Genomic DNA, 112,106 nt, shown 5'->3' with positions numbered 1-112,106 from the left:
CGGACGAGCCCTTCGTGATGTAGCCGCGGGCACCGGCGCGGATGACCCGCACGACATCCTCCGCGGCGTCCGACACGCTGAGCGCGAGGAAGCGGGATGCGGTCGGTGCGGAGCCCCGGATGACCGCTTCGCCGCCCGAGGCCTCCGCTACGCCCGAGGCCCCCGGAAGGTGGACATCGAGCAGCACGACATCGGGGACGGTGGCCGCGATCACCGCGATCGCCGTGGCGACATCGGCGGCCTCGCCCACGACGTCGACCGACGGGTCGAGGTCGGCCCGCAGACCCGACCGGAAGATGGAGTGATCGTCGACGATCACGACGCGCAGCGACTCACCCATGACGCCCCTGCCCGCTGGAGGCTCGTCCAGGACCGGGCGCGTACCGGAGGTGCACCTCGGTACCCGTGCCGCCGCCGCCCGGTCGGATGGTGGCCGAGCCGCCGATGCGCCGCATCCGTCCGATGATCGACTCGCGCACTCCCAGCCGATCGGCCGGGACGGCGTCGGGATCGAACCCGGGACCGCGGTCGCGCACGTACACGTCGACGGATGCCGCGGTGCCCTCCAGGTACACGGAGATCTCGCCGCCGGCGTGCCGCGCCGCGTTCAGGATCGCCTCCCGCGCCGCCGCCGCGACCTCGCCGCTCGCGCGCTCGTCGGAGGCCCCCGCGGAGACGACATCGATGCGCACCGGGAAGTCGAGTTCCAGCGCGCCCGCGTAGTCGCGCAGGTCGGTGGGCAGGTCGCTGTCGGCGGGAGCGTCGCCGTCGTACAGCCACGCACGCAGTTCGCGTTCCTGCGCGCGGGCCAGCCGGGCCGCCTCACTGGATGCGCCGGCACGGTTCTGGATGAGCGCGAGGGTCTGCAGCACCGAATCGTGCAGATGCGCGGCCATCTCGGCACGCTGCTCCTCACGGATGCGCTTGACGCGCTCACCGCTGAGATCGCGCCAGCGCTCGATGAGCGTCGTCGACGACACGGCCACGAGCGCCACCAGGGGGATCGCCGTCCGCACCAGCTGCGTCACTCCGCCGCCAGACGCGAGCCGCGACAGCTCCAGAGCGAGGAGCACCGCGAGGAGCACGATCACCGCAGCCCGGACGACGAGGGCATGGCGGATGCCGCGCGCCGGGTCGGCGCGATCCACGAGTGCCGCCCACATCCCCGCGGTCATCGCGAAAGCGACGGCCGTGACCAGGAGGAGCATCGCCGCGACGGCATCCGGTCCGCCGTACCCTCCCCAGACGCTCCATGCCCACGGGTCGAGGGAGAGGGGCACGAAGGTGAGCGCGAGCGCCGTCGACGCCGAGGTCAGCAGCCAGGCGACGGGTGCGCGCCGCGTCGGCGAAGCCTCGCCCGCCGCCCACGGCATGAACGCCCAGCACCAGAGGTACAGCAGCACCCCCGCACCGAGCATGCCGGCGGTCACGACGAAGAAGGCGCGCACCGCCCACACCGGGGCGCCGAGGTGAACGGCCACTCCCTCCGCGACCCCGGCCACCAGGCATTCGCGGGGCCGCACGAGAGGCGGCCGCGGCGGCGCGGCGGCCACCGGACGCGCGGGACGCGGCGGGCGTGCAGGGCGCGGCGGGCGGGCCGCGCCGATCGACGGCGACCCCGTGCCGGGCCGAGCCCCGATGGGGGCGGAGGAGGACATGCCGTCATCCAATCACCCGCACCCGCGCCCGCGGTACGCCCGGCGCGCACAATCAGGGGGCGCTCAGGGGTTCACCCCATGGCCGGCCACCACCGCGCCGGGGAGGATCGAGACATGACCACCGCGCCCCCGATCGATCCCGGCCCGCCGCCGGCCGCACCGACGACGACATACCGATCGGACGGGTTCTTCTCCTGGACCGCTGGGCTCGGCCTCGTGCGCGGTGAGGGCTGGATCGGCGGCGTGGCCGCGGGTGTCGCGGCGCGCCTGCGCATCGATCCGCTGATCGTGCGCGGCATCCTCCTCGTCATCGGCCTGTTCGGCTTCCCCGTCCTCTTGCTCTACGGCGTCGCCTGGGCGCTCCTGCCCGACCTCGACGGGCGCATTCCGCTGCAGGAGGCCGTCCGCGGCAGATTCGCCGCGTCGCAGATCGGAGCGGGTCTGTTCGTGCTCGCCGGTTTCGTCCCGTTCCCGGTTCTCATGTGGGGCGGCTCGTTCGGCCTCGTCTCCGTCGCCTGGGTCTCCGCGCTCGGCTTCGTCCTCTTCGTCGGCGTCCTCCTCGCCGGCGGCCTCCTCCTCCTGATCGTGCGTGCCGCGCGCCGCACCCCGGGCGAACCCGATCTGCGAACGGCTTCCGCAGCATCCGACACGCCCGGTCCGTCTGCCGACGAGTCCGGCCGGGAACCGGACGACGTCGCGGACTCGCGGGGGGTGGATGCCCTCGCCACCGGCGACACGGCATCCCTCCCCGCACCTCTCGACGACGGTGGCGGTGCTCCCGAGGGGCCGCCTGCCGCAGACCTCGCCGCCTGGAAGGAACAGCACGCCGCCTGGAAGGAGCAGGACCAGCAGTGGCGTCAGCAGCAGCAGGATGCCGTCCGCGCCGCACGCGAGGAGGCGCGCCGCGAGCGTCAGGCCCGAGCGACCGCCTTCGCGGCCGAGGCCGCCGAGCGGCGCCGCGTGCGCCGGGCGACCCACCCGCGCACCCCGGCCGCAGCCGTCGTGGTCGCGCTGGGACTGGCGGTCGTCGTGGGCACGGCTGCGGCGCTGACCGAGGGCGGCCCGCTCGCGCCCGCACACGGACTGTTCGTCGCGGCCCTGGTGCTCGCCGCGGGGATGGTCGTCGCGGGGGCGCTGCGACGACGCAGCGGATTCCTCGCGTTCGTCACGCTGCTGGCCCTCGTCGGCGGGGCAGCCGCGACGGCCGTGCCGGCCGCACAGGCGCTGCACCTCGGGAACTACGGCATCTCCAACACGAGCGATCAGCGCTATCCCGCCTCCGCCCCGTTCACGCAGCCGTGGGGCGACCTCAGCGTCTTCCTCGGCGCCACGGGAGACGACAGCACGACCTATATCGACAAGCGTTCGGGTGCGACGTTCGTCACGATCGAGCCGGGTGTCGAGGTGACGCTGGAGGCGACGACGAGCAACGCCGCCCTCTACTACGGCGGGTCGGACGACACGTCCGAAGACCTCACTCGCGCAGCCGGCACGACGACGGAGACCCTCCCCGACGGCCGCCTTCGCTACCGAGCGGTCGTGGCGGCGGGGACCGAGCCGATCACCACGCGCGAGACCATCGTCATCGACCAGGACTCGGGCTACATCGAGCTGTACCTGATCGACACCCCCATCGGAGAAGACCAATGAGCGACGACACCCTTCCCCTCGCGTCGGAACCGCCGGTCGAGACCGGCGACCCGCAGCCGCCGCGTCCTCGCACCCGCTGGGCGGGCATCGTGTGGGGGCTCGCGTTGGGAGCGATCGCCGCGGGGGGAATCTGGCTGAGCTCGGGACTCGACCGGCTCGACGGGCTCTCCGCCTGGCTTCTCGACCTCGATCCCGGCGCCGCGGTGGGCTACGGGCTGCTGACTGTCGGGGGCCTGCTGCTGATCGGCGGACTCGTCGGGCTCCTGCGGCGCGCGCAGGTCGCGGCATCCCGGCGATAATCGAGCCGTGCGCACACTGCTGAACATCATCTGGATCGTCTTCGCCGGCTTCTGGCTGTTCCTCGGCTACGTGCTGGCGGGCGTGCTGCTGTGCATCCCGATCGTCACCATCCCGTGGGCGGTCGCGTCGTTCCGGACGGCCCGCTACGTCATCTGGCCGTTCGGCCGCACGATCGTGAGCAAGCCCACGGCCGGAGTCGGATCGTTCCTCGGCAACGTCATCTGGGTGATCCTCGCCGGCTGGTGGCTCGCCCTGGGCCACCTCGTCAGCGGCATAGCGCTGTGCCTCACGATCATCGGGATCCCGATGGCGATCGCCGACTTCAAGATGATCCCGATCTCCCTCATGCCGCTCGGCAAGGACATCGTCTCCACCCGGGACGGCGCCTTCGCGTGACAGTGCGGCGCGTCGCCGAGGCGTCGTCCGCCCCGCCGTCGGCGTCACACGAGGACTCATGACGGAATCACAGGTCACACATCTGGCGGCTGTCGCAGCCGCGGGTTAGCGTGGGGACGGTTCCTCGGACGGGCGCTCGCTCACAGGGCAGGCGCTCCGAACGAGGTCATCGCGGCGATCCCGGCGGGCCCGGGCACCGGTTCATACCCGGTCGCGTTGCGGGTTCGACTCCCGCCGTCGCGTCCACCGCCCGCTCGCCGGGCTCGGCCTCCACGCGATTGCGGACGCCCCAGAGCGCCAGCTGCGTGCGATCGCTCAGCCCCGTCTTGCGCAGCGCCGACTGCAGCTGGGACTTCACGGTGTGCACCGACACGTGCAGGGCGTCGGCGAGCGCGTCGTTGCTGGTGACGCCCGAGGCGAGGGTCGCCACGATCCTCCGCTCCGCAGCAGTCAGCCCGCTGAGGTCGGACCGCTCCGGAGCGGCCGCGCCCCGTCGTACGAACTCCCGCAGCACGGTGCCGGCGACACGGGAGGACACCACCGCCTCGCCGCGGGCGGCCGCCTGGATCGCCGCCACCAGCTGGTCGGAGTCGTGGCTCTTCAGGAGGTAGCCCACCGCACCGGCGTCCAGGGCGGCGGTGACATAGCCGTCGACGGCGAAGCTCGTCATCACGATGACCGCCACTGGCCGCCCCTCGGTCGCTGCGGTGAGCTCGCGCGTGGCCTCGGCGCCGGTCATGCCGGGCATCTGCATGTCCATCAGCACGACGTCCGCGCTCTCGTGGCGGGCGACCGTCACGGCGTCGGCGCCGTTGGACACCTCGCCGATGACCCGGATACCCGAGGCGGCGTCCAGCTGCAGGCGGAGGCCGCGGCGGACCGACCGGTTGTCGTCGGCGATGAGCACGCGGATCCGAGGGGGCGTCACGGTTCGTCCCTCATCCCGCCGCGGACAGCGGGATGTCGAAGCGGAGATGCCATCCGCCGGAGTCGAGGGCCCGGGTCGACAGGGTCCCCTGGAGCAGTTCGATCCGCTCGGTGATCGCCGGCAGCCCCCACCCCAGGCCGATGCCGGGGATGGGGTCGCCGGCCGCGGTCGGGCCGTTGACCACCGTGGCCCGGAGGGCGTGGCCGGCGACGGCGACCTCGACGTCCACCGGCGCCCCCGGCGCGTGCCGGGCCGCGTTGGTCAGCGCCTCCTGCACGCAGCGGTACGCCGTCGTCGATACCACCGCGGGGAGGTCGTGGAGGGCGCCCTGCTGGCGGAGCTCCACCGGCATGCCCCGGTCGCGCCAGTACGCGACCAGCCCGTCGAGGGCCCGCAGGTCGGGGACGGACGCGGCGGAGTCGTGCGACGTGGCGCGGAGGTCGGCGAGGGCGCCCGCCAGGCTCGCGGCGGCGAAGCGCCCCTCGTCGCGCACCTCTTCGACCAGCTGGAGCGCCTGCTCGGGACGCCCCGGGGCGATCGCCAGCGCCGCGTCGGCGAGCGTGATGAGGCCGGCGAGGTGCTGGCCCGCCACATCGTGCAGCTCCTGTGCGATCCGTGCGCGCTCCTGCCGCTGCGCCTCGGCGACCCGTGCCTCGTGCTCGTCCCGGGCCCGGTCGGCCTCTTCGCGCGCCGCGCGCATCCGCCGCACCCGTCCCGCCCACCAGATGCCCAGCGTCGTCGCCGCCGCCGACGGGGCGACCAGGCTCGCCGCCTCGGCCGACAGCCAGAGGACCGCGACGCCGGGGCTCGTGCCGAGCGAGATCACGAGCGCCAGCAGGCCCCCGAGGATCGTGAGCGAGGTGATCGCGAGCCAGGTCACGGCCAGCCCCGCGGACCGCCGCGTGGCCAGCAGGAACAGGGACAGCGCGATGACGAGGTACATGCCGGTGAGCCAGGTGGGCGCGGCGAGGCCCAGCGCCAGCGAGAGGTGGATCGCGGCCACGACGGCGACGGCCGTCTGCGGGAAGCGGTCGGCGACGCCGAGCACCGCCGCCTGCGCCGCGCACCCGAGCACCAGGAGCGCGATCACCGCGGGCCTCGACAGCGCGAACGGCCACTCCTCGATCCCCTCGGCGAAGGCGGCGAGCGGGGTCGACAGCACCTGGACGGCCGTCGCCACGAACACCGTCAGCGCGAACAGCACGGACGCCCGGGTGTTCCCGAGGATCCGCGTGACGGCGGGATCACGCACCACCGACAGACCCGGCGGGCCCGCGGGCGAGCTCGGAGACGGGTCGGGCGTGGGCATCGCGTCACCTTCCTCGGCGGGCACGATCCTCGCCTGTTGCGTGCGGGGATCGGGCAAGTCCCTCCCCAGGGCGCTTGCCCGATCCCATTGTGCCGGTCGCCCGGCAGAGACCGTCCGGCTCAGTCGCGTCCGGCGGACACCTGTTCCGCCTGCAGGGTGCGGGCCCGGTCCGTCGATCCCCAGACGCCGACGACCTCCCCCTCGTCGCCCACGCTGGCGGCGCCCACTCCCGCGACACCCCAGTTCACGACCTGGTGGGTGACCCCCGGAGCCCCCGCCTCCGAGCTCACCACCCCGCCGATCCCGGGGATCTCCAGGACCAGGCCGTCGGTGAACCGCACCGACGATCCCGCCGGATCGCACGTGCGCGCGGGCCAGCGGTCGACGCCGGAGACCTCCACCGTCGTGCGCGCGCACGAGGGCAGGCCCTCCGACCCCGGCGGCACGGCGACCTGGGGGCCGGCGGCGCAGCCGGTGCTCCCGAGGATCGCGGCGGCGACCGCGGCCGCGGGCACCCACCGTCCGGTCGATCTCATGCCCTCATGCCTACCGGCCGCGCGGACGGCGCCCTGTCACGGGCGACATGCGACCGGGCGCCGGATGGGGCGGCGCGCGGCCGGTCCGGCCCCCGGGCGCCCCGTGCGGACGCGGGTGGGAACATCTACGGCGCCGCGTCGGCCATCGTGCGCAGCGGCGAGGACCCGACCGCCGATTTCACTCGATCGGGTGATGCCCTCTCACCAGCCGTGCTCGTTCAGCCACTCGCGTCGCCGCGCGATCTCGTCGTCCGGCTCGCCGGCATCGGAGGCGTCGTGGGGCTCGAGTCGTCCCGCCTCGTCGAGCACGACGAAGCGCTGGCACCGCTCGCACAGCGCCCGGCCGTGCGGGTAGCCGTCGGCACGCGGGGCAGCCGGCACCGCCGGGCTTCCCGAGCCGTCGCACCGGGCGGGATCGGAGCCGAGGTCGCTCCACATGATCGTGCGATGACGGTGCAGCCCCGCATGGCCGAGCGGGCGTGTGCAACGCCGCCCGCCGGCGCGGTGGCGGCAGAAACGCACCACGGTATCCACGTGACGACGCTAGCCGCGACCGGGCCGCCGCCGGTCGGATCCGGCATAACTGAACATGTTCAGAAATGTAGTACGCTCGCGGCATGCAGAACGCGTCCCGTCCGATCGCCGTCCTCGCCGGGGCGAGCGGCTTCATCGGGCGCGCGGTCGAGGCGGCCTTCGCGGCCGACGGCTACGAGATCCGCCGTGTGGGCCGGAGCGCGGCCGTCCGGTGGAGCGACGCCCCGGCGCTGACGGCCGCGGTCGACGGCGCAGACGTCGTCGTGAACCTCGCCGGGAAGTCGGTCGACTGCCGGTACACCGACGCGAACAGGGAGGAGATCCTCCGCTCCCGCGTCGAGACGACCCGCGCCCTGCGCGAGGCCGTCGCGCGCGCGGAGCATCCGCCGCGCGTGTGGCTAAACGCATCGACCGCGACGATCTACCGGCACGCGATGGACCGGCCGCACACCGAGGCCGGCGAGCTCGGCACCGGCTTCTCGCCCGATGTCGCGCGGGCGTGGGAGCGCGAGCTGTTCGCGGGCGACCTCCCCCGCACCCGCCGCGTGGCACTGCGGATGGCGATCGTGATCGGCGACGGCCCGGCGACGCGGATGCTGTTCCGCATCGCCCGCCTCGGCCTGGGCGGGGCGCAGCACGACGGGTGGAGCCTTCCCCACCGCCGCTACCGCGGCATCGGCGACCGTCCCACCGGTCCCGACACGGCGCCCTGGTACCGCACGCACGGGCGGCAGCGGTTCAGCTGGGTGCACATCGACGACGTGGTCGGCGCGATCCGCCTGCTCCGCGACGACGACGCCATCGCAGGTCCCGTCAACATCTCGTCGCCGCATCCCTCCGACAACCGCACGCTGATGCGCACGCTCCGACGGGTCGTGGGGATGCCGGTCGGCCTCCCCTCCGCGCGGTGGATGCTCGAGCCGGCCATGTGGGCGCTGCGCACGGAGCCCGAGCTCATCCTGAAGAGCCGGTGGGTGCTGCCCGGACGCCTGACCGGCGCGGGCTACGCGTTCCGGCACCCCGACCTCGAGGAGGCGCTGCGCGATGCCCGATGACGAGGGCGGCACCAAGGGCGCGCGCACGCGGGAGCGCATCCGCACGGCCGCGCTCGCGTCCTTCCGCGAGAACGGCTACGAGGCGACGACCATCCGCGGCATCGCCGACACGCTCGGGATGTCGGTGGGCGCGACGAACTACCACTTCGCCTCGAAGAATCAGCTCGTCCAGGAGCTGTACCGCGACGTGCAGGAGTCCCATCGCGACGCCGCGGCACCCGCGCTGGCCACCGAGACCCGCCTGATCGAGCGCCTGCGGATCGTCTTCTCGAGCGGCCTCGATCAGCTCGGCCCGTACCATGCGCACGCCGGCGAGTTCCTCGCCGCCGCCGCCTCGCCCCGCTCGCCGATCAACCCGCTGTCGAAGGAGTCGGCCGCCTCGCTCGCCATCGTCGAGGACCTCTTCCGCAGCGCCGTGGCGGGGGCGACGGGCGTACGCCTCCCCGACGAGATCCGCCGGCTCCTCCCTCGCGCGCTCGTGCTCGGCCACCTGCTGCTGGCGCTCTCGTGGGTCTACGACGCCACGCCCGGCCAGCGCCGCACCCGGTTCCTGCTCGACCGCGGCCTGAACCTCCTCGGCACGGTGCTTCCGCTGGCACGGCTTCCGCTCCTGCGGGGGCCGGTCACCGAGGCGCTCTCGCTCCTCGGCGACCTGCGCGGCTGAGTCGACACGCAGGAAACCGCGCGGATGTCAACCCCGCGCGCAGAGGAATCACCGGCTTCTAGAGTCGTGCCACGCCCTTCGCGCGGGCACCCGCGACGCGCGATCACGGTGACCCGTACGGATTCCCCGGCGGATGAGCCCCGCGTCGACGACGGAGGTCCCGGTGACACCACCCACGGAAGAGGAGCCCACGGCCGCGCTCCTCGGCGGCAGGTACGTGCTCCGCGACAGCATCGGTCGCGGAGCGATGGGCGAGGTGTTCCGCGCCGACGACGTCGTGCTCGGCCGTGCCGTGGCGGTGAAGCTGCTGGGCACCGCTCCCGACGGCGCGCTGCTCGCGCCGCGCGCCCGCACCGAGATGTCGCTGCTGGCCTCCCTGAACCACCACTCGCTGGTCACTCTGTACGACGCGATGGTGGAGCCCGGGCAGACCCCCTACCTGGTGATGGAGCTCGTCGAGGGTCCGACCCTCGCCGCAGAGCTGCGGAACGGGCCGATGCTCCCCGCGCACGTCGCGCAGCTCGCCGTCGAGCTCGCCTCCGCGCTGCACGTCGTGCATGCGGCCGGAATCGTCCACCGCGACGTGAAGCCCTCCAACATCCTCCTGGCCACGGACCCGGTGCCCGGCCGTCGCCCCCGTGCGAAGCTGGCCGACTTCGGCGTCGCCTACCTCGCCGACGGCGAGCGCTTCACGTCGCCGGGGATGGTGGTCGGCACCGCCGCCTACCTCGCGCCCGAGCAGGTGCGCGGTGCGCCGCCCGCGCCTGCCGCCGACATCTACGCGCTCGGACTCGTGCTGCGCGAGTGCCTGACGGGTGAGCGGGCCTTCCCGGACGCCTCGGGCATCGGTGCGATCACGGCCCGGCTCATCGAGAGCCCGTCCCTGCCCGACGACCTCGGCGATGAGTGGATCGCGCTGCTCAGCCGCATGATCGCGTTCGACCCCGAGGAGCGTCCCGACGCCCTCGAGGTCGCGGAGCTGGCCGCGGCGCTCCCGGCGGTCACGCTGCCGCGCCGCACCGCACCCGCCCCGCCGGCGGGCGACGAGCCGACGGCGACCGCGCTCATGCCGTCTCCGGCCGCCGTCTCGGACCACGTCTCGCGGCGCGACCGGTCTGGACGTCGCCGCCGACGGCGCGCCCGCACGATCATCCTGGTCGGGTCGGCGCTGGCCGTCGCCGCCTTCATCGGCGTGAACGCGGCGACATGGGTCGGCAGCGTGGGCGGCGGATGGACGACCGTCCAGGACGAGCCCGCGCCGTCCGAGACGATTCCGGCGGACGCCGAGTCCGTCGTCGACGCGCCGGCCGACACGGACGGCGACATCGTTCCCGTGTCCAGCGTGACCACCGACACCACAGACGACGGCGCGGACGGCGGCGGCGGGACCGCCGTCGACACCTCCGACGGAGCGGACGACGGACGGGTCGACGACAAGGCCCTGCGGAAGGCGGAGCACGACGCCTCCAAGGCCGCGGACGCCGCGAAGCGCGAGGCCCGCAAGCAGGCGGAGGAGCAGCAGCGCGAGGCGGACAAGCAGGCGCGCGAGGCGGAGAAGCAGGCGCGAGAGGCAGCCAAGGACCCCCGGAAGAAGGGCAAGCCCGGCCGCGACTAGGCCGGTGCCCGACGGGCGGCCCCGGTCATCCGTCCTCGGCGCATCGCACCCCGGGGCGACGGTGTCAAGGGCGCTCCCCCGCTGGGTGACGCGCCGTACGCTCGCCAGATGGATCCGACACCCAGCGAGCCCCGCACCGCCGACATCGTCGTGGCGGGGGGCGGCAACGGCGGCCTCTCCGTCGCGGGACGCCTGCGTCGCGCGGGCGTGCGCGACGTCGTGGTCGTGGAGCCGCGTGAGGACCACTACTACCAGCCGCTGTTCTCCCATGTGGCCGGCGGCACGGCGCGGGCTCGGCAGGCGGTGCGTCCGCAGGCCGAGGTCATGCCCCGCGGCGTCCGCTGGATCCAGGACGCCGTCGCCGCCGTGGAGCCCGCGGACGACCGTGTCGTGCTCGGCCACGGCGGGACGCTCTCGTACCGGCAACTGATCCTCGCTCCCGGGATCCGGCAGGACTGGGATGCGGTGCCGGGCCTCACGGCGGCGATGCTGTCACCGCATGGAGCGTCGAACTACGTGTTCGACCTGGCCGCGAAGGCCTCGCCGCTGCTGCGCGACCTCCGCCGCGGCACCGTCGTGTTCGTCCAGCCCACCGGGCCCGCCTCGTGCGCGGGCGCGGCGCAGAAGCCGATGTATCAGGCGTGCGACTACTGGCGGCGCATCGGCGTGCTGCCCGATCTCCGGGTGGTCCTCCTCGTGGCGGACGACACGATCTTCGGCATTCCGGAGATCGACGCCGAGCTCGACCGGAAGATCGCCGAGTACGGCATCGAGGTCCACCTGGGCGCAGCGGTGCGCGAGGTCGACGCGGATCGCCGGACGATCGTCTTCACCACCGGCTCGGGCTCCCGCGCGCACAGCATCACCTACGACGCGCTCCTCGCCGAGCCGCCCCAGTCGGCGCCGCCCTTCATCGCCGACAGCGGCCTGTCGGCACCGGAGGCGGCGGGCTTCGCCGACGTCGATCCTCGCACCCTGCGGCACCGCCGGTTCCCGAACGTCTGGGCGCTCGGCGACGCCGCCGCGACGACGAACTCGAAGTCGGGCGGAGCCCTGCGCGCGCAGACGAAAGTGCTCGCCCAGAACCTGGTCGCGGTGCGAGCGGGGGCGGAGCCGCCGGCGTCCTACGACGGCTACGGTGTCTGCCCGTTCACCGTGTCGCGCTCGACGGCGGTGTTCGCCGAGTTCGACGACCGCCGCCGGCTGACGCCGACCCTGCCCGCGTGGACGCGCTCGTACCGCGAGAGCCGGCTCAGCTGGATCATCGACCGCTACGTGTTCCCGCAGATCTACTGGCACCTGATCCTGCAGGGGCGCGCCTGACGGTGCTGTCAACCCCGGGCGCGACGCGGACCGCACGTCTACAGTGGGGGCGGAGGACTGCGAGATGACACCCCCCACCGAGGACGAGACCAGCGAGCTGCTCGCCGGCCGGTACGCCCGCAAGGAGCTGCTCGGCCGTGGAGCGATGGCGGACGTCTACCGCGCGGAGGACGTGCTGCTCGGCCGCGACGTGGCGCTGAAAGTCATGCGGGTCTCGGCGGACGGATCGCACCCCGCACCGCGCGCCCGCACCGAGATGGCCCTGCTCGCCTCGCTCAACCACCCCGCCCTCGTCACGCTCTACGACGGGTCGGTCGAGCCGGGCGGCGTCTCCTTCCTCGTGATGGAGCTCGTCGACGGCCCGACCCTGGCCGCGGAGCTCGCCCGCGGACCGCTGCCGGCGGCGGCCGTGGCCACCCTCGCCGCGGAGCTGGCGGACGGCCTGGACACCGTCCACGCGGCAGGCGTCGTGCACCGCGACATCAAGCCCTCGAACATCCTCCTCGCCGGGACCCCCGGCCGCCGGCGCGCGAAGCTCGCCGACTTCGGCATCGCCCACATGATGGAGGGCGAGCGCCTCACCTCTCCCGGCCTCGTCGTCGGCACGGCCGCATACCTGGCTCCCGAGCAGCTGCGCGGCGCCGCCCCCGCTCCACCGGCCGACATCTACGCGCTCGGCCTGGTGCTGCGCGAGGCACTGCTCGGCGAGCGCGCCTACCCCGACGCCGAGGGGATCGGGGCCGCCATGGCGCGCCTCGTGGACTCGCCCGACGTGCCGGCCTGGGTCGGACCGCAGTGGCAGGGACTTCTGACCCGCATGACCGCCGCCGATCCCGCAGACCGCCCGACCGCCCACGAGGTCTACGAGGCGGCAGGCGGTCTGCCCTCGTCCATCTCCGCTCCGTCCGCCGCCTCGGAGACGGCCGTGATGCCCGCCACGGGGCCGACGGCCGTGCTGGCCGCGCCCGCGGCGGTGCCGCCGCCTCCCCTCCCGGCGGCGACATCCCTCACCCCGTCGGCGGCCGTCCCGCCGCCTCCTCCGCTTCCGTCCTCGGCGGCGGCCCCCTCCGGCCGGCGCCGCCGTCGGGGCATGCTGCTCGCGGCCGCCGCGATCGTCCTCGTGGCCGTGATCGGCGTGGGGGCCGCATGGTGGCCGGGGCAGGGATCGCCGAGCACGTCACGATCCCCCTCTCCGAGCGCACCGATCACCCCCGAGGTGGCGCCGTCGCCGTCGACCGACACCGACACCGCGTCGACGACCTCCGACGACACGGGCGACACCTCCGGGCAGACGCGGGAGGATCGCAAGGCCGCGGAGGCGGCCGAGCGCGAGGCGAAGAAGGCCGCGGAGGACGCGGCGCGCAAGGACGAGAAGAAGCCCGGCGGCAAGGGCAAGCCCGGCAAGGACTGATCGCGGTCTCACGAGGAGCCCGGCGACGCCGGCGCCCACGGCTCAGGCGGGCCGTCGCCTCCGTCGCAGCCGCCAGGTGTTGCCCTGGCCCGGTTCGTGCACGAGCTCGTCGAGCGCGGCGAGCGCCAGGGCGAGACCGCGACCGGACTCGGCCTCCGCTCCCGGCATCGACACCTGATCGAGCCGGATCAGTGCCGGATCGGCGTCGTCGGTCAGGACCGCGGTCAGCGCGCCCGGATCCACCTCGAGGCGGATCGACACCGCAGGATGATCGGGACCCTCCGCGTGCTCGACGACGTTCGTCGCGACCTCGCTCACGGCGAGCGCGAAGAGCATGCGGTCCTCGTCGGAGACGTCCGGGACCGCGCTCCACAGCGATTCCAGCGCCGCGTGCACCGCGTCGACGAGGTTCAGGTCGGCCGGGCCCTCGACCAGGGCGTGGGCGAGCACGTCACTGGACATCGAACGCGGCTTCCGCGCTCGGGTACTCCCGGAGGACACGGTCGAGGTTGGTCAGCTTGAGCACGCGTCGCACGGTCTCGGGCACCGCGGCGATCCGCAGGTCGCCCTCGGCGAGGCGCGCCGACTTGAGCCCGCCGATCAGGGCGCCGATGCCCGAGGAGTCGATGAACTCGACCGCCGCCATGTCGACGACCACCCTCGGGCGGCCCGCCGCCACCGCGTCGTCGACGGACTGGCGCAGGCGCGGCGCCCCGGTGGCGGTCAGTCGTCCTTCGACGGCGACGACGGCGTAGTCGTCGTGGGTGGTGAGGGTGATGTTCATGCGTCCTGTCTCTCGTCGAGTGCTGCGGTTTCGGGGCGGAAGCCGCGGTATCGCGCGGCCTGGATGATGACGCTGAGGACGGCGAGGTCGTACACGACCCAGACCGTGTTGACGAGGGTGCCCGTCCCGTCGGCGGTGCCGAGGGCCACTCGGACGAGGCCGACGACGGCGGCGACGGCGAGCAGGGCCATCGCGGTGAGCTGGGGCCAGATCTGGCGCCACGGCGGCCCGCCGGATGCCCGGCCGTCCTTCTTGGTCACGACGAAGTTGAGCGACTTCCCCAGCACGACGTCGCGGAACGCGGAGACGCACGCAGCGATCCAGACCGGGAACAGTGCCAGGGAGTACTGCTGACCGCGCCAGGTGCGAAGTCCCTTCGCGACGACGACGAAGAGGATCTGGTTCACGAGGAAGTACGGCAGGAAGCGCGCGAAGAAGTCGACGGTCCACGCCGTCACCGGCAGGACGCCGAACAGCAGGTAGATGACCGGGGCGGCGATGTAGACGACCGCGGTGAACCCCGAGAGGTAGCTCCACATGGTCGCGAAGTACATCAGGCGCTGCCCGGCATCCAGTCCCTTCTTCGTGAGCGGGTTGTCCCGCAGCAGCACCTGCAGCGTGCCCTGGGCCCACCGCAGCCGCTGGGTGAGCATGGTGCGCAGGTCCTCGGGGGCGAGGCCCTCGGCGAGCGTCTCGTGGTGGTAGACGCTCCGCCATCCCAGAGCGTGGAGCTGCATGGCGGTGGCCATGTCCTCGGTGACCGAGATGGTGGCCAGAGGCTGGAGGGGCTGAGCCTCGTCCGGGCGGTCGACCCGCAGCGCGGCGAGCAGTCCGTCGACCGCCGCGACCGCCCCCAGCGGGGAGAGCTCCCGCACGGCCAGCGCGTCGAGACCGCCCTCGTCGACGACGACCGCGTCGAGCTGGGCATCCCGCTGGACGGGCAGCTCTCCGATCGCCGCGAGATCGGCGTTCATCCCGGCGAGGTCCCGGTCGACGAGACGACGCGACGCCTCGTGGATCGCCGCCTGCACCCGGTAGGTGACGTCGCCGATCGGCGCACCGGCGGCGACCTCGCCCCGCGCGGCCGTCACCACGCCCTGCAGCTCCGACAGCTCTCGCTGGAGCTCGGGCGGCGCAGATCGATCCGCGGCCGCCCGCTGCAGCATGCGGCTCGCCGCGCGCAGGGCGGACGTCAGCGAGTCCTCGAGGCTGCGCACGTACCCGACGATCCCCAGCTGCATGAGGGCGTCGCGGCGCAGGACGGCGTTCGACCCGCAGAAGAAGGCGGCGTTCCAGCCGTCCTTGCCCTGCTGGATCGGGCCGTAGAACAGCGGCGCCTGACTTCCGAGCGGATCGGCGTCGTCCACGTTGACGAACCACTGCGGCGTCTGCACGAGCGCCACCTCCGGGTCGTCGGCGAAGTACCCGAGGGTCTTGTCCAGGATGTCCGGGTGGGGCACCTGGTCGGCGTCGAGGATCAGCAGGAACTCGCCGTCCGTCTGCAGGAGCGCGTTGTTGAGGTTGCCGGCCTTGGCGTGGCGGGGCTTTCCCACCCAGTCCTCGGTGCGGGTGATGTAGCCGACGCCCGCCGCCTGAGCCGCCCGGGCCATGTCGGCCCGCGCGCCGTCGTCGAGGATCCAGGTGCGGTGCGGGTAGCGGATCCGCACCGCCGCCCGGGCGGTCGCCATCACCATCTCGACGGGCTCGTTGTAGGTGGTGATGAAGACGTCGGCGGTGCCCTGCGGGGCCGAACGCGGCGCCGGACGCTCGCGCGCGCGCCACATCGTGAGGGCGAAGAAGAAGGTGTCGATGAGGCTGTAGGTCTCGGCGATCACCAGAGGCACCGCGATCCACCACGCCTCCCAGTTGACCGAGGCGAGCCAGCGCCAGACGACGTAGTTGGCCCCGAGGAGCACCGACAGCAGCGCCAGGACGCGGATGACGAGGTGCCGCGCGGTCATGCGTCCCTCCGCACCACGAGGACCGTCAGATCGTCCGGCGCCGACGATGACCGTGCCAGGCGCTCCGCCTCTGCGACCGCGGCGGCGGGGCCGCCGGCGCGCAGTTCGCGCTGGACGTGCCCGAACGGGTCCTCCTCGTCGAGGATGTCGAGCAGGCCGTCCGAGCAGCACATCAGGATGTCACCGGGGGCGAGGGTGGCCGTCCCCTCGGAGCGCGGCTCGTACATCCCCATCCCCAACGGCAGACCGGTCGAGCGCAGCGGCTCCCAGGTGTCGTCCGCGCGCAGGATGTAGGCCAGTCCGTGGCCGGCGTCGACGAAGGTGACCACGCCGTCGGCGGGGTCCAGCTCGGCGTGGAGGCCGGTGACGAACATGTGCACGTCCTCCAGGTCGTCGGCCAGGCGCTGGTCCACCTCGGAGACCGCCGCCACGAGGGAGCGGTCGGGCGCGGTGCGGAGCGCGGCGCGCACGCCCGCCGCCACGAGACCGGCGCCGATCCCCTTGCCCATGACGTCGGCGAGCGAGAGCCTCAGCCGGCCGTCGTGCAGATACCAGTCGTAGAAGTCGCCCATCACCTGGCCGGCCGGCACGGCGACCGCCGCGAGCGTGTACCCCTCGATGGCCGGGGTGTCGTGCGGCAGGAGCGCGCGCTGGACGATCGTGGCCTGGGTGAACTCGTGCTCGCGGGTCAGCTCGGCCTGCACCCACGCCGCCAGCTCGGTGAGGACGGTGCGGTCCGCCTCGGTCAGCCGCCGCGGGCGGGTGTCCAGGATGCACAGGGTGCCGATGTGCTCGCCACCGGGCGCTTCGAGCGGCTGTCCGGCGTAGAAGCGCAGTCGCGGGTCGCCGACGACGAACGGGTTGTCGGCGAACTCGTCGTCCTTCTCGGCGTCCTCGACGACGAGCATGCGACCGCGGGCGACGGTGGCGTCGCAGAAGGAGTCCTCGCGGGGCGCCTCGTTGCCGCCCAGCCCGAGCTCCGACTTCCGCCACTGGCGATCCCGGTCGAGCAGGGTGACGCTCACCATCGGGACGTCGAAGAAGTCCCGCGCCAGCCGCGTCACGCGGTCGATCCGCTCATCGGGCGGCGTGTCGAGGATGCCGAGCGCCTCGACGGCGCGCTGGCGCCGAGTCTCGATGTCGACCGACTGATCCGCGAACGTCATGCGTCACACCTCGCGCTCCGCGATCGCCGTCCGCAACGTCGCGCGGGGGGACGGTGGGGGGCGACCGACCCGACGCCTGCGTTCGCAGGCCCGTCTCCACCCTAGCGACGGCGACCCCGGGCGCCAGGGGGCTTGCGGTCGCTCCCGGCACCTGGCACGTCGTGCGATTGGCGCGCCTCACCGTACGCTGATAGACCGGACGACGTACGCGTCTGCGCGAGAGGGATCCATGACTGACACAGAGCGCCACATCTTCGAGCCCGACGGCCGGGCCATCCCGTTCGTCGACGAGGGAGCCGGTCCGGCGCTGGTCCTCGTTCCCGGCAAGGGACTGGACCCCGTGCACCTCGGAACCCTCGCTCACGTGATCCTCGAGGAGGACTTCCGGATCGTGCGGATCGGGTCGCGCCACTCCGGGGCCGACGAGGGAACGACCCTGCTCGAGGCCGCACAGGACGTCGTCGACGTCATGGACCATCTCGGGATCGCCGACGCCTGGGTGGGCGGGCACGCGTTCGGCGGCACCGTCGCACGGGCGGTCGCACGCGCCCACCACGACCGCGTCAACGGCGTGCTGCTCCTGTCGGTGGAGGCCGACGTGCCGGCCGAGGCCGCCCTCGCCGAGGGGATCCCGGTGCTCGTGCTGCAGGGCTCCGACGACGACATCACCCCGCCCGCCAACGGCGAGGCGCTGCGCGATGCGGCGCCGGGGCTCGTGAGCCTCGTGACGATCGAAGGCGCCGGCCATCTGTTCGCCGCGACCCACGCGGGCGAGACGGCCGCCGTCATCGAGGACTACCTCGACTGGGACTGACGTGACCGCGCTCCCGCAGCCCCGCCTCCGCGACGCCGTGGCCCGTGACGGCGAGGCGATCGCGGCGATCTACAACGACGCGGTCGCCCGCACCACCGCGATCTGGAACGAGACGACCGTGGACGCGGCCGACCGGGTGGCCTGGATGGCGGCCCGACAGGACGCCGGTCACCCCGTGATCGTCGCGGTCGACGCCGGCGACGAGGCGATCGGCTACGCCACCTACGGGCCGTGGCGCCCGCACGACGGCTACCGGCACACGGTGGAGCACTCGGTGTACGTCCGCGGCGATCAGCGCGGCCAGGGCCTCGGCACGGCGCTCATGGAGGCCGTGATCGCGCGGGCGCGCAGCGCCGGCGTGCACGTGATGATCGCCGGGATCGAGGCCGGCAACGCCGGATCGATCCGGCTCCACGAGGCGCTGGGCTTCACGCACGTCGGCACCGCGGCGCAGGTGGGCACGAAGTTCGGGCGATGGCTCGACCTCACCTTCCTCCAGCTCACCCTCGACGCCGATCCGCCGACTCCCCGCTGATGCTCAGCCGCCGGTCGTAGCCTGGCGGTGATCGTCAGGAGGCATCATGCGCAGACAGCTCGCCGCGGCATCCCTCGCGATCGCCGGCCTCGTCCTCACGGCCTGCGCGACAGGAGCACCCATGCCCGAGCAGTCCTCGTCCCGCCCGCCGTTCCAGACCACGACGCCCGGCGCGATCGGCCCGACCGGCACGCCGGCCGATGTCCCGGCCGATCGGTGGACGGCGATCGAGGACGACCTCGCCGCCCGCGGCGTCACCGGCACGCCCGAGCTCGTCTCCGCCGAGCAGGTCACCTTCAGCGACGGGTCGCTCGGCTGCGCCGAGCCCGGGCAGTCCTACACGCAGGCGATGGTCGACGGCATGCGGGTGATCGTGTCGGTCGAGGGCACGACGTACGACTACCGCCTCGGCGAGGGCGTCCTCAAGCTCTGCACGCGCTGACACCCCCACCCGGACACACCGGAGGGGCGGTGCATCACGCACCGCCCCTCCGGGCTGGGGAGCCTTACTTGACCTTCAGCAGCAGCGCCTCGTTGGCACCCGACTGGTTGTCGAAGACGACGACCATCGAGCCGAGCGGCTTCTGCGTCTTGTAGGCATCGCCGTCGACCGTCACCGACACGCTCGCGCTGCCCCGCTTGGGTACCGTCGCGAACTGGCCGTTGCTGATGGCCGGGGCCGTCGGGTCGTACGTCGCCGTTCCGGAGATCGCGTCCGTCCCGCTGTTGGTGAGGCTGAACGACTGCACGGTGTAGTCGAACTCACCGTCCACGTCGACGTCGCTGGCCCACACCGGCAGCAGGATCGTGCTGCTGTCGGTCGGAGCCTGGGCGAGGAAGCCGCTCGCGTAGAGGTTGCCGGTGGCGATCTCCTGCACGAACACCTCCGCGACACCGTCGACGCTGCCCGCACGCACCGCGCCCGAGTCGTAGGAGAACACGATCCAGTCCGGCTCGCCGTCTCCGTCGACGTCGAGGACGACGTCGAACTCGTTCGATGCGGCGTTGGACCACCGCTTGTGCGTGTTGACGGCGAACACCAGCAGGTGGTCGTCACCGTCCGCGAAGGACTGCACACCAGCGGCACGCAGGTCGTACCCGGTGTCGGCGATCGCCTTCGGGGCGTCCCGCTTGTCGGCCAGACCCCACGTGTACACGTCCGCACCGGCATCGAGCGCGCCGAGCGTGTTGCGCAGCGTGATCTTCTTGGTGGCGTCCTTGACCTTGTCCTTGTGGGAGAACAGGGTCGAGACGTTCGCACTCACCTTGCTGTTCGAGCGCGGCACCAGCAGGTACGGGACCCGCAGCGTGGAGTTCGCCGACGTCAGCACCACATCGCCGGAGATCTCGTAGAAGGCGTACTGATCGTCGCTGAGCACCGAGGTCGGGATGTCCCGAGCCGCCGCGCTGACGGCGACGACGAGCTTGGCGCTGCCGCCGCCGCGGACCGTGATCTTCTTCTTGCTGAACTTCACGCTCGCCTTGGCCGACTGCTCCGAGGGCGATGCCGAGACCGAGAAGGTCACCGACTTCTTGCCGTGGTTCTTGATGGTCACCGTCTTCACGCCGCCGAACCCGAGTGCCGACTCCTGGAAGCCGAAGCTCAGCGCCGCCTCGCGCGCCCAGCCGCTCTCGGTGCGGAACGCGTCACCGGTGGCGGTGACCTGCGTCGCCACGGCCTGCGCCGTGTCGACCAGTCCCAGTCCGCCGAGGGTCAGGCTCTGACCGGCGACCTTGTCGGGGTCGGCGGTCGAGACGATCGCCGCTGCGACCTGCGGGGCCGACCACGTCGGGTGCGACTGCACCGTCAGCGCGGCGACGCCGGCCACGTGCGGGGCCGCCATCGAGGTGCCCGACAGGATCGCCGCGCCGTTTCCGGAGCCGACGGCCGCCGACGAGATCGAGACGCCCGGAGCCGCCACGTCGGGGCTGATCGCGCTGTCGCCCGATCGCGGACCCGAGGAGGTGAACGACGCGTACCCGCGGAAGCCGGGGTTCGTGATCGTCGCGGCGGCGATGGTCGCCGTGCCGCCGGCCGTGAGGTCGGCGCCGTCGGAGGAGCGCACCCCGAGGAACGGGATCGTCACGACGTACTCCTCGCCGGTGTCGGGGTTCGAGGTGATCTGTCCCTCGTACGGCGGCAGGTCGTCGGTCGAGTTGACCATGACGACCGCGGCGGCACCGGCCTGCTGGCCGTAGATCGCCTTGGCGACGCGCGCGCAGGTGCCGCGGGTGACGACGGCGAGCTGGTTGCCGCCCTCGACGATGCCCGCCTTGGTGAAGGCCTCCGCGGAGCATCCGAGCGCCTCGTTCTCCGAGGTCGCGGGGTCGTCGGCGACGCGGACGACGGTGAGGTCGCCGAGTCCGTCGAGCGACGCGCCGTTCGCGTTGATCGCTTCGACGGTGTTGCCTCCGACGGTGATCGTCGCGCCGGGGAAGCTCTCGGTGCTGTCGACCGCCGAGACGGCGATCACGCCGTCACCGGTGCCCGGCGAACCGGTCAGGTACGGGTTGTGGCCCGAGTTGCCGGCCGAGGCGACCACGACCACGCCCGCGCCCACGGCGTTGGCGGCGGCGACGGCGTCCGGGTCGTCCCCACGCCCGTACGACGAGCCCAGCGACATGTTGATGACGTCCATGCCGTTCGCGACGGCCCAGTCGATGGCCGGCACGACGACGTCGGTCGACCCGTCGCAGCCGAAGACGCGGACGGCGTAGAGGTCGGACTCGGGCGCGACGCCCGGGCCCACGCGGAACTCGTTCGTCGACGTCGTCGAGTCGTACGCTCCGGTGTAGGTCGTCCCGTCGGCGAGCACGCCCGAACCGCTCGAAGTGCCGGCGACGTGCGAGCCGTGGCCGTTGCAGTCGAGCGGGTTGGAGTCGGGGTGGGGCACCGGCTGGTACGAGTCGCTGCCCGGGTCGGCGTTGTAGTCGTCGCCGACGAGGTCGATGCCGCCCTTGACGCGCGGGGCGTCGGGCCCGTAGAGCGCCGGGTCGGCCGGCTGGTCGGAGGTGGCCGCGGCCGCCTCGAAGGAGGCGACGGTGCCCGGGCCCCCGAAGGTGGCGTGGGTGTAGTCGATGCCGGTGTCGAGGATCGCCACCTTGACGTTCTCGCCCGTGTAGCCGGTGTTCTCCCACACCTGCGGCACGCCGAGGAACGGCACGGACACGGCGTTGTCGAGCTCGTAGGTGCGCACGGGGTGGATCGCGACGACGCCCGGCAGCTCGGCGACGGCGTCGAGCTCGTCCGCGGGGACGGAGGCCTGGATGCCGTTGTAGGCCGACTGCATCTGGGCCTGGATCTTGCCGCCCTTGCCGGTGATCGAGCCGCGGATCGAGTCCTGCGCCTTCTTCAGCTTGCCCTTCACGGACGAGCGCTCTGCAGAGGTGAGATCCCTCCCCTTCTCGGCCTGCACCACGGCGACGGGATCGCCGGTCATCTCGATGATGACCGTGACGCGGCCGTCGGAGCCGATCGCGGAGGCCGAGAGCGTGCTGTCGACGCTGCCGCGGGAATCGGACTGGGTGAAGCGCGACGACGGATCGTCGTCGGTTGCGGCCAGGGCCGCGGTCGAGGGCAACATCAGCGCGATCGCGCCGACTGCTGCCAGAGTGCGTCGTTGCAAGGTGGAACCGCCTTTCGTGCAGGGGTCAGGACCGCCGCTTGTTGAGCGGGGGCTGAAAGGAGGCTATGCATCCGCCGTACGCCGATGGAACCGGTATGAGAGGACTCTCATCCGGGAGAGCCGATCGGAAGCGTCCTCAGGCGATGCGCGTGCCCGGCGGGAGTGCGCGGGCGGGCGTGCGGGTGCGCGCGAAGGCCCATCCGAGCAGGCCGAGAGCGAGCAGCAGCTGGACGCCGAGGCCGACGAACCAGCTGGGCACCGTCTGATCGAGGATCTCCTGCGGGGTGCGGTAGTCGCCCCCCTCCATCGGCGAGCACTCGTCCCATCCCACCGACTCGGTGTCCGGCGGGATCTGCGTCTGGCGGACGCCGATCTTCAGGTAGCCGAACACGTCTTCGGGGTTGCCGTCGCGGTCGAGCTGCGTCGGCGTCGCGTCGGCGAGGATGACGAACGGGTTGGCCGCCAGCATCCACCACACGCGATCGAAGCGCATGACGGGCTGCGTGTAGGTCGTCCAGTCCCCGCAGACCATGTTCTCCGGCTCGTTCCAGCAGTCCGTCCCGCCGTCCTTGCAGACCGGCCCGTTCTCGTCGTAGACGGCGGAGCGCTCGGAGACGGTGACCTCCGTCACCATGCTCGATCCGACCAGCCCGAAGCCGATCACGGTGCCGATGGCCAGCGCCGCGACGACGAGATAGGTCGTGGCCACGGAGAACAGCGGCCGCGCGAGGATGCCGCTGAGCGCCACGCCGATCGCGGCGATGACGCCGATCTCGACGACGAGGACGACGAGCGACACGGCCACGGTGGCGGGGTGCACACCGCCGGCGAGGGTCGCGATCACGAGGAACGGCGCCGCGACGACGGCGAAGGCCAGTCCGGTGATCCAGGAGGCCACGAACTTGCCGAGCAGGATCTCGCCGGTGGTCGCCAGGGTCACCTGCACGGGCGCCAGCGTGGCCGCGTCCCGGTCGCCGTTGATGCTGTTCCCGCTGAGCGTCGGCGACACGAGGATCACGAGCAGGAGCGTGATGTACACGACCGTCGAGTAGACGCCCGGCCCCGTCTGCTCCTGGCCGCCGAACGAGAGGAACGCGAGGAACGTCGCCCCGACGAGCAGGAGGGCGAACACGCCGAGGAGGACGTACCACGACACGGTGCGCACCCGCTGGAGCAGCTCCAGCCGGGCGATCGTCCAGAGACGGCCGAGGCTCATCGCGCACCCCCTTCGAGGTCGAGGAAGGTGTGTTCGAGCATGCCGGTGGCGGCGGAGAACTCCGCGACCGGGAGCCCCGCCCCGATGAGGGCGGCGAGCCCGGAGGCGGCGTCGGCATCCGAGGCGAACCCGATGAGGATGTCGCGCCGGTCGACCGGGACCAGCGCGGCGTCGATGCCCAGCGTCTGGGCGACGGGCAGCACGGCCGCCGTGGCGTCCCGGTCGGCCAGCCTGATCCGCCACGTGCGGGTGCGGGTGGCGGCCTCCGCCACCCGCTCGGAGCTGACGGTCGCGCCCTGCACGAGGAACACCGCGTCATCGACGACCTCTTCGAGCTCGGAGAGGATGTGGCTCGAGATCAGGATCGTCCTGCCGTCGGCGGCGAGGCGTCGCAGCAGGCGCCGGAGGTCGATCCGCGCCTGCGGGTCCAGGCCCGACGCCGGCTCGTCCAGCAGCAGCACACGCGGGTCGTGCACGAGCGCACGGGCCAGCCCCAGGCGCTGCTTCTGCCCGCGGGAGAGCACCTTCGCGGGGGCGTCGGCGAGCTCGACCAGACCGACCTCGGCCAGCAGCGTGGTGGCGCGCTCCTCGGCGACCCGCCGGTCGAGGTCGTACAGCCTCCCGGTGGTGACGATGGTCTCCCGCGCGCTGAGCGAGGGCCACGCACCGAGGGAGTCGGGCATCCACCCCAGCAGGGCGCGCGCGGCCGCGGGGTCGGACACCGGGTCGACACCCGCGATCCGGATGTCGCCGGCATCGGGGGTCAGGAGCGAGGCGAGCATGAGGAGGAGCGTGGTCTTGCCCGAGCCGTTCGGTCCGACGAGACCTGTGACGGCCCCCTCACGTGCGTCGAGCGAGACGTCGCGGACGGCGTGGACGTTCCCGAAGGAGCGCCGGACGCCGTGGGCGACGATGCCGGGGGTGGTCATGCGCTCACCCTAGGGGCTGGCTGCGGACGGGCGCCAACGCGGCGCACGCAGTCTCGGCATCCGCTCAGTCTTCGCGTCCGCCGAAGACCGCGACTGCGAGATCGGGGTGGTCGACGAAGACGCCGTCGACGCCGGTCGCGGCGATCTCCCGCCACTCGGCCGCGTAGTCGCCGAAAGCGGCGGGATCCGTGCCGAGCCGGTGCCGCGGTTCGAGGAAGAGGTTCTCGGGACGGCAGGTCCAGGTGAAGACCCGCAGGCCCCGCTCGTGCGCGTCGGCGACCAGGCCCGGGAGCGCGGCGCCCTGCGGGCCGACGAGCATCAGCTTGTCGACGCTGATCCCGTCGACCGCGCCGACCAGCCCGTCGAGCCCCGCCGGCGACGAGAGCGCGCGGTACGTCGGCGCCTCCTCGCCGTCGGCGGCGACGAGGTCGTACGGACGGCCGTCCGCCTCGAAGAGGAAGACGTACTGGGCCCGGACGCCCCGGCCCCGCAGCTGCGAGAGGATCGTCGGCTCGAACGACTCGACGATGAGCGTTCCCTGCCCGTGCGCCCAGCCGGCGGCCTCGAGCTCGGCGTGCAGCAGACCGGCCACGTCGAGGCCGAGCGCCCCGAAGTGCGTGGCGTGCTTCACCTCGAGCACGACGCCGACCTCGCGCGACGCCGCGCGCACGAGGTCGAGGAGCTCACGCAGCCGCAGGGGCGGCTCCTGTCCGTCGAAGGCCGCGCTCTCCGGCCGCAGCTCCGGCAGGCGCTCGCGGCAGCGGAGGGTCGACAGCTCGTCCCAGGTGAAGTCCTCGGTGAACCAGCCCTCGAGCGGCACCCCGTCGACGATCCGCGTCGTGCGCCGGTCGGCGAAGCGCGGGCGGGCGGCGACATCCGTCGTGCCGCCGATCTCGTTCTCGTGACGGACGACGGCCACGCCGTCCTTCGTGAACACCACGTCGGGTTCCACGGCGTCGACGCCGAGCGCCACGGCGAGCTCGTACGACGACCGGGTGTGCTCGGGGCGCAGGCCCGGCGCGCCGCGGTGGCCGATGACGAGCGGACGGGAGGGACGGGTCACCGGTCCAGGCTAGAGGCCGTCGTGTTCGCTCAGGGCGAGCCGTTCATAGGGCACTCACAGCGCCACTCCCGAGACGCCGGAAATCAGGTCCGATACGCTGGATTGCACAGCACCGCGCTGTGTACCGACTCTGGAGTGAGAGAGACCATGGCCTCCGGCAACTTCGCATTCAACAACCCGGCGTTCCAAGAGCAGCGCCCGGGGCTCACGCCTCCGTCCGCCACGCAGGCGGGCGCGCAGACCCAGTACGCGTCGGCCGCACACCAGGGCGTCGACGCCGCTGCCAACGCCCAGCTCGAGGGCGCGTTCGCCGCTCCCCCGGCGGGCTCCATCCAGACCGGCCGCATGACCGTCGAGGACACCGTCGCCAAGACGCTCGGCCTGTTCGCCGTGCTGCTGGTCACCGCCGTCGTCGGCTGGGTGTGGACCCTGGGCGGCGCCTTCAGCCCCGACCAGATCGTCAGCGCCGAGCAGGTCACGATCATGCCGTGGATCATCGGCATGCTGGGCGGCTTCGTGCTGGCCATGGTCGTCTCGTTCACCTCCCGCAAGAAGGTCCGCCCCGCGCTGATCTTCGCCTACGCGGCCTTCGAGGGCCTCTTCGTCGGCGGCATCTCCGCGTACTTCGAGCTGCTGTGGCCCGGAATCGTCATCCAGGCCGCCCTGGCGACCCTCGCAGTCGTCGGCGTGGTGCTCGCCCTCTTCGCCAGCGGCAAGGTGCGCGCCTCGGCCCGGGCGAACAAGATCTTCCTCGTCGCGATCATCGGCTACGCCGTCTTCGGCCTCCTCAACCTCGTGCTGATGTGGACCGGCGTCACGCAGGGCATGTTCGGCCTCTACAGCGAGCCGAGCCCGCTGTTCGGCATCCCGTGGGGCGTCATCATCGGCGTCTTCGTGGTGCTGCTGGCGTCGTACTCGCTGGTGCAGGACTTCGACCTCATCCAGCAGGGCGTCCGCAACGGCGCCCCGCGTGAGTTCGGATGGCTCGGCGGCTTCGGCATCATGGTCACGGTCGTCTGGCTCTACATCGAGATCCTGCGCATCATCGCGATCATCCGCGGCAGCAACTGACGCGATCGATCCGTCGACGACGGGCCGTCCGGTACTCCGGGCGGCCCGTCGTCGTACGTGAGCGCGGCGGCGAGTTCACCCCCGACGCCGATGTGGCGTACGGTCGGGATCACCATGAGACGCGGTTCCAACCTGCCTGCGGTGGGTACGTACAACCAGACGCTCGTGCTCGATCTCATCCGCCGATCCGCTGCGGGGGTGAGCCGCAGCGAGCTCGCCGAGCGCACCGGCCTGTCCGCGCAGACCCTGAGCAACGTCGCCCGCAAGCTCGTCGACGAGGGCATGGTCGTCGAGGGTCCCCCGATCGTCGCGGGCAAGGGCAAGCCGCGCACGCCGCTGCAGTTGAATCCGCAGGCGCGCTACGCCGTCGGCATCCATCTCGACCCGGCCGTGGACACCTTCGTGCTGGTCGACATGCGGGGCACGGTCCTCGCCCATGCCGAGCACGCACCCCGCCACACCGACGGGCCGCAGCAGCTCCTGGCCACCCTCGCCCGCCACGCCAACTCGCTGCTCGACGGCGCGGGGGTCCATCGCGACCGGGTGCTGGGGATCGGCGTGGCCGCCCCGGGCCCCATCGACGTCGCGCGCGGCGCGCTCCTCGAGCCCCCGCTGCTCCCGGCCTGGCACAACGTCACCCTGCGCGACGACCTGCGTGACGCCACCGGCTTGCCGGTCATGGTCGAGAAGGACGTCGTGGCGGCGATGGTCGGCGAGCTGTGGGTGGATGCCGACCAGCAGCTGAGCGAGGCGATGTTCTTCTACTACGGCGCCGGCGTGGGCGTCGGGCTCGCCGTGGACGCGACGCCCGTGCGAGGCCGCACCGGCAACGCCGGCGACGTCGCGCACATCGTGGTCGAGGCCGACGGCCCGCTGTGCCACTGCGGGCAGCGCGGCTGCCTGGGCGTGGCCGTGGCGCCCGAACGCCTGATCGCGGAGGGCGTCGGTGCGGATGTGGTCGCCTCGCCGGCGCAGCTGCGGTCGATGCTGGGCGATCTCGCTCAGCGGGCGGTGGACGGCGACGCGGCCGCGTCGCGCGTGTTCGAGCGCACTGCGCAGTCGCTCGCGCGGGCGATGGTGATCATCAACAACCTCATGGACGCCGATGTGGTCGTCATCGGCGGGGCGATGTGGAGCCGCATCGCCGCCGCCATCGAGCCGCACCTCCGGCGCGCCCTCGCCGAGAGCACCGAGATCACCACGACGCGGGCCATCACGCTCGTCGGCACGCAGCTGAGCACCGACATCGCGGCACTGGGCGCCGCCTGCCTCGTCCTGGACGGCGCCTTCACCGCCCGTCCCGCGGGGCTCATGATCACCCCGCGCTGATCGCCTGCACGTTTCCCCGCGGTTCCCTTGATCTTTTAATCCATTTGGTTTAGAAAAAGGAGGGCGCGGCGCACCGCGCGCATCGAACAGCAAAGGAGCTTCGAATGAAGAGATCACTCACGTCCCGATCACTCAGCGCCGTGGGCCTCATCGGCGTCGCCGCGCTCACGGTCGGCCTCGCCGGCTGCGCGGGCGGGGGCGGAGATGCTGCGGACGACGACACGATCCGCGTCGCCTACCAGAAGACCGCCTCGTTCACCGCGATGGACGAGCTCATGAAGAAGGCCAAGGACGAGTACGAGGCTGCCAACGAGGGCAAGACCGTCGAGCTCGTTCCGATCGAGGCCGAGCAGGACCAGTACTTCACCAAGCTCGCGCTGATGAACGGCTCCCCCGACACCGCCCCCGACGTGATCTACGAGGACACGTTCCAGATCCGCTCCGACGCGGCCGCCGGCTACTTGCAGCCGATCGACGACTTCATCGCCGACTGGGACGGCTGGAGCCTCTACGACGACGGCGCAAAGCAGGCCGGCCTCGGCGACGACGGCAAGACCTACGGCATCTCGCTCGGCACCGACACGCGCGGCCTGTACTTCAACAAGGACATCTTCGAGGCGGCGGGCCTTCCGACAGACTGGGCACCCACCAGCTGGGACGACATCCTCGAGGCCGCCCGCACCATCAAGGCGAGCAACCCCGACGTCATCCCGTTCAACGTCTACGCCTCCAAGTCGCTCGGTGAGGCGACGTCGATGCAGGGCTTCGAGATGCTCCTCTACGGCACGGGCGACGAGCTCATGGACACCGACACCAACAAGTGGGTGACGGGGTCCCAGGGGTTCCGCGACGCGCTCGGCCTGTACCAGACGCTCGCCGAGGAGGGCCTCGGCCCCGATCCTGCCGAGGCGCTCGACGCCGGCTGGGGCTCGAAGGTGAGCACCGAGCTCCTCCCGCAGGGCAAGCTCGCGATCGCCCTCGACGGGTCGTGGCTGCCGAGCAACTGGATCTCGGGCGACAACGAGTGGCCCGAGTGGCAGGAGACGATGGGCTTCGCGGCGATGCCGACGAAGGACGCCGGAGGATTCACCTCGATGTCGGGCGGCTGGACGCTCGCGATGGGCGCGAACGCCTCCGACCCGCAGGCCGCCTTCGACTTCATCGCCCAGGCGCTGACACCGGAGAACGCGCTCATGTACCACCAGGAGGCGGGTCAGATCGCGGTGCGCTCGGACGTCGCGTCGAGCCAGGAGTACCTCGACTTCAACCCGTCGTTCGAGTTCTTCTCCTCGCTCGTGCCGTACACGCACTTCCGTCCGGCCACGCCCGACTACTCGCAGATCTCGTCGAACATCCCCGTCGCGACCGAGGCGGTCTTCACCGGGCAGGCCACGCCCGAGGACGCCCAGGCCCAGTACGACTCCGCTCTCGTCGGCATCGTCGGCGAGGAGAACACGCAGGCCGGCTGATCCGCCCATGACCGCCGTCGCCTCGCGCGGCACGGTCGGCCGTGGCCGGGGGTCCTCCCCCCGGCCACGCGCCACCGACCGTGCGCTCATCCGCGCCCTCGCCCGCGCCCTTCCGCTCCTGCCCGCGATCCTGCTGCTGGCCGCGTTCATGCTCGGCCCGATCGTCTACTCGCTGTACGGGTCGCTCACCGACCGCGCCATGACCGGCCCGCGCGCGGCCAACCCCGAGTTCATCGGACTCGACAACTACGCGGCGCTGTTCGCCTCGCCCGACTTCTGGAACTCGCTCTGGCTGACCGTGGTGTTCATCCTCGCGTCGGCCGTCATCGGCCAGAACGTGCTCGGGATGCTGCTCGCGGTGCTCCTGCGCAGCGCGGTCAAGCCGCTGCGCTCTCTCGTGGGCGGCCTCGTCGTCCTCGCGTGGGTGCTGCCCGAGATCGTCGCCGCCTTCGCGCTCTACGCGTTCTTCTCGAAGGACGGCACGCTCAACCTCATCCTCGGCTGGTTCGGTCTCGAAGGGACCAGCTGGCTCTACTACCTGCCGATGCTGTCGGTGATCGTCGCGAACATCTGGCGCGGCACCGCGTTCTCGATGATGGTCTACAACGCCGCCCTGGCAGAGGTACCGCCCGAGCTCACCGAGGCGGCCACCATCGACGGCGCGGGCGCGTGGCAGCGCTTCACGCGGGTGACGCTGCCGGTGATCCGGCGCTCCATCTCCACCAACCTGCTGCTGACGACACTGCAGACCCTGGGCGTCTTCACGCTCATCTGGGTGATGACCGGCGGCGGTCCGGGCACGCAGTCCTCGACCCTGCCGGTGCTCGCCTTCCAGGAGGCCTTCAAGTTCGCGCAGGTCGGCTACGGCACCGCCATCGCCACCGTCACCCTGCTGATCGGCGCCGTGTTCTCGATCGTGTACATCAAGATCCTGAAGCCGGAGGTGGACTGACATGGCCCGCCGTTCCTCGCCCGTCAGCGTCGCCGCGCCCCGCAAGCGCACGCAGACCCTGCTCGCCTCGGTGATCCTCGCGGTGATCGGCGTGCTGTTCCTCGTCCCCCTGCTGTGGATCGTCTTCGCCTCGGTCAACGAGAACGCGACGGTGTCGATGTCGCTGCCCGAGAACTGGACGCTCGACAACTACACGCAGGTCATGACGTGGGAGCTCACGTGGCAGCCGCTGCTGAACTCCATCGCCATCTCGCTTGGCACCGCCGTCATCACCGTCATCGCCGGGGTGCTCGCCGCCTACCCGCTGTCGCGGTACCGCATGCGCTTCCAGCGGTCGTTCATGTACGCGATCCTCTTCGGCACCGGCCTGCCCATCACCGCGATGATGGTGCCGGTCTACTCGCTGTTCGTGACCCTGAAGCTCCTGGACTCCGTCTGGGGCGTCATCCTCTTCATGGCCGCGACGTCACTGCCGATGGCGATCTGGATGCTGAAGAACTTCATGGACTCGGTGCCGATCTCCCTCGAGGAGGCTGCCTGGGTCGACGGCGCCGGCTCGATGCAGGCCCTCGCCCGCGTCGTGCTGCCGCTCATGCGACCGGGCCTCGGCGTCGTGTTCATCTTCGTGTTCACGATGGCGTGGGGGAACTTCTTCGTCCCGTTCGTGCTGCTCTTCTCGGCCGACAAGTTCCCCGCCGCCGTGTCGATCTTCAACTTCTTCGGACAGTACGGCTCGATCGCCTACGGCCAGCTGGCCGCGTACTCGGTGCTCTACGCGACGCCGATGGTCCTCCTCTACGTCCTGGTGCAGCGACTCTCCGGCGGCGCGTTCGCGCTGGCCGGATCGGTCAAGGGCTGAGCGCCCGGCGCCGCACCGACATCCCTCCACCTGAAAGGCAGTACCCATGCACGACCGCTCCGCCCTCGCCGCGCTCCGCATCGACCGGTTCGTCCGCGAGCGTCTCGAGAGCAGCATCCACCGGGCCGCCGAGCCGCTCGTCCTCGAGCACTGGAACGCCCCCGGCGAGCCGGTGACGTTCGACGAGGCGGCCGCGGGCGAGTACCGCCCGATCGCCGCGGGTGACCGCTGGGGCCGCCCGTGGGGCACCACCTGGTTCCGTGTGCGCGGGGCCGTGCCCGAGGCGTGGCGCGAGGAGTCGGGGGACCTCCCGGCCGGCACGCGGGCGGAAGTGGTCGTCGACCTCGGGTACACGACCGGACAGCCCGGCTTCCAGTGCGAGGCGATGGTCTGGGACACCGCCGGCCACCCGGTGCGCGGCATCGCACCGCTGAACAACGCGGTCGCCGAGGCCGTCGCCGCCGACGGATCGATCGACGTGTACATCGAGGGCGCCTCCAACCCCGACGTCGGCAGCCTCTTCACGTTCGATCCCACGCCCGTGGGCGACCCGTCGACCGCGGGCACCGACCCCATCTATACGCTCCGTCACGTGGAGGTGCGCCTGCGCGACCTCGAGGTGGCAGCCCTCCTCGCCGACACCCGCGCGCTGCGGGGCCTGGCCGGACAGCTCGACGCGGGCTCGCCTCGCCGCGCCGACATCCTGCTCGCCCTTGAGCGGATGATCGACACCGTCGACCCCCACGACGTCGCCGGCACCGCGCGCGCCGGGCGCGCCGTGCTGGCGCCGCTGCTCGCCAGCCCCGCGGCGGCGAGCGCCCACACGCTGCACGCCGTGGGTCACGCGCACATCGACTCGGCGTGGCTGTGGCCGGTGCGCGAGACCGTGCGGAAGGTGGCGCGCACCTTCTCGAACGTCCTGTCGCTCATGGACGAGGATCCGGAGTTCGTCTTCGCCGCGTCCTCCGCGCAGCAGTACAAGTGGATGAAGGAGTACTACCCCGACCTCTTCGAGAGGATCCGGCAGCGGGTCGCCGAGGGACGCTTCGTGCCCGTCGGCAGCATGTGGGTCGAGTCCGACACGAACATGCCCGGCAGTGAGGCGATGGCCCGCCAGTTCGTCGCAGGCAAGGGATTCTTCCTGCGCGAGTTCGACCTCGACACCCCCGAGGTGTGGCTGCCGGACTCGTTCGGCTACAGCGGAGCGCTGCCGCAGATCGCGCGGGCAGCCGGCGCACGCTGGTTCCTCACGCAGAAGACGTCGTGGAACGAGACGAACCGCATGCCCCACCACACCTTCCGCTGGGAGGGCATCGACGGCACGCGCCTGTTCACGCACTTCCCGCCGGTCGACACGTACAACTCCGTCATCTCGGCGGCCGAGCTCGCCCACGCCGAGCGCAACTACGCCGACAAGGGCCGCGGCACCGTGTCGCTCCTCCCCTACGGCTTCGGCGACGGCGGCGGCGGACCGACGCGCGAGATGACCCAGGCGATCGCGCGGACGGCATCCCTCGAGGGATCGCCGCGCGTCGCGCACAGCACGCCCCGCACCTTCTTCGAGACGGCCGAGGCGGAGTACCCGGACCCTGAGGTGTGGGTCGGGGAGCTCTACCTCGAGTTCCACCGCGGCACCTACACGAGCCAGCTCGCCACCAAGCAGGGCAACCGCCGCAGCGAGCACCTGCTGCGCGAAGCCGAGCTGTGGGCGACGGCGGCGACCGTGCGGACCGGCGCGGAGTATCCCGCCGAGCGGATCGCCCGGGCGTGGGAGACGGTGCTGCTGCAGCAGTTCCACGACATCCTGCCCGGGTCCTCGATCGCGTGGGTCTTCCAGGACGCCGAGCGCAACTACGCGGCGGTGGCGCGCGAGCTCGAGGACATCATCGCGACGAGCCTGCGCGCCCTCGCCGGCACCGGCGAGCGAACGCTGCAGGTCAACGCCGCCCCGCACGACCGCAGCGGAGTGCCCGCCCTGGGCGCCGCGGCCGCTCCGGGCGCCGCGCGGACGGCGCCGCAGCCCGACGGCGACGGATGGATCCTCGACAACGGCGTGGTGCGCGTGCGCGTCGACGCCCGAGGGCTCGTGACGTCCGCCGTGGACCTCGCCTCGGGACGTGACGCGGTCGCGCCGGGAACCCCCGCGGGACTCCTCCAGCTGCACCGCGACACCCCGACTCAGTGGGACGCGTGGGACGTCGACGTGCACTATCGCAACACGGTGACCGACCTGACCGACGCGGTCGACGTGCGCGCCGACGGCGACGCGATCGTCGTGGAACGCCGCTTCGGCCGCTCGCGCATCGTGCAGCGGATCTCGCTCGACGCGGGCGCTCGCGTGGTCTCGTTCGGCTTCGACATCGACTGGCAGGAGACCCAGAAGCTTCTGAAGCTCGCCTTCCCGATCGACGTGCACACCGACTCGGCGACCTCCGAGATCCAGTTCGGGCACATCGAGCGCGCCACGCACACGAACACCTCGTGGGATGCGGCGCGGTTCGAGACGGTCGCGCACCGCTGGATCCGGGTCGCCGAGCCCGACTTCGGCGTCGCGGTCGTGAACGACTCCACCTACGGGCACGACGTGACCCGCAGTGCACGGGCGGCCGGGGGCGGGACCATCAGCACGGTGCGACTCTCGCTCATCCGCTCGGCGCTCTTCCCCGACCCGACGCAGGACATCGGGGAGCACGCGCTGCAAGTGGGTCTCGTCGTCGGGGCCGGCGTGGTGGACGCCGTCACGGAGGGATACCGCATCAACCTTCCGGTCCGCACGGTCGAGGGCGCCGCGCACGAGATCGCACCGATCGTGACCGTCGATGACCCGGGCGTCGTGGTCGAGGCGGTCAAGCTCGCCGAGGACGGCAGCGGCGACGTGGTCGTCCGCCTCTACGAGGCACGAGGCGTGCGCGCGGCCGCGACCATCACGGCGTCGTTCGGTGCGCAGGGTGTGGTCGAGACCGATCTGCTCGAACGCGAGACGGCGCCGGCCGCGGTGCGGTCGGTGGAGACGGGCGTCGATTCCGCGTCGGCGACGCTGACGCTGCGACCCTTCCAGATCGTGACCCTCCGCTTCGCGCGCTGAACCATCGGAACGAGGGAGGGAGGAACACGGAGGCATGCATGCGGCGGCCCTCCTGTCGACCCCGTGACAGCAGGCGGCCCCGGGGTTAGCGTGAACCCGTGGCAGCCGGGAAAGAGACGTTCCTCGACATCGGGGGGCACGAGGTGCGCATCTCGAGCCCCGACAAGGTGGTATTCCCCGAGGCCGGGCTGACCAAGCTCGACCTCGTCGAGTACTACCTCGCGGTCGCCGAGGGGGCCCTCCGCGGCGCCGGCGGCCGGCCGATGGTGCTCAAGCGCTTCGTGAAAGGCATCGCCGCCGAGCCCTTCTTCCAGAAGCGCGTACCTGAAGGCCACCCCGATTTCATCGACACCGCGACCTTCCACTACGCCTCGGGAACCTCGGCGGAGGAGGCGGTGATCCGGGATGCCGCCGGCCTCGCCTGGATCGTGAATCTCGGATGCCTCGACCTCAACCCCCATCCGGTCCGCGCGGAGGACCTCGATCACCCCGATGAGCTGCGCATCGACCTCGACCCCATGCCGGGCGTGGACTGGAGCCAGATCGTCGACACCGCCTTCGTCGCCCGCGACGTGCTCAGTGACCACGGTCTCGCCGGCTGGCCGAAGACGAGCGGTTCCCGGGGGCTCCACATCCTCGTGCGGATCGCACCGCGATGGACCTACGCGGAGCTGCGACTGGCGGCCGAGTCGCTCGCCCGCGAGGTCGCCGAGCGCGCTCCCGGGCTGGCGACGGCGCGCTGGTGGAAGGAGGAGCGTGGCGAGAGCGTGTTCGTGGACTTCAACCAGAACGCCAAGGACCGCACCGTCGCCTCCGCATATTCGGTGCGTTCCCTCCCCGACGCGCGGGTGTCGACCCCGCTCACGTGGGAAGAGGTGCGGTCGAGCCGCCCCGAGGAGTTCACCGTGCCGACGGTGCGGCGGCGGTTCGCCGACCAGGGCGATGCCCACGCCGGGATCGACGAGGCGCGCGGATCGCTCGACGGCCTTCTGGCCCTCGCCGAGCGGCTCGGACCGGCGGAGAAGCCGCCGCGGGGCTCGAGCGCGACGGGCTCCGGCGACGGCCGGCGCGCGTCCGTCATGCCTCTCATCGAGATCGCCCGCACCAAGACGAAGCCCGAGGCCGAGGCGGCGCTGGACGAGTGGCGGTCACGGCATCCCGCCGTCGCCGCGCAGCTCCACCCGGCCGATGTGCTCGTCGACGGCATGCGCGGGTCGAGCTCGCTCTGGTACCGCGTGCGCGTCAACCTGCAGCACATCGACGAAGAGGAGCGGCCCCCGCAGGAACCGCTCCTCTCCGACTACGATCCGTGGGCGTCGCGGCGCTGACCCGCCGTCACTCCCACTCGATGGTCCCCGGGGGCTTGCTCGTGACGTCGAGCACGACCCGGTTGACCTCGCGCACCTCGTTGGTGATGCGGTTGCTGATCTTCGACAGCACGTCGTAGGGGATCCGCGTCCAGTCGGCGGTCATCGCGTCCTCGCTGGAGACCGGACGCAGCACGATCGGATGCCCGTAGGTGCGGCCGTCGCCCTGCACGCCCACCGAACGGACGTCGGCGAGCAGCACGACGGGGCACTGCCAGATCTCGCCGTCGAGGCCGGCCTTGGTCAGCTCCTCGCGGGCGATGGCGTCGGCGTCACGCAGGATCTCGAGGCGGTCAGCGGTGACCTCACCCACGATCCGGATGCCGAGGCCGGGGCCCGGAAACGGCTGGCGCGCGACGATGACCTCGGGAAGGCCCAGCTCGCGCCCGATGGCGCGGACCTCGTCCTTGAAAAGCGTCCGCAGCGGCTCGACGAGCTCGAACTGGAGGTCTTCCGGCAGGCCGCCCACGTTGTGGTGGCTCTTGATGTTGGCCGTCCCCGTTCCGCCGCCCGACTCGACGACGTCGGGGTAGAGCGTGCCCTGCACGAGGAAGCGGATGGGGTCGCCCTCGGCGGCCGCCTCCGCGATCAGGTCGGACTGCACCTTCTCGAACGCGCGGATGAACTCGCGACCGATGATCTTGCGCTTCTGCTCGGGGTCGCTCACCCCGGCGAGCGCCGTCAGGAACGTCTCGCGCGCGTCGACGGTGATGAGGCGGACGCCCGTGGAGGCCACGTAGTCGTTCTCGACCTGCTCGCGCTCACCCTTGCGGAGGAGGCCGTGGTCGATGAACACGGCGATGAGCTGATCGCCGACGGCCTCGTGCACGAGGGCGGTGGAGACGGCCGAGTCGACGCCGCCCGACAGCGCCGACAGCACGCGGCCGGAGCCGACCTGCGCGCGGATCTTCTCGACCTGCTCGGCGATGACGTTGCCGCTGTTCCAGTCGGCGGGAAGGCCGGCCGCCTTGTGGAGGAAGTTGACGATGACGTCCTGGCCGTAGTCGGAGTGCTTGACCTCGGGGTGCCACTGCACGCCGTAGAAGCACTTCTCGGCGTTGCCGAAGGCGGCCACCGGCGTCGCCGCCGTCGAGGCGAGCACCTCGAAGCCCGCGGGAGCCGCGGACACCTGGTCGCCGTGGCTCATCCACACGTTCTGCTGCGCGGGCTGGCCGCCCAGGAGCACGCCTCCGTCGTTGGCCACGACGGCATCCGTGGCGCCGTATTCGCGGAGCCCCGTGTTGGCGACCTCGCCGCCCAGCTGCTGGGCCATCACCTGGAAGCCGTAGCAGATGCCGAGGGTCGGGATGCCGAGCTCGAGCACGCCCGGGTCGAGCGTGGGCGCTCCCGGCTCGTACACCGACGACGGTCCGCCGGACAGGATGATCCCGACGGGGTCCTTGGCGGCGATGTCCTCGGCGGTCGCCGTGTGCGGGACGATCTCGCTGTAGACGCCGGCCTCGCGGACGCGCCGCGCGATCAGCTGCGCGTACTGCGCGCCGAAGTCCACGACGAGGACGGGGCGCTGGGCCGTTTCGGTCTGTGTGGTCACCGGGAGCCTTCCGAGGCGGGGACGGACGGGACGGATTCGGCGGCTTCGCGGTCGGCGAGATAGGTCCGCACCTCGCGGGCCACGCGCGTCTCCATGATGAACGAGAGGAGCGGCACGATGCCGCCGAGGGCGAGGAGCACGAAGCGCACGAAGGGCCAGCGCATGAGGCTCCAGATGCGGAAGCACGAGAACAGGTACACGACGTAGAACCAGCCGTGCGCGACCAGGATGAACAGCGAGATGTTGAAGCCGTCGCCGGCGGAGGCCATCTCGCAGCCGTTACCGCCCGGGATGAACAGCGAGAACCACTCGCAGCCGGGGCCCGGGATCGCCGGGGCGAACCAGAGCAGGCCGCCCGAGCCGCCCGCGAAGAGCTCGACGTGCAGCGGGGTGTACTTGAGGATCATCTCGGCGACCAGCAGAAGCAGCCCGACGCCCGTGATGATCGACGCCACCTGGTAGAACTTCAGCGCTCCGCGGATCGCCGGAAAGGTGGCGAGCTTGGGCTGAGGCATGGCTCCCAGTCTAGTCGCCGGGCGGGGCGGCCCCGGCCGCCTCCTCGAGCGCCTCGACCTCCTTCTCCCACGCGTCGCGGGCAAGCCGGTACCACATGTAGAAGGCGAAGCCGGCGAACACCGCCCACTCGACGGCGTAGAAGATGTTGAGCCAATTGACGTTCGACAGCTCGGTCGGAGCGGGCGAATCGATCGCCGTCAGCTCCGGGCCGGCCGCGGGCAGGCCCAGGCCGTCGACGTCTGCGACGAGGTAGGGGCGGTAGACCGACAGGCCGTCGGTGTCGTGCCACCATCCCAGCAGGGCGGCGGGCGACATCGTGGCCATCTCGGTGATCGGCGCGCCGGCTGCGGGGAGGCGGGGGCCTTCGTCCGAGACCAGCCGCCCGCGGAGAGTCGCGGCGACCTCACCCGCCGACGCCACGGCGCTGCTCAGGGCGGCCGCCGCCGCGTCGGCGGTCGCGCGGTCGGCCGTCCACCCGATCGCGACCGCGAGGGAGGTCGGACCCTCCACCCCTGCCGAGGCCTCGTCGACGCGGAGCTGGCCCGTCACCCAGAAGCCCTGCACACCGCCGTTGTAGCGCGACGACACGACGAGGAAGTCCTCGGGCACCCAGCGCCCGGACACCTCCACCCGCTGCCCGACGAGCGGCTCGGAGAGGTACTCCCCCGGCGCGACGACGTCGGCGATCGGACGCACCGCCTCGGTGGCTCCGGGCGGCGGCGGGTCGGTGTCGATCGCACGACCCAGCTGCCACTGACCCAGCCAGGCGAAGACGCCCGCGACGACGAGCGCGAAGACGAGCATCCCGATCCACCAGGGACGCAGCATGACCTCGCGCAGCGTCGGCGGGAACACCTCGGTTGCCGGGCCCGTGGAGGGTTCGCCGGTCATCAGTGGGAGGAGTACGGCGCGACGACGACCTCGACGCGCTGGAACTCCTTGAGGTCCGAGTAGCCCGTCGTGGCCATCGACTTGCGGAGCGCGCCGATGAGGTTGGCCGTGCCGTCGGCGACCGGCGCCGGGCCGTACAGGATCTCCTCGAGCGGGGCGACCTGGCCGACCTCGACGCGGCGACCGCGCGGCAGCTTGGGGTGGTGCGCCTCGGGACCCCAGTGGTACCCGCGGCCGGGCGCGTCGATGGCCCGAGCGAGTGCAACGCCCAGCATGACGGCGTCCGCTCCCATCGCGAGCGCCTTCACGATGTCGCCCGACGTGCCCACGCCGCCGTCGGCGATGACATGCACGTAGCGCCCGCCCGACTCGTCGAGGTAGTCGCGTCGCGCACCGGCGACGTCGGCGACCGCCGTCGCCATGGGCGCGTGGACCCCGAGCGTCGCACGCGTGGTGGAGGCCGCCCCTCCGCCGAAGCCGACGAGCACGCCCGCCGCGCCCGTGCGCATGAGGTGGAGCGCCGCCGTGTAGGTCGACGCGCCGCCGACGATCACGGGCACATCGAGGTCGTAGATGAACTTCTTGAGGTTCAGGGGAGCCGCGTCGCTGGAGACATGCTCGGCGGAGACGGTCGTGCCCCGGATGACGAACAGGTCGACGCCGGCGGCCACGACCGTCTCGTACAGCTCCTGGGTGCGCTGGGGGGTGAGGGCGCCGGCCACCGTCACGCCGCCGTCGCGGATCTCGGCAAGCCGGTCGCGGATGAGCTCGGGCTTGATCGGCGCCGCGTAGAGCTCCTGCATGCGGCGGGTCGCCACGTCGGCAGGCAGCGACGCGATCTCCGCCAGCAGCGGCTCGGGCTCGTCGTAGCGCGTCCACAGGCCCTCGAGGTCGAGCACGCCGAGCCCGCCGAGGCGCCCGAGCATGATCGCCGTCTGCGGGCTCATCACCGAGTCCATGGGCGCGCCGAGGACCGGGATCTCGAATCCGAACGCGTCGATCGACCACGCGGTCGAGACGTCCTCCGGGTTGCGCGTGCGGCGGGAGGGCACCACGGCGATGTCGTCGAACGCATACGCGCGGCGGGCGCGCTTGGCGCGGCCGAGCTCGATCTCCATGCTCACACCCCCAGCCTACCGGGCCGCTCCGGCGCGAGAGCCTGGCTCCGGCGCGAGAGGATGTGCGCATGCGGATCATCGTGGTGGGCGGCGGAGTCATGGGGCTCGCGACCGCCTGGGAGCTGACCCGGCGCGGCGAGCGCCCGATCGTGCTGGAGCGCTTCGCCCGCGGACACACCCGCGGCGCCTCCCACGGCGCGACGCGCAACTTCAACAATGCCTACGCCGAGGAGCACTACCTCGACCTGCTGGTCCGCGCCCGCGACGGCTGGGACGCGCTCGGCGAGGTCGAGGGCGAGCCCCTCCTCCGGCTGCACGGGCTGGTGTCGCACGGGTTGGGAACGGCGCTGGGGAGCGCTGCCGGCGTGGGACTCACCGCCGTCGCCGACCGACTGCGGGAACGCGGGCTGCCCGCCCAGATGCTGAGCCCGCGCGAGGCGCATCGACGCTGGCCCGGCATGCGGTTCGACGGCGACGCACTGTACTCGCCGGACGCCGGCGTCGCCCGCGCGGCCGCGGCGATGCGAGAACTGGAGCGGCGCATCCTCGCCGGTGGTGGCGAGGTGCGCTGGAGCACTCCCGTCTCCGCGGTGTCCGACGCGGACGGCACGGTGACGGTGCGCACGCCCGCGGGCGACCTCATCGCGGACGCGGCCGTGATGACAGTCGGCGCCTGGACGACTCCGCTGCTGGGAGGCATCCTCGGCGAAGCGCTCCCCCGGCTGCGCGTGACCGAGGAGAGCCCCGCCCACTTCGCGCCCCGTGACCGGGCGTCGTCGTGGCCGTCGTTCAACCACTTCGTCGCTCCCGGGTCGTGGCCGGCGAACGTCTACGGCATGCCCACACCGGGCGAGGGCGTGAAAGTCGGCTTCCACGGCGTCGGCGACGAGGTCGATCCCGACGCCCGACCGTTCGCCGCCACCCGCCAGGCAGAGTTGCGCGAGTACGTCCGCGCGTGGTTTCCCGGCCTCGACCCGCACTCGGCGGCGCCGATCAGCTGCACCTACACGTCGACCGACGACGAGTCCTTCGTCCTGGACCGGCGCGGGGGCATCGTCTTCGGAGCGGGCTTCTCCGGTCAGGGTTTCAAGTTCGCCCCGGGCATCGGAGCGGTGCTGGCCGACCTGGTCATCGATCCCGCTGCCCGCGCGGCACCGGCGTTCCGGCTGCGCTGACCGGGGGCGACGTCACCCGGCGGCCAGGGCGGACGTCAGCGCCGCAGCGAGTTCCGGCTTCAGGGTCCGCACGAACGTGTCGCTCAGGTGGTGACGGTCGGTGAAGGCGACCACGTTGCCGACCACGGCCTTGCAGACCTCCGCCGTGCACAGACGATCGGTGAAATCGGCGACGCTGGCACGCGGAGCCATGCGGGTCGCATCGGCGAACACCGCTTCCCCTCGCAGGCCCTTCTCACGCGGGACGGCGCACTCGTCGGGGTCGTCGTAGTTCTGCGCCACGCAGTCCGGGACGTCCACGCTCATGCGGGGGGTGTCGCGGATCACGAGCACCTGGATGCCGGCGTCCTCGAGGCGGTTCCAGTACTCCGCGAAGCCCGCAGCACCGGGCGCCCCCTCAGCGCCGTCGTCGACCATCGCCGCAGACGAGGACCACGTCGTGACGACGAGGTCGGGGCGCGAGGCGAGGAGCTCATCCATCACCACCTCGTTCGGGGCGGTGCACACCGACTCCTTCTGCACCTCGATCTCCCGCGGAACCGGGTTGAAGGGGCAGGCGTTGTGCAGATAGGTGCGCAGATGCCAGTCATCGCGCTCGGCCAGCTCGGCCAGCGCCGTCGAGTACATGCGTGCGTGCGAGTCGCCCACGAGCACGACCGACGGGTCGGCGGACGGATCCCCGGCGGTGCATTCCGGGGTGACCGCGTCGCGCTGCCCGGCGACGCACTCCGCGTCGCTGAAGATCGCATTGCGGTCGCTCCCGGCGAGGAGCGGGCTGGGGGTCACGGCGGCGTCGGCGGTCGTGAACGTCGGAACATCACCCGCGCGCAGCACCGCCGCAGCGCCCGTCCGCGGCAGCGCGCTCGCCTGCTGCGCCAGCGCATCCCAGTCGCCGCCGCCCGCCGCACGCGCCGTCATGACGGGGTACGCGAAGGTCGTCCCGGCCACGAGGACCATCGCGACCAGACCCGCGATCAGGGTCCGCGGTGTCGAGGAGCTGAAGTACGAGGCGCGGCGAACCGGCTGCTCGATGAACTCGTAGCTGAAGTGGGCGAGCACCACAGAGACGACCGACATCGCGATGATGTCGAGGTGGTCCACGGTGCGGTCCGCCATCATCGTCCAGATGATGATGACGGGGAAGTGCCACAGGTACAGCGAGTAGGAGCGGTCACCGATCCACTGCACGGCCCGCAGTCGCGACGCGCGGGTCCAGGGATCCCAGCGATCCCACGACGGCGGGACCGGCGCGGGGGCGTCCTGCCCGGCGGTGCCACCGACGATCACCGCCACCGTCCCGAGGATGACGGGGAGGGCGGCCAGGCCGGGGAACGGGGACTCGCTCGTGAGCGTGAACGCGGAGACGGCGATCGCCGCCAGTCCGGCGTAGACGAGGAGCGCGCGCACCCCGCGTGGGAGCCGCCTCACCCCGATGACCGCCAGCAGGCCTCCCGCTCCCAGCTCCCAGACCCGGGTGGTCGTCACGAAGTAGGCGTCGACCTGCCCCTGCGACACGGCGTAGACCGAGTAGGCGAAGGAGGCCAGGACGACCGCACCGAACATCACGAGCAGCACCAGCCGCAGACGCCGCCCGTCGTGCCCGTCCGCAGCGCCCTTCCGACGGGCTACGATCCACAGCGCAGCGAAGACGATGAGCGGCCAGAAGAGATAGAACTGCTCCTCGACCGACAACGACCAGAAGTGCTGGAACGGGGTCGCGTCGTTCTCCGCGGCGGAGTAGTCGACGGCGTCGCCGGCGAGCACCCAGTTCTCCACGTAGAAGATCGAGGCGAGAGCCTGCTTGGCGAGGTCGGCGAAGGCGGTGACGGGCGCGAACCAGGAGGTCACCGCGACGGTCGCGCCGATCGCGACCAGGCTGGCCGGCAGGATGCGGCGCGCGCGGGCGGCCCAGAAGGCCCCCAGCCGCACCCGGCCGGTGCGCGCCGCGTCGCGGACCAGATGGCTCGTGATGAGGAATCCGGAGATGACGAAGAAGACGTCGACGCCGATGTAACCGCCGGGAAGGCGGTTCGGACGGAGGTGATAGACGACGACGAGGAGCACGGCGATCGCACGCAGCGCCTGGATGTCCGCACGGAATCGCTGCGGCCCGCGTCGCGCGGAGCGTCGACGGAGCCCCCCGGGGACGGTGGTCCCGGGCGTCGCGAGGGCGGCGTCAGTCACGGGTGTCGATTGTATGGCTCGGCGCCTGGGATTGCGCCGAACGCGCGCCTCACTTCTTGTAGTTCGGTGCCTCGACGACGATCTGGACGTCGTGCGGGTGCGACTCCTTGAGCCCGGCGGCGGTGATGCGCACGAACTTGCCGCGCGCCTTCAGCTCGTCGATGGTGCGCGCGCCCACGTAGAACATCGACTGACGCAGGCCTCCGACCAGCTGGTACGCGACGGCCGAGACCGGGCCGCGGTAGGCGACCTGTCCCTCGATCCCCTCGGGGATCAGCTTGTCGTCGTTGGGCACGTCGGCCTGGAAGTACCGGTCCTTGGAGTACGAGGTCTTCTTGCCGCGGGTCTGGAGCGCGCCGAGCGAGCCCATGCCGCGATACAGCTTGTACTGCTTGCCGCCCTGGAACACGACCTCGCCCGGCGACTCGTCGGTGCCGGCCAGGAGCGAACCGAGCATGACGGTGTCGGCGCCGGCGACGAGCGCCTTGGCGATGTCGCCCGAGTACTGGAGGCCGCCGTCGGCGATGACGGGGATGCCGGCGTCGCGCGTGGCCTGGAACGCCTCCCAGATCGCCGTGACCTGCGGGACGCCCACGCCGGCGACGACGCGCGTCGTGCAGATCGACCCCGGTCCCACTCCCACCTTGACGGCGTCCGCGCCGGCGTCCACGAGCGCCTGGGCGCCCTCCCGGGTCGCGACGTTGCCGCCGATGACGTCGATGTGGTCGAACGACGCGTCGGCCTTGATACGGCGGATCATGTCGATGACGCCGGCCGACTGCCCGTTGGCGGTGTCGACCACCAGGACGTCGACGCCCGCATCGCGCAGCGCCTCGGCGCGCTGCCACGCGTCGCCGAAGAAGCCGATCGCCGCACCGACGCGCAGGCGTCCCTGCTCGTCCTTGGTCGCGAGCGGATACTTCTCGCTCTTGTCGAAGTCCTTGATCGTGATGAGGCCGGCGAGCTTGCCCTCGTCGTCGATGAGCGGCAGCTTCTCCACCCGGTGCTGCGCGAACAGGGCGATGACCTCGTTGGCGCCGATGCCGACGCGGCCGGTGACCAGGCCCTCGCTGGTCATGACGTCGCGGACCTTGGTGGTCTGGCGCTCGAAGCCCGAGACGAAGCGCATGTCGCGGTTGGTGATGATGCCGACGAGGCGACCCTCCTCGTCGACGACGGGAAGACCCGAGATCCGGTACTGCGCGCAGAGGCCGTCGACCTCTTCGATCGTCGCGTCGGGCGTCGTCGTGATCGGGTCGGTGATCATGCCGGACTCGCTGCGCTTCACGCGGTCGACCATCGACGCCTGCTCCTCGATGGAGGCGTTGCGGTGCAGGATGCCGATGCCGCCCTCGCGGGCGATCGCGATCGCCATGCGCGACTCCGTGACGGTGTCCATGGCCGCCGACAGCAGCGGCGTGGCCACGGTGATGCGCCGGGTGACCCGCGAGGAGGTGTCGGCCTCGGAGGGGATGACGTCGGTGTGCCCCGGGAGGAGCAGGACGTCGTCATACGTCAGTCCGACGAAACCGAACGGGTCGTTGTGCTCCATGCGCTCTCCTGCGTGCCGATCTTCCGCTGTTGCCGCGTGCCCCGATGGCCGTTTCGGGGACTCTCCGATTCTAAGTCGCCGGAGCCGCGATTAATTCCGGTGGAGCCCGCGCGGTCACCCCCTTTCCGGGGTGGCGGAACAGATCGTGCGGTAGGCGAAACAGAACCGACACATTACGCTCGTACCGTCGTTGATCAATGCCGATGCGACCGCACCGCCCGAGGTGCGCCCGGACTGGAGGATCTGTTGAGTCCCACGACCGTGAGAGCGGGCCATCCTGTGAGATGGCTCGTCTTGACCCTGGGCGCCGTGCTGGCGGCCGCACTCCTGTTGCTGAGCAGTCCGGGGGCCGCGTTCGCCGCGACATCCGCCCCCGACACGCCCGGCGGCGACCAGGAGAAGACGCCGTTCTACTTCGCCGGTGTGATCAAGTTCGACGACGAGCCGGTCGGCGACGTCGTGATGTCGATCGAGGGCAACGGCTTCGAGGCGTCCACCATCACCGACGCCGAGGGGCGCTGGCGCATCTACGTGCCCGAGAAGGACACCTTCACCCTCACCGTCGATGAGACGACCCTGCCGGAGGGCGTCATCGTCGACGCCGCGCAGCTGCCCGAGGGCACGCAGCCCATCAGCGGCACGACGGCGTCGTTCGAGGTGGAGTTCGGTCTCACGGGGTCGAAGATCCTCAACCTCTTCCTGGGCGAGGGCGAGCGGATCACCACCTCCTTCGCCGACCAGTTCTTCGAGCGCTTCGTCAACGGCCTCAACTTCGGCCTCCTGCTGGCCCTGGCCGCCGTCGGCGTCTCGCTCATCTTCGGCACGACGGGGCTCACCAACTTCGCTCACGGCGAGATGCTCACCTTCGGCGCGATCGTGGCGCTGGCGCTGGGCACAGGTGCCAGCGCGCTGCCCATGTACCTGGTGATCCCGATCGTGGTGATCGCCGGCGTCGCGCTCGGGTGGGTGATGGACGCGGGCCTGTGGAAGCCGCTGCGACGCAAGGGCCTCGGGCTCGTGCAGCTCATGATCGTCAGCATCGGCCTGTCGCTGGCGGCGCGCTACTTCTTCAACCTCATCATCGGCGGCGCGACCTACCAGCTCCCCGGTGCCGGCTCCCCCAAGATCCCGCTCTTCGGCCCCATCGCCCTGTCGGTCATCGACATGTGGTCGATGGCCATCAGCGTCGTGCTCCTGGTCGCCGTCGCGTTCTGGCTGCTGCGCACCCGCATCGGCAAGGCCACCCGCGCGATCTCCGACAACCCCGGCCTGGCCGCCGCGTCAGGTATCAACGTCGACCGCGTCATCCGGATCGTCTGGATGCTCGCCACGGCGCTCGCGAGCGTCGCCGGCGTGCTGTGGGCGTACTTCCGCCCCGGTGTGAAGTGGGACATGGGCATGCACGTCCTGCTGCTCATCTTCGCCGCGGTCACCCTCGGCGGTCTCGGCACCGCCTTCGGGGCCCTGATCGGCTCGATCATCGTGGGCCTCCTCGTCGAGATCTCGACGCTGTGGCTGCCGCCGGACCTCAAGTACGTGGGCGCGCTGGCGATCCTGATCGTGATTCTGCTCGTGAGACCGCAGGGCATCCTGGGGCGCAAGGAAAGGCTCGGATAACCGTGGACTTCGGGCAGATCATCAACCTCAGCCTGGGCTATATCCTCAGCCCCGTCACGATCGCGTACGCCCTGGCGGCGGTCGGACTCGCCGTGCACTTCGGGTACGCGGGACTCCTCAACTTCGGTGTCGCCGGCTTCATGGCCATCGGCGCGTACGGCTACGCCATCTCGATCCTGAGCTTCGGCCTCCCCTGGTGGGTGGGCATCCTCATCGGTATGGTGGGCGCCGCGATCTTCGCGGTGATCCTCGGCATCCCGACGCTGCGACTGCGCGCGGACTACCTCGCCATCGTGACGATCGCCGCGGCCGAGATCGTGCGCCTCCTGTTCACCACCCAGGTGTTCGACGAGTGGACCAACTCCGCCGACGGCCTGGGCGGGTACCACGCCGGGTTCCGCGGGGCCAACCCGTTCCCGGAGGGCACCTACGGGTTCGGCCCGTGGGTCTACACCGCCGACCAGCTGTGGGTCCGCGTGTTCGGCATCATCCTGCTGGCCATCGCGGTGTACCTGGTGTGGGCGCTCATGCGCAGCCCGTGGGGGCGCGTCCTCAAGGGCATCCGCGAGGACGAGGATGCCGTGCGCTCGCTCGGCAAGAACGTCTTCGCCTACAAGATGCAGGCGCTCGTCATCGGCGGTGTGTTCGGCGCCCTCGGCGGCGTCGTGCTCTCGCTGCCCTCGGCCGTGGTGCCGTCGGTCTACCAGACCTCGCTCACGTTCTTCATCTGGACGATCCTGCTGCTCGGCGGCGCGGCGACCGTGTTCGGTCCCGTCGTCGGCGCGGTCATCTTCTGGGTGCTGATGGCCTTCCTCGACGCGGTCCTGCCGGCGCTCGCCTCCCAGGGGGTGCTGCCGATCTCCTCGATCCAGGCGGCCAACCTCCGCTACGTCCTGGTCGGTGTCGCCCTGATGCTGATCGTGATCTTCCGCCCGCAGGGCATCTTCGGCAACAAGAGGGAGCTGACCTTTGTCAAGTAACGAAGCAGGCAGCAGCACTCCGAGTCCCGCTCCCGGCGACACCGGCGCGGTGCCCGTGACCACCGGCAGCATCCGCCGCCCGAAGACCGGCGGGCTGGCCACCGGCGCTCCGGTGCCGGGCGTCGCCAAGACCGACCCGATCGTCATCATCGACGGCGTGACCCGCCGCTTCGGCGGTCTCACCGCGGTCGACGTCGAGCACCTCGAGATCCCCCGCGGCGCGATCACCGCGCTCATCGGCCCCAACGGCGCCGGCAAGACGACGCTGTTCAACCTGATCTGCGGGTTCGATAAGCCCAACAGCGGACAGTGGTCGTTCGACGGCACCAACCTGTCGGGCATCCCGTCGTTCAAGGTGGCGCGGATGGGCCAGGTGCGCACCTTTCAGCTCACCAAGGCCCTGTCGCTCCTGACGGTCCTCGAGAACATGAAGCTCGGCGCGACCGGCCAGAAGGGCGAGAGCCTCTGGCGCAGCATCCTCCCCTTCATCTGGCGCTCGCAGGACGACGAGATCGAAGCCAAGGCCAAGGAGCTGCTGGCCCGGTTCAAGCTCGACACCAAGCAGGACGACTACGCGGCGTCGCTGTCGGGCGGTCAGCGCAAGCTCCTCGAGATGGCGCGCGCCCTCATGAGCGACCCGACCCTCGTGATGCTCGACGAGCCGATGGCCGGCGTCAACCCGGCGCTCACCGAGTCGCTGCTGGACCACATCCTCGACCTCAAGGACCTCGGCATGACGGTCCTGTTCGTCGAGCACGACATGCACATGGTCCGCCACATCGCCGACTGGGTCGTCGTGATGGCGGAGGGGCGCGTCGTGGCCGAGGGGCCGCCGGACACCGTCATGGAGGACCAGGCGGTCATCGACGCCTACCTCGGCAGCCACCAGGACGTCGACCTCGGCGTCGTCACCGGCCGCATCGAGGGCGAACTCGACGCGTCGGCGCAGGAGCTCCTCGAGGAGATCAAGGAAGTCGAGCAGTCGGCGATCGCCGAGGCCGAGGAGGAGAACAAGTGAGCGACGCGTCCACACCGACGACCCAGGTCGTCGATGCCCCGGTCAAGAGCGACGAGCTCGTCGTGAACGTGACCGATCTGTATGCGGGCTACCTCCCGGGCATCAACATCATCAACGGCGCCAACCTGACGGCCCGCAAGGGCGAGCTGGTGGGGATCATCGGCCCGAACGGGGCGGGGAAGTCCACGCTGCTGAAGGCGATCTTCGGCATGGTGAAGGTCCGCGAGGGCGACATCACCGTCAACGGCGAGAGCGTGGTCGGGCTGAAGTCCGACCGTCTCGTGCAGCGCGGGGTCGGATTCGTGCCCCAGACCAACAACGTGTTCCCCTCGCTCACGATCGAGGAGAACCTGCAGATGGGGCTCTTCCAGCGGCCCAAGGCCTACGCCGAGCGGCTGGAGTTCGTCACGGGCATCTTCGCGGAGCTCGGCAAGCGCCTCAAGCAGCGCGCCGGGTCGCTGTCGGGCGGTGAGCGCCAGATGGTCGCGATGAGCCGCGCGCTCATGATGGATCCCGCCGTGCTGCTGCTCGACGAGCCGAGCGCGGGACTGTCGCCGGTCCGCCAGGACGACGCCTTCATCCGCGTCTCCGACATCAACAAGGCGGGCGTGACGACCATCATGGTCGAACAGAACGCCCGGCGCTGCCTCCAGATCTGCGACCGCGGCTACGTGCTGGACCAGGGCCGCGACGCGTACGAGGGCACCGGCCGCGAGCTGCTGAACGACCCGAAGGTCATCGGCCTGTACCTGGGCACCCTCGGCACCGACTGAGCGCCCTCGGCACCGCGTGAGGCGCCACGAAGGGGGCGGGATGCCACCGCATCCCGCCCCCTTCGTCGTGCCTGCCACCGGCCTTCGTCGCGCCTCCCGTGCCGGCCGCGTCCGGCCGCCGGCGCCCGCGAGGACGGCGCACGGGACGCGCACCGGGCACGCGGGCGCACCGGGCACGCGAAAGGGCCCCGGATCGCTCCGGGGCCCTTCCTCACTGCGTCGATCAGAGGTCGATGCGGGTGAAGGTGTTGGTGTCGTCGAACTGGAAGATGCCGATGGTCGCCTCGGTCGGGTCACCGTTCTCGTCGAAGGTGATCGGGCCGGAGAAGCCGTCGTAGTCCGCCTCGCCGCCACCGAGGATGATGTCGGCGCAGTCGGCGTACGTGGTGCACTTCTCACCGGCTGCGTCGCCGCCGCCGGAGACCGCCTGCAGGTTCTCTGCGATGTCGGCGGCGTCGGTCGAGTTCGCCTTCAGCGCGGCCAGGGCGATGAGCACGACGGCGTCGTACGACTCGTTGGCGTACGAGAAGTCGGTCAGGTCGCTGCCGTCGCTGGTCGGAGCCGTCTTCCAGAACTCCACCAGGCGCGCCTGGAAGTCCTCCGGGGTCGACGGACCGGCGGGCGTGGTGCCCTTGGCGCCCTCGAGGCTGACGTCGGAGGGCCACTTCTCGTCGGCACCGAACTGCTTCAGGTTGCCGTCGACGAAGTACAGGTCCTCGGCCGGGTAGCCGGCCGCGATCAGCGCGGGAGCGATCGTGTAGACCTCGTCGAACGTGATCAGGGCGATCGCGTCGGGGTTCGAGGCCATCACGGCCGAGATCTGCGCGTCGAACGAGGTGTCACCGGCGTTGAACGCCTGCGACTCGACGACCGTGCCGCCGGCGCCCTCGAACGCCTCGCTGAAGAACTGGTTCAGGCCCGTGCCGTACGAGTCGTTCAGGTAGATCGACGCCACGTTCTCGTGGCCGTCCTCGGCGATCAGGTTTCCGAGCACCTCGCCCTGCAGCACGTCCGAGGGAGCGGTGCGCCAGTAGAGGCCGTTGTCGTCCCAGGTCGTGAAGTCGGCCGACGTGTTGGCCGGCGAGAACGTGATGATGCCCGCCGAGACCATGTCGTCGAGGAAGAGCTTCGTCACACCCGACGAGGCGGCGCCGATGGCGGCGGACACGCCCTCCTGGATGAGGCGGGGAGCGGTGGTCTGCCACGCGTTGTTGGTCGCATCGCCCGAGTCGCCCCAGACGATGTCGTCCATCGTGAGACCCGTGGTGTCGGCGACCTCGTTGATGTCCGCGGCGGCGAGACCGACACCGGCCTCCTCGGGCGGGCCGAGGAAGGACAGGCTGCCCGACTGCGGGAGGATCGTGCCGATCTTGAGGGTCAGATCGCGCGTCTCGACGGGCGCCTCAGACGAGGTCTCGGTCGGGGTGGTGCCCCCGGCGCAGCCTGCGAGGACCACGGCGCTGGCTCCGGCGACGGCGATGGCGCCGAGGACCTTGCCCGCACGCGAACGTGTGAAGACGGTCATGTTGCTCCTTGCTATGGATGAACAAGGGACGACCTCGGGTGCCGTCCCAGTTGGGAATAACCTAATCGCCACGACGCGTCGCCAATGTTGCGATCCGTTAACGCTGTGATACGGCATGGTCACGATGCGATAACGGCACCGCCGGACCCGCTCCTCCCGCCTGTTCCCGGGCGGGGAGCGCTCTCAGGAGGGCTCGGCGACGACCGGCCGGCGCGCGTGCCGGAGCGAGTCGGCCATGAGGACGACCAGCGCCAGCCAGACGAGCCCGAAGCCGATCCAGCGCTCCAGGGGCATGGGCTCTCCCATGATCCAGGCACCCGTGATGAACTGCAGGATCGGGGCGACGAACTGGAGCAGTCCGATGACCGTCAGCGGCGCCCGGCGGGCGCCCGCCGCGAAGAACAGCAGGGGCGTGGCCGTGACCGCTCCGGCCAGGAGCAGCAGGAGCGTGTGCCCGGCACCGGCCTGCCCCATGGTCAGCCCGGTGGTGGTGGCGACCACCACGAGCTGGACGAGGGCGACCGGAAGGAGCCACAGCGACTCCAGGGTGAGTCCGCTGATGGCGTCGACGCTCGGGCCGATCTGCTTCTTGACGAGACCGTAGGCGCCGAAGCTCGCGGCGAGGGTGAGGGCGATCCACGGGAAGGCGCCGTAGCCGACGACGATCACGACGACGGCCAGCACGGAGATCCCGATGGCGACCCACTGGGCGATCCGCAGCCGCTCGCCGAGCACCAGCACGCCGAGGAGCACGGTGACGATCGGGTTGATGAAGTATCCGAGCGAGCCCTCGATGACGTGACCGGTCAGCGTGCTGATCAGGAAGACCTGCCAGTTCACGTAGATCAGCAGTCCCGCCACGATCGTCCAGACGACCAGGCGCGGCGTGCGCAGGATGGCCCACAGCTTCGCCCACGTGCGCGTCACCGTCAGCAGGATCGCGCAGAACGCCAGCGAGAGGATGATCCGCCACGCGACGACCTCCCACGGCCCGGTGGGGACGAGCGTCAGGAAGTAGAGGGGCATGAAGCCCCAGAGGAAGTAGGCGATGAACGCGAGGACGCCGCCGCGCACCTGCTCTCCGTCGTCTCGGGTGGCGGAGGAGCGGGGTGTCATGGGTCCAAGCCTAGGACGGTCATGACCACCCGAGCCCCGGCAGGGTCGACGGGATCCTGCCGATCGTCGCGGTCCGCCTGCCACGACGCCCGGACCCCGCCGACGACGAAGGGCCCCGATGCGTCGGCATCGGGGCCCTTCGAGACGTCTGCGATCAGCGGACGACGACCGCCAGGACGTCGCGCGCGGACAGGACGAGGAACTCGTCGCCGCCGAACTTGACCTCGGTCCCGCCGTACTTGCTGTAGATCACCCGGTCGCCGACGGCGACGTCGAGCGGCACGCGGTTGCCGTTGTCGTCGATGCGACCCGGGCCCACCGCGACGACCTCGCCCTCCTGGGGCTTCTCCTTCGCGGTGTCGGGGATGACCAGTCCACTGGACGTGACCTGCTCAGCCTCGACCTGCTTGATGACGATGCGGTCCTCGAGCGGCTTGATGGAAACCGACACGGTCTACCTCTTTCTTGCTTCAGGGGTCTGTGCTTCAAGACTCGTTAGCACCCGCACACTTCGAGTGCTAACGCCAAGTGTAGAGCGCCGCTGGCACTCGTGCAACGCGAGTGCCAGCCGCCTCCGCGCGGGGTCGGGCGCGCACGTAGGCTTGCCGGGTGGACCACGTCGAGCTCGCGACCCTCCTGACTCCTCAGGCACTGCGCCTCCTCGACGACCTCGGTCCGGTCGACTCCACGGCCGACGTGGCCGCCGCGGTCTCGCGGCTGCGCGCCGCAGGCATCGCCCCGGAGCTGGTGTCCGCCGTGGTGGGGCAGGCGCGTCTGCGCACCCGCGCGGGCGCGAAGTTCGGCCCGTTCGCCGCCCGCATGCTCTTCACCCGCGCCGGACTCGAGCAGGCGTCACGGCTCTCGATGGCCGCTCGCCACGCGGGGCGCTTCCGCGACGCCGGCGTCGCCCGCGTCGCGGACCTCGGCTGCGGGATCGGCGGCGACGCCCTGGGCCTGGCCGGCATCGGACTCGATGTGCTCGCCGTCGACGCCGACGAGGTCACCGCCGCGATCGCCGCCTACAACCTCGCGCCCTTCGGCGGCGCGGCCGTCGTGCGCCACGCCCGCGCCGAGGAGACCGACCTCTCCGGCATCGACGCCGTCTGGCTCGACCCCGCGCGCCGGTCCGCGGGCCACGGTGAGACCCGGCGCACCCGTCCCGAGGACTGGACGCCGTCGCTGGAGTGGGCCCTGGACCTCGCGGCGCGGATGCCGGTGGGCATCAAGCTCGGACCCGGGCTCGACCGCGCGGCGATTCCCGCCGGCGTCGAGGCGCAGTGGATCACCGTCGACGGGTCCACGATCGAGCTGGTGCTCTGGTCGGGGATCCTCGCCCGTCCGGGCGTCGCCCGTGCGGCCCTGGTGGTGCAGGGCGACGCCGCGCACGAGCTGACCGCGCCCGCAGACGCCGACGACGAGCCGGTGCGCGCTCTCGGCGCCTACGTGCACGAGCCGGCCGGCTCGGTCATCCGGGCGCGGCTCATCGGCGAGGTCGCCAGACGGCTCGACGCGGGGATGCTCGCCGACGGCATCGCCTACCTGACCTCCGACGCCGAACTCACGAGCCCGTTCGTCCAGTCCTTCCGCGTCCGCGAACAGCTGCCCTTCGACGTGAAGCGGCTCGGCCGCGCCCTGCGCGAGCGGGGCATCGGCACGCTGGAGATCAAGAAGCGCGGCGTCGACGTGGATCCGGCCGCGCTGCGTCCGAAGCTGAAGCTCGCGGGCGATGACTCCGCGACCCTCCTGCTGACGAGGATCGACGGCGGCCGGGTCGCACTGCTCGCCGACCGGGTCTGACGCTCAGCCGAAGAGCGGTCCCTGCGTGGAGGCCCACCAGAGCCAACCGGCGCTGTAGACCAGGGAGAGCAGGCTCAGGCACAGCGCCCACACGGCGACGCCCCGACTCTCCCACGGCCGGCGCAGGGCGACCACGGCGAGCCCTGCACCCACGAGGCCGACGAGGAAGCCCCAGCCCACCAGCAGCGAGAAGATCAGCGCGAGGATGCCGAAGGTCAGCGCCCACGGACCGCTGCGCGGCAGCGGGGCTGCGGGGGCCGGCGCCCACCGCACCTCGGTGTGGACCGGCGAGGTCACCGCGACCGGCTCGGTGAAGGCGCGCTGGAAGCCGCCGCGGTGCTCACCGGGCAGCCCCGACGACTCGGCGGCGGTGACATCGGGAGACGGCGTCTCGACGATCGGCACGGGCACCTGCGGGACGTCCGCGGGCAGGGCGGTGCCGTCCGGCGGCGGACTCTGGGGCTCACGGTCGCCGCTCATGCGCCGACCGCCACCTGGATCTCGGTCACCGGCAGGGTCGAGTCCGCGCCGAACGCGAGCGTGGACGCCGGCCGTCCGCTGCGGATCAGCTCGGCGGCGAGCGCCGCGATCATAGCGCCGTTGTCGGTGCACAGCGACAGCGGAGGGATCCGCACCGCCACGCCGGCCGCCGCAGCCCGCTCCAGCGCCACCTCGCGCAGCCGCCGGTTCGCGATCACGCCGCCGCCCAGGAGCAGGCGCGGCACGTCGTGCCGCGCGCAGGCGTCGAGCGCCTTGGTCACGAGCACGTCGACGACCGCCTCGCGGAACGACGCGGCGACGTCGGGCACCGATACCCGCTCCCCCGCCGCCTCGGCGCGCTCCACCCAGCGGGCGACCGCCGTCTTGAGTCCCGAGAACGAGAAGTCGTAGCGATGGGCCGCCATGTCCGAGGCGCGCGACAGGCCCCGCGGGAAGCGGACGGCGTCGGGGTCGCCCTCTGCGGCGGCGCGGTCGATCTCCGGCCCGCCCGGGTAGGGCAGCCCCAGGATGCGGGCGATCTTGTCGAACGCCTCCCCGGCCGCGTCGTCCATGGTCTCGCCGAGCAGCTCGACGTCCGAGACGAGGTCGCGCACGAGGAGGAGGGAGGTGTGACCTCCCGAGACGAGCAGCGCGACCGTCGGGTACTCGACCTCTTCGCCGGTCAGGATGTCGGCGGCGATGTGCCCCACGAGGTGGTTGACGGCGTACAGCGGTCGATCCAGCGAGACGGCGAGCGCCTTGGCCGCTCCGACGCCGACCATGAGGGCGCCCGCGAGCCCGGGACCGCTGGTGACGGCGACAGCGTCGAGGTCGGCGAGGGAGACCCCGGCCTCGGCGACGGCGGCCTCGATCGCCGGCTGCAGGGCTTCGAGGTGGGCGCGGGCAGCGACCTCCGGCACGACGCCGCCGTACCGGGCGTGCTCGGCCATGGAGCTGGCGATGGTGTTGGACAGCAGGGTGCGGCCGCGGACGATCCCGATGCCGGTCTCGTCGCAGCTGGTCTCGATGCCCAGCACCAGGGGCTCCGCGCCCATCAGCACCACCCCTTCCCGGGCGTCTCGTCCTCGGGTCGGGCCTCGTGCGCGCGCGCCCATCCCGCCAGGTCGAGCTTCATGACGACGGCGTCGACGTCGTCGGGCTGGTAGTAGCGCGGCCGGCGGCCGATCTCGACGAAGCCCTCCGACGCGTACAGGGCGGTGGCGACGGGATTGTCCGCGCGGACCTCCAGGAAGACCTCGCGCGCGCCGCGGCTGCGGGCGGAGGCGATGAGCTCGGCCAGCAGCGCACGTCCGCGGCCGCGGCCCCGGGCGGCGGGGGCGATCGCGATCGTCTGGATGTCGGCATCCGCTGCGCCCTGCACCGCGCGCACCCCGCCGTAGCCGCGGAGGGTGCCCGCCTCGACGTCGACGACGTAGCGGCCGTGCGGGGACGCGATCTCGGCTGCCATCATGGCCTCGCTCCACGCGTCGCTGGGGAAGGAGTCGCGCTCGAGCGCCATGATGTCGGGGAGGTCCGCGGCCGTCGCGGTGCGCAGGCTCATGCGCCCACCTTCTTGGGCGCACCGGGCAGCGTGACGTCCGGAGCGCGGAGGTAGAGCGGCTCCCCGCCCGTGAGCGTGCGGCCGGCGGCGACGGCGCGCGCGGCGGCCAGCGCCACCATCGAGGCCGGGACGGCGGAGACGTCGATGCGGCGCACACCGCCCGCGGCGAGGAGCTCGTCGAGGGCGTCGCGCGGCGAGAGCGCCGGCTCGGCGATCCGCACCGGGTGCCCGTCGTCGTCGAGGCCGTCGTAGACGGTGTAGGCGAACTCCCGGCGCCGGGCATCGGTCACGACCGCGAACGGCTCCGACGGCGCGTGCGGGTCGGCCAGGAGCACGGCGAGCGCTGCGGCGTCGTGGCTGGGGACGGCGACGACGGGAAGACTGCGCGCGAGCGCGAACGCCCTCGCAGCGGCGATGCCCACCCGCAGCCCTGTGAAGGGGCCGGGGCCCATGCCGGCGGCGACGTGGGTGATCTCGACGGGCGTCGGCGCGGCGGTCGCGCCCACGGGCCCGAGCGCCGCGTCGGCGAGTGCCCGCTCGAGGAGCACCCCGATCACCTCCGCGTGGGCGAGGGGGTCGGGGCTCGCGGCCTCGGACCGCACGACGCCGTCCGCCTCGACGACGGCGACCGCCGTGCCGAGCGAGGTGTCGATGCCCAGGATCATCCCTCCAGCGTAGCCGCGGGTGCGGCGGCGCCGTCGTCAGGGACGGCGGCTGACGGTGACCCGCCGGGGTGCGACGTCCTCCATGTCGGCGGCCGCGTCATCAGCCGCGTCGGCCGCTGCGGCGCCGGCCCACTCGCGGTCGAGCTCGATCTCCCACCACTGGTCGACCAGCCCGTCGACCATGTCGCGCCCCCATTCGACGATGGTGACGGAGCGGTCCAGGTCCAGGCCGAGGTCGTCGAGCTCGGCCGCCGACCCCAGGCGGTAGGCGTCGACGTGCACGAGCGGGGGACCGTCGACGAGCGAGGGGTGCGTGCGGGCGAGCACGAACGTGGGACTCTGCACGGGCCCGCGCACCCCGAGCCCGTCCCCGATGCCGCGGGTGAGGGTCGTCTTCCCCGCACCGAGCGCGCCGGTGAGCACCACGAGGTCTCCGGCGCGCAGCACGCCGCCGATCCGGCGACCCAGGTCCTCCATCGCCGCCACGGACGAGACGATCCTCTCCCCCGCGAAGGCGGCGAGCCCGCTCACGTGGACACCTGCCGGCGGGGCACGCGCGGTCCGATCCGCGTCACGATCTCGTAGTTGATGGTGCCCGCGGAGTCCGCCCACTCCTCGACGGCGGGAAGGCCTCGCTCCGGATCGCCGAAGAGGGTCACGGGATCGCCGACCGCAACCGGGTGGTCCCCGACGTCGACGACGAACTGGTCCATGGCGATGCGGCCCGCCACCGGGAACACCAGGCCGCCGATCCGCACGGCGCCTCCTCCCGATGCGCCGCGCGGCACGCCGTCGGCGTAGCCGAGCGGCACCAGGGCCAGCGTCGTCTCGGCCGAGGTGCGGTGCTGATACCCGTACGAGACGCCCTGACCGGCCGGCACGCGGCGCACCGCCGCGACGGCCGCGCGCAGCGTCATGGCGGGGCGCAGCCCCAGATCGGCCGAGGTGCGGTCGGCGAACGGCGACAGCCCGTACATCGCGATCCCGATGCGGACGGCGTCGAACCGCGCCTCGGGCAGAGCGAGGGTGGCATGCGAGGCGGCGAGGTGACGCAGCCGCGGGGCGAGCCCCTGCGCGGCGGCGGCGACGAGGGCCTCGTGGAACCGCGCGAGAGCGGCCCGGTCGTCGGCCTCGCTCGTGTTGGAGAGGTGGCTGAAGATGCCGACGACGCGCAGCCGGCCGATCCGCTCCAGCCTCGCCGCCTCGGCGAAGACGCGATGCTGCTCGGCGGGCGGCAGCCCGTTGCGCCCCAGGCCGGTCTCGACCTTCAGATGGACGACGGCGGCCCGCTCACCCCCTGCGGCGGCCGCCGCGAGCAGCTGGTCGTACGACGAGATGCCGAGCTCGATGCCGAGGGCGACGGCCTCCTCGAACCCTTGGCCGGGGGCGTGGAGCCAGGCCATGATCGGGGCCTCGATCCCGGCGCGCCGCAGCGCCAGCGCCTCGCCGACGTCGGCGACGCCGAGCCGGGTCGCCCCGCCCTCGAGGGCCGCGACCGCGGAGCGGACGGCGCCGTGTCCGTAGCCGTCGGCCTTGACGACCGCGATGACCTCGACACCGGTGAGCCGGCGTAGTCTCGCGACATTGGCCGCGATCGCTCCGACGTCGATCGTCGCCTCGCGCATCGGGCCGGGAGGGATCCGCTGATCGGTCACGCGTCGCTCCCGCCGCGTGCGGGGTCACCCGTCTCGGCGACGACGTAGGCGATCGCGACCCCTGCGTCGTGCGAGAGCGAGAGATGGAGAGAGCGGATGCCGCGCTGCGCGACCGTCTCGGCGGTCCGGCCGCTCAACGAGAACACCGGACGTCCCGAGGGCTCGGAGGCCACCTCGATGTCGGTCCAGTGGACGCCGTCCGAGCCGCCCAGCGCCTTGATCAGCGCCTCCTTGGCCGCGTAGCGCGCCGCCAGGGAGTGCGGTCGCAGGCTGCGCTCGGCGACCGCGAAGAGCCGCTCCATCAGCCGGGGCGTGCGCTCGAGCGATCGTTCGAACCGGGGGATGTCGACGAGGTCGACGCCGATTCCGACGATCATCCCGTCAGCCTACCGCCGCACCCGGAGGGGCCGCCGCGCTCACTCGACGGTGACCGACTTAGCCAGGTTCCGAGGCTGATCGACGTCCAGGCCCTTGGCGGTGGCCAGGCCCATGGCGAAGATGTGCAGCGGGACGACGGCCAGCAGCGGCTCGAACAGCGGACCGGCCAGCGGGATGCGCAGCACCTCGTCGGCGAAGGGCAGCACGGCGGCATCGCCCTCCTCGGCGACGGCGATCACGCGGGCGCCGCGGGCGCGGATCTCCTGGATGTTCGACACGACCTTCTTGTGCAGCTCGGCGGACTCGCGCGGCGACGGCACGATGACGAACACGGGCTGCCCCGGCTCGATCAGGGCGATGGGCCCGTGCTTGAGCTCGCCGGCCGCGAAGCCCTCGGCATGGATGTAGGAGATCTCCTTGAGCTTGAGGGCGCCCTCGAGGGCGATCGGGTACCCGACGTGACGGCCGAGGAACAGCACCGACTGCGTGTCGGCCATCCAGTGCGAGAACTGCGCGATGTGCGCCTGCTCCTTCTCGAGCACCCAGGAGATCTTGCCGGGCACCGCCTCCAGCTCGGCCACCGAGCGCGCGGAGTCCGCCGGCGACAGCGTGCCGCGGATCCGTCCGATGTGCAGCCCCAGCAGGTACAGCGCGGTGATCTGCGCCACGAAGGCCTTGGTCGACGCGACGGCGACCTCGGGACCGGCGTGGGTGTAGACGATGGCGTCGGACTCGCGGGGGATCGTCGCGCCCTGCGTGTTGCAGATCGAGAGCGTCCTGGCCCCCTGCTCGCGGGCGTACTTGACCGCCATGAGCGTGTCCATGGTCTCGCCGGACTGCGAGATCGACACCACGAGCGTGTCGGGGCCGATGACGGGGTCGCGGTAGCGGAACTCGTGCGCCAGCTCGACGTCGACCGGGATGCGCGCCCACTGCTCGAGCGCGTACTTGCCCACCATGCCGGCATAGGCGGCGGTGCCGCAGGCGATCACGATCACGCGCGTGATCCCCGCGAACAGGGAATCGAGACCGTCGAGCTCGGGGATCACGACCTCGCCGTCGCGGATGCGGCCGCGCACGGTATTGGCGACGGCCTCGGGCTCCTCGGAGACCTCCTTGGCCATGAAGGAGGACCAGCCGCCCTTCTCGGCGGCGGCGGCGTCCCACACGACTTCGAAGGGCTCGACCTCGACCGGCTCGCCGTGGAAGTCGGTGACCGTGACGCCGGCGGGCGTGATCGCGACGATCTCGTCCTGCCCGATGGCCAGCGCGCTGCGGGTGTGCTCGACGAACGCGGCGACGTCGGACCCGAGGAAGTTCTCCCCTTCGCCGAGGCCGATCACCAACGGGGAGTTGCGGCGCGCGCCCACGACCAGCCCCGGCTCGTCGCGGTGCATCGCGAGGAGCGTGAAGGCGCCCTCCAGCCGCGACGCCACCGCGCGGAAGGCGGTGACGAGATCGCCCGTGGCGCGGTACTCGCGTCCGAGCAGGACGGCGGCGACCTCGGTGTCGGTCTCGCTGCGGAAGGTGAACCCCTCGGCGACGAGCTCGGCCTTGAGCTCGGCGAAGTTCTCGATGATGCCGTTGTGGATGACGGCGAGACGGTCCTCGTCGGCGAGGTGCGGGTGCGCGTTGGCGTCCGTCGGGCCGCCGTGGGTGGCCCAGCGGGTGTGGCCGATGCCCGTCGTGCCGTCCGCGAGCGGGTGGTCGACCAGGTCGTCGCGGAGGACCTTCAGCTTGCCCGCGCGCTTGCGCAGTCCGAGCTGTCCGTCCCCGTCGATCACGGCGATGCCGGCGGAGTCGTACCCCCGGTACTCGAGGCGCGCCAGCCCGGACAGGAGGATGTCCTGGCTCGGCCGCGGGCCGACGTATCCGACGATTCCACACATGCCGTCAATCGTAGGCGTGCGAGTTTGGTCGGAGCCCTGACAAATGACCGGGAGAACCGCCGCGACGCGGACGCGTCAGAGCTTGCGGAGCTGCACCGACGCCACCGTGTGGTCGGCGGCCTTGTTGAGCACGAGCTTCGCGCGGTGCCGGGTGGGCTCGACGTTCTCGCGCAGGTTCGGCAGGTTGATGTCGCGCCAGAAGCCGAGGGCCTGCTCGACGGCCTCCTCGTCCGAGATGGTGGCGAAGACCTTGAAGAACGAGTTCGGGTTGCTGAACGCGCTCTCCCGGAGTGTCAGGAACCGGTTCACGAACCACGACTCGATGTGCTCGACGTCGGCGTCGACGTAGATCGAGAAGTCGAACAGGTCGCTGACGGCGACGTCGTGCGGGGTCGGCGGCGGCGCGAGCACGTTGAGGCCCTCGACGATCACGACGTCGGGCCGCCGCACGGTCACGTACGCGTCGGGGATGATGTCGTAGCGCATGTGCGAGTAGAAGGGCGCCCGCACCTCCGCCGCTCCGGACTTCACCTCGGACAGGAAGCTCACCATCGCGCGACGGTCGTAGGACTCCGGGAAGCCCTTGCGCGCCATGAGGCCCCGGCGCTCGAGCTCCGCGTTGGGGTACAGGAACCCGTCGGTGGTGACCAGTTCGACGCGGGGCGTGCCCGGCCAGCGGCTCATGAGCTCGCGGAGCAGACGTGCGACCGTCGACTTGCCGACCGCCACCGAACCGGCCACGGCGACGACGAACGGCGTCGTCGAGTCCGGCTCGCCGAGGAAGGACGCCGTCTCGGCACCGAGGCGCTTCGTGTTCTCGGCGTAGGCGCTCAGCAGCCGGCTCAGCGGCACGTACACCTCGCGCACCTCGGCCATGTCCAGGCGGTCGCCGATTCCGCGCAGCTGCACGATCTCGGTCTCGGTGAGCGGGTTGGAGATGCCCGGAGCCAGTCGCGCCCAGTCCGCGCGGTCGATCTCACGGTAGAGCGATTCGCCCATGGCGGTGTCTTCGGTGGCCATCGCCGCCACTCTATCCCTCGAGCCGCATCGGTTTCGCTAGCCTGACGGGATGCGCCTCGGAGTCCTCGACATCGGCTCGAACACCGTCCACCTGCTCGTCGCCGACGTGCGCCCCGGTGGCCGGCCGCTGGCCACCACGAGCAAGCGGACCGTGCTGCGCCTCATGCGGTACGTCCAGCCCGACGGCTCCATCTCGGAGGAGGGGGTCGCCGCGCTCGTCGAGGCGGTGGCCGCCGCGCGCACCGTCGCCGACGCGGAGAACGTCGAGGAGCTGCTCGCGACGGCGACCAGCGCGGTGCGGGAGGCCAGCAACGGCGCCGACGTCATCGCGCGGATCGAGGCGGCGCTCGGCCAGGAGCTCCAGGTGCTCGGCGGCGAGTCCGAGGCGCGGTTCACCTTCCTCGCGGTGCGCCGCTGGTTCGGCTGGTCGGCGGGGCAGATCCTGCTCTTCGACATCGGCGGCGGCTCCCTCGAACTGGCCGCCGGGTCGGACGAGCTCCCCGACGTCGCCGCCTCGGTCCCCCTGGGCGCGGGACGCATGACGATCGAGTTCCTCCCCGACGACCCGCCCGGGGAGGAAGCGGTGGAAGTGCTGCGCGAGCACACGCGGGCCACGCTCGCCCCCGTGGCCGAGCTGATGCGCGACCAGCCGGCACCGCACCACGTGGTGGGGTCGTCCAAGGCGATCCGCTCCCTCGCGAAGCTTGCCGGCTACCCCGTCCCCGGCTGGAGCGGCACCGACGCGATGCGCCTGCCCCGCGGCGCGCTCGGCTCCTGGATCCCCCGCCTGGCCCGGCTGCCCGCCTCCGCGCGGCAGGAGCTCCCCGGCATCACCGCCGACCGGACGTTCCAGATCGTCGCGGGCGCCGTCGTCCTGCACACCGCGATGACGGTGCTCGACGTCGACGAGCTCGAGGTCTCGCCCTGGGCGCTGCGGGAGGGCGTGCTGCTGCGCTACATCGAGTCGCTGTCGTGGAGCGACCCCGGCCGCTGAGCGACCGCGCGGATCAGGGGACCCGGACCGCCATGGTGGGCGGCCGGCGCCGACGGTGCGAGGTGTCGAACGTCGTGGCCTCGTGATGACTCAGCGGCACGATGACCTCGAGCACCACCTGGTCGCCGACCTGACGCAGGTGCGCCCGCTCGCCGAACGACGCGAGTCCGAGGCCCGGGGTGCCGGTGCCCCGCAGCGTCCCCGACGAGGACACGGCGACCCTCAGCTCCGACTCGTCCGCGCTCGTCGAGACCGAGAGGCGGGCAGCGCGCGCCGCCGAGTGCTTGACGGCGTTGACGAAGCCCTCGCTGACGACCGCGCCGACCGCCGCGGCGACCTCGGCGTCCTGGAGGGCCACGACGGCGGCCGCGTCGATGTCGGCGCGCACGTCGAGGATGCCCGACCAGATCGCCAGCAGACCGTCGAGGTCGGTGGTGTCGGAGCGTTCGGGCGCTCCGACCAGGATCTCCGCGAAGGCCGACTCGGTGTCGATGCGGAAGCGCCGGATCTCCTCCGCGGTGGGAGGGCGGTCGTCCACGCGCGCGGCGAAGATCACGCAGCGGCTCTGGACGCGGTCGTGCAGGAGGTCGACGGCCCGCCACAGCGGCTCACGGGCCTGGGCGGTCTGCGCGGTCGCCAGGGCGTCGGTGTGGGCCAGCAGCTCGGTGAGGGTGCGGCTCTGCTCGCGCGAGCGCTCGACGGCGTCCGCGGTGAGACCCACGACGACCGCCAGAGCCGGCACCGTCACGAGGGGGATGGCCAGGACGATGCCGTCGGCGGAGGTGAGGAGGAAGCCGATGAGGACGATCCCGACCCCGACGCCGACCCAGCTGGCGAGGACGATCGCTCCGCGCAGCACCGGTCCGTGGCCCCGGCCGGCCACGCGGATGACGAGGTCGGCGGCGTAGGCGAGCAGCAGCAGCAGGGCGAGGGCCACCAGGATGAGCGGGATCCCGCCCAGGACGAAGGTGTACGGGGTGCTCGCGAGGTAGTACAGCACGACGACCAGCAGCGGGTTCGGCCGGGCGAGCCGCGCCAGGAAGGGCACGGCCGGGCCGCGCGCCGTCTCGGCGGCACCGCCGTCGACGACGCCGTCCAGGCGGGAGCGCAGCCGGTCGTCCAGCCGGTGGCTGGCCGCGCGCACCTCATCGGCGAACGCCCTCACCGCGTCGAAGTCGATCGTGCCCGCCAGGAGCGCGTCGCGGCGCCGGCGGACGTCGGCGACCGCATCGGTCAGGAGCGCGGCGTTCTGCTGTCCGTAGCGGATGACGCGTCCCCGCAGGTCGTCGAACACCGCGAGCGCGGCCGCGAGCCGGTTGGCGGACTCCTTCGCGTCGGCGTACCAGGCGGCCGAGGCCGCGACCAGCGGGAGCACCGCGAACCAGCTGAGGGCGTTGGTCGCGATGCGCTGCAGCCACTCCCCCGTGCCCTCGTGCCCGAACAGCGTCGAGGCGGTCAGGTCGTTGAGGAAGGGGCGGGCGATCGAGACGGCGATCAGGGTGCCGATCACCAGCACCCCGCGCGCGAGAGCGCTGTCGAGGCGACGCTCGGCGACGGCCACCGGGAGCACGAGCACGACGATGACCAGCCACGCCAGCAGCGAGGCGGCCATGGCGGCCAGGTGCTCGGTCACGCCGTCGAGCCCGCCGTACGGACTGAGGATCAGCACCGCGGCGACGCCCGACGCGAGGAGCGTCCACCTCGTGAAGAACCGTCCGCTGGAGACCGCCTCCCACCAGTGCCCCGCAACGGCCGTCAGCCGTGACCGGACGCGCGCAGGGGGTGTGGACATCCCCGTCAGCCGCGCACCACGTCGGCGAGGCGGTCGGCGATGCGCTGCGCGGTCTCGGCGTCGGCCGCCTCGACCATCACGCGGACCATCAACTCGGTGCCCGACGGACGCAGCAGCACCCGTCCGGTCTCGCCGAGCTCCGCCTCGGCGGCGGCGACCGCGTCGAGCACATCCGGGTCGGCCGCCCGGGTGCGCTCGACGCCCCGGACGTTGACCAGCACCTGCGGGAAGACCGTCATGATCGAGGCGAGCTCAGCCAGCGTCTTGCGCTGGCGTGCCATCTCGGCGCACAGGTGCAGCCCGGTGAGCAGACCGTCGCCGGTCGTCGCGTACGCGCTCATGATGACGTGCCCGCTCTGCTCGCCGCCGAGCGAGAAGCCGCCCTCGGTCATCCGCTCGAGGACATAGCGATCACCGACACCGGTGGTCTCGACACGGATGCCGTTCGCGCTCATCGCTCGATGAAGTCCCAGGTTGCTCATGACCGTCGCCACGAGGGTATCGTGACGCAGCCGTCCCCGGTCGCGCATCGCCACGGCGAGGATCGCCATGATCTGGTCTCCGTCGACGACGCGGCCCTGGGCGTCGACGGCGAGGCAGCGGTCCGCGTCGCCGTCGTGCGCGATGCCCACGTCGGCGCCCACGCGCACGACCTCGGCACTGAGCCGGTCCAGGTGGGTGGACCCGTAGCCGTCGTTGATGTTCAGGCCGTCGGGGTCGTTGCCGATCACGGTGACCCGCGCGCCGGCGTTGCGGAACGTCTCGGGCGAGACACCCGATGCGGCGCCGTTCGCGCAGTCCACCACGACGTGGATGCCGTCGAGACGGTGCGGGAGCGAGGCGAGCAGGTGGAGGACGTACCGGTCCTCGGCGTCCGAGAAGCGCGACACGCGGCCGACGTCGCCGCCGGTGGGCCGCAGCTTCTCGCCGGTCATCGCCTCTTCGATGCGCCGCTCGACCTCGTCGGGGAGCTTCACACCGCCGCGGGCGAAGATCTTGATGCCGTTGTCGGGAGCGGGGTTGTGGGAGGCGGAGATCATCACGCCGAAGTCGGCGTCGATGTCGCTGATGAGGAAGGCCGCCGCCGGCGTGGGCAGAGTGCCCGCCTCCAGCACGTCGACACCGGACGAGGCCAGCCCCGCCTCGACGGCGGCGCTGAGGAACTGCCCGGAGATGCGCGGATCGCGGGCGACGACGGCGGTGAGCCGCTTGCCCGCGGCCTTCCGCGCCTCCGCGATACGCCCCTGGCCCAGGACGACAGCTGTCGCCTGGGCCAGGGTGAGCGCGAGGTCCGCGGTGAGGGGGCCGTTGGCCAGCCCCCGCACACCGTCCGTACCGAACAGCGCCATGAAGGTTTAGCGCTTCGAGTACTGAGGTGCCTTGCGCGCCTTCTTGAGACCGGCCTTCTTGCGCTCCTTGACGCGCGCGTCGCGCGAGAGGAAGCCGGCCTTCTTCAGGGTCGGGCGGTTGTTCTCGACGTCGATCTCGTTGAGCGCACGAGCGATGCCCAGACGCAGCGCGCCGGCCTGGCCCGAGGGGCCGCCGCCGGAGATGCGGGCGATCACGTCGTAGGCGCCGGCGAGGTCGAGCACCGTGAACGGGTCGTTGATGAGCTGCTGGTGCAGCTTGTTCGGGAAGTAGTCCTCGAGGGTGCGGCCGTTGACCGTGATGGTGCCGGAGCCGGGCACGAGGCGCACGCGGGCGATGGCCTGCTTGCGGCGGCCGACGGCGGCACCGGGCACCGACAGGACCGGACGCGGGGCTGCAGCGGCAGCCTCGGTGGCCGGGGTCTCGGTGGTGTAGTTGTCGGGGGTCTCTTCGAGGGAGTCAGCGATCTTCGCCATGGGATGTCCTCAGTCTGTTTCGGCGGCGCTTACTGGGCGACCTGGTCGAAGGTGTACGGGGTGGGCTGCTGGGCCGCGTGCGGGTGCTCGGCACCGGCGTAGACCTTCAGCTTCGACAGCTGCTGGCGGCCCAGGCTGTTCTTGGGGAGCATGCCGCGGACGGCCTTCTCGACGGCGCGGACCGGGTTCTTCTCCAGGAGCTCCGCGTAGGTGGTGGCCGTGAGGCCGCCCGGGTAGCCCGAGTGGCGGTACGCCTTCTTCTGCAGGAGCTTCTGACCGGTCAGCGCCACCTTGGCGGCGTTGACGATGACGACGAAGTCGCCGGTGTCGATGTGGTTGGCGAACGTCGGCTTGTGCTTGCCGCGGAGCAGGGCGGCCGCGTGCGAGGCGAGGCGTCCGAGGACGACATCGCTCGCGTCGATGACCAGCCACTCACGCTGGGTCTCGCCAGCCTTGGGGGTGTAGGTGCGCGTCACAGTAGTGCTGCTTTCTTGATCGAACGGAGAGGTTCGTGAATCCCACTCCGGGGCGCTTCGCCGGGTGACGGTCGAAGGGCGCCAGTGGAGGGCTCACGTTCGTGATGCCGGGTCAGCTGAGCCGGACACCAAGGATCGAGTCTACGTCAGATCCGCCGGAGACGCCACACGAGGGGCTGAACCGCGGGCAGATACACCCAGAACCCGCCTTTTGGGGTGATTGTGATTGGCGTGTCGCATGTGACGTGTGATACCACTGTGCAGAAGAAGCATCCTTTCCCCCCGGAGGATCACATGTCCAGTCGCCCTCGGCGACGCCTCGGCGTCGCCGCCGGGGCGGCGGCGGCACTGGTGCTGGCGCTCATCGGCGCCGTCGCCCCCGCCCCCGCCGCCACCGGTGCCACGTCCTGCACGTCGTCTCTGACCGTCGCCCAGGTCCAGGCGCGCATCCTCGCCGATGTCAACGCCGCCCGCGGGCGCGTCGGGGTCAAGCCGCTCACGGCCAACTCCGCCATGCACTCCGTGGCCATCAAGTGGTCGCAGAAGCAGGCGGCCCGCGAGACGATGAGCCACAACCCGGACTACACGTCGCAGATCCCCGCCGGATGGTCGGCCGCCGGCGAGAACGTCGCCTACGGCTACGCTCCGACGAGCGTGACCCGTGCGTGGCTGGACAGCCCCGGCCACCGCGCCAACATCCTGCGCACCTCGTTCACGCACATCGGCATCGGCGTGGCGTGCAGCGACGCCGGCCGCCCGTACTACACGCAGGTCTTCGGCGGCTACAAGACGCTGGCCACGAGCACGCCCGCGATCAGCGGCACGCCGAAGGCGGGCATCACCCTGACCGCCAAGACGGGCACCTGGACCACCGGCACGACCCTCCGCTACCAGTGGTACGCCGACGGCACCTCGGTCTCGGGCGCCACCTCGAAGACCTACACGCCGAAGTCCACCGACGCGGGCAAGGTCCTCAAGGTGAAGGTCACCGGGAGCAAGACGGGCTACGCCCCCACCGCCCGCGTCTCGAACCCGACCCGCGAGATCGCGAAGCTCAGCACCCTCTCGACGGTCACCCCCCGCATCGCGGGCACCGTCGCCGTGGGACAGCGGGTCGAGGCGATCCGCGGTCAGTGGACCACGGGGACGACATACTCCTACCGCTGGTACCGCGGCGGGGTCGCGATCTCGGGAGCCACGGGGAAGACCTACGTGCTCACCAAGGCGGACCGCGGGCACACGCTGACCGTCAAGGTGACGGGGAAGAAGGCGGGCTACGCCACGGCGACGCGCACGTCGGCCAAGACGGGCTACGCGCGCTGACGGGCCGGCGACACCCTCAGCGCACCACGGCGGTGACCGTGGCGAGGCGTGTGAGCACCTCCTGGCTGATCGAGCCCAGCAGGAACCGGGCGACCGCGCCCCGGCCGTGGGTGCCGACGACGGCGAGGCGCGCCGTCGTCGCGATCTCGTTGAGCACCTGCGCCGGATAGCCGCGCTCCACCCGCCGCTGGACCTCCAGGTCGGGGTAGTCGGCGGCGATGCCCGCCATCGCCAGGGCGAGGATCTCCTCGGTCGCGGCGGCCATGTTCGTGAGGTAGAGCTCGGGATACACCGCCAGGTCGTTGCGCGGTGCGTGGAGGGGCGTCCACACGCTCACCGCGATCAGCGGCTCGCGAAGACGGTCCGCCTCCGCCGCGGCGAACCGCACCGCCTTCTCCGACACCTCGGAGCCGTCCACCCCGACGACGACGCCGCGGCATCCGGTGCGGTCGACGTCGGGCACGACGACGACGGGACACCTCGCTCCGGCCGCGATCCGCACGCCGTGCGCACCCCGCGGGCGACCGTTGCCCGGTCCGCGGTAGTCGCTCCCGATCACCATCAGCGCCGCCCCCGCGCTCGCGGCGATCAGGTGTGCGACGGGGTTGCCGCTGTCCACGCGGATCGTCACCGGCACCCCGGCGGCCGCGACCACGGCCTCGTGCTCCTGCAGGGTCGAACGCGCCCGCTCCATCGCCTCGGACAGGACGTCGGCCTCGCCGACCGCGCCGACCACGCCCCCGACGACGCTGACGAGCTCGATCCGCTGTCTGCGCTCCACCGCGCGGGCCACGGCCCACTCCACGGCCCGCGCCGTCACCGGTGCTGCCGTCACTGCGACGATGATCGTGTCGTTCATGGCCCGTCCCTCCGTTGGGATCCAGCTGCCCCTCCACGCTACGCCTCGCAGGCTCCGCGCGGCACCCGGGGCCGACCGTGAAAACCCGGCCGACGAGGGTCCCGGGCCGAGGGAATCAGCGGCGCGGGGTGAGCTCGGCGTCGATGAGGATCGGGAGGTGATCGCTGCTGCCCTGCGGCAGCGTCGTGATCGACGCGATCGAGACCCCGACGCTCGTGGCGAAGTCGTAGTGGCCGCGGAAGAACTTGTACCGCGTGTAGGTGCGCGCGTCGCTGAGCGTGAGCTCGTAGCCCGCGTCGCGGATCCGCTGGCTGAGGCTCTCCTTGAACACCGGGTAGTTGTAGTCGCCCACCATGAGGATCGGCAGGCCCACCCCCAGCTTGCTCAACTCGGCGAGCGCCGCATGGATCTGCTTGCGGCGGAGCGAGTTCAGCGCCGTCAGCGGCGCCGCGTGGAAGCTCGCGACGAGGAACTCCTGCCCGTGGTCGATGTCGCGCATCCGCACCCCCAGCATCCGCTCCTCGGCGGGCTTGAGCACGCGGTCGTGGAGCGACTTCTTGAGGGCCATCGAGCGGACCTCGAGCGCCGTGTAGGTGTTCTCGCGGTGGTACACGGCCAGCCCGAGGCGGTTGCGCACCGTCGCCTCCGCCAGCCGCAGTCCCGCGATCTGCGCGGGCAGGTCGTCGCTGACGGCTTCCTGCAGGCACAAGATGTCGGCCGCGTGCGCATCGACCAGCTGCTCGAGCTCGTGGGCGGCCTTGTGCTTGTTGAGGTTGTACGAGATGACCTTCATGCCGCCCACCAGCCTATGCCGCCCACCTGTGACCGCCCTCGGGGTTGACTCTGCGTTCCGCCGGTGTCAGTCCCCGTCGAGCGAGCGCCGTCTGCGCGTCTGCTCGGCGCGGTCTGCCAGCAGCTCGTCGGCGGGGTAGCCGACCTCGGTGAGGGTGAGCCCGCGGGCGGCGAGCACCTTGGTCTCGCTGGTGCGCTCGCGCGCGTCGCGGATCTCGGCCACGTCGGCGATGCCGAGCCTGCCCTGCCCGACCGCCACGCAGGCCCCCACGAGGGCGCGCACCATGCTGTGGCAGAAGGCGTCCGCCTTCACGTTGGCGAGGAGGATGCCGTCCTCGTCGCGGTGCCAGTCGAACTCCAGGAGCGTGCGGATGGTGGTCGCCTCCTCGCGCCACTTGCAGTACGCGGCGAAGTCGTGGAGCCCGATCAGCGAGCGGGCCGCGGCGTCCATGGCCTCGACGTCCAGGTCGGCCGCGACGCTCGTCGTGCGGGCGCGCGCGAGCGGGTCGTACCCGCTCACGCGGTCGGCCACGCGGTACGCGTAGCGACGCCAGACCGCCGAGAAGCGGGCGTCGAACCCCTCCGGCGCCGCCGACGTGCGCCGCACGACGACGTCCGGATACTGCCCGAGGATGCCCGTCAATCGCGCCGCGAGAGCCTCCGGCGCGGGGTTGCGCGCGGCGTCGAGCCGCCGGAGCTGCGCCTCGGTCAGGTCCAGGTGGGCGACCTGGCCGGTCGCGTGGACGCCGGCATCCGTGCGGCCCGCTACGACCAGGCGGGGCTCTCCGCCGAGGATCCGCGCCACGGCGCCCTCGAGCGTGCCCTGCACGGTCCGCAGCCCCGGCTGGCGCGCCCAGCCGCGGAAGTCCGTGCCGTCGTAGGCGATATCGAGACGCAGCCGCACCCCGTCAGCCTACCGACGGCGGCTCGCCCGCTCGCGCCGTCGCCGTCAGAACGCGGCGTCGACCTCCGCGCGCCGGGGCGGGTTGGCCCCCGCGCGCGAGACCGTGATCCCGGCGGTGACGGCAGCGCGCCGCAGGGCGCGCTCGAGGGAGACGGGCGAGGCGAGCAGCTCCGCGTCGTCGAGCATGCTCGAGATCAGGCTCGCCATGTACGCGTCGCCCGCCCCGATGGTGTCGACCACCTCGACGGAGATCGCGGGCACCTCCACGACACCGGCCGGACCGAGCGCGATCGCCCCCTCGCCCCCGCGCGTGATGACGACCACCCGCGGACCCTGCGTGGCGATCTCGGACAGCACCTGCTCGGGGAGGAGTCCCGGATAGAGCCACGCGGCGTCCTCATCGCTCAGCTTGACGAGGTCGGCCGCGCGCGCCGCCAGGACGAACCGGTCGAGCGCCGCGCCCCGCTCACCGACGAGCGCGGGGCGGATGTTGGGGTCGACGGTGACCAGCGCCGATCCGGACGCGCGCTGCAGCGTGTCGATCACGGTCCCGCCGCCCGGCTCGAGGAACAGGGCGATCGAACCGGAATGGACGAGCGCGATCCCGTCGAGACCGGGCTCGGGGACCGTCCAGTCGATGTCGAACTCGTACTCCGCCGAGCCGTCCGCCTGCAGCCGCGCCCGCGCCGTGGAGGTGGCGGCCGCGCCCCACGAGGCGGCGGTGAGGGCGACACCGGCCGAGGCGACGTGCTCGGCGATGCGCTCACCACGGGGGTCGCGACCGATGCGGGTGAGCAGCTGCACGTCGTGCCCCTGCCGCGCGAGGCCCACCGCGACGTTGGCGGGGCTGCCGCCGACGAGCTCCCGCACCTCCGCTCCCTCGACGATGTCGATCAGGGCCTCACCGATGACGAGCGCGCGGGTGTCCATGGCATCCAGTCTTACCGCACTGCGGCCCGAGAGGGCGGAGCCTCGGCCCGTCAGAGACGGTGGACGAGGGCCAGCGACCGCTCGGTGGCCGAGAACCCGAGGCCCTCGTACAGGGTGTTGGCGCCGGTGGGGCTCGCGGTGTCCACGTCGAGGACCGCCTTCTGCAGGCCGGCCTGCCCGATCGCCTCCAGAGACGCGGCGATCACCGCCGGCGCGAGACCGCGGCGACGGTGCGCCCGTACGACGCCGATGAGATCGATGTAGGCGTGGGTGGCGCCCAGTGCCTCCCAGTCGGCCTCGTTGACCGACGCCAGGCACAGGGCGATGACCGCACCGTCCGCGTCGAGTGCCAGACGCGAGAGATCGGGACGCAGGAACTCGCCGTCCACGAACTTGCGCCAGCTCTCCTCGCTGGTGGGCAGGCTCCCCCAGTGGTCGCGGAAGGCGTCGTTGCGCGCCGCGAGCACGTCGAGCGCGCGTTCGGGGCTGTACGGCACGATCGTCGCGCCGTCGACCGCGGGCGGCGTGGGGACGGCCTCCGCCATGTCGCGCACCATGGTCGTGAACCAGCGCTCGACGGCGAATCCCAGGGGCTCGGCGATCGCGATGACGTCGGGAGTGGATTCCTCCGCGTACACCTTGATCTCCAGCTCCCACTCCCCCGGGCCCAGCGTGGGGGCGACCTCCGCGAGCTGCTCCCGTGCCCGCGCGTGGCTCCACCCGAGGGCTGCCGACCCGATGCCGCGCCGGCGCCACTGCGGGTGCACGGCACCGCCGATGTGCACCGTCAGGGTGCCGGCCCGCGAGGGGTGGAGGAACGCGCTGGAGAAGACGACCGCGGTGCCGTCGGCGGTGAAGCCGATGATCGTGTCGCGGGTGTGGTCGATGTGGCTCAGCTCGAACGTGTCGGCGATGTCCTCTCGCGGCGTGACCCAGGTCGGGTGGTCGACGGCGTCGGCGGCCGCGTGGATGCCGTGGATGACGTCGACGTCATCGGCGGTCGCGGTGCGCCAGAGGGCGATCGCATCGTGCTCGGGGAGCACAGGGGCGGGGGCGGGGCCGATCCGCTCGGTCAGGTTCTGCGCGGCGTTCACCGCGCCAGCCTACCCGGGGGCTGTGACGGCGCGGCTCCGGCGGCGATCCGCCCGCACCCCGGCCCGGAAGCCGCCGCCCCGGCCCGGAAGCCGCCGCCCCGGCCCGGAAGCCGCCGCCCCGGCCCGGAACGCGACGAAGCCCGCACCTCGGAGGGTGCGGGCTTCGTGACGCGATGCGGCGGGTGTTACTCCGACTTCTCCTCGGCGGGCGCCTCGACGGCGTCCTCCGCGGTCGCCTCGGCAGCGGCGCCCTCCTCCTGCGACTCCGCACCGGCATCGGCGGACTCGGCGGCGGGGGTCTCCTCCTCGACCGGAGCCTCCTCGACGGGGGCGGCGGCGGGAGCGGCCTGCGCGGCCGACTTCTTCGCCGACTTCGGCTTCGGGTTGACGGGCTCGAGGACGAGCTCGATCACGGCCATGGGGGCGTTGTCGCCCTTGCGGTTGCCGACCTTCGTGATGCGGGTGTAGCCGCCCTCACGCTCGGCGACGAGCGGCGCGATCTCGGCGAAGAGGACGTGCACGACCTCCTTGTCGCCGATGACCGACAGCACCCGGCGGCGGGCGTGCAGGTCGCCGCGCTTGGCGAAGGTGATGAGGCGCTCGGCGAGCGGACGCAGGCGCTTGGCCTTGGTCTCGGTGGTCTTGATCGACTTGTGCGTGAACAGCGCCGCGGCGAGGTTCGCAAGCAGAAGGCGCTCGTGGGCGGGGCCGCCTCCGAGGCGGGGACCCTTGGTGGGCTTGGGCATGTCAGTTACTCCAGTAGAAAAGTGTCAGCGAGAGACCCGGGCGGAGCCGGTATCCGCTCAGAGGGTCTCGTCGTCGTAGCCGCCGTAGAAGTGCGCGCCGTCGAACCCGGGGACCGAGTCCTTCAGCGACAGGCCGAGCGAGACGAGCTTGTCGCGCACCTCGTCGACCGACTTCTGACCGAAGTTGCGGATGTTCATGAGCTGCGTCTCCGACAGGGCGACGAGCTCGGACACCGTGTTGATGCCCTCGCGCTTGAGGCAGTTGTACGACCGCACCGACAGGTCCAGGTCCTCGATCGGCATCGACAGCTCGTTGGTGAGCACCTGCTCGACCGGCGCGGGGCCGATCTCGATGCCCTCGGCCTCGACGTTCAGCTCGCGGGCGAGACCGAACAGCTCGGTGAGCGTGCGACCGGCCGAGGCGACGGCGTCGCGCGGGGCGATCGACGGCTTGCTCTCGACGTCCAGCACGAGCTTGTCGAAGTCGGTGCGCTCACCGGCACGGGTGGCGTCGACGCGGTAGCTGACCTTGAGCACCGGCGAGTAGATCGAGTCGATCGGGATCTGGCCGGCCTCGGCGTACTCGTTGCGGTTCTGCGTGGCCGACACGTAGCCGCGACCGCGCTCGATCGTGAGCTCCAGCTCGAAGCGGGCGCTGTCGTTGAGGGTCGCGATGACCAGCTCGGGGTTGTGGACCTCGACGCCGGCGGGAGCGGAGATGTCGGCGGCCGTGACCTCACCGGCACCGGTCTTGCGCAGGTACGCCGTGATCGGCTCGTCGCGCTCGCTCGACACGACGAGCTGCTTGATGTTGAGGATGATCTCGGTGACATCCTCCTTCACACCCGGGATGGTGCTGAACTCGTGCAGCACGCCGTCGATGCGGATGCTGGTGACGGCGGCACCGGGGATCGAGGAGAGCAGGCTGCGACGCAGCGCGTTGCCGATCGTGTAGCCGAAGCCGGGCTCCAGCGGCTCGATGACGAAGCGGCTGCGGAACTCGCCGATCTTCTCCTCGGTCAGAGTGGGACGCTGTGCGATGAGCACTATGTGTTCCTTTCAGTCACGTGCCCGCTATATGACACGTGGGTGTTCTGAGATGTTGAGTTGTTCAAGGCGGATGCCGGGACTCACCGCGGACGGCGGCCCCGGCAGCCGGAAATCAGACGCGGCGGCGCTTGGGCGGGCGGCAGCCGTTGTGGGCCTGCGGGGTGACGTCCTGGATGGACCCCACCTCGAGGCCGGCGGCCTGCAGCGAGCGGATCGCGGTCTCGCGGCCCGAGCCGGGACCCTTCACGAAGACGTCGACCTTCTTGACACCGTGCTCGGCGGCCTGACGGGCGGCCGACTCGGCGGCCATGCCGGCCGCGTACGGGGTCGACTTGCGCGAGCCCTTGAAGCCCACGCCACCGGAGGACGCCCAGCTGATGACGGCGCCCGACGGGTCGGTGATCGAGACGATCGTGTTGTTGAACGTCGACTTGATGTGGGCCTGGCCCAGCGCGATGTTCTTCTTCTCCTTGCGGCGCGGCTTGCGCGCGGCGGACTTGGCCTGTGCCATGTGAATTCTCTCCTAAACCTTCAGGGCCCGCTTACTTGCGGCCGGCCTTCTTCTTGCCGGCGACGGTGCGCTTGGGGCCCTTGCGGGTACGCGCGTTCGTCTTGGTGCGCTGACCGCGCACGGGAAGGCCGCGACGGTGGCGAAGGCCCTCGTACGAGCCGATCTCGACCTTGCGACGGATGTCGGCGGCCACCTCGCGGCGGAGGTCGCCCTCGACCTTGTAGTTGGCCTCGATGTAGTCGCGGAGGGCGACGAGCTGGTCGTCGGTGAGGTCCTTGACGCGGATCGACTCGTCGATCTCGGTGGTCTTGAGGATCTCGACCGAGCGGGTACGGCCGATGCCGTAGATGTACGTGAGGGCGATCACCACGCGCTTGTCGCGCGGGATGTCAACGCCGGCAAGACGTGCCATGCGGTTTCTCCTGGGAGTAGGTGGAGGTGTGGAGCAGAATCGGTGCCCGGGCCTCCTGCCCGGGGTGTCCCCCGCGTCCGTTCGCCGGACGCGGGTTCTGAGACTGCCTGTGTGTGTTCAGTTGTGGAGTGCGCGGGGCGGATGCCGTGGCATCCGCCGGTTCAGCCCTGGCGCTGCTTGTGACGCGGGTTGGACTTGCAGATGACCATCACGCGCCCGTGGCGGCGGATGACCTTGCAGTGGTCGCAGATGGGCTTGACGGAGGGGTTGACCTTCATGATTTCCTGTTTCGCTGTCTTCACCGGGCAGGCGCTGTGCCTGGGGTGTTACTTCTCGACCGGTCTAGCGGTAGCGGTAGACGATGCGCCCGCGGGTGAGGTCGTAGGGCGAGAGCTCCACGACGACACGGTCCTCGGGGATGATGCGGATGTAGTTCTGCCGCATCTTTCCGGAGATCGTGGCGAGCACCTTGTGTCCGTTGGTGAGCTCCACGCGGAACATCGCGTTGGGGAGCGCCTCGGACACCGTGCCCTCGATCTCGATGACACCGTCTTTCTTAGCCATAGCCTCGCTGACGCTTGTGCAGACCGGCCGGTCTGCGGGTGGTTGGGATTCAGTGCTGTCGACACGCCAATGAAGGCGCAAGGCACCAAAGATCCAGTGTACGTGATAGGAGGCGACCCGGCAAACCGTGGCCGCCGCAGGACGCCTACTGCGTGAGGCGCGCCACGATGTCGGTCTGCGGGTCGCCCGTCACCTGCACGAGCTCGCCGTTGACCGCGAGGGTCGGCGTGCCGGTGGCGCCCTCGGGGAGCGACTGGCTCTTCGCGAAGTCGAGGAACTTGTGGTCGAGGATGGCCGCTTCGAGATCGGCGGTCACGTCGACGCCGGCATCCTTCGCGATCTGCACGATCTCCTCGTCCGTGAGACCGGGCGACTGCTCCGCGGGCTGGTTGTCGTACATCGCGACCAGGAACGCGTAGGCGTTGTCGGGATCGGCCTCGGCCACCGCGTACATCGCCGACGCGGAGCGGCTGGAGAACTCGGTGCCCTGCGAGAGGCGGTCGAGGATCGCGACGGGGTGGACCTCGAGGGTGATCCGGCCGTCCTCGACGAGCTGGGTGATCGTCTCCCCCTCGGACGCTTCGAACTGGGCGCAGAACGGGCACATGAAGTCGACCCAGGTGGACACCGTGTCGGGGCCGTCGCCGAAGACGATCGCTCCCGTCTCCTGGTTGATCCCGCTGGCGTCGGGGGCCACACCCGGGTCGGTGGCGCGGTTGTTCATCCACATGACCAGGACGACGAGGATCGCCACGACGGCCACGACCGCCACGCTCGTCCAGATCGCGAACCAGTTGGTCCTGCCCGCTGCTGCCTTCGCCATGCCCACGCCTCTCTCCGGTCGGCCACCGACCGACCATCCATTCTCGCACCCGCCGCTATGCGCCCCCTGTGCACCGCCCCGTGACTATCCCCCCTCCCCTCCCCTCCCCTCCCCTCCGTCTCCCGCCGTGGCCGGGAGTTGCCGAGCCGACATGCTTGGTGCGAGCCGACACGCTTCCTACCGCACGCACCTTGTCGGCTCGCACGCAGGGTGTCGGTTCGGCACCCGGGCCTCATCGCTGCGAGCGGGGGAAGACACGGAACGCGGCCAGGCGGGCACGCAGCGTGCCGGCGTCGCGGATGTCCTGACCGGTCCACCTGACGACGCGGCGCCCGGTCGTGCCGCGGATCCAGTCCTCTCTCTCCTTCTCGGCGAGAATCGTCGCCGCCACGTCGATGCCGGTCCCCCGGACGGCCGGGTCGAGATACTTGGCGCGACCGTCGAACTCCCCCCAGACGCCGGCGTCGTCGAGCCCGAAGTCCGCGAAGTAGCGCGTCCCCCTCGGACCGTCGATCGGAACCTGCAGCCGCGGCGGCGCGAAGCCGATGTGCCGGAGATACAGCCTGCTGATGCTCTCGCCGGGCAGTTGCGCGCGGCCGTCGCCCATCTCGAGGAGTGCACGGGCACGGCGGACTCCGCGCGCGCCGGGAGGGAGGCGACGCGCCACCTCCTCCCGCAGGTCCTCGTCGGCGGTCTCGTCGTAGTGGGCGAAGTCCCCGCTGCCCGCGACCGCGCGAAGCGCCGCGTCGAGCAGGGAGATGCCCGTCTCCTCCGATGAGGAGCGCAGCACGTCGGCGACGGTGCGCGGGAGGGACGTGCAGCGCATGCCGCCGATCACGGCGACGTCGTTCTCCTCGACGGAGACTTCATGCCGTGCGACGGCCGGTTCCCCCGCCCGGACGTGCCCGTTGGTCGCCGCACCGCTGACGTGCACCCGCGGGGGCTCGCAGCGCGCGAGCGGCAGGCCCCACAGCACTGCGGCCGACACGTGTGAGAACACCCCGCCTGCCGTGCCCCCGCCGCGCCGACGCTGTGCGGCGATCACGCGGATCAGATGCCGATCCTCCGTGGACCACTCCCGCCAGCTCGCGCCGTCGACGTACCACCCCCGATCGACGCGGTGCAGCCGGCCGTGACGCACGTGCGCCGCGAGCGTGCGCGCGGGTACGCCGGTCTGCTCGATCTGCGAGCGGGAGCGGAGCCAGCGGGATGCATCGTCGAGTCGCATCGCCCCATGGTCGTCACCGTCGCCTCCGCGTCATCCCTCCGCACCGCGGTCGGTGGTGCCTCCTCCGTTTCGCGCGGCTGGGGAGGGGCCCCTGCACCGAGCCGAGCCGACAGGATAGGTGCGAGCCGACACGTCCCGAACCGCGCAAAGCGTGTCGGCTCGGCACAAGCGTGTCGGCTCGGCGAAAGAAGGAGGGGACGGGTCAGGCGATGGGCGTCGGAGTCACGCCGAAGGGCGCGAGTCCTGCCGCGCCACCGTCGGCGGCCGTCAGCACCCAGATGCCGTTCTCGTGGACGGCGACGCTGTGCTCCCAGTGGCAGCCGTCGGAGCCGTCGACCGTCGAGACGGTCCAGTCGTCGTCCTCCACCAGCGTGGCCTCGGAACCGGCGACGACCATCGGCTCGATCGCCAGGCACAGTCCCGGGCGGACGGCGGGTCCGAGGTCGGCGACCCGGTAGTTGAAGACGGTCGGCCCCTCGTGCATGCGGCGGCCGATGCCGTGCCCGACGTAGTCGCGCAGGATGCCGTATCCCTCGCCGGAGGATTCGATCGACGTCTGCACGGCGTCGCCGACCTCGCCCACGCGCGCGGCCGACGCCAGCGCGGCGATCCCGGCCCACAGCGAGGTCTGCGTCACCTCCGACAGCCGCTCGCGTGCGGCGACCAGCTCGGGACGCGACGGATCGGGGACGACGATCGTGATCGCCGAGTCGCCGTTCCAGCCCTTGAACTGCGCTCCGGCGTCGATCGACACGATGTCGCCCGGCTCGAGGACGCGCGAGCCCGGGATGCCGTGGACGACCTGCTCGTTCACCGACACGCACGTGGTGTGACGGTAGCCGCGGACGAGCTGGAAGTTGGACTCGGCGCCGCGCGCGGCCACCACCTCGGCGGCCGCCGCATCCAGCTCCGCCGTCGTCACGCCGGGCGCCACGAGCGCGCGCACCGCGTCGAGGGCGGCAGCCGTGATGAGTCCGGGCTCGACCATCGACCGCAGCTGTGCGGGCGTCTTGTAGAGCGAGCGGCGCAGTCCCACGGTCAGGCGGTGATGCCGCGGGCGGACAGCGCCGCCATGATGCGGTCGGTGATCTCGTCGAGCGACCCGACGCCGTAGATCTCGTCGACGATGCCGCGCTCACGATAGACGTCGAGGATCGGGGCGGTCTCCGACTCGTAGATCGAGAGGCGCTTGGCGATCGACTCCTCGTTGTCGTCGGCGCGACCCTGCTCCGCCGCGCGCAGCGACAGACGCTGGATCGACTCCGCCCGCGGGACCGAGAGCTCGATGACCGCGGTCAGCGGCTCGCCGCGCGACTCCAGGAACGCGTCGAGGTCGCCCACCTGCCCGAGATTGCGGGGGTAGCCGTCGAGCAGGAAGCCCCGTGCCGCGTCGTCCTGCGAGAGCCGGTCGCGCACGATCGCGCTCGTCAGCTCGTCGGGAACCAGGTCGCCCGCATCGATGAGCGCCTTGACCTGCTGGCCGAGCTCCGTGCCGTCCTTGACGTTGGCCCGGAACACATCGCCGGTCGAGACTGCCGGAACACCGAGTGCCTCGGCGATGCGGACGCCCTGCGTACCCTTGCCGGAGCCCTGCGGGCCGATGATCAGGAGCCGCGCCGCGGTCATCGCAGCAGTCCCTCGTAGTGCCGCTGCTGCAGCTGGGCGTCGATCTGCTTCACCGTCTCGAGGCCGACGCCGACGATGATCAGGATCGACGCGCCGCCGAACGGGAAGTTCTGGTTCGCGCCGACGGTGGCCAGGGCGATGAGCGGCAGCAGGGCGATGAGACCGAGGTAGATGGAGCCCGGCAGCGTGATGCGCGTCAGCACGTAGTCGAGGTACTCGGCGGTGGGACGGCCGGCGCGGATGCCGGGGATGAACCCGCCGTACTTCTTCATGTTGTCGGCGACCTCGACCGGGTTGAACGTGATCGCGACGTAGAAGTAGGTGAAGCCGATGATCAGCAGGAAGTAGACGGCCATGTAGATCGGCGAGTCGCCGGTCGTGAAGTACGCCTGGATCCACGAGACCCAACCGGGGACGTTGCCGTCGGCGTCGGGGGTCTGGTTGAACTGCGCGATCAGCGCGGGGATGTACAGCAGCGACGAGGCGAAGATGACGGGCACGACGCCGGCCATGTTCACCTTGATCGGGATGTAGGTGTTCGTGCCGCCGAGGGTACGACGCCCGACCATGCGCTTGGCGTACTGGACCGGGATGCGCCGCTGCGACTGCTCGACGAAGACGACGAGGGCCACGACCGCGATGCCGACGGCGAGGACGAGCAGGAAGACCTCGAAGCCGTTGGTGGCCTGGATGGCCCACAGCGCCGCCGGGAAGGTCGCGGCGATCGAGGTGAAGATGAGGATGGACATGCCGTTGCCCACGCCGCGCTCGGTGACGAGTTCGGCGAACCACATGATGAGGCCCGTTCCGGCGGTCATCGTGATGATCATGAGCAGCTGCGCCCACCACGCCTCTTCGGTCAGCAGCGCCTCGCACTCGGGCACGCCGGTGCCGGTCGGGAACAGCTGACCCGAGCGGGCGACCGTCACGAGGGTGGTCGACTGCAGCAGCGCGAGCGCGATCGTCAGGTACCGCGTGTACTGGGTGAGGCGGCTCTGGCCGGCCTGACCCTCCTTGTACAGCGTCTCGAAGTGCGGGATCACGACGCGCAGCAGCTGCACGATGATCGTCGCGGTGATGTACGGCATGACGCCGAGCGCGAAGATCGACAGCTGCAGCAGCGCGCCGCCGGAGAACAGGTTCACGAGCGACAGCAGTCCGTCGGTCGATCCCGTCTGGTCCAGACACGTCTGGACGTTGGGGAAGTCGACGAACGGCGTCGGCACGTGCGCACCGAGGCGGTAGATGGCGATGATCGCCAGGGTGAAGGCGATCTTCCGCCGAAGATCCGGCGTGCGGAAGACCCGCGCAATGGCGCTGAACAAGAGATTCCTCCAGATGGACGGCGGCGTGTCGGGACACGCCGTCAACCAGAGTACGGCAACAGGGGCCGACCCGGCTGTCGAGCCGGGTCGGCCCCTGTCACAGGACTACTTGACCGAACCGCCCGCGGCGACGATCTTCTGCTCGGCCGAACCCGAGACCTTGTCGACGGCGACGGTGAGCTTGACCGAGATGTCGCCGGTGCCGAGCACCTTGACCTTCTCGTTCTTGCGCACCGCACCCTTGGCGACCAGGTCGCTCACGGTGACGTCGCCACCGGTCGGGTACAGCTCGGCGAGCTTGTCGAGGTTGACCACCTGGTACTCGACGCGGAACGGGTTCTTGAACCCGCGCAGCTTCGGCGTACGCATGTGGAGGGGCATCTGCCCACCCTCGAAGCCGACCTTCACCTGGTAGCGGGCCTTGGTGCCCTTGGTGCCACGGCCGGCGGTCTTGCCCTTGGAGCCTTCACCGCGACCGACACGGGTCTTGGCGGTGTTGGCACCCGGGACCGGACGCAGGTGGTGGACCTTGAGCACGCCGGGGCGCGACTCGACGGCGTCCTTCTTGGGCGCCGCCTTCTTGGCGTCGTCCTTCTTGGGCGCTGCCTTCTTGGGGGCGGCCTCGGCCTTGGCGGCCGCCGAAGCGGAAGCCTTCTTGGCCGGAGCGTCCTTCTTCTCGACGACCGCGTCGGTCGCCTTCTCAGCCTTCTCGGCCATCAGTCGATCTCCTCAACCTTCACGAGGTGTGCGACGGTCTTGACGTACCCGCGCGTCTGCGAGTCGTCCGGACGGACGACCGAGTCGCCGATCCGCTTGAGACCGAGCGAACGCAGCGTGTCGCGCTGGTTCTGCTTCTCGCTCACCTTGGACTTGACCTGCGTGACCTTCAGACGAGCAGCCATCAGGCACCAACCTTCTGTGCCTTGATGGCCTCGGCCTCGGCACGGATCAGACGGGCCGGCGCGACCTGGTCGAAGTCCAGACCACGGCGCGCGGCGACCGCACGGGGCTCTTCGAGCTGCTTGAGCGCCTCGACCGTCGCGTGCACGATGTTGATCGTGTTCGACGAACCCAGCGACTTGGACAGCACGTCGTGGATGCCGGCGCACTCCAGCACGGCACGCACCGGGCCACCGGCGATGACACCGGTACCGGCGGCGGCCGGACGAAGGAGCACGACGCCGGCGGCGGCCTCACCCTGCACCGGGTGCGGGATGGTGGAGCCGGCACGGGGAACGCGGAAGAAGTTGCGCTTGGCCTCTTCGACACCCTTGGAGATGGCCAGGGGCACCTCGCGGGCCTTGCCGTAGCCGACGCCGACCAGGCCGTTGCCGTCGCCCACGACGACGAGCGCCGTGAAGCTGAAGCGGCGACCGCCCTTGACGACCTTCGACACGCGGTTGATCGTCACGACGCGCTCGAGGAACTGGCTCTCGTTGCGGTCGCGCGAGTTGCGGTCCCGGTTGGGGTTGCGCTCGCGACCACCGCGACGCGGCTCGCGCTCGGCGGGCGCCTCGGCCGCAGCCGTGGCCGTCTGCCCGGCTGCTTGCTCAGTGGCGGTCACTTCGTTCTCCACATTCTGGTTGTTCACTGCATCGCTCACAGGTTCAGACCTCCCTCGCGGGCGCCCTCGGCGATCGCGGCGACACGTCCGGCGTAGCGGTTGCCGCCACGGTCGAACACGACGTCGGACACACCGGCGGCCTTCGCGCGCTCGGCCACGAGCTCGCCGACCTTGCGGGCCTTGGCGGTCTTGTCACCGTCGAACCCGCGCAGGTCGGTCTCGAGGGTCGAGGCCGAGGCCACGGTGTGGCCCTTGCTGTCGTCCACGACCTGGACGAAGACGTGGCGGGCCGAACGGGTGACCACCAGGCGCGGACGCACCTCGGTGCCCACGACCTTCTTGCGAAGGCGGAGGTGACGACGCGTACGAGCGTCGGTCTTCGACTTGACAGCCATGATTACTTACCACTCTTTCCGGCCTTGCGGCGAACGACCTCGCCGGCGTACCGCACACCCTTGCCCTTGTACGGCTCGGGCTTGCGGATCTTGCGGATGTTCGCTGCTGCCTCGCCGACGGCCTGCTTGTCGATGCCGCTGACGGTGAGCTTGTTGTTGCCCTCGACGGTCAGCGTGATGCCGGTCGGGGGCTCGACGAGCACCGGGTGCGAGAAGCCGAGGGCGAACTCGACCGCGGCGCCCTTCTGCGCGACGCGGTAACCGGTGCCGACGACCTCGAGGCCCTTGGTGTAGCCCTGGGTCACGCCGATGATGTTGTTGTTGATCAGGGTGCGGGTGAGCCCGTGCAGCGAGCGCGAGGCGCGCTCGTCGTCGGGGCGCGAGACCAGAACCTGGTTCTCCTCGACCGTGACCTCGATCGGGCTCGCGACGGTGAGCGAGAGCTCGCCCTTCGGGCCCTTGACGGCGACGTCCTGGCCGGCGACCGTGACGGTCACGCCGGCGGGGATGTCGATGGGAAGACGTCCGATACGCGACATGTCAGATCACCACACGTAGGCGAGGACTTCCCCACCCACGCCCTTCTGCTCGGCCTGGCGGTCGGTGAGAAGACCGGAGGAGGTGGACAGGATCGCGACGCCCAGGCCGCCGAGCACCGTGGGGAGCTCGGTGGACTTCGCGTACACGCGGAGACCGGGCTTCGAGACGCGCTTGATGCCGGCGATCGACCGCTCGCGGTTCGGGCCGTACTTCAGCGTCATGGTGAGGGTCTGGCCGACACGGGCGTCGGAGACCTCCCAGCCGGCGATGTAGCCCTCCTGCTGGAGGATCTCGGCGATGTGGGTCTTGAGCTTGGAGCTCGGCAGCGACACGGTGTCGTGGTGCGCCGAGTTCGCGTTGCGCAGACGGGTCAGCATGTCTGCGACCGGGTCTGTCATCGTCATTTCGTGTGTTTCCTTTGTTCAGCGGTTTCGGATGCCGTTACACGACAGCCGACCTTCGTGATGGGTGTTACTGGGCGTCGTCCGTCTTGAACGGGAACCCGAGCTGGCGCAGCAGCGAGCGACCCTCGTCATCCGTCTTCGCCGTGGTGACGATCGTGATGTCGAAGCCGCGGACGCGGTCGATCTTGTCCTGGTTGATCTCGTGGAAGACCGACTGCTCCTGCAGACCGAACGTGTAGTTGCCGTGGCCGTCGAACTGCTTGGGCGACAGGCCGCGGAAGTCGCGGATGCGGGGCAGCGCCAGGTTGACCAGGCGGTCCAGGAACTCCCACGCGCGGTCGCCGCGGAGGGTGACGTGCGCGCCGATGGCCTGGCCCTCGCGCAGCTTGAACTGCGCGATGGACTTGCGGGCCTTCGTGACGATCGGCTTCTGGCCGGTGATCTTGACGAGGTCGTCGACCGCGCCCTCGATCACCTTGCTGTCGCGAGCAGCCTCGCCGACACCGGTGTTCACGACGACCTTGACGATCCCGGGGATCTGCATGACGTTCGAGTAGCCGAACTCGTCCTGCAGCGCCTTCTTGATCTCGCCCTGGTACTTCTGCTTCAGGCGGGGCTGGATCTTGCCAGCCGCCGCGGCAGTGGTGGTGCTCATGTTCAGAGGTCCTTGCCGCTCTTCTTCGCGTAGCGCACGCGAACCGTGCGCTTCACGCCGTCCTTCGTCTGCTCCTCGACACGGTGGCCGACACGGGTCGGCTTCTTGGTCGAGGGGTCGACGACGGCGACGTTGGAGATGTGGATCGGGGCTTCCATCGTCTCGATGCCGCCCGTCTTGGTGCCGCGCTGGGACTGGCCCACGCGGTTGTGCTTCGTGACGTAGTTGACGCCCTCGACGATCACGCGGTTCTGCTCGGTCAGGACCTCGAGGACCTTGCCCTGCTTGCCGCGGTCGCCGCCCTTGTCCTGCTTCTTGCCGGTGATGACCTGGACCAGGTCGCCCTTTTTGATGTTCGCCATGATCAGATGACCTCCGGGGCGAGCGAGACGATCTTCATGAACTTCTTGTCACGAAGCTCACGACCGACCGGTCCGAAGATGCGGGTGCCGCGGGGCTCCCCGTCGTTCTTCAGGATGACGGCGGCGTTCTCGTCGAACTTGATGTAGGACCCGTCGGCGCGACGGGTCTGCTTGACGGTGCGGACGACGACGGCCTTGACCACGTCGCCCTTCTTGACGTTTCCGCCCGGGATCGCGTCCTTGACGGTCGCCACGATGATGTCGCCCAGACCCGCGTAGCGGCGGTTCGAGCCACCGAGCACGCGGATGGTGAGCAGCTCCTTGGCGCCGGTGTTGTCGGCGACCTTGAGGCGGGATTCGGTCTGAATCACTTCTTACTCCTTGGGTTCCAAGAAGGCCGGGGCCTTACTTGGCCTTCTCGAGGATCTCGACCAGACGCCAGCGCTTGGTGGCGCTGAGCGGACGGGTCTCGTTGATGAGGACGAGGTCGCCGATGCCGGCGGTGTTCGCCTCGTCGTGGGCCTTGACCTTGGACGTGCGACGGATGACCTTGCCGTAGAGCGGGTGCTTCACGCGGTCCTCGACCTCGACGACGATCGTCTTGTCCATCTTGTCGCTGACCACGTAGCCGCGACGGGCCTTGCGGTAACCACGGGCGTCGGCGTCGCGCACGTCGTGCGCGGCGGACTCGTGACCCTTGGCGGGCGCCTCGGCGACCGCGACGTCGGCCACGGGGGCGTCGGCCTTGGCGGCGGCAGGCTTCTTGGCCGGCGCCTTCTTGGCGGGCGCCTTCTTCTCAGTCTCAGCCATCACTCGGCCTCTTCCTTCGCGGCCTCGTCGGCGGCGTCCGCCTTCTTGGCCTTGGTCTTCTTCGCCTTCGTCGCGACCTCCACCGGCGCGGGCGTGGCACGGATGCCGAGCTCGCGCTCACGGATCACGGTGTAGAGCCGCGCGATGTCGCGCTTGACCGCACGGATGCGGCCGTGGCTCTCGAGCTGGCCGGTGGCCGACTGGAAGCGCAGGTTGAACAGCTCTTCCTTGGCCTTGCGCAGCTCCTCGACGAGGCGCTGGTCTTCGAACGTGTCGAGCTCGCTCGGGGCGAGCGTCTTGGTGCCGACGGCCATTACGCGTCGCCCTCCTCGCGCTTGATGATGCGTGCCTTGAGAGGCAGCTTGTGGATTGCACGGGTCAGTGCCTCACGAGCGAGTTCCTCGTTGACACCCGCGACCTCGAAGAGGACGCGGCCCGGCTTGACGTTGGCGACCCACCACTCGGGCGAGCCCTTACCGGAACCCATGCGGGTCTCGGCGGGCTTCTTGGTGAGCGGACGGTCGGGGTAGATGTTGATCCACACCTTTCCACCACGCTTGATGTGACGGGTCATCGCGATACGAGCGGACTCGATCTGACGGTTGGTCACGTAGGCCGGCGTGAGCGCCTGGATGCCGAACTCACCGAACGACACCTTGGTGCCACCGGTGGCCTGGCCCGAGCGACCCGGGTGGTGCTGCTTGCGGTACTTGACCTTGCGGGGGATAAGCATCAGGCAGACGCTCCTTCTGCGACGGGGGCCTCGCTGCGCGGGCCACGGCGACGGTCGCCACCGCGGTCGTCGCGACCGCGGGACTTCGGGGCGTTGGCCTGCTCGCGAGCGAGCTCCTTGTTGGTGAGGTCGCCCTTGTAGATCCAGACCTTCACGCCGATGCGGCCGAAGGTGGTCTTGGCCTCGTAGAAGCCGTAGTCGATGTTCGCGCGGAGCGTGTGCAGGGGCACACGGCCCTCGCGGTAGAACTCCGAGCGGCTCATCTCGGCGCCGCCGAGGCGGCCGGAGACCTGGATGCGGATGCCCTTGGCGCCGGCGCGCTGAGCGCCCTGCAGACCCTTGCGCATCGCGCGACGGAAGGCGACACGAGCAGACAGCTGCTCGGCGATGCCCTGCGCGACGAGCTGAGCGTCGGCCTCGGGGTTCTTGACCTCGAGGATGTTCAGCTGGATCTGCTTGCCGGTGAGCTTCTCGAGGTCGGCGCGGATGCGCTCGGCCTCGGCGCCGCGGCGGCCGATGACGATGCCCGGGCGGGCGGTGTGGATGTCGACGCGAACGCGGTCACGCGTGCGCTCGATCTCGATCCCGCTCACGCCGGCGCGGTCCAGCTGCGTCTGCAGGAGCTTGCGGATCTTGATGTCCTCGGCCACGTAGTCGGCGTAACGCTGGCCCGGCTTCGTCGAGTCGGAGAACCAGCGCGACACGTGGTCCGTGGTGATGCCGAGGCGGAAGCCGTACGGGTTGACCTTCTGTCCCATTACTTGCTCGCCTTCTTGGTCGTGGTCGCGGCCGGAGCCTCGGCGACCTCGGGGGTCGCCAGCTCGATCGTGATGTGGCTCGTGCGCTTCTTGATCTGGAAGGCGCGGCCCTGGGCGCGGGGCTGGAAACGCTTGAGCGTCGTGCCCTCGTCCACGTACGCGTTCTTCACGTACAGGTCCTGCTCGTCCAGGTACTCGCCGTCCTTGTCCGCCTTCACGCGGGCGTTGGCGACCGCTGCGGCGACGAGCTTGTAGATCGGCTCGCTGGCACCCTGGGGCGCGAACTTCAGGATGGCGAGAGCCTCCTGAGCCTGCTTGCCCTTGATGAGCGCGACGACACGACGAGCCTTCTGAGGGGTCACGCGGATGTGCTTCACGCGTGCGATGGATTCCACCATGTCTCTCCTCCTCTAGTCCTCTCTGGAGCGCCCCCGCGTCAGCGGCGGCGACCCTTCTTGTCGTCCTTCTCGTGGCCGCGGAAGGTGCGGGTGGGCGCGAACTCGCCCAGCTTGTGGCCGACCATGGTCTCGGACACGAACACGGGGATGTGCTTGCGTCCGTCGTGCACGGCGATGGTGTGTCCCAGCATGGCGGGGATGATCATCGAACGGCGCGACCAGGTCTTGATGACGTTCTTGGTACCGGCTTCGTTCTGCGAGACGACCTTGCGAAGCAGGTGCTCGTCGACGAAGGGGCCCTTCTTAAGGCTGCGAGGCATCTTCCTCTACTCCTACTTGCGCTTCTTGCCGGCGTTGCGACGACGGACGATGTACTTGTCGCTTTCCTTGTTGGCGTGGCGGGTGCGACCCTCAGCCTGGCCCCAAGGAGAGACGGGGTGACGTCCACCGGACGTCTTGCCCTCACCACCACCGTGCGGGTGGTCGACCGGGTTCATCGCGACACCGCGGACGGTCGGGCGGACGCCCTTCCAGCGCTTGCGGCCGGCCTTGCCCCAGTTGATGTTCGACTGCTCGGCGTTGCCGACCTCGCCGATGGTCGCGCGGCAGCGCGCATCGACGTTGCGGATCTCGCCGGAGGGCAGACGCAGCTGGGCGTAGGGGCCGTCCTTCGCGACCAGGCGCACCGAGGTGCCGGCCGAGCGGGCGAGCTTGGCGCCGCCGCCGGGACGGAGCTCGATCGCGTGGATGACCGTACCGGTGGGGATGTTGCGCAGCGGCAGGTTGTTGCCCGGCTTGATGTCCGCGCCGGCACCCGACTCGACGACATCGCCCTGCTGGAGCTTGTTCGGCGCGAGGATGTAGCGCTTCTCGCCGTCGAAGTAGTGCAGGAGCGCGATGCGCGCGGTGCGGTTGGGGTCGTACTCGATGTGAGCGACCTTGGCGTTGACGCCGTCCTTGTCGTTGCGACGGAAGTCGATGACGCGGTACTGGCGCTTGTGGCCGCCACCGATGTGACGCGTGGTGATGCGACCCTGGTTGTTGCGGCCACCGGTCTTGGACAGGGGGCGCAGCAGCGACTTCTCCGGCGTCGATCGCGTGATCTCGGCGAAGTCAGCCACCGACGAACCGCGACGACCCGGGGTCGTGGGCTTGTACTTGCGAATAGCCATGTTGGTTGTCCTCTATCCCGACCGTCAGCCGACTGCCGTGAAGATGTCGATGGTGCCCGACTTCAGCGTGACGATGGCGCGCTTGGTGTCCTTGCGCTTGCCCATGCCGAAGCGGGTGCGACGGGCCTTGCCCACGCGGTTGATGGTGTTCACCGCGGCGACCTTGACGCCGAAGATCTTCTCGATGGCGAGCTTGATCTCGGTCTTGGTCGCGCGGGGGTCCACGAGGAACGTGTACTTGCCCTCGTCGATGAGCCCGTAGCTCTTCTCGGAGACGACCGGCTTCAGGATGATGTCGCGCGGGTCCTTGTTGACGGCGGTCATGCCGAGACCTCCTCGGTGGCGCCGGCCTTCGCAGCGACGAACGCGTCGTAGGCGGCCTTGGTGAAGACGATGTCGTCCGAGACGAGCACGTCGTAGGCGTTGAGCTGGCCGACGGGCAGCACGTGGACGTACGCGAGGTTGCGCACGCTCTTGATCGTGAGCTCGTCGTCGCGGTCGATGACGACCAGGACGTTCTTGACGGCGGACAGGCCGGTCAGGACCGCCGCGGCCGCCTTGGTCGAGGGCGCGCCCTCGATGCCGAAGGAGTCGACGATGTGCAGACGGCCACCGCGAGCACGGTCGCTGAGCGAGCCCAGCAGGGCCGCCGCGATCATCTTCTTGGGGGTGCGCTGCGAGTAGTCGCGCGGCTTCGGGCCGTGGACGATGCCACCACCGGTCATGTGCGGCGCGCGGATCGAGCCCTGACGGGCGTTACCCGTGCCCTTCTGCTTGAAGGGCTTGCGGCCGGCGCCGGAGACCTCACCGCGACGCTTGGTCGAGTGGGTGCCCTGGCGAGCCGCCGCGAGCTGCGCGACGACGACCTGGTGGATGAGCGGGATGTTCGTCTTGACGTCGAACAGCGAGGCGGGAAGCTCGACCGAACCGGCCTTCTTTCCGCTGGCGCTGTGGACGTCGAGCGCGAGAGTCGAGTCAGCCATGATCAGGCACCCTTCACTGCGTTGCGGACGTAGACGATGCGGCCGCGCGCACCGGGGACGGCGCCCTTGACGAGCAGCAGACCCTTCTCGGCGTCGACGGCGTGCACCGTGAGGTTGAGGACGGTCACGCGCTCGCCACCCATACGGCCGGCCATGCGCATGCCCTTGAAGACGCGGCTGGGGGTCGACGAGGCGCCGATCGAGCCGGGCTTGCGGTGGTTGCGGTGCGCACCGTGCGAGGCGGAGACGCCCTTGAAGTTGTGGCGCTTCATGACACCCGCGGTGCCCTTGCCCTTGCTGGTGCCGACGACGTCGATCAGCTGGCCGGCCTCGAAGGTGGCGTCGACGGTGAGCTCCTGACCGAGTGAGTAGTCAGCGGCATCCGCCGTGCGCACCTCGGTGAGGTGGCGGCGCGGGGTGACACCGGCGGCCTCGAAGTGGGCCGTCAGCGGCTTGTTCACCTTGCGCGGGTCGATCTGCCCGTAGGCGATCTGGACCGCGTTGTAGCCGTCCTTCTCGGGCGTGCGAACCTGGGTGACCACGTTCGGCGCGACCTCGATGACGGTGACGGGAACGAGCTTGCCGTTCTCGTCCCAAACCTGGGTCATGCCGAGCTTGGTGCCCAGCAGACCCTTCGAAATCTTCTCGTTGATGTGTGCCATGGTCGTCGTCCTCAGAGCTTGATCTCGATGTTGACGTCGGCCGGCAGGTCGAGGCGCATCAGGGAGTCGACGGCCTTGGGCGTCGGGTCGATGATGTCGATCAGACGCTTGTGGGTGCGCATCTCGAAGTGCTCGCGGCTGTCCTTGTACTTGTGGGGCGACCGGATGACGCACACGACGTTCTTCTCGGTCGGAAGGGGCACGGGGCCCACGACAGTCGCGCCCGCACGGGTCACGGTGTCGACGATCTTTCGCGCCGACGTGTCGATGACCTCGTGGTCATACGACTTCAGGCGAATGCGGATCTTCTGTCCCGCCATTGTCTGCTCACTCTCTTTTCTCGCGTCGTACCTCGAGGGCATTGGACGCACGTGGCGCGGTTACGCCGGGTACTTCGTCCTCGGAGTCCGGGCACCTGCCTTCCGGCCGGTTCCCGATCGTGTCGAGGGATGCTGCACCGCTGTTCTGATGTCAGTCCTTCTCCCCGCACGCATGCGGAACCTGTTTCCAGGTGAGGAGTCGGATGTGTTGTTCTGCTGCCCGCGGCCTAGGACCCTGCACCATGCCCTCGGAGAGGAGGCGCCGCCTATGCACTGCCCTGGCAGTGATCCTGCTCGGCGCTGACGCGCGCACGCAAGAATGTGGAACCTGACTAGTCTACGTGCCGCCCGGGCGTGTCGCAAACTCGGGCGTGTCGCGCACGGCCGTTTCTCAGTGCGCGCTCTCCCCGGGAGCGAGCACGGCCCTGAATGTGCGGAACAGGATCTGGATGTCCTGCACGAATGACCAGTTCTCGACGTAGTAGAGGTCGAGGCGCACGGCGTCGTCCCAGCTGAGCGCAGAGCGGCCGCTGACCTGCCAGAGCCCGCTCATACCGGGCTTCACCAGCAGCCGGCGATGGGCGGCGTCATCGTAGAGCGCCACCTCCCCTTCCCGCTGCGGCCGCGGGCCGACGAGGCTCATGTCGCCCGTCAGCACGTTGAACAGCTGCGGCAGCTCGTCGATCGAGTGCTTGCGCAGGAAGCGGCCGACCCGCGTGATGCGCGGATCGTCGGTCACCTTGAAGAGCGGCTGGTCGCTCGTGCCCTGCAGGTCCAGGAGGCTTGCGAGCTGATCGTCGGCGTCCGCGTTCATCGAGCGGAACTTGATCATGCCGAACTCGCGACCGCCGCGGCCGATCCGCACCTGGCGGTAGAAGATGGGCCCGCGCGAGTCCACGCGCACCGCGATCGCCGTGGCGATCATGATGGGCGAGAGGATGGCGATCAGCAGGAAGGACGCGACGAGGTCGAACGCCCGCTTGGCGAACCGGCGGAATCCTTCCAGCCGCGGGAACTCGACGTGGATGAACGGAAGCCCGGCGGCCGGGGTCGCGTGGATGCGGGGACCGGCGACGTCGGTGAGCGCCGGGGCCACCACGAGGTCGACGTCGCGGTCGGCGACCTCCCAGCCGATCCGGCGCATGGTGCGCGGATCGAGCTCGTCGGCCCCCGCGATGATGAGGGTGTCGGCGTCGACGAGGTCGATGGCGCGCACAGCGTCCGAGAACCCGCCCAGGATCGGCACCCTGCCGATCGCATCCCCCTGCCGGCTGGTGACGACTCCCACGACGTCGAAGCCCGTGCCCGGCGAGCGGTCGATGGACTCGATGACGTGGGCGGCCTTCCCGGGCTCGGCCATCACCACCGTGCGGTACACGTACTTCCGGCCGCGCTGCTGCGTGCGCAGCCACTGCCGCCACGCCCATCGCGAGAAGATCAGCACGAGGGTGCCGATCGGCAGGGCCACGAGGAAGAGGGTCCGAGCAGCGTCGATCTGGAAGAAGAAGCAGATCGACACCAGGAGCGCGAAGAGGGCGAACGACGCGTTGGCCACCCGTCGGTACTCGTTCGGGCCGCTGCCGACGATGTGCCGTTCACGCGTCTCGAAGAGGGCCAGCGCGGCCAGCCACAGGGCGGCGGTGATGATCAGTCCGAAGGTGTAGGAGAGGAACGGCCCCTCCGAGGACCACGCCATCCGGGTCGGACCCGGGGGGATGGCGACGAGGCGATAGACCGCCAGCGTGGCGACCACCACGGCCACGTCGCTGACGATCAGCCAGGAGCCGTACCGGCGCGGCCAGTCGCGAGAGGACCGGCGTGCGGGGATGAGGCGTGCCCGCCACCCCACTTGTCCCTGCAATGTAGCCAAGATCTTCCGCTGCCCCGCCGTCGTCCGATGGTCACCGGGCATTCACGAGAAAGTCCCGGCTGATTCATAGACAATCTAACCGGAGATGCCGAATGCGGGAAACGGCGCCACCGTGTCAATGGCAGGTGTCGGAGACCTCGACCTCGGTGGGCTTCACCATCGGGGTGGAGCGGATGGACAGCGGACCGAACTCGCCGTCCCCGACGAACGTCACCTCGACGGTCACCGTGCTCCCGGGCGGCATCCTGCTCTCGAAGGGCGCGACGACACGACCGAGATCCATGTTCCCCTCGCGGAACGGCTTCACCCAGTCGCCCTCCATCCGCATGCTCTCGATCTCCATCCCGGGCGGGGCGTAGAAGAAGACGTGCTTGGAGTAGTAGGTGCTTCCGTTCCGGTAGCTCTGCACATAGGCCGGCAGCGCCTCCGCGGCCTCCTGGGTGATGTCCAGGTTCATGGTCGCGCTCGCTGTCACTCTCGTGAGCCCGTCCGCACAGGTCATCGATGCATCGATCGAGGTGCGCAGGTAGTAGTCGATCTTCGACGCCGACACGTCCCGGAAGTACACTCCCAGGGCCGTCTCGACGGAGTTGTCCGTTGGCAGGATGCCGGCGAGCTTTCCCGAGGACTCGATGAACGCCTGCTCCTCGGGATCCTCCATCCAGGCCATGATGCTGCCGCGGTCGATGCTCTCGCTCACCGCCCAGGCCATGTCCTTCAGATCGAAGGCGCCGGAGGACACGGCCTCGAAGACCTTCGCCGCTGTCGCCGCGAAGAACGCGTCGGACCCGACCCCGCCCTCCGGCGTATAGGCGTCCCACCACTCGTACGTCTTGGTGAGGAGGATCTCGACGGCGTTCTCGTTGTTCAGCTCGATGTCGCCCTCGGGCCCCGGGACGGTGATCGGTCCGGTCGCCAGCAGGATTCGAGAGAGTGCCAGCGGGTCGATGGAGATCGCGCCGTCGACGTGCGTCTTGTCGACGCGCTTGTTCCAGAACGCCGCGACCATCTGGGCGGCGGACGGCCAATCGGGTCGCGTGACCGACATGTTGATGCGGGTGCCGTACGTCACGCCGTACAGGGTGCGGAGGGCGTCGGAGATCTCGACGCCGACGTCTCCGATCCCGTCGAACGTCGTGCTGCTCGCCTGACCGACGATGGCGAGGCTGCCGTTGTCGGCTCTGATCATGGTCTGCGAGGCCGCGCTGCCACCGAGCGGAAGGGACTCCGCGTTGTTCTGGAAGACGAGCAGGTAGTTCTTCGCCCCGTCCGCGCCGAGCAGTCCGGGCAGGAGATCGAGCACGGGCTGGAGTCCCGACAGGACCTGGCTGACCTGGACGACGCCGCCCTTGACGGGGCCGATCAGCGCATCGTTGGTCTCGAGCGCGGCCAGTTCGGCTGTGAGGGGAGCCAGAGCCTCTCCTCCGTCTGCGATCACGGGAAGGGCCCGTGACAGGATGCTCCCCTGCCCGTCCCGCTGCATATCGATCACGGGCTTGCCGATGCGGTTCGCGACGACATCGAGCGCCTCGGCGGCGACCCGCACTCCCCGCAGGTTGTCACCGGCCCACGGAATCACCTCTGCGGCGCGCCAGACGGGGTCGCCGGCAGCGGACGCAGCAGTGCCCGCCTCCCGCGACACGCTCTCGATCGCCGACGAGACGTCACCACCCGCTTGCGCGTCCTGCAGCGACGCCTGTGCCGCCTCGAGCGAGGTCTTCACCGTCAGCACCCGGAATCCGAGCCAGGCGAGCAGCAGGAGGATGACGAGAGAAGGGATGCCGATCCACAGCAGGCGTCGACGGCGCGCGCGATCGGTCGGCTTCGCCGACCGACGCTTCTCATCTCGGGCCTCGCGGCGCGTCGGCAAGGTCATACGTCCATCCTAAGCAGACGACGACCCTCCCCCGGGCACAGCGCCGAGCCGTGAGCGGGCTCCGCCCGCACCTCTCCCCGGTCGCAGTCCGAGAGTGCCCGGGCGGGAGCCAGCGGCTCCTCTACGGCGCGATGCTCAGCGGGTGACACCGGCGGTCGCGGAGCCGCTGCGCACGAACACGGGGTTCTTGGTGACCTTGATCTTCACGACACCCCGGCTGGGCTTCAGCGTCTTCTTGACGCCGTTGAAGTCGACGACCACCACAGGCTTCGACGTCTTGATCGTCGCCACCTTCGTGCCCGAGGGCGCCCACACGACCCGGACCAGGTTGGTCGACGTGCCGAATGCATGCGAGACGACGCCGGTGCCGAGCTTCTCGCTGGCACGGAACGACCTGCCACCGAGCTGGGTGATCGTCAGCACCTGGTTGAACCCCGCCTGCTTGGGGGCGACCGCGGCGACACCCGAACGCGGGTGGGAGTACAGGCCGAAGTTGCTCTCCTGATCTGCGCGATCCGGCGAGTCGTTGATGAGGTCGTACCAGTAGAACTTGCGCGCGCCGTTCGCGAAGGCCGTGACCGATGTCCGCACGAGCACGGATGCCTGCTCGACCGGCGTGCGGTTGCCCGTGCGCGAGGAGGTGCCGAGCTCGGTGATCCAGATCGGCTTCGTCGTCTTGCCGTAGGTGCGCATGCTGGAGCGCGCCTTGGAGAGGAGGCCGGCGACCTTCTCCGGAGCGCCGGTGATCTCGTACGGGTGGAAGCTGACCGCGTTCGCGTACTTGATCCCGCCGGACTGCCAGAGCCGGTTGAACCATGCCGCGTCGTAGCGCGCGGTAGCGCCCGCCACGATCGGCAGGCTCGGCTTCACCTTGCCGACGGCGGAGTCCACGGCCCGCAGGATCCGCAGGTAGCACGTGGCGCTGATGCACGACGAGAGGTTCTTCGGCTTGTGGTTGAACTCGTTGTAGACCTCGATACCGGTGAGCGGGTAGCGCTTGGCGCTGGCCGCCGCGTACTTCGCGTATGCGCTGATGGCCGTGCTCGTGATCGGCGCATATGCGTTCGACTTCCCGTACGCGGGATTGCCGTAGCCGACGATGCCGAGGATGCCGAGGCCCTGCGCTCGCAGCTCGGCGAAGTCCCGGTCGTACGTGGAGAAGTCGTAGACGCCCCGCGTCTTCTCCACGTATCGCCAGTGGATGTCGTTCCGGATCTCCCCGATGCCGAGGGCGCGGGTGTAGCGCGCACTGTGGTCGTAGGTCTTCCGGTCGACGTGGAGAGCGACCCCGAACCGGCGGTCCTGCGCGACCCAGGGGTTGGGGCTGTCGACGATCGCGATCTGGGTCGTGGTCAGACGTCCGTCGCTCCCGCGCACCTTGAGGGTGTAGTAACCCTGCCCGACGCCGCTCAGCGAGATCGCCGTGATCGGTCCCGTGCTCGTCACCGCGCCGGACTTCACGCGCTTTCCGCTCCGGGAGACCTCCCATGTGGTCCGTCCGGTCGGCATCGCGACGGCGAGCGCCGCCGTGGGCGTCGTCATCACGAGGGAGGTGTTGACGATTCCGCGGCGGGCTGTCACCGACTCGAAGGAGCCGTTGGGGAGCAGGTTCGTCTTGGCCGGGTCGGCGGTCGCGTAGAGCTTGAGCGCATCCACGGAGAGGCCACGGACCGACTTGGAGACGCGGATCGCGACGGCGGCGGAGGTCGCATCCGCCGGCGTCGTCACCGTCCCCGTGACGAGCTTCCAGGAGGCGTTGAGCGTCGGCAGGGTGATCGCCTTCCCGCCGACGGCGAACCAGGCCGACACCGACTTCGCGGTCTTGGACATCACCCGGACATACGCCTCGAAGGTGTAGGACGTCGCACCCTGGACCGCCACCGTCGTCTCCGCGGCCGTTCGCGTCGCGGTCAGCACGGGAGCATCGATCCCCAGGGCGAGTCGCCCGGACTTCACGCTCCCCACTTCCGGCCAGACCTCTGCGACGGTGTCGGAGCCGGCGATCTTCCAGCCATCGATCTCGGCCACGGCCCGGGCCGTGCGCGGGAGACCCACGACGCTCGCGGCAGCCGGTGTGACGAGTCCCTGCGAGCTGCCGATCATCATAGGGCTGCCGGCGGTTGCCGGAGCAGTTGCCGCATTCGCCGCGGGAAGGGGCAGGAGGGCAGCCAGGAGGACCGCTGTCGTCGCCGAGGCCAACATCCACGGGCGGCGGGCGACTGCGGCGCGTCGCGAGGTCGGGAAGTGGATCGTCATGGGCGCATTCCTCTAGTCACGGAGCATCAAACGTTTGTGGGAGCGAGTTCGTCGTCGACGTGAGGAGCGGGTGAGCGCCTGCCTTCTGTACCGACCAGACCGCTTCGCATGCTAGCAAACAGGGGCACGAACGACCGCCCCGTCGTGCGTGCCCGAGATAGAACGGCCCGCGGTGCGTGACAGACTGAGGGCGTGTCCGCGCCGCTTCGAGTACTCCATCTCACCGACGCGTCGAGCGCGGGCGTCCTGCATGCGGCGGGCGGGCTGGCGCGGAGACAGGCGGAGTTGGGCGCCGACGTCACTTTCGCCTACATCCGCCGCGACGACTCCCCGCCGGCGGAAGAGATCAGCGCGATGCTGCACCCCGCCGCGGCCGTCGAGTTCGGACGCGAGTCGCAGGGGCTCGTGGCGCGCGTGCGCTCCATGCGGCGCTTCGTCAGCGATGCCGTCTCGACCGACGCGCCGGGGGTGATCCACGCTCACTCTTCGCTCGCCGGAGCGGCGCTGCGGCTCGCCCTGCCTCTCCCGGGCTTCACAGGAGTGCGGGCGTACTCCCCGCACGGCTTCGCCTTCCTGCGCCAGGACGTTCCACGAGTGGTCCGCGCCGCGTTCGCCGCAGCCGAATGGTGGGGCGCGCGGACCGGCATCGTCGTCGCGGCGTCTCCCTCCGAAGAGCGCCTCGCGCAGCGGAGACTGCGCCCCCGGCGCACCGCGATCGTCGTCAACGGCGCTCCGGCGAGACCGCGCGCTCCGCGGCCGTCGACCGATGCGAGCCGTCCCGTGGTCGGCATCGTCGGGCGGATCACCTTCCAGAAGGCCCCGTGGCGATTCGCCCGGCTGGCACGCGAGCTGTCCGACCGCGCGGACTTCGTGTGGATCGGCGACGGGACCGACGCGGACCGCCGTCGCTGGCTCGAAGACGCGCCCGTCACCGTGACGGGCTGGTTGGCCCCGGACGAGGTCGCGGACCGGCTGTCACAGCTCTCGGTGTTCCTTTTCCCGACCCTGTGGGAGGGGATGCCGCTGGCACTCCTGGAGGCCCAGTCGACGGGGGTCCCCGCCGTCGCGACGAGGATCGTCGGCAATGAGGACATCGTCCAGGACGGTGTCACGGGCTTCCTCGCGGACACGGACGAGGACCTGCGGGAGCGCCTGATCTCACTGCTGGCCGACGCCGATCTCCGTCGCACCATGGCGGAGCGTGCGCGCGAGCAGACGGCCCGGCGCTTCGATGTCGACGTCGCGGCGGCGCACTCGCTCGTGGTCTACGGGGCAGCCGCCTCCGGCTGATCGCCCCCGGCGACGGGCGGGGTCCACCCGAGCAGCGCATCGGCGAGGACCTGTCCCTGAGCGGGCCGGGCCCCCGACTCCGCCACCGCGACGTCCCATCGCTCCGCGAGCGGCGAGATGTACGTGACGGCGCTCTCACGAGCCGCACGGGCGAGGGTGACGTCCATCCCACCGAACGCCGGCGATGTCGCGCCTGCAAGAGGGAGCGGGCCGATCACGCTCACACTGGCCTGCGGGAAAGCGTCACGGGCCTCCTCGGCGGCATCGCGGACGGCGGCACGCAGTCCGTTTCGATCCGACCACGCGTCACCCCATCCCACCCACAGCACGACGTGATCGACGCCGCTCGCACCAGGACGGGCCGAGGCCAGGGACTCCCCGAGCCGGCGGTCACCGGTGACCGCGCCCGTTGCAGGGATCGCACGGACGTCGATCGCATGCTCCTCGTCCGCGCGGCGGACGAAGCTCTCGGCCGCATCCTCAGGCATGTCGGTGATCAGCAGCACCTGGTCCGACGGGGCGAACTCCGTCGCGTCACGATTCGTCGACTCCGATCGCAGGACCGCCTCGTTCGGCAGGTGGGGCAGCAGCAGCAGCGCAGCGAAGCCGAGTGCGACGACGGTGAAGAGCACGAGGCCTGCCACACGGGTGACTCGGTGTCCGAGCCGGGAATCGGCCTGCATGCCACTAGGTTATCCGCGCGTACCGCGCAGCTGACCCGGGAAACCCGTGTCCTCGTCATAGAGTGATGCTGGCGCGCCACGGCGCGGCCGCGGACCGATCGCCGCGACGGCACGGGACGGATCCTCGAGCCTCGGAGAGCATGGTCATCCACCTCATCCCCTACTTCGCCCTGGCTGCAGCGGTGGTCGGGCTCATGGTCGGCTACGACCACCTGGGCCGACGTGCGGGCAGCGAAGCCGGAGCCCGAGCGGCGACGCCCTGGTGGGCCACCCCACGAGCGGCGCGCATCGGGGCCGAGATCTGCTTCTGGACCGGTGTCGTGATCATGGTCGTCTTCAGCGGCACCCGGCGATCGGTGGGCACGGATTACCCGCTGTACACGCAGCTCCTCGAGCAGCTCGACCCGTCGCTCCCCTGGATCGGGCAGATCCAGGCCGCACCGCAGGATCCCGCATTCGTCCTCCTGTCGCTCGTCACCCTCACGGTCTCCGACGGCCCTCTGCTGCTCATGCTGGTGTCGGCGGCGATGACGATCGTCCCCATCGCCATCATGCTGCGACTGTCCCGCGTCTCCACGCCGCTCGCGTTCGCGTTCCTCTTCCTCACCTCCCTCTTCCTGTTCCCGATGAACCTCGTCCGCCAGGGGATCGCGGTGGCGCTGAGCTTCTTCGCCTGGCGCTACCTCGACTCGCGTCGCCGCTACTTCTGGCTGCTCAACCTCATCGCGGCCACGTTCCACGTCACAGCCCTGGTGGTGGCGGCCATCCAGTACCTCACTCGGAACGTACGTCCCACGCGCACCTTCTACGTCGTCGTCGGCATCGCGGCGGTCGCGCTCGTGGGCGCGATGCTCCTTCCGTGGGAGGACATCCTGGGTGACGTCGGCGCACGCTATACGGCGTACATCGTGGCCGCGCGCGCCAACCTGTCGGCGATCGGCATCGGCACGCTGGCGAACCTCGCCGTCAGGGTCGCGACCGTGGTCTACACCGGCACCGCACCGGCGGCCGATCGTCTCGCCGACCGCTGGCAGGTGTACGCCACGCTGAGCATTCCCTTCATGGCGATCGGCATCCTCCTTCCCGTGGCCGCCCGGATCGAGCTCTACATGATCCCTGCGCTCGTCCTGCTCCTCCCCGACGTGCTGCGGCGGCGCCATGCCGGGGCCCTGCATACGGCCCTGCTGCTGGGGATCGGGATGGGCTATTTCGCCCTGACCCTCGTGTCCTTCTACGGCTTGCTGCCGTACGACTCCTACCTGCTGCCCTGAACCGGCCGAACCGGAGCGACTGACGCGCTCTGATAGGTTGGGCGGAGGTTTCGGGGACGCCCGATCCCCCGGCGACAGGAGAGATCGAGGACTTCGCGCGTGACGGTGACCGTCCTCATCCCCACGATCGCCCCCGGGGCGTGGCTCGACCTGGCGGTGACATCCGCCCTCGACTCCGACTCTGAGTCGCTGATCCTCGTGGTCTTCGATGGCTCCGAGCCCGCTGCCGATGCCGCCTGGCTCGCCGATCCCCGCGTGTCGGTGCACCGCCTGCCCTCACGAGGCGGACTGGCGGCCGCGCTCAATGCCGGGCTGCGTCGCGCGACCACTCCCTATGTCGCGCGGCTCGACGCCGATGACATCGCGATGCCGGGGCGCTTCGCATCGCAGCGCTCCTACCTGGACGCGCACCCGGAGGCTCCCCTCGTCTCGGGTGCGGCCGCGTGCATCGACGAGTCGGGCACGATCACCGGCCACATCGGTCCGCGGCACGGTCATGCCTCGGACGACATGCGCACCGACCTCCTGCTGCGCAACTACCTCATCCATCCGGCCGTGATGTACCGCAGGCAGGCGGTGCTGGATGTCGGGGCATACGACGAGACGCTGCCCTTCATGGAGGACTACGAGCTCTGGCTGAGGCTGGCGTGCGTCGGACCGCTGGCGATGACGACGGACGAAGTCATCCACTACCGGCTGCACGCCAACCAGATGACCAAGGCGGCGCCTCCGTACGGGGTCCACATCCGGAGGATCGGCGCTGCCAAGCGGCGCCTCGCGGCGACGATCGGCGTTCCCCGCGCGCTCTCGGCCGCGTACCACTCACTGTGGTTGGCGGCTCAGGTGCGCCGATTCGTCACTGCGCGCATCCGCGCCGCTCAGGCGAAGCGTGCATAAGCCGGCGGCGCTGCTCACCGTCGCCAGTCTGGCGAGGTACGCAGGCCAGATCTCCGTCTTGCTGGTGGTGTCCGCCTTGGGCACCCCCGCGCTCGTCGGCACCCTCACCCTGAGCCTCGCGCTCACCGCGCCCGGCTTCATCCTCCTGGGGCTCGGCATGCGCACGCTCGTGCTCACCCACAGAGCCTCTCACCCGCTGCGCACCTACCTCGCCCTGCGAGCGGGATCGGCCGTGCTGGCGATCCTCGTCTCGTGCATCGTCCTGGTCCTGGCCCTCGGACCCGACTGGGGGGTCGCCGGAGCAGGCGTCATCGCCCTGAAGATCGCCGACTACGTGCTGGACCTCGCGACAGCGTGGTACCAGAGCCAGCATCGCTGGAGACGACTCGTCACCCTCTCGCTCGCGGCAGCGATCGCCACGGCCCTGGGCGCCGTCGTCGCGGGCGCCCTGATCGGACCCGAGTTCGCCGTGCTGGGCGCGGGATCCGCCGTGCTCGTCGTCGCAACGGCGTTCGGTCTGATCCCGCTGGTCCAGGAGGGCCGCGCGGATCCCCGCCCGCGATGGGGTGACGTGCTCGCGCTCGCGCGCGCCGGGATCCCCCTGGGGATCTCCTACGGAATGGTCGGCCTGCTCGTCGCCGTCCCCCAGTACTTCCTGGCGGCGACCGACGGCGTGGGCGCGGCCGGACGCTTCGCGGTGATCTTCTATCTCGTCACCGCCGCCGAGCTCCTCGTGAACCCCATCTCGCAGGCGTGGGTGCAGCGCACCCGTGCACGCCTCGGACTCACCGGTATGACGCGCCGCGTACTCGCTCGTGAGACATCGATCCACGTGGCTGTCTTCGCACCGGTCGTCGTGGTCGGAGCGGTCGCCGGCTGGTTCCTCATCCCGATCGTGTTCGGCGACTACTTCGCGCCGTCGGCCTCCGAGATCCTCGCCGTCTCGCTGTGCATGCTCCTCATGCCGGCCGTGTACCTCGGTGCCTCCGCACTGGCGATCGCCAACCGGTACCGCTCCTCGCTCGTCGTCGTGATCCCCGCCCTCGTCATCGTGGCCACCGCCAGTGCGGTCCTGACGCCCTCGTTCGGCGTCGCCGGCGCGTTCGCTGCTCTCGCCGCAGGTCTGGTGCTCCGCGCCGCAGTCCCCATCGCCCTCCTTCCCGGAATCGAGGAACCTTCGTGAGCACATGGATCGTGATCGGGAGCGCCAACGGCTCCGGAAATCTCGGAGACGAAGCGATGTGGCATGCGGCCGTACGCGAGCTGCGCCGGGCGGCCGGCGATGTGGAGATCCTCACGGACTCACCCGACGGCAGCTGGGGCGCGGACGGTGTCCCCGGCGTCTCGGAGCTCCCCTACCTCTACACCACGCTGCAGCCGTTCCCCGCAGGCGAGCGGTCCCGCATCGCTGCCGTCCGCCTGGCGGCCAAGATCCTCGGGCGACCGATCCGGTGGGCGGCTGCCCGTCGCCGGTACACGCGCGCTCTGCGGGGGCCGCGGGGCCGGCTGCAGCAGCAGTGGTACGACGCCATCCGGACATCATCCGGAGTCATCGTGAGCGGTGCGGGGGCGATCACCGACCGCTACGCGGTGAACGGTGTCTATGCCTGGTCGCTGCTCATCCACTGGGCACGGGAACTCGGGCGGCCGGTCGCCGTCCTCGGCCAGGGAGTCGGGCCGCTGTCGCCGCGTCATATCGACGTCGCCTCCGCGGGGCTGAAGGCCGCGGACTTCGTGGGGGTCCGGGATGAGCGTTCCGCCGACGTCGCCCGCAGCTGGGGGGTGACGGAGCCTGTCGTCCAGCCTGATTGGGCCACGCTCGCCGTTCCGAGCGACGACGACCGCCGGCGCGCGGCCGCTCTGGCGGACGACGTCGGAGCGCCGTTCCTCGCCGTCTGCGTCCACACCGTCAACGCGGAGAGCCATGACCGCGACCTGCGGCGCGCGCTCGATTCCATCGGCGCGTTCGCGCGGGAGCGCGGTCTGCGCGTCCTGCTCGTACCCAACATGCACGGTCAGGGCGCGAACTCCGATCAGGCGACCATGCGCCGGCTCCTCGCCGGACTGTCGCCGGAGCGTCGGACGGTGTTCCAGACGATCGACGAGCGGCTGAACGCGAGACTCACGCGCGCACTCCTGTCGCACGCCGAGCTCGTCGTGGCCAGCCGCTACCACTCCCTCGTCTTCGCCGGCGCAGAAGGAAGGTGGACCGTCGGGCTCGCCCTCGACGACTACTGGTCTCAGAAGCTGTTGGGCGCTCAGCGCGCGTCCGGCCAGCGGACGCACGTGGTGAACGTCCGGGACGCCTCAGGCGATCTCGAGCGCCACCTGACCGAGGCCCTTGCGTCTGCCGCCACCCAGAAGCTCTCGGGCATCGACGGGTCGGCCGCCGCCGAGGACCTTCGGCGGTTCGTCTCCGCCAGCTAGGGGGCGTCGACCCGCGCCGACGAGACCGCCCACCGGGCCGGGACGCCCCGTGCAGTCATGCCCGCCTCAGGGCTGCTCTTGGTGACGACCGCGTTGGCTCCGACGATGCAGCGGTCCTCGATCCGGACGGGGCCGATGACGCGTGCGCCTGCGCCGAGGACGACGTGATCGCCGATCGTCGGCGACGGCGCCTCCGACACCCGATGAAGTCCGTTCGAGCCCAGAGTCACACCTTGCTGCATGACGCAGTCCGAGCCGATGCGCACTGACGGGCCGATGACCACCCCGGTCGGGTGGAACAGGATGAGCCCGGGTCCGATCTCCGCCGGGAACGCGATGTCGGCTCCCGTGACCACGTGGTTGAACTGCTTGATGAGCGCACCGCCGAGCGCGGTCCGTCGCGCCGCGGCCTGGGAGATCCGGAAGAGGAAGACGGCCTGATACCGGACGGTGAAGAACGTCCTCGCGAACAACCCTGGGGTGATGCGCGCTGTGGGCGAGTCGAGCAGCGCGTTGGCACGGAGGTCCCGGAACACGCCTCGCTCCTGCGTTTCTCTCTTCACCCCACCGATCCTAACCAGCCCCCGCCGACGACCCCGCCCCGGCACACGAAGAGGGGCGGATGCCGTGGCATCCGCCCCTCGGTCGGTGAGGCGACTACTCGTTGCCGATCTTCGAGTCGATGGTGCTGCGCACGTCGTCGACCTTGTCGTCGATGGAGTCGGGAGCGACCTTCTTGACGAAGTCCGCGGCAGCGTCCAGGACGTTGTCGCTGACATCCTCGGCCTGATCCGACTTGAGCGTCTCCTCGATCTTGTCCTTGTTCTTCTCCAGGAAATCCTTGCCCTGGTTCACGAGATCCTCGATGCCCATATGTTCTCCTCCCGGTCGACGTGAGCCGCGGCCACTGCCGCCGCCCGCACTCATCATGACCGCTCGTCGCCGCCGGGTCCAGGGGGTTCCGCCCCAGGGCCCGGGTTGCCCTCGCATCCTGCCGGTGCGCCGGCCGCGGGAGCCTCCGGGAATGCCGAAAGGGCCGGATCCTCTCGGATCCGACCCTCTCGATGGTGTCTGAAGAGTCTTACTTCACGATCTTCGTGACCGTGCCGGCGCCGACGGTGCGGCCACCCTCACGGATCGCGAAGCCGAGGCCCTCCTCCATGGCGATCGGCTGGATCAGCTCGACCGTCATGTCGGTGGTGTCGCCGGGCATGACCATCTCGGTGCCCTCGGGCAGCGAGATGACACCGGTGACGTCGGTGGTGCGGAAGTAGAACTGCGGACGGTAGTTCGTGTAGAAGGGGTTGTGACGGCCACCCTCCTCCTTGGACAGGATGTACGCCGTGCCCTCGAAGTTGGTGTGCGGCGTGACCGAGCCCGGCTTCACGATGACCTGGCCGCGCTCGACGTCGTCACGCTTGGTGCCGCGCAGGAGCAGACCGCAGTTCTCGCCGGCCCAGGCCTCGTCGAGCTGCTTGTGGAACATCTCGATACCGGTGACGATCGTCTTCTGCGTCGGGCGCAGACCCACGATCTCGATCTCCGAGTTGATCGCCAGGGTGCCGCGCTCGGCGCGACCGGTGACGACCGTGCCACGGCCGGTGATGGTGAAGACGTCCTCGACGGGCATGAGGAACGGCTTGTCCTTGTCACGCACCGGGTCGGGGATGGACTCGTCGACGGCCTCCATGAGGTCGAGGATCGACTGGGTCCACTTCTCGTCGCCCTCGAGAGCCTTGAGGCCCGAGACGCGCACGACGGGAGCGTTGTCGCCGTCGAAGTCCTGCGACGAGAGCAGCTCGCGGACCTCGAGCTCGACGAGCTCCAGGATCTCCTCGTCGTCGACCATGTCCGACTTGTTCAGCGCGACGAGCAGGTAGGGGACGCCGACCTGCTTGGCGAGCAGCACGTGCTCACGCGTCTGAGCCATCGGGCCGTCGGTGGCGGCGACCACGAGGATCGCGCCGTCCATCTGAGCGGCACCGGTGATCATGTTCTTGATGTAGTCGGCGTGACCGGGCGCGTCGACGTGCGCGTAGTGACGCTTCGGGGTCTCGTACTCGACGTGCGAGATGTTGATCGTGATGCCGCGCTGACGCTCCTCGGGAGCCGAGTCGATCGACGCGAAGTCGCGCTGGACGTTGGTCGCGGACGGGAACTTGTCGGCGAGCACCTTCGAGATCGCCGCGGTGAGCGTCGTCTTGCCGTGGTCGACGTGACCGATCGTTCCGATGTTCACGTGCGGCTTGGTCCGCTCGAACTTGGCCTTAGCCACTGGGTCCTCCTCAGGACGGTCGTTGTAGATCTCCGGGCGCTGGATTGCGACCGGCGTTCTACGGGGATGTTGTCAGTGTAGTTGACGGTTCTGTATTCAGTTTGGGTGCCGTCTCGTCTCGGGCCTCGGGCCCTCGCTCGACGACCGGCTGGGTGGATGCCGGGGCTCTCGCCTCACCGAAGAGCCGAGGCCCCGGCATCCGAGCAGGGAAAGGGTTACTCGCCCTTGGTCTTCTGGACGATCTCGTCGGCCACGGCCTTGGGGACCTCGGCGTAGGAGTCGAACTCCATCGAGTACACGGCGCGGCCCGAGGTCTTCGAGCGCAGGTCGCCGATGTAGCCGAACATCTCGGACAGCGGGACGAGGGCACGGACGACCTTCACGCCGGCCGCGTCCTCCATCGACTGGATCTGACCGCGGCGGCTGTTGAGGTCGCCGATGACGTCGCCCATGTACTCCTCGGGCGTGCGGACCTCGACGCTCATGAGCGGCTCGAGGATCGCGGGGTTGGCCTTGCGGACAGCCTCCTTGAAGCCCATGGAGCCGGCGATCTTGAACGCCATCTCCGAGGAGTCGACGTCGTGCGACGCGCCGTCGAGCAGGATCGCCTTGACGCCCACCATCGGGTAGCCCGCGAGCACGCCCACGTTCATCGCGTCCTGGAAGCCCTGGTTGGTCGGCTCGATGTACTCGCGCGGGATGCGGCCACCGGTGACCTTGTTCTCGAACTCGTACGTCTTGTCGGCCGTGACCTCGAGGGGCTCGAGCGCGAACTGGATCTTCGCGAACTGACCCGAACCACCGGTCTGCTTCTTGTGGGTGTAGTCGTGACGCTCGACCGCCTTGCGGATGGTCTCGCGGTAGGCCACCTGGGGCTTGCCGACGTTGGCCTCGACGCGGAACTCGCGCTTCATGCGGTCCACGAGGATGTCGAGGTGCAGCTCGCCCATGCCCTTGATGACCGTCTGACCGGTCTCGGGGTTGAGCTCGGTGCGGAAGGTCGGGTCCTCTTCGGCGAGCTTCTGGATCGCCAGACCCAGCTTCTCCTGGTCGGCCTTGGTCTTCGGCTCGATGGCGACCTCGATGACGGGCTCGGGGAACGTCATCGACTCGAGGACGACGGGCTGGTCGGGGTCGGCCAGGGTGTCACCGGTGGTGGTGTCCTTGAGGCCGATCACGGCGTAGATGTTGCCCGCGGTGACCGAGTCGACCGGGTTCTCCTTGTTGGCGTGCATCTGGAAGATCTTCCCGATGCGCTCCTTCTTGCCCTTGGTCGAGTTGATGACCTGCGCGCCCGAGTCGAGGTGACCCGAGTAGACGCGGATGTAGGTCAGGCGACCGAAGAAGGGGTGCACGGCGACCTTGAAGGCCAGCGCGGCGAACGGGTCGTTGGCGTCGGGGTGACGCTCGATGACCTTCTCCTCGTCCTTGGGGTCGTGCGCCTCGATGGCGGGCACGTCCAGGGGCGAGGGGAGGAAGTCCACGACCGCGTCGAGCATCGGCTGGACGCCGCGGTTCTTGAAGGCGGAGCCGCAGAGCACCGGGTACAGCTCGCCGGCGACGGTGAGCTTGCGGATGGCGCCCTTGATCTCGGCGATCGTGAGCTCCTCGCCGCCGAAGTACTTCTCCAGCAGCGCCTCGTCGCTCTCGGCGACCGTCTCGAGCAGCTTCTCGCGGTACTCGGCAGCGCGGTCGGCGAGGTCGGCCGGGATCTCCTGGATCTCGTACTTGGCGCCCATGGTCACGTCACCCTTGGCATCGCCGGGCCACACCAGTGCGCGCATCTCGACGAGGTCGATGACGCCGACGAAGTCGTTCTCGGCGCCGATCGGCAGCTGGAGCACGAGCGGCTTGGCGCCCAGGCGGCTGACGATCGTGTCGACGGTGAAGTAGAAGTCGGCGCCGAGCTTGTCCATCTTGTTGACGAAGCAGATGCGCGGGACGTCGTACTTGTCGGCCTGACGCCAGACGGTCTCGGACTGGGGCTCGACGCCCTCCTTGCCGTCGAAGACGGCGACCGCGCCGTCGAGCACGCGGAGCGAGCGCTCGACCTCGACCGTGAAGTCGACGTGGCCGGGCGTGTCGATGATGTTGATCTGGTTCTTGTTCCAGAAGCAGGTCACGGCGGCCGACGTGATCGTGATGCCGCGCTCCTTCTCCTGCTCCATCCAGTCGGTGGTCGAGGCGCCGTCGTGCGTCTCGCCGAGCTTGTGGTTGACGCCCGTGTAGAACAGGATGCGCTCGGTCGTCGTCGTCTTGCCGGCATCGATGTGCGCCATGATGCCGATGTTGCGGACCTTGTTCAGGTCGGTGAGCACTTCTTGTGCCACGGGGTTTTCCTTACTTGGTGGAGTGGATTCGGGCGAGCAGCCCAGGACGGGCCCGGGGAGCGGCGGATGCGACGCTCCCCGAGCCTGTCGACGGGTTACCAGCGGTAGTGCGCGAAGGCCCGGTTCGACTCGGCCATCTTGTGGGTGTCCTCACGGCGCTTGACCGCGGCACCCAGGCCGTTCGAGGCGTCGAGGATCTCGTTCTGCAGGCGCTCGGTCATCGTCTTCTCACGACGGCCCTTCGCGTAGCTGACGAGCCAGCGCAGCGCGAGCGTGTTCGCGCGGTGCGGCTTGACCTCGACGGGCACCTGGTAGGTCGAGCCGCCGACGCGGCGGCTCTTGACCTCGAGGGTGGGACGGACGTTGTCGAGCGCCTTCTTGAGCGTCGCGACGGCGTCCTGGCCGTTCTTGGCCTCGACGCCCTTGAGGGCGTTGTAGACGATCGACTCGGCGAGCGACTTCTTGCCGTCGACGAGGATCTTGTTCACCAGCTGGGTGACGATCGGAGCACCGTAGACCGGGTCGTTGACGACGACGCGGCGGGGTGCGGGTCCCTTGCGAGGCATCTGACTCAGCCCTTCTTGGCGCCGTAGCGACTACGGGCCTGCTTGCGGTTCTTGACGGCCTGGGTGTCCAGGGCGCCGCGGACGATCTTGTAGCGCACGCCGGGGAGGTCCTTCACACGACCGCCGCGGACGAGCACCAGCGAGTGCTCCTGCAGGTTGTGGCCCTCGCCGGGGATGTAGGCGGTGACCTCGGTGCCGTTGCGGAGCTTGACACGGGCGACCTTGCGCATGGCCGAGTTCGGCTTCTTGGGCGTGGTCGTGTACACGCGGGTGCAGACACCCGCCTGCTGCGGGTTCGCCTTCAGGGCGGGCGCCTTGGTCTTGGTGACCTTCGGCGAGCGACCCTTGCGAACCAACTGCTGAATGGTTGGCACGTTCTCTCCTTGTTGGGCTGTGCGGCCTTCTCGGACCGCACAGGTGCTGCACGGTGACAGCGTTCGTGGTTTCACCACAGATCCACCGGCCAAGCGCGAGAGCGCCGGGCGTTTGCGTGGTGGATATGCCGTGGGGGCGACCTGTTCGCAGGCCGATCCCGGAATGTGCGACCCCGGCCCCGTCCGCACCGAAGCACGACGCAGGGCGCGCAAGAGCGCACACCCGATCAATGATACGCCGTATGACGAAGGCGGGCAAACGCGAGAGGCCCCTCGTCAGCCGATGAGCTCCGCCCTCAGCGAACCGGTGGGCGAACCGCCGCCCGGCGACCACTCGGCGGCGCCGACGACCGCGTCGAACAGCTCGGTCAGCAGCGGCGCGAGTGCGGCCAGTGCCGTGGTGAAGCTGAGGAGGACGACCGCGGCGCTGCCCGGCACGGTCAGCCAGTAGTCGGCGATCGCGACCGGCGCATCGCGGTCGTCGGCGGGGGGATCGAGCCGGCGCTCGGTGCGCAGCACCAGGCCGTCGCCCTTCTCGAACGCCGCGCCGCCGGCCGCGGCGAAGCGGTCCCAGTGCGCGCCGGCCTCCCCCGGTGACAGCACCCGCACCAGCTCGTCGGCGACGGCCGCCGGATCGTCGACGGCGCCGAGCGGAAGGCCGGGGCGGTACTCGGCGACGGAGGAGGCGAACGCGAGCCCGCCGGGAGCCGCGAGCGACAGGTGGTACTGCGTCGCGCCGGCGTCGCGGGCGCGCCGTGCCGCCTCGGCGAGGCGATCGCGCTGCCGCGCCCGGAAGGTCGCCTGATCGTCGCGGCGGCCGTAGTGCGCTCGCACGAGTGCCGCGACGGCGTCGGTGATCGACGCGTCGTCGCCGAGCGGAAGCTCCTGCCAGGTGCCGGGCAGCGCGAGGCGGAGCGCGGGGGACGCCGCGCTCATCGTGCGGCGACGGCGGCCAGCTCGTCGGCCGTGAGCGACAGGTTCGACCCGAGATACGAGCCTTCCGCGAAGGGGATGCGGTCGCGGTACAGGGAGAGGGTGTCGATGATGAGCTCCCCCGTCTCGTCGGGTGCCGACAGCTCGAAGTCGTACGTCCGGTAGTCCCCCGGGTCCGCCGCGACGATCCGGACGCTCGCATCGATCACGTCGCCGACGGCGGCCAGGCCGTCCTCGTCCACGGTGATCTGCACGAGCGCTCCATAGGAGTCGGGGGTGCCGGTGTTGAACGCGCCGACGGCGGCCTCCTCGACCCCCGGGATCTCCTCGATCGCCGCGGCCACAGCCTGCTTGTCCATGTCAGCTCCCTCTCCGGGTCCCGCATTCGGCGTGCCGTCGGGCGACGGTGCGGCCGTCGGCCCCGTGCAGGCGGCCAGCAGCATCCCGCACGTGAGCGCGAGCGCCGTCACGATGATCCGTCTGCGCATGCCGTCCGCCTTCCTGATGCCTGCTCCCATCCTGCCAACTGCCGGGCGCATCCTCAGTCGCCTCGCGTGTAGGCGTAGTCGGTCGAGCCGATGGGGTTGCCGTCCTCGTCGTGCTTGGCGGGCGTCCCGAAGTAGTCGGACACCTGGACGCCGCCGGGCGCGCCGGGGTCGTCGGCCAGGAAATCGCGGCCCGCCTGGCTGCCGCCGGCGGTCACCTGGGAGTTGACCGTCTCCTGGTACTTCTTCGCGTTGTGACCGAGGTCGTCCGACGGATCGACGGGCACGTCGATCTTGTAGCGGTTCGGATCGTCGGAGTGATCGGGCAGATACGGGTTCTCGGTGCGCGGCACGGGGTCGGTCGTGTGCGAGATGTCGAGCACGCGGGTCGTGTGCGGGATGTCGAGATCGTCGACGGAGGAGCCGGCCACGACGATCGCATCCACCTGATAGGTGCTGTTGAACGCCGGGTCGGCGGCGAGGTTCCCGGCGGTGATGCCCCCGAGGCTCCAGCCGGCGAGCATGACGTGGTCGCCCGGCTGGATGCCGGCGCGCTGCATGGCGTCGATGACCATCTTCTCGAGCTGCGTCTGCTGGGCCTGGTTCATCTTCGCCACGACATCGCTCGTCACGTCGTTGCCGCTCGTGCCGCCCGGGGTCCACTGCTGGGTAGAGGGGATGTGGACCCGGTAGATGATCTCGCCGTCGGGTCCCACGAAGGGGATGATGCGGACGACGGACTCGTGGTTGGTCGCGTCGTCGTCGGGGTCGAGGTGGCCGGCGTCGTCGATGGCGATGAGGTCGTTGAAGAGGGTGTCCAGCGACTCGTGGCGGCGGCGGCGGTGACTCTCGGCGTCGACGAAGTCGGGCGTTCCGGTCTCCTGCAGCGAGGCGAGGGCGATGACGGCCCACAGCTCGGGGAAAGCCGTCAGCAGCGCCGGGATCGCCGCCTGCACCAGCGCCTGGACGGGGTCCATGCCCCGCAGCAGGTTGACCGCGAACAGCCAGGCGAAGCCCGTGACGAAGACGAACAGTCCGATGAGCACGCGGGCGACGACGATCGCGAGCAGGACGAGAGCGGCGACGACGAGTCCGAGCACGACGAGGGCGGCGACCATCAGGACGACGAGCACGGCGGCCACGAGGAGCACGAGCACGGCGAACGCGACGAGTGCGAGCACCAGCACCGCGAGGATCGCGAGCCCCAGCAGCACGATCGCCGCGATCACCGCGAGCACCGCGACGATGAGGGTCGCGATCGCGTTCAGCACGGCGACGATCGCGTCGACGATCGCCTCGAGGGCATCGGCGAGGAAGTCGACGAGGTCGTGGAACACGCCGCCGACGTCGTCCCAGAACGAGTCGTTGAGGTCGCTCCCCTCGACGACGTCGTGGATGCGGCCGATGGCGGCGCGGGCGGCGCGATCGCGATCGGCGACGGCGTCGTCGTAGCGCCGGCGCGCGGCTGCCGCGGCGGCGTCGGCGTCGGCCGCGTCTCCTCCGGCCGACCGCAGCAGGCGGTCCAGGCTCGTCAGGTCGCCGGCCCCCTCCCCGTCGGAGGCGAGGAGGGTGGTGCGCTCGGCGCGCAGCGTGCGCTCGCGGCGCTGGGCGGCGCCCAGGTCCGCGGTCGCGGCGTCGTGATCGGCGATCGCCCGCACGGCCCGCTCCTGGGCGTCGGCCAGGGCGGTGGCGTAGTCCAGGAGCGCTTCGCCGGTCTCGCCGTAGCGGCTCTCGGCGGCGTGCACCTCGTCGGCCAGGTGGGCGGCGTCGGTGCGCACCCGATCGATGGCGACGCTGACCATGGCGCCCGGGCGGGCGATGTCCTGGAGGGTCGCGACGGCGGCGCGGATGGCGGTCGCGGTCTCGCGATAGCGCTGCCCCGTGCTGCGGAGGACCACCGGGTCGCCGTCGAGCGGATCCATCAGCGGCTCCCGATCGAGGATCCGAGGTCGCGGTCGACCTGCTCGAACGCGTCGTGGATGTCGCTCAGCACACCGGCCAGGGTGCCGAGCGCCTCGGCCATGCCGCGGCGGCGGTCGTCCCAGGTGCTGGCGAAGCGCCGGACGGTCTCGGCGAGGTCGGCGTGACCGCAGGCGTCGGCGGCCTGCCGCGACGAGTCGTCGGACGACTCGAAGGTGCGCCGGATGCTCTGGGCGCGACCGGCCGTACCGGCGATCTCGCCGAGGTCGAGCTTCACCATGTCGGTCATCGGATGCCTCGCAGGGGAGTCGGAACGAGAGAGCGCCGCGGGATGTGCGGCGCGGACGGCGGTCGCGGCGGCCCGCGCCCCGTGCAGCGCAGGGGCACGACCGCCGCGACCGGAAGCCGTCAGTTGCCGGCGAGCGCCTGGTCGGTGTCCTTGATGGCCTGCTGCATCTTGCGGAGCGACTCGCCCATGTCGCTGATGCCCTCGATCGCCTTCTCCAGACCGGTCGTCAGCTCGTTGTAGCCCTCACC

At 70.7% G+C, this 112,106-nt stretch carries 116 protein-coding genes, 1 tRNA gene and 1 pseudogene (1 of these 118 running past the window's edge); 32 read left to right on the top strand and 86 right to left on the bottom strand.

Annotated features, from left to right (window positions below):
* Both QQZ13_RS15250 and QQZ13_RS15245 read right to left on the bottom strand, forming a co-directional pair.
* A protein-coding gene (locus QQZ13_RS15250; protein ID WP_284530326.1) for a response regulator transcription factor crosses the window boundary here: on the bottom strand, positions 1-340 show its 5' portion. 323 nt of this gene lie to the left of the window's left edge; 340 of the gene's 663 nt are visible here — the first part of the coding sequence; its start codon is at positions 338-340; the stop codon falls past the left edge of the window.
* Entirely contained in the window at positions 333-1,658 is a 1,326-nt protein-coding gene (locus QQZ13_RS15245) for an ATP-binding protein (RefSeq protein WP_284530325.1), read from the bottom strand. Before QQZ13_RS15245 ends, QQZ13_RS15250 begins: the two co-directional genes overlap by 8 nt.
* A gap of 114 nt (positions 1,659-1,772) precedes the next feature.
* Between QQZ13_RS15245 and QQZ13_RS15240 the strand changes: the two genes are divergently transcribed.
* The 4 genes from QQZ13_RS15240 to QQZ13_RS15225 all read left to right on the top strand — a co-directional run bounded on the left by QQZ13_RS15240 (position 1,773) and on the right by QQZ13_RS15225 (position 4,250).
* Entirely contained in the window at positions 1,773-3,308 is a 1,536-nt protein-coding gene (locus tag QQZ13_RS15240; protein WP_284530324.1) for a PspC domain-containing protein, read from the top strand.
* The gene (locus QQZ13_RS15235) at positions 3,305-3,607 is read left to right on the top strand and encodes a hypothetical protein (protein ID WP_284530323.1); all 303 of its coding nucleotides are present in this window, start codon (positions 3,305-3,307) and stop codon (positions 3,605-3,607) included. Before QQZ13_RS15240 ends, QQZ13_RS15235 begins: the two co-directional genes overlap by 4 nt.
* 7 nt (positions 3,608-3,614) lie before the next feature.
* Positions 3,615-4,004, top strand: a complete 390-nt coding sequence (locus QQZ13_RS15230; RefSeq protein ID WP_284530322.1) for a YccF domain-containing protein — start codon at positions 3,615-3,617, stop codon at positions 4,002-4,004.
* A 170-nt stretch (positions 4,005-4,174) separates the two neighbouring features.
* Positions 4,175-4,250 (top strand) — tRNA-Met (locus QQZ13_RS15225).
* Between the two features lie 58 nt (positions 4,251-4,308).
* Here QQZ13_RS15225 and QQZ13_RS15220 read toward each other — a convergent pair.
* From QQZ13_RS15220 to QQZ13_RS15205, 4 genes and pseudogenes are all read right to left on the bottom strand, one after another.
* Positions 4,309-4,911, bottom strand: a pseudogene (locus QQZ13_RS15220) (response regulator); the annotation flags it as partial.
* 31 nt (positions 4,912-4,942) lie between these two features.
* The gene (locus tag QQZ13_RS15215; RefSeq protein ID WP_284530321.1) at positions 4,943-6,241 is read right to left on the bottom strand and encodes a histidine kinase; all 1,299 of its coding nucleotides are present in this window, start codon (positions 6,239-6,241) and stop codon (positions 4,943-4,945) included.
* 119 nt (positions 6,242-6,360) lie between these two features.
* The gene (locus QQZ13_RS15210) at positions 6,361-6,777 is read right to left on the bottom strand and encodes a hypothetical protein (RefSeq protein WP_284530319.1); all 417 of its coding nucleotides are present in this window, start codon (positions 6,775-6,777) and stop codon (positions 6,361-6,363) included.
* Positions 6,778-6,978: 201 nt separating this feature from the next.
* Complete coding sequence (locus tag QQZ13_RS15205; RefSeq protein ID WP_284530318.1) at positions 6,979-7,311, bottom strand: hypothetical protein; 333 nt, start codon at positions 7,309-7,311, stop codon at positions 6,979-6,981.
* 83 nt (positions 7,312-7,394) lie between these two features.
* Between QQZ13_RS15205 and QQZ13_RS15200 the strand changes: the two genes are divergently transcribed.
* The 5 genes from QQZ13_RS15200 to QQZ13_RS15180 all read left to right on the top strand — a co-directional run bounded on the left by QQZ13_RS15200 (position 7,395) and on the right by QQZ13_RS15180 (position 13,379).
* Complete coding sequence (locus QQZ13_RS15200; protein ID WP_284530316.1) at positions 7,395-8,366, top strand: epimerase; 972 nt, start codon at positions 7,395-7,397, stop codon at positions 8,364-8,366.
* Positions 8,356-9,030: a TetR/AcrR family transcriptional regulator gene (locus tag QQZ13_RS15195; RefSeq protein WP_284530314.1), complete on the top strand. Its 675-nt coding sequence runs from the start codon at positions 8,356-8,358 to the stop codon at positions 9,028-9,030. The genes QQZ13_RS15200 and QQZ13_RS15195 overlap by 11 nt, the downstream gene beginning before the upstream one ends.
* Positions 9,031-9,193: 163 nt before the next feature.
* Positions 9,194-10,645 (top strand): serine/threonine-protein kinase, encoded by a 1,452-nt coding sequence (locus QQZ13_RS15190; RefSeq protein WP_284530313.1) that lies wholly within the window; start codon positions 9,194-9,196, stop codon positions 10,643-10,645.
* Positions 10,646-10,753: 108 nt separating this feature from the next.
* The gene (locus QQZ13_RS15185) at positions 10,754-11,968 is read left to right on the top strand and encodes an NAD(P)/FAD-dependent oxidoreductase (RefSeq protein WP_284530312.1); all 1,215 of its coding nucleotides are present in this window, start codon (positions 10,754-10,756) and stop codon (positions 11,966-11,968) included.
* A gap of 64 nt (positions 11,969-12,032) precedes the next feature.
* Positions 12,033-13,379: a serine/threonine-protein kinase gene (locus QQZ13_RS15180; RefSeq protein ID WP_284530311.1), complete on the top strand. Its 1,347-nt coding sequence runs from the start codon at positions 12,033-12,035 to the stop codon at positions 13,377-13,379.
* Between the two features lie 42 nt (positions 13,380-13,421).
* Here QQZ13_RS15180 and QQZ13_RS15175 read toward each other — a convergent pair whose 3' ends face one another.
* The 4 genes from QQZ13_RS15175 to QQZ13_RS15160 are packed head-to-tail and all read right to left on the bottom strand — an operon-like array spanning position 13,422 to position 17,290.
* Positions 13,422-13,841, bottom strand: a complete 420-nt coding sequence (locus QQZ13_RS15175) for an ATP-binding protein (RefSeq protein ID WP_284530310.1) — start codon at positions 13,839-13,841, stop codon at positions 13,422-13,424.
* On the bottom strand, positions 13,831-14,163 hold the full coding sequence (locus QQZ13_RS15170; RefSeq protein ID WP_284530309.1) for an STAS domain-containing protein: 333 nt from the start codon (positions 14,161-14,163) through the stop codon (positions 13,831-13,833). Before QQZ13_RS15170 ends, QQZ13_RS15175 begins: the two co-directional genes overlap by 11 nt.
* Complete coding sequence (locus tag QQZ13_RS15165) at positions 14,160-16,124, bottom strand: glycosyltransferase family 2 protein (RefSeq protein ID WP_284530308.1); 1,965 nt, start codon at positions 16,122-16,124, stop codon at positions 14,160-14,162. Before QQZ13_RS15165 ends, QQZ13_RS15170 begins: the two co-directional genes overlap by 4 nt.
* A complete protein-coding gene (locus QQZ13_RS15160; protein ID WP_284530307.1) occupies positions 16,121-17,290 on the bottom strand; it encodes a PP2C family protein-serine/threonine phosphatase in 1,170 nt (389 codons plus the stop codon). The genes QQZ13_RS15165 and QQZ13_RS15160 overlap by 4 nt, the downstream gene beginning before the upstream one ends.
* A 229-nt stretch (positions 17,291-17,519) precedes the next feature.
* Here QQZ13_RS15160 and QQZ13_RS15155 point away from each other — a divergent pair, with 229 nt between their 5' ends.
* From QQZ13_RS15155 to QQZ13_RS15145, 3 genes are read left to right on the top strand one after another with little or no spacing between them, the layout of a single operon-like run.
* Positions 17,520-18,104 (top strand): alpha/beta fold hydrolase, encoded by a 585-nt coding sequence (locus QQZ13_RS15155; protein WP_284530306.1) that lies wholly within the window; start codon positions 17,520-17,522, stop codon positions 18,102-18,104.
* Between the two features lies 1 nt (position 18,105).
* Positions 18,106-18,639 carry a GNAT family N-acetyltransferase gene (locus QQZ13_RS15150; protein ID WP_284530305.1) on the top strand — a complete coding sequence of 178 codons (534 nt, stop codon included), beginning with the start codon at positions 18,106-18,108 and terminating at the stop codon, positions 18,637-18,639.
* A 46-nt stretch (positions 18,640-18,685) separates the two neighbouring features.
* Positions 18,686-19,081: a hypothetical protein gene (locus QQZ13_RS15145; protein WP_284530304.1), complete on the top strand. Its 396-nt coding sequence runs from the start codon at positions 18,686-18,688 to the stop codon at positions 19,079-19,081.
* 64 nt (positions 19,082-19,145) lie between these two features.
* On the opposite strand, the gene QQZ13_RS15140 is transcribed toward QQZ13_RS15145, so the two are convergent.
* The 4 genes from QQZ13_RS15140 to QQZ13_RS15125 all read right to left on the bottom strand — a co-directional run bounded on the left by QQZ13_RS15140 (position 19,146) and on the right by QQZ13_RS15125 (position 25,473).
* A complete protein-coding gene (locus QQZ13_RS15140) occupies positions 19,146-22,265 on the bottom strand; it encodes a S8 family serine peptidase (protein WP_284530303.1) in 3,120 nt (1,039 codons plus the stop codon).
* A gap of 136 nt (positions 22,266-22,401) precedes the next feature.
* Positions 22,402-23,481 carry an ABC transporter permease gene (locus tag QQZ13_RS15135; protein WP_284530302.1) on the bottom strand — a complete coding sequence of 360 codons (1,080 nt, stop codon included), beginning with the start codon at positions 23,479-23,481 and terminating at the stop codon, positions 22,402-22,404.
* Positions 23,478-24,410: an ABC transporter ATP-binding protein gene (locus QQZ13_RS15130; protein WP_284530301.1), complete on the bottom strand. Its 933-nt coding sequence runs from the start codon at positions 24,408-24,410 to the stop codon at positions 23,478-23,480. Before QQZ13_RS15130 ends, QQZ13_RS15135 begins: the two co-directional genes overlap by 4 nt.
* 64 nt (positions 24,411-24,474) lie before the next feature.
* Positions 24,475-25,473, bottom strand: a complete 999-nt coding sequence (locus QQZ13_RS15125; RefSeq protein WP_284530299.1) for a glycerophosphodiester phosphodiesterase family protein — start codon at positions 25,471-25,473, stop codon at positions 24,475-24,477.
* Positions 25,474-25,620: 147 nt separating this feature from the next.
* Between QQZ13_RS15125 and QQZ13_RS15120 the strand changes: the two genes are divergently transcribed.
* From QQZ13_RS15120 to ligD, 7 genes are all read left to right on the top strand, one after another.
* Entirely contained in the window at positions 25,621-26,544 is a 924-nt protein-coding gene (locus tag QQZ13_RS15120) for a Bax inhibitor-1/YccA family protein (RefSeq protein ID WP_284530363.1), read from the top strand.
* 114 nt (positions 26,545-26,658) lie between these two features.
* The gene (locus QQZ13_RS15115; RefSeq protein ID WP_284530297.1) at positions 26,659-27,873 is read left to right on the top strand and encodes an ROK family transcriptional regulator; all 1,215 of its coding nucleotides are present in this window, start codon (positions 26,659-26,661) and stop codon (positions 27,871-27,873) included.
* A gap of 104 nt (positions 27,874-27,977) precedes the next feature.
* Positions 27,978-29,342: an extracellular solute-binding protein gene (locus tag QQZ13_RS15110; RefSeq protein ID WP_284530296.1), complete on the top strand. Its 1,365-nt coding sequence runs from the start codon at positions 27,978-27,980 to the stop codon at positions 29,340-29,342.
* 7 nt (positions 29,343-29,349) lie between these two features.
* The gene (locus tag QQZ13_RS15105) at positions 29,350-30,294 is read left to right on the top strand and encodes a carbohydrate ABC transporter permease (protein ID WP_284530294.1); all 945 of its coding nucleotides are present in this window, start codon (positions 29,350-29,352) and stop codon (positions 30,292-30,294) included.
* 1 nt (position 30,295) lies between these two features.
* Positions 30,296-31,153: a carbohydrate ABC transporter permease gene (locus tag QQZ13_RS15100; protein WP_284530292.1), complete on the top strand. Its 858-nt coding sequence runs from the start codon at positions 30,296-30,298 to the stop codon at positions 31,151-31,153.
* Between the two features lie 46 nt (positions 31,154-31,199).
* Positions 31,200-34,238 (top strand): glycoside hydrolase family 38 C-terminal domain-containing protein, encoded by a 3,039-nt coding sequence (locus QQZ13_RS15095; RefSeq protein WP_284530291.1) that lies wholly within the window; start codon positions 31,200-31,202, stop codon positions 34,236-34,238.
* A gap of 98 nt (positions 34,239-34,336) precedes the next feature.
* Positions 34,337-35,566, top strand: coding sequence for a non-homologous end-joining DNA ligase (gene ligD / locus QQZ13_RS15090; RefSeq protein WP_284530290.1), 1,230 nt, complete (start codon positions 34,337-34,339; stop codon positions 35,564-35,566).
* 7 nt (positions 35,567-35,573) lie between these two features.
* Here ligD and guaA read toward each other — a convergent pair whose 3' ends face one another.
* The 4 genes from guaA to QQZ13_RS15070 form a co-directional block, all read right to left on the bottom strand.
* Positions 35,574-37,157 (bottom strand): glutamine-hydrolyzing GMP synthase, encoded by a 1,584-nt coding sequence (gene guaA, locus QQZ13_RS15085; protein ID WP_284530289.1) that lies wholly within the window; start codon positions 37,155-37,157, stop codon positions 35,574-35,576.
* Positions 37,154-37,672, bottom strand: a complete 519-nt coding sequence (locus QQZ13_RS15080) for a DUF3817 domain-containing protein (RefSeq protein WP_284530288.1) — start codon at positions 37,670-37,672, stop codon at positions 37,154-37,156. Before QQZ13_RS15080 ends, guaA begins: the two co-directional genes overlap by 4 nt.
* A 10-nt stretch (positions 37,673-37,682) precedes the next feature.
* A complete protein-coding gene (locus QQZ13_RS15075; protein ID WP_284530362.1) occupies positions 37,683-38,501 on the bottom strand; it encodes an SURF1 family cytochrome oxidase biogenesis protein in 819 nt (272 codons plus the stop codon).
* A gap of 62 nt (positions 38,502-38,563) precedes the next feature.
* Complete coding sequence (locus QQZ13_RS15070; RefSeq protein ID WP_284530360.1) at positions 38,564-39,682, bottom strand: GuaB3 family IMP dehydrogenase-related protein; 1,119 nt, start codon at positions 39,680-39,682, stop codon at positions 38,564-38,566.
* A 68-nt stretch (positions 39,683-39,750) separates the two neighbouring features.
* Between QQZ13_RS15070 and QQZ13_RS15065 the strand changes: the two genes are divergently transcribed.
* Entirely contained in the window at positions 39,751-40,857 is a 1,107-nt protein-coding gene (locus QQZ13_RS15065) for an FAD-dependent oxidoreductase (protein WP_342395273.1), read from the top strand.
* Between the two features lie 12 nt (positions 40,858-40,869).
* Here the strand turns inward: QQZ13_RS15065 and QQZ13_RS15060 are convergent, their stop codons facing one another.
* Entirely contained in the window at positions 40,870-43,041 is a 2,172-nt protein-coding gene (locus QQZ13_RS15060) for an acyltransferase family protein (RefSeq protein ID WP_284530286.1), read from the bottom strand.
* A gap of 49 nt (positions 43,042-43,090) precedes the next feature.
* Positions 43,091-44,593, bottom strand: a complete 1,503-nt coding sequence (guaB, locus tag QQZ13_RS15055; RefSeq protein WP_284530285.1) for an IMP dehydrogenase — start codon at positions 44,591-44,593, stop codon at positions 43,091-43,093.
* A 294-nt stretch (positions 44,594-44,887) separates the two neighbouring features.
* Between guaB and QQZ13_RS15050 the strand changes: the two genes are divergently transcribed.
* The 4 genes from QQZ13_RS15050 (at position 44,888) to QQZ13_RS15035 (ending at position 48,981) form a co-directional block, all read left to right on the top strand.
* Positions 44,888-46,210 (top strand): branched-chain amino acid ABC transporter permease, encoded by a 1,323-nt coding sequence (locus QQZ13_RS15050; protein ID WP_284530284.1) that lies wholly within the window; start codon positions 44,888-44,890, stop codon positions 46,208-46,210.
* 2 nt (positions 46,211-46,212) lie between these two features.
* Positions 46,213-47,190 carry a branched-chain amino acid ABC transporter permease gene (locus QQZ13_RS15045; protein ID WP_284530283.1) on the top strand — a complete coding sequence of 326 codons (978 nt, stop codon included), beginning with the start codon at positions 46,213-46,215 and terminating at the stop codon, positions 47,188-47,190.
* A gap of 70 nt (positions 47,191-47,260) precedes the next feature.
* Complete coding sequence (locus tag QQZ13_RS15040; protein WP_284530358.1) at positions 47,261-48,208, top strand: ABC transporter ATP-binding protein; 948 nt, start codon at positions 47,261-47,263, stop codon at positions 48,206-48,208.
* A gap of 62 nt (positions 48,209-48,270) precedes the next feature.
* Entirely contained in the window at positions 48,271-48,981 is a 711-nt protein-coding gene (locus QQZ13_RS15035; RefSeq protein ID WP_284530357.1) for an ABC transporter ATP-binding protein, read from the top strand.
* Positions 48,982-49,204: 223 nt separating this feature from the next.
* Here the strand turns inward: QQZ13_RS15035 and QQZ13_RS15030 are convergent, their stop codons facing one another.
* The 3 genes from QQZ13_RS15030 to groES form a co-directional block, all read right to left on the bottom strand.
* A complete protein-coding gene (locus QQZ13_RS15030) occupies positions 49,205-50,506 on the bottom strand; it encodes an ABC transporter substrate-binding protein (RefSeq protein ID WP_284530282.1) in 1,302 nt (433 codons plus the stop codon).
* Positions 50,507-50,689: 183 nt separating this feature from the next.
* Entirely contained in the window at positions 50,690-51,622 is a 933-nt protein-coding gene (rarD, locus tag QQZ13_RS15025) for an EamA family transporter RarD (protein WP_284530281.1), read from the bottom strand.
* 154 nt (positions 51,623-51,776) lie between these two features.
* Complete coding sequence (gene groES / locus QQZ13_RS15020; protein ID WP_005050391.1) at positions 51,777-52,073, bottom strand: co-chaperone GroES; 297 nt, start codon at positions 52,071-52,073, stop codon at positions 51,777-51,779.
* 158 nt (positions 52,074-52,231) lie between these two features.
* Here groES and QQZ13_RS15015 point away from each other — a divergent pair, with 158 nt between their 5' ends.
* A complete protein-coding gene (locus QQZ13_RS15015; RefSeq protein ID WP_284530278.1) occupies positions 52,232-53,419 on the top strand; it encodes a class I SAM-dependent methyltransferase in 1,188 nt (395 codons plus the stop codon).
* A gap of 3 nt (positions 53,420-53,422) precedes the next feature.
* On the opposite strand, the gene QQZ13_RS15010 is transcribed toward QQZ13_RS15015, so the two are convergent.
* From QQZ13_RS15010 to coaA, 9 genes are all read right to left on the bottom strand, one after another.
* Positions 53,423-53,899 carry a hypothetical protein gene (locus QQZ13_RS15010; RefSeq protein WP_284530277.1) on the bottom strand — a complete coding sequence of 159 codons (477 nt, stop codon included), beginning with the start codon at positions 53,897-53,899 and terminating at the stop codon, positions 53,423-53,425.
* Complete coding sequence (gene tsaD / locus QQZ13_RS15005) at positions 53,896-54,954, bottom strand: tRNA (adenosine(37)-N6)-threonylcarbamoyltransferase complex transferase subunit TsaD (protein ID WP_284530275.1); 1,059 nt, start codon at positions 54,952-54,954, stop codon at positions 53,896-53,898. Before tsaD ends, QQZ13_RS15010 begins: the two co-directional genes overlap by 4 nt.
* Positions 54,954-55,460, bottom strand: a complete 507-nt coding sequence (rimI, locus tag QQZ13_RS15000) for a ribosomal protein S18-alanine N-acetyltransferase (protein ID WP_284530273.1) — start codon at positions 55,458-55,460, stop codon at positions 54,954-54,956. Before rimI ends, tsaD begins: the two co-directional genes overlap by 1 nt.
* Complete coding sequence (tsaB, locus tag QQZ13_RS14995; protein ID WP_284530272.1) at positions 55,457-56,125, bottom strand: tRNA (adenosine(37)-N6)-threonylcarbamoyltransferase complex dimerization subunit type 1 TsaB; 669 nt, start codon at positions 56,123-56,125, stop codon at positions 55,457-55,459. Before tsaB ends, rimI begins: the two co-directional genes overlap by 4 nt.
* A gap of 36 nt (positions 56,126-56,161) precedes the next feature.
* Positions 56,162-56,656, bottom strand: coding sequence for a tRNA (adenosine(37)-N6)-threonylcarbamoyltransferase complex ATPase subunit type 1 TsaE (gene tsaE / locus QQZ13_RS14990; RefSeq protein WP_284530271.1), 495 nt, complete (start codon positions 56,654-56,656; stop codon positions 56,162-56,164).
* On the bottom strand, positions 56,653-57,750 hold the full coding sequence (alr, locus tag QQZ13_RS14985) for an alanine racemase (protein WP_284530355.1): 1,098 nt from the start codon (positions 57,748-57,750) through the stop codon (positions 56,653-56,655). The genes tsaE and alr overlap by 4 nt, the downstream gene beginning before the upstream one ends.
* Positions 57,751-57,776: 26 nt before the next feature.
* Positions 57,777-58,157: a holo-ACP synthase gene (locus QQZ13_RS14980; RefSeq protein ID WP_284530270.1), complete on the bottom strand. Its 381-nt coding sequence runs from the start codon at positions 58,155-58,157 to the stop codon at positions 57,777-57,779.
* 39 nt (positions 58,158-58,196) lie between these two features.
* Positions 58,197-60,047 carry a glutamine--fructose-6-phosphate transaminase (isomerizing) gene (gene glmS / locus QQZ13_RS14975; RefSeq protein WP_284530269.1) on the bottom strand — a complete coding sequence of 617 codons (1,851 nt, stop codon included), beginning with the start codon at positions 60,045-60,047 and terminating at the stop codon, positions 58,197-58,199.
* Between the two features lie 75 nt (positions 60,048-60,122).
* Complete coding sequence (coaA, locus tag QQZ13_RS14970) at positions 60,123-61,067, bottom strand: type I pantothenate kinase (protein ID WP_284530267.1); 945 nt, start codon at positions 61,065-61,067, stop codon at positions 60,123-60,125.
* Positions 61,068-61,116: 49 nt separating this feature from the next.
* On the opposite strand from coaA, the gene QQZ13_RS14965 reads away from it, so the two are divergent.
* On the top strand, positions 61,117-62,061 hold the full coding sequence (locus QQZ13_RS14965; protein ID WP_284530265.1) for a Ppx/GppA phosphatase family protein: 945 nt from the start codon (positions 61,117-61,119) through the stop codon (positions 62,059-62,061).
* Positions 62,062-62,074: 13 nt separating this feature from the next.
* On the opposite strand, the gene QQZ13_RS14960 is transcribed toward QQZ13_RS14965, so the two are convergent.
* From QQZ13_RS14960 to rplM, 4 genes are read right to left on the bottom strand one after another with little or no spacing between them, the layout of a single operon-like run.
* Entirely contained in the window at positions 62,075-63,853 is a 1,779-nt protein-coding gene (locus tag QQZ13_RS14960; RefSeq protein ID WP_284530264.1) for a hypothetical protein, read from the bottom strand.
* Between the two features lie 5 nt (positions 63,854-63,858).
* On the bottom strand, positions 63,859-65,202 hold the full coding sequence (glmM, locus tag QQZ13_RS14955; protein ID WP_284530263.1) for a phosphoglucosamine mutase: 1,344 nt from the start codon (positions 65,200-65,202) through the stop codon (positions 63,859-63,861).
* A gap of 6 nt (positions 65,203-65,208) precedes the next feature.
* Positions 65,209-65,697, bottom strand: coding sequence for a 30S ribosomal protein S9 (gene rpsI, locus QQZ13_RS14950; protein WP_284530262.1), 489 nt, complete (start codon positions 65,695-65,697; stop codon positions 65,209-65,211).
* A gap of 29 nt (positions 65,698-65,726) precedes the next feature.
* Positions 65,727-66,173 (bottom strand): 50S ribosomal protein L13, encoded by a 447-nt coding sequence (gene rplM, locus QQZ13_RS14945; RefSeq protein ID WP_284530261.1) that lies wholly within the window; start codon positions 66,171-66,173, stop codon positions 65,727-65,729.
* Positions 66,174-66,467: 294 nt separating this feature from the next.
* Here rplM and QQZ13_RS14940 point away from each other — a divergent pair, with 294 nt between their 5' ends.
* Positions 66,468-67,496: a CAP domain-containing protein gene (locus tag QQZ13_RS14940; protein WP_284530260.1), complete on the top strand. Its 1,029-nt coding sequence runs from the start codon at positions 66,468-66,470 to the stop codon at positions 67,494-67,496.
* Between the two features lie 16 nt (positions 67,497-67,512).
* Here the strand turns inward: QQZ13_RS14940 and QQZ13_RS14935 are convergent, their stop codons facing one another.
* The 39 genes from QQZ13_RS14935 to QQZ13_RS14745 all read right to left on the bottom strand — a co-directional run bounded on the left by QQZ13_RS14935 (position 67,513) and on the right by QQZ13_RS14745 (position 96,118).
* On the bottom strand, positions 67,513-68,355 hold the full coding sequence (locus QQZ13_RS14935) for a universal stress protein (protein ID WP_284530259.1): 843 nt from the start codon (positions 68,353-68,355) through the stop codon (positions 67,513-67,515).
* A gap of 115 nt (positions 68,356-68,470) precedes the next feature.
* Positions 68,471-69,148: an endonuclease/exonuclease/phosphatase family protein gene (locus QQZ13_RS14930; RefSeq protein WP_284530258.1), complete on the bottom strand. Its 678-nt coding sequence runs from the start codon at positions 69,146-69,148 to the stop codon at positions 68,471-68,473.
* 66 nt (positions 69,149-69,214) lie between these two features.
* Complete coding sequence (gene truA / locus QQZ13_RS14925) at positions 69,215-70,051, bottom strand: tRNA pseudouridine(38-40) synthase TruA (protein WP_284530257.1); 837 nt, start codon at positions 70,049-70,051, stop codon at positions 69,215-69,217.
* Positions 70,052-70,096: 45 nt separating this feature from the next.
* The gene (locus tag QQZ13_RS14920) at positions 70,097-70,981 is read right to left on the bottom strand and encodes a carbohydrate kinase (RefSeq protein WP_284530256.1); all 885 of its coding nucleotides are present in this window, start codon (positions 70,979-70,981) and stop codon (positions 70,097-70,099) included.
* A 50-nt stretch (positions 70,982-71,031) separates the two neighbouring features.
* On the bottom strand, positions 71,032-72,075 hold the full coding sequence (locus tag QQZ13_RS14915) for a GNAT family N-acetyltransferase (protein ID WP_284530254.1): 1,044 nt from the start codon (positions 72,073-72,075) through the stop codon (positions 71,032-71,034).
* 185 nt (positions 72,076-72,260) lie between these two features.
* On the bottom strand, positions 72,261-72,821 hold the full coding sequence (gene rplQ / locus QQZ13_RS14910) for a 50S ribosomal protein L17 (RefSeq protein ID WP_284530252.1): 561 nt from the start codon (positions 72,819-72,821) through the stop codon (positions 72,261-72,263).
* Between the two features lie 57 nt (positions 72,822-72,878).
* Positions 72,879-73,868 carry a DNA-directed RNA polymerase subunit alpha gene (locus QQZ13_RS14905; protein ID WP_144807125.1) on the bottom strand — a complete coding sequence of 330 codons (990 nt, stop codon included), beginning with the start codon at positions 73,866-73,868 and terminating at the stop codon, positions 72,879-72,881.
* A 115-nt stretch (positions 73,869-73,983) separates the two neighbouring features.
* On the bottom strand, positions 73,984-74,382 hold the full coding sequence (gene rpsK / locus QQZ13_RS14900) for a 30S ribosomal protein S11 (protein WP_047544506.1): 399 nt from the start codon (positions 74,380-74,382) through the stop codon (positions 73,984-73,986).
* 31 nt (positions 74,383-74,413) lie between these two features.
* Complete coding sequence (rpsM, locus tag QQZ13_RS14895; RefSeq protein ID WP_284530249.1) at positions 74,414-74,794, bottom strand: 30S ribosomal protein S13; 381 nt, start codon at positions 74,792-74,794, stop codon at positions 74,414-74,416.
* A 161-nt stretch (positions 74,795-74,955) separates the two neighbouring features.
* Positions 74,956-75,072 (bottom strand): 50S ribosomal protein L36, encoded by a 117-nt coding sequence (gene rpmJ, locus QQZ13_RS14890; RefSeq protein WP_005050492.1) that lies wholly within the window; start codon positions 75,070-75,072, stop codon positions 74,956-74,958.
* Positions 75,073-75,136: 64 nt separating this feature from the next.
* Positions 75,137-75,358 carry a translation initiation factor IF-1 gene (gene infA, locus QQZ13_RS14885; RefSeq protein WP_013583992.1) on the bottom strand — a complete coding sequence of 74 codons (222 nt, stop codon included), beginning with the start codon at positions 75,356-75,358 and terminating at the stop codon, positions 75,137-75,139.
* 145 nt (positions 75,359-75,503) lie between these two features.
* Entirely contained in the window at positions 75,504-76,181 is a 678-nt protein-coding gene (locus tag QQZ13_RS14880; protein ID WP_284530234.1) for a thioredoxin domain-containing protein, read from the bottom strand.
* A gap of 232 nt (positions 76,182-76,413) precedes the next feature.
* Entirely contained in the window at positions 76,414-77,409 is a 996-nt protein-coding gene (locus tag QQZ13_RS14875) for a hypothetical protein (protein WP_284530232.1), read from the bottom strand.
* Between the two features lie 202 nt (positions 77,410-77,611).
* Positions 77,612-78,445 carry a type I methionyl aminopeptidase gene (gene map / locus QQZ13_RS14870; RefSeq protein WP_284530231.1) on the bottom strand — a complete coding sequence of 278 codons (834 nt, stop codon included), beginning with the start codon at positions 78,443-78,445 and terminating at the stop codon, positions 77,612-77,614.
* A 2-nt stretch (positions 78,446-78,447) separates the two neighbouring features.
* The gene (locus QQZ13_RS14865; protein WP_284530230.1) at positions 78,448-79,035 is read right to left on the bottom strand and encodes an adenylate kinase; all 588 of its coding nucleotides are present in this window, start codon (positions 79,033-79,035) and stop codon (positions 78,448-78,450) included.
* Positions 79,032-80,360, bottom strand: coding sequence for a preprotein translocase subunit SecY (secY, locus tag QQZ13_RS14860; protein ID WP_284530229.1), 1,329 nt, complete (start codon positions 80,358-80,360; stop codon positions 79,032-79,034). Before secY ends, QQZ13_RS14865 begins: the two co-directional genes overlap by 4 nt.
* Positions 80,361-80,465: 105 nt before the next feature.
* The gene (gene rplO / locus QQZ13_RS14855; protein WP_284530227.1) at positions 80,466-81,077 is read right to left on the bottom strand and encodes a 50S ribosomal protein L15; all 612 of its coding nucleotides are present in this window, start codon (positions 81,075-81,077) and stop codon (positions 80,466-80,468) included.
* Positions 81,077-81,262, bottom strand: a complete 186-nt coding sequence (gene rpmD / locus QQZ13_RS14850) for a 50S ribosomal protein L30 (protein WP_144807117.1) — start codon at positions 81,260-81,262, stop codon at positions 81,077-81,079. Before rpmD ends, rplO begins: the two co-directional genes overlap by 1 nt.
* Complete coding sequence (gene rpsE, locus QQZ13_RS14845; protein WP_284530226.1) at positions 81,262-81,963, bottom strand: 30S ribosomal protein S5; 702 nt, start codon at positions 81,961-81,963, stop codon at positions 81,262-81,264. Before rpsE ends, rpmD begins: the two co-directional genes overlap by 1 nt.
* A complete protein-coding gene (rplR, locus tag QQZ13_RS14840) occupies positions 81,960-82,319 on the bottom strand; it encodes a 50S ribosomal protein L18 (RefSeq protein WP_284530225.1) in 360 nt (119 codons plus the stop codon). Before rplR ends, rpsE begins: the two co-directional genes overlap by 4 nt.
* 2 nt (positions 82,320-82,321) lie before the next feature.
* Entirely contained in the window at positions 82,322-82,858 is a 537-nt protein-coding gene (gene rplF, locus QQZ13_RS14835; protein ID WP_284530224.1) for a 50S ribosomal protein L6, read from the bottom strand.
* A gap of 6 nt (positions 82,859-82,864) precedes the next feature.
* Positions 82,865-83,263, bottom strand: coding sequence for a 30S ribosomal protein S8 (rpsH, locus tag QQZ13_RS14830; protein WP_183531529.1), 399 nt, complete (start codon positions 83,261-83,263; stop codon positions 82,865-82,867).
* Between the two features lie 67 nt (positions 83,264-83,330).
* Positions 83,331-83,918: a 50S ribosomal protein L5 gene (gene rplE / locus QQZ13_RS14825; protein ID WP_284530222.1), complete on the bottom strand. Its 588-nt coding sequence runs from the start codon at positions 83,916-83,918 to the stop codon at positions 83,331-83,333.
* 2 nt (positions 83,919-83,920) lie between these two features.
* Positions 83,921-84,280 carry a 50S ribosomal protein L24 gene (gene rplX, locus QQZ13_RS14820; protein ID WP_284530220.1) on the bottom strand — a complete coding sequence of 120 codons (360 nt, stop codon included), beginning with the start codon at positions 84,278-84,280 and terminating at the stop codon, positions 83,921-83,923.
* 2 nt (positions 84,281-84,282) lie between these two features.
* Positions 84,283-84,651, bottom strand: a complete 369-nt coding sequence (gene rplN, locus QQZ13_RS14815) for a 50S ribosomal protein L14 (RefSeq protein ID WP_018171454.1) — start codon at positions 84,649-84,651, stop codon at positions 84,283-84,285.
* Between the two features lie 34 nt (positions 84,652-84,685).
* Positions 84,686-84,952, bottom strand: coding sequence for a 30S ribosomal protein S17 (rpsQ, locus tag QQZ13_RS14810; RefSeq protein WP_067165812.1), 267 nt, complete (start codon positions 84,950-84,952; stop codon positions 84,686-84,688).
* Positions 84,953-85,089: 137 nt separating this feature from the next.
* Positions 85,090-85,404 (bottom strand): 50S ribosomal protein L29, encoded by a 315-nt coding sequence (gene rpmC, locus QQZ13_RS14805; RefSeq protein WP_144807109.1) that lies wholly within the window; start codon positions 85,402-85,404, stop codon positions 85,090-85,092.
* Entirely contained in the window at positions 85,404-85,823 is a 420-nt protein-coding gene (rplP, locus tag QQZ13_RS14800; protein WP_018171451.1) for a 50S ribosomal protein L16, read from the bottom strand. The genes rpmC and rplP overlap by 1 nt, the downstream gene beginning before the upstream one ends.
* The gene (gene rpsC, locus QQZ13_RS14795; protein WP_284530217.1) at positions 85,823-86,581 is read right to left on the bottom strand and encodes a 30S ribosomal protein S3; all 759 of its coding nucleotides are present in this window, start codon (positions 86,579-86,581) and stop codon (positions 85,823-85,825) included. The genes rplP and rpsC overlap by 1 nt, the downstream gene beginning before the upstream one ends.
* Entirely contained in the window at positions 86,581-86,979 is a 399-nt protein-coding gene (gene rplV, locus QQZ13_RS14790; RefSeq protein WP_284530215.1) for a 50S ribosomal protein L22, read from the bottom strand. The genes rpsC and rplV overlap by 1 nt, the downstream gene beginning before the upstream one ends.
* A gap of 38 nt (positions 86,980-87,017) precedes the next feature.
* On the bottom strand, positions 87,018-87,299 hold the full coding sequence (rpsS, locus tag QQZ13_RS14785) for a 30S ribosomal protein S19 (protein ID WP_018187348.1): 282 nt from the start codon (positions 87,297-87,299) through the stop codon (positions 87,018-87,020).
* Positions 87,300-87,311: 12 nt separating this feature from the next.
* On the bottom strand, positions 87,312-88,151 hold the full coding sequence (rplB, locus tag QQZ13_RS14780; protein ID WP_284530214.1) for a 50S ribosomal protein L2: 840 nt from the start codon (positions 88,149-88,151) through the stop codon (positions 87,312-87,314).
* A 24-nt stretch (positions 88,152-88,175) separates the two neighbouring features.
* Positions 88,176-88,475 carry a 50S ribosomal protein L23 gene (gene rplW, locus QQZ13_RS14775; RefSeq protein ID WP_284530213.1) on the bottom strand — a complete coding sequence of 100 codons (300 nt, stop codon included), beginning with the start codon at positions 88,473-88,475 and terminating at the stop codon, positions 88,176-88,178.
* The gene (gene rplD / locus QQZ13_RS14770; RefSeq protein WP_284530212.1) at positions 88,472-89,134 is read right to left on the bottom strand and encodes a 50S ribosomal protein L4; all 663 of its coding nucleotides are present in this window, start codon (positions 89,132-89,134) and stop codon (positions 88,472-88,474) included. Before rplD ends, rplW begins: the two co-directional genes overlap by 4 nt.
* A gap of 2 nt (positions 89,135-89,136) precedes the next feature.
* Positions 89,137-89,796, bottom strand: a complete 660-nt coding sequence (gene rplC, locus QQZ13_RS14765) for a 50S ribosomal protein L3 (protein WP_284530210.1) — start codon at positions 89,794-89,796, stop codon at positions 89,137-89,139.
* Positions 89,797-89,807: 11 nt separating this feature from the next.
* Positions 89,808-90,116, bottom strand: a complete 309-nt coding sequence (gene rpsJ / locus QQZ13_RS14760) for a 30S ribosomal protein S10 (RefSeq protein ID WP_005050520.1) — start codon at positions 90,114-90,116, stop codon at positions 89,808-89,810.
* Between the two features lie 391 nt (positions 90,117-90,507).
* Positions 90,508-92,028: a sugar transferase gene (locus tag QQZ13_RS14755; RefSeq protein WP_284530194.1), complete on the bottom strand. Its 1,521-nt coding sequence runs from the start codon at positions 92,026-92,028 to the stop codon at positions 90,508-90,510.
* A 73-nt stretch (positions 92,029-92,101) separates the two neighbouring features.
* A complete protein-coding gene (locus QQZ13_RS14750; RefSeq protein ID WP_284530193.1) occupies positions 92,102-93,862 on the bottom strand; it encodes a DUF4012 domain-containing protein in 1,761 nt (586 codons plus the stop codon).
* A gap of 135 nt (positions 93,863-93,997) precedes the next feature.
* A complete protein-coding gene (locus QQZ13_RS14745; protein WP_284530192.1) occupies positions 93,998-96,118 on the bottom strand; it encodes a hypothetical protein in 2,121 nt (706 codons plus the stop codon).
* Between the two features lie 192 nt (positions 96,119-96,310).
* On the opposite strand from QQZ13_RS14745, the gene QQZ13_RS14740 reads away from it, so the two are divergent.
* Positions 96,311-97,408 carry a glycosyltransferase family 4 protein gene (locus QQZ13_RS14740; RefSeq protein ID WP_284530191.1) on the top strand — a complete coding sequence of 366 codons (1,098 nt, stop codon included), beginning with the start codon at positions 96,311-96,313 and terminating at the stop codon, positions 97,406-97,408.
* Here the strand turns inward: QQZ13_RS14740 and QQZ13_RS14735 are convergent.
* Positions 97,384-98,091: a hypothetical protein gene (locus QQZ13_RS14735; protein WP_284530190.1), complete on the bottom strand. Its 708-nt coding sequence runs from the start codon at positions 98,089-98,091 to the stop codon at positions 97,384-97,386. The two genes, QQZ13_RS14740 and QQZ13_RS14735, sit on opposite strands and share 25 nt — an antisense overlap.
* Positions 98,092-98,231: 140 nt before the next feature.
* On the opposite strand from QQZ13_RS14735, the gene QQZ13_RS14730 reads away from it, so the two are divergent.
* The 4 genes from QQZ13_RS14730 (at position 98,232) to QQZ13_RS14715 (ending at position 102,686) form a co-directional block, all read left to right on the top strand.
* Positions 98,232-99,362 (top strand): EpsG family protein, encoded by a 1,131-nt coding sequence (locus tag QQZ13_RS14730; RefSeq protein WP_284530189.1) that lies wholly within the window; start codon positions 98,232-98,234, stop codon positions 99,360-99,362.
* A 99-nt stretch (positions 99,363-99,461) separates the two neighbouring features.
* Positions 99,462-100,259, top strand: coding sequence for a glycosyltransferase (locus tag QQZ13_RS14725; RefSeq protein WP_284530188.1), 798 nt, complete (start codon positions 99,462-99,464; stop codon positions 100,257-100,259).
* Positions 100,252-101,442 carry a lipopolysaccharide biosynthesis protein gene (locus QQZ13_RS14720; RefSeq protein WP_284530187.1) on the top strand — a complete coding sequence of 397 codons (1,191 nt, stop codon included), beginning with the start codon at positions 100,252-100,254 and terminating at the stop codon, positions 101,440-101,442. Before QQZ13_RS14725 ends, QQZ13_RS14720 begins: the two co-directional genes overlap by 8 nt.
* Positions 101,439-102,686, top strand: coding sequence for a polysaccharide pyruvyl transferase family protein (locus tag QQZ13_RS14715; RefSeq protein ID WP_284530186.1), 1,248 nt, complete (start codon positions 101,439-101,441; stop codon positions 102,684-102,686). The genes QQZ13_RS14720 and QQZ13_RS14715 overlap by 4 nt, the downstream gene beginning before the upstream one ends.
* Here QQZ13_RS14715 and QQZ13_RS14710 read toward each other — a convergent pair.
* The 10 genes from QQZ13_RS14710 to QQZ13_RS14665 form a co-directional block, all read right to left on the bottom strand.
* Complete coding sequence (locus tag QQZ13_RS14710; protein ID WP_284530185.1) at positions 102,683-103,249, bottom strand: serine O-acetyltransferase; 567 nt, start codon at positions 103,247-103,249, stop codon at positions 102,683-102,685. The genes QQZ13_RS14715 and QQZ13_RS14710 overlap by 4 nt on opposite strands.
* A gap of 94 nt (positions 103,250-103,343) precedes the next feature.
* Entirely contained in the window at positions 103,344-103,559 is a 216-nt protein-coding gene (locus QQZ13_RS14705; protein WP_284530184.1) for an Rv0909 family putative TA system antitoxin, read from the bottom strand.
* A gap of 208 nt (positions 103,560-103,767) precedes the next feature.
* Positions 103,768-104,961 carry an elongation factor Tu gene (gene tuf, locus QQZ13_RS14700; RefSeq protein WP_284530183.1) on the bottom strand — a complete coding sequence of 398 codons (1,194 nt, stop codon included), beginning with the start codon at positions 104,959-104,961 and terminating at the stop codon, positions 103,768-103,770.
* 215 nt (positions 104,962-105,176) lie between these two features.
* Positions 105,177-107,291 (bottom strand): elongation factor G, encoded by a 2,115-nt coding sequence (fusA, locus tag QQZ13_RS14695; protein WP_284530182.1) that lies wholly within the window; start codon positions 107,289-107,291, stop codon positions 105,177-105,179.
* Between the two features lie 95 nt (positions 107,292-107,386).
* A complete protein-coding gene (gene rpsG, locus QQZ13_RS14690) occupies positions 107,387-107,857 on the bottom strand; it encodes a 30S ribosomal protein S7 (RefSeq protein WP_005050524.1) in 471 nt (156 codons plus the stop codon).
* A 5-nt stretch (positions 107,858-107,862) separates the two neighbouring features.
* Positions 107,863-108,231: a 30S ribosomal protein S12 gene (gene rpsL / locus QQZ13_RS14685; RefSeq protein WP_018187369.1), complete on the bottom strand. Its 369-nt coding sequence runs from the start codon at positions 108,229-108,231 to the stop codon at positions 107,863-107,865.
* 276 nt (positions 108,232-108,507) lie between these two features.
* A complete protein-coding gene (locus QQZ13_RS14680; RefSeq protein ID WP_284530181.1) occupies positions 108,508-109,167 on the bottom strand; it encodes a hypothetical protein in 660 nt (219 codons plus the stop codon).
* Positions 109,164-109,652, bottom strand: a complete 489-nt coding sequence (locus tag QQZ13_RS14675; protein WP_284530179.1) for a hypothetical protein — start codon at positions 109,650-109,652, stop codon at positions 109,164-109,166. Before QQZ13_RS14675 ends, QQZ13_RS14680 begins: the two co-directional genes overlap by 4 nt.
* A gap of 53 nt (positions 109,653-109,705) precedes the next feature.
* A complete protein-coding gene (locus QQZ13_RS14670) occupies positions 109,706-111,571 on the bottom strand; it encodes a hypothetical protein (RefSeq protein ID WP_284530177.1) in 1,866 nt (621 codons plus the stop codon).
* Positions 111,571-111,858, bottom strand: coding sequence for a hypothetical protein (locus QQZ13_RS14665; protein WP_284530176.1), 288 nt, complete (start codon positions 111,856-111,858; stop codon positions 111,571-111,573). The genes QQZ13_RS14670 and QQZ13_RS14665 overlap by 1 nt, the downstream gene beginning before the upstream one ends.
* Positions 111,859-112,106: the final 248 nt, after the last annotated feature.

This window comes from Microbacterium sp. T2.11-28 (genome assembly GCF_950097975.1).
Taxonomy (GTDB): domain Bacteria; phylum Actinomycetota; class Actinomycetes; order Actinomycetales; family Microbacteriaceae; genus Microbacterium.
This window is presented reverse-complemented; position numbering and strand designations above follow the sequence as displayed.

Coding starts and splice junctions, on each gene's coding strand:
- rpsJ (WP_005050520.1), bottom strand. CDS start 90,116: ATGGCGGGACAGAAGATCCGCATTCGCCTGAAGTCGTATGACCACGAG.
- QQZ13_RS14745 (WP_284530192.1), bottom strand. CDS start 96,118: ATGACGATCCACTTCCCGACCTCGCGACGCGCCGCAGTCGCCCGCCGC.
- infA (WP_013583992.1), bottom strand. CDS start 75,358: ATGGCTAAGAAAGACGGTGTCATCGAGATCGAGGGCACGGTGTCCGAG.
- QQZ13_RS15200 (WP_284530316.1), top strand. CDS start 7,395: ATGCAGAACGCGTCCCGTCCGATCGCCGTCCTCGCCGGGGCGAGCGGC.
- QQZ13_RS14960 (WP_284530264.1), bottom strand. CDS start 63,853: ATGTCCACACCCCCTGCGCGCGTCCGGTCACGGCTGACGGCCGTTGCG.
- rpmD (WP_144807117.1), bottom strand. CDS start 81,262: ATGGCTGCTCGTCTGAAGGTCACGCAGGTCAAGTCCAAGGTGAGCGAG.
- QQZ13_RS14735 (WP_284530190.1), bottom strand. CDS start 98,091: ATGCAGGCCGATTCCCGGCTCGGACACCGAGTCACCCGTGTGGCAGGC.
- guaB (WP_284530285.1), bottom strand. CDS start 44,593: ATGGAGCACAACGACCCGTTCGGTTTCGTCGGACTGACGTATGACGAC.
- QQZ13_RS14920 (WP_284530256.1), bottom strand. CDS start 70,981: ATGGACACCCGCGCGCTCGTCATCGGTGAGGCCCTGATCGACATCGTC.
- QQZ13_RS15030 (WP_284530282.1), bottom strand. CDS start 50,506: ATGACCGTCTTCACACGTTCGCGTGCGGGCAAGGTCCTCGGCGCCATC.
- QQZ13_RS15095 (WP_284530291.1), top strand. CDS start 31,200: ATGCACGACCGCTCCGCCCTCGCCGCGCTCCGCATCGACCGGTTCGTC.
- QQZ13_RS14665 (WP_284530176.1), bottom strand. CDS start 111,858: ATGACCGACATGGTGAAGCTCGACCTCGGCGAGATCGCCGGTACGGCC.
- QQZ13_RS14880 (WP_284530234.1), bottom strand. CDS start 76,181: ATGGCGAAGGCAGCAGCGGGCAGGACCAACTGGTTCGCGATCTGGACG.
- QQZ13_RS15215 (WP_284530321.1), bottom strand. CDS start 6,241: ATGCCCACGCCCGACCCGTCTCCGAGCTCGCCCGCGGGCCCGCCGGGT.
- QQZ13_RS15240 (WP_284530324.1), top strand. CDS start 1,773: ATGACCACCGCGCCCCCGATCGATCCCGGCCCGCCGCCGGCCGCACCG.
- tsaD (WP_284530275.1), bottom strand. CDS start 54,954: ATGGGCGCGGAGCCCCTGGTGCTGGGCATCGAGACCAGCTGCGACGAG.
- QQZ13_RS14730 (WP_284530189.1), top strand. CDS start 98,232: ATGGTCATCCACCTCATCCCCTACTTCGCCCTGGCTGCAGCGGTGGTC.
- QQZ13_RS14980 (WP_284530270.1), bottom strand. CDS start 58,157: ATGATCGTCGGAATCGGCGTCGACCTCGTCGACATCCCCCGGTTCGAA.
- rpsM (WP_284530249.1), bottom strand. CDS start 74,794: ATGGCACGTCTTGCCGGCGTTGACATCCCGCGCGACAAGCGCGTGGTG.
- QQZ13_RS15245 (WP_284530325.1), bottom strand. CDS start 1,658: ATGTCCTCCTCCGCCCCCATCGGGGCTCGGCCCGGCACGGGGTCGCCG.
- rplD (WP_284530212.1), bottom strand. CDS start 89,134: ATGGCTGACTCGACTCTCGCGCTCGACGTCCACAGCGCCAGCGGAAAG.
- glmM (WP_284530263.1), bottom strand. CDS start 65,202: ATGGCGCTGTTCGGTACGGACGGTGTGCGGGGGCTGGCCAACGGCCCC.
- QQZ13_RS15130 (WP_284530301.1), bottom strand. CDS start 24,410: ATGACCACCCCCGGCATCGTCGCCCACGGCGTCCGGCGCTCCTTCGGG.
- rarD (WP_284530281.1), bottom strand. CDS start 51,622: ATGACACCCCGCTCCTCCGCCACCCGAGACGACGGAGAGCAGGTGCGC.
- rplE (WP_284530222.1), bottom strand. CDS start 83,918: ATGAGCACCACCACTGCCGCGGCGGCTGGCAAGATCCAGCCCCGCCTG.
- rplF (WP_284530224.1), bottom strand. CDS start 82,858: ATGTCGCGTATCGGACGTCTTCCCATCGACATCCCCGCCGGCGTGACC.
- QQZ13_RS14750 (WP_284530193.1), bottom strand. CDS start 93,862: ATGACCTTGCCGACGCGCCGCGAGGCCCGAGATGAGAAGCGTCGGTCG.
- QQZ13_RS15210 (WP_284530319.1), bottom strand. CDS start 6,777: ATGAGATCGACCGGACGGTGGGTGCCCGCGGCCGCGGTCGCCGCCGCG.
- rpsI (WP_284530262.1), bottom strand. CDS start 65,697: ATGGCGAAGATCGCTGACTCCCTCGAAGAGACCCCCGACAACTACACC.
- QQZ13_RS15185 (WP_284530312.1), top strand. CDS start 10,754: ATGGATCCGACACCCAGCGAGCCCCGCACCGCCGACATCGTCGTGGCG.
- QQZ13_RS15070 (WP_284530360.1), bottom strand. CDS start 39,682: ATGGAGATCGAGCTCGGCCGCGCCAAGCGCGCCCGCCGCGCGTATGCG.
- QQZ13_RS15080 (WP_284530288.1), bottom strand. CDS start 37,672: ATGCCTCAGCCCAAGCTCGCCACCTTTCCGGCGATCCGCGGAGCGCTG.
- QQZ13_RS14675 (WP_284530179.1), bottom strand. CDS start 109,652: ATGCGCAGACGGATCATCGTGACGGCGCTCGCGCTCACGTGCGGGATG.
- rplQ (WP_284530252.1), bottom strand. CDS start 72,821: ATGCCCAAGCCCACCAAGGGTCCCCGCCTCGGAGGCGGCCCCGCCCAC.
- QQZ13_RS15065 (WP_342395273.1), top strand. CDS start 39,751: ATGCGGATCATCGTGGTGGGCGGCGGAGTCATGGGGCTCGCGACCGCC.
- rpsG (WP_005050524.1), bottom strand. CDS start 107,857: ATGCCTCGCAAGGGACCCGCACCCCGCCGCGTCGTCGTCAACGACCCG.
- QQZ13_RS14940 (WP_284530260.1), top strand. CDS start 66,468: ATGTCCAGTCGCCCTCGGCGACGCCTCGGCGTCGCCGCCGGGGCGGCG.
- QQZ13_RS15235 (WP_284530323.1), top strand. CDS start 3,305: ATGAGCGACGACACCCTTCCCCTCGCGTCGGAACCGCCGGTCGAGACC.
- QQZ13_RS14930 (WP_284530258.1), bottom strand. CDS start 69,148: ATGAAGGTCATCTCGTACAACCTCAACAAGCACAAGGCCGCCCACGAG.
- QQZ13_RS14965 (WP_284530265.1), top strand. CDS start 61,117: ATGCGCCTCGGAGTCCTCGACATCGGCTCGAACACCGTCCACCTGCTC.
- tsaB (WP_284530272.1), bottom strand. CDS start 56,125: ATGATCCTGGGCATCGACACCTCGCTCGGCACGGCGGTCGCCGTCGTC.
- QQZ13_RS15100 (WP_284530292.1), top strand. CDS start 30,296: ATGGCCCGCCGTTCCTCGCCCGTCAGCGTCGCCGCGCCCCGCAAGCGC.
- rimI (WP_284530273.1), bottom strand. CDS start 55,460: ATGAGCCTGCGCACCGCGACGGCCGCGGACCTCCCCGACATCATGGCG.
- rpsK (WP_047544506.1), bottom strand. CDS start 74,382: ATGGCACAGGCCAAGTCCGCCGCGCGCAAGCCGCGCCGCAAGGAGAAG.
- QQZ13_RS15075 (WP_284530362.1), bottom strand. CDS start 38,501: ATGCTGCGTCCCTGGTGGATCGGGATGCTCGTCTTCGCGCTCGTCGTC.
- QQZ13_RS14755 (WP_284530194.1), bottom strand. CDS start 92,028: ATGCCCGGTGACCATCGGACGACGGCGGGGCAGCGGAAGATCTTGGCT.
- alr (WP_284530355.1), bottom strand. CDS start 57,750: ATGCGCGAGGCGACGATCGACGTCGGAGCGATCGCGGCCAATGTCGCG.
- rplW (WP_284530213.1), bottom strand. CDS start 88,475: ATGACCGCCGTCAACAAGGACCCGCGCGACATCATCCTGAAGCCGGTC.
- rpsH (WP_183531529.1), bottom strand. CDS start 83,263: ATGACGATGACAGACCCGGTCGCAGACATGCTGACCCGTCTGCGCAAC.
- QQZ13_RS15010 (WP_284530277.1), bottom strand. CDS start 53,899: ATGAGCGGCGACCGTGAGCCCCAGAGTCCGCCGCCGGACGGCACCGCC.
- QQZ13_RS15135 (WP_284530302.1), bottom strand. CDS start 23,481: ATGAGCCTCGGCCGTCTCTGGACGATCGCCCGGCTGGAGCTGCTCCAG.
- rpsS (WP_018187348.1), bottom strand. CDS start 87,299: ATGCCTCGCAGCCTTAAGAAGGGCCCCTTCGTCGACGAGCACCTGCTT.
- coaA (WP_284530267.1), bottom strand. CDS start 61,067: ATGGCCACCGAAGACACCGCCATGGGCGAATCGCTCTACCGTGAGATC.
- QQZ13_RS15170 (WP_284530309.1), bottom strand. CDS start 14,163: ATGAACATCACCCTCACCACCCACGACGACTACGCCGTCGTCGCCGTC.
- rplP (WP_018171451.1), bottom strand. CDS start 85,823: ATGCTTATCCCCCGCAAGGTCAAGTACCGCAAGCAGCACCACCCGGGT.
- QQZ13_RS14865 (WP_284530230.1), bottom strand. CDS start 79,035: ATGACCGCGGCGCGGCTCCTGATCATCGGCCCGCAGGGCTCCGGCAAG.
- QQZ13_RS14875 (WP_284530232.1), bottom strand. CDS start 77,409: ATGCGACTCGACGATGCATCCCGCTGGCTCCGCTCCCGCTCGCAGATC.
- rpsC (WP_284530217.1), bottom strand. CDS start 86,581: ATGGGACAGAAGGTCAACCCGTACGGCTTCCGCCTCGGCATCACCACG.
- QQZ13_RS15180 (WP_284530311.1), top strand. CDS start 12,033: ATGACACCCCCCACCGAGGACGAGACCAGCGAGCTGCTCGCCGGCCGG.
- QQZ13_RS15160 (WP_284530307.1), bottom strand. CDS start 17,290: ATGACGTTCGCGGATCAGTCGGTCGACATCGAGACTCGGCGCCAGCGC.
- QQZ13_RS14670 (WP_284530177.1), bottom strand. CDS start 111,571: ATGGATCCGCTCGACGGCGACCCGGTGGTCCTCCGCAGCACGGGGCAG.
- QQZ13_RS15105 (WP_284530294.1), top strand. CDS start 29,350: ATGACCGCCGTCGCCTCGCGCGGCACGGTCGGCCGTGGCCGGGGGTCC.
- QQZ13_RS14680 (WP_284530181.1), bottom strand. CDS start 109,167: ATGAGCGCGGCGTCCCCCGCGCTCCGCCTCGCGCTGCCCGGCACCTGG.
- rpmC (WP_144807109.1), bottom strand. CDS start 85,404: ATGGCCGTCGGCACCAAGACGCTCGCCCCGAGCGAGCTCGACACGTTC.
- rplC (WP_284530210.1), bottom strand. CDS start 89,796: ATGGCACACATCAACGAGAAGATTTCGAAGGGTCTGCTGGGCACCAAG.
- QQZ13_RS15110 (WP_284530296.1), top strand. CDS start 27,978: ATGAAGAGATCACTCACGTCCCGATCACTCAGCGCCGTGGGCCTCATC.
- rplB (WP_284530214.1), bottom strand. CDS start 88,151: ATGGCTATTCGCAAGTACAAGCCCACGACCCCGGGTCGTCGCGGTTCG.
- rpmJ (WP_005050492.1), bottom strand. CDS start 75,072: ATGAAGGTCAACCCCTCCGTCAAGCCCATCTGCGACCACTGCAAGGTC.
- QQZ13_RS15145 (WP_284530304.1), top strand. CDS start 18,686: ATGCGCAGACAGCTCGCCGCGGCATCCCTCGCGATCGCCGGCCTCGTC.
- QQZ13_RS14935 (WP_284530259.1), bottom strand. CDS start 68,355: ATGAACGACACGATCATCGTCGCAGTGACGGCAGCACCGGTGACGGCG.
- QQZ13_RS15195 (WP_284530314.1), top strand. CDS start 8,356: ATGCCCGATGACGAGGGCGGCACCAAGGGCGCGCGCACGCGGGAGCGC.
- QQZ13_RS15120 (WP_284530363.1), top strand. CDS start 25,621: ATGGCCTCCGGCAACTTCGCATTCAACAACCCGGCGTTCCAAGAGCAG.
- QQZ13_RS15175 (WP_284530310.1), bottom strand. CDS start 13,841: ATGTCCAGTGACGTGCTCGCCCACGCCCTGGTCGAGGGCCCGGCCGAC.
- QQZ13_RS15155 (WP_284530306.1), top strand. CDS start 17,520: ATGACTGACACAGAGCGCCACATCTTCGAGCCCGACGGCCGGGCCATC.
- QQZ13_RS14705 (WP_284530184.1), bottom strand. CDS start 103,559: ATGGGCATCGAGGATCTCGTGAACCAGGGCAAGGATTTCCTGGAGAAG.
- rplV (WP_284530215.1), bottom strand. CDS start 86,979: ATGGTGGAATCCATCGCACGCGTGAAGCACATCCGCGTGACCCCTCAG.
- rplO (WP_284530227.1), bottom strand. CDS start 81,077: ATGGCCGAGAAGGCTGAGAAGGCGACCGACGCGGTCGTCGAGAAGAAG.
- glmS (WP_284530269.1), bottom strand. CDS start 60,047: ATGTGTGGAATCGTCGGATACGTCGGCCCGCGGCCGAGCCAGGACATC.
- QQZ13_RS15165 (WP_284530308.1), bottom strand. CDS start 16,124: ATGACCGCGCGGCACCTCGTCATCCGCGTCCTGGCGCTGCTGTCGGTG.
- rplX (WP_284530220.1), bottom strand. CDS start 84,280: ATGGCGAACATCAAAAAGGGCGACCTGGTCCAGGTCATCACCGGCAAG.
- rplR (WP_284530225.1), bottom strand. CDS start 82,319: ATGGCTGTCAAGTCGAAGACCGACGCTCGTACGCGTCGTCACCTCCGC.
- QQZ13_RS15115 (WP_284530297.1), top strand. CDS start 26,659: ATGAGACGCGGTTCCAACCTGCCTGCGGTGGGTACGTACAACCAGACG.